This is a genomic window from Novosphingobium sp. (genome assembly GCF_037133355.1).
Lineage (GTDB): Bacteria > Pseudomonadota > Alphaproteobacteria > Sphingomonadales > Sphingomonadaceae > Novosphingobium.
The window spans coordinates 1-101,734 of sequence record NZ_JBAXOI010000019.1; the positions used below are offsets into that span (position 1 = coordinate 1).

General features: G+C 61.7%; 96 protein-coding genes, 2 tRNA genes and 1 pseudogene. 35 read left to right on the top strand and 64 right to left on the bottom strand.

The annotated features are described in order from the left end of the window. Together WCL10_RS16715 and WCL10_RS16720 are read left to right on the top strand one after the other, a co-directional pair. On the top strand, nt 1-650 hold a 650-nt coding region (locus WCL10_RS16715; RefSeq protein ID WP_336896794.1), incomplete at its 5' end, for a DUF2493 domain-containing protein. Between the two features lie 907 nt (nt 651-1,557). Continuing rightward, the gene (locus tag WCL10_RS16720; protein ID WP_067914395.1) at nt 1,558-1,947 is read left to right on the top strand and encodes a single-stranded DNA-binding protein; all 390 of its coding nucleotides are present in this window, start codon (nt 1,558-1,560) and stop codon (nt 1,945-1,947) included. Nucleotides 1,948-2,065: 118 nt separating this feature from the next. Here WCL10_RS16720 and WCL10_RS16725 read toward each other — a convergent pair whose 3' ends face one another. Then, nucleotides 2,066-2,296: a DUF6437 family protein gene (locus WCL10_RS16725; RefSeq protein ID WP_292629107.1), complete on the bottom strand. Its 231-nt coding sequence runs from the start codon at nt 2,294-2,296 to the stop codon at nt 2,066-2,068. A 325-nt stretch (nt 2,297-2,621) separates the two neighbouring features. Between WCL10_RS16725 and WCL10_RS16730 the strand changes: the two genes are divergently transcribed. From WCL10_RS16730 to WCL10_RS16750, 5 genes are all read left to right on the top strand, one after another. Next, nucleotides 2,622-2,858, top strand: a complete 237-nt coding sequence (locus WCL10_RS16730; protein WP_336896795.1) for a hypothetical protein — start codon at nt 2,622-2,624, stop codon at nt 2,856-2,858. Nucleotides 2,859-3,611: 753 nt separating this feature from the next. After that, nucleotides 3,612-3,944 (top strand): hypothetical protein, encoded by a 333-nt coding sequence (locus tag WCL10_RS16735; RefSeq protein ID WP_336895236.1) that lies wholly within the window; start codon nt 3,612-3,614, stop codon nt 3,942-3,944. Next, nucleotides 3,934-6,303 (top strand): type IV secretion system DNA-binding domain-containing protein, encoded by a 2,370-nt coding sequence (locus WCL10_RS16740; protein ID WP_336896796.1) that lies wholly within the window; start codon nt 3,934-3,936, stop codon nt 6,301-6,303. Before WCL10_RS16735 ends, WCL10_RS16740 begins: the two co-directional genes overlap by 11 nt. Nucleotides 6,304-6,340: 37 nt before the next feature. Further along, complete coding sequence (gene mobF, locus WCL10_RS16745) at nt 6,341-9,277, top strand: MobF family relaxase (RefSeq protein WP_336896797.1); 2,937 nt, start codon at nt 6,341-6,343, stop codon at nt 9,275-9,277. Nucleotides 9,278-9,368: 91 nt separating this feature from the next. After that, entirely contained in the window at nt 9,369-9,608 is a 240-nt protein-coding gene (locus WCL10_RS16750) for a hypothetical protein (RefSeq protein WP_292629097.1), read from the top strand. Between the two features lie 52 nt (nt 9,609-9,660). On the opposite strand, the gene WCL10_RS16755 is transcribed toward WCL10_RS16750, so the two are convergent. The 4 genes from WCL10_RS16755 to WCL10_RS16770 are packed head-to-tail and all read right to left on the bottom strand — an operon-like array spanning nt 9,661 to nt 11,246. Then, nucleotides 9,661-9,858 (bottom strand): hypothetical protein, encoded by a 198-nt coding sequence (locus WCL10_RS16755; protein WP_336896798.1) that lies wholly within the window; start codon nt 9,856-9,858, stop codon nt 9,661-9,663. Further along, complete coding sequence (locus WCL10_RS16760; protein ID WP_292629093.1) at nt 9,858-10,163, bottom strand: DUF5818 domain-containing protein; 306 nt, start codon at nt 10,161-10,163, stop codon at nt 9,858-9,860. The genes WCL10_RS16755 and WCL10_RS16760 overlap by 1 nt, the downstream gene beginning before the upstream one ends. Next, entirely contained in the window at nt 10,160-10,585 is a 426-nt protein-coding gene (locus WCL10_RS16765; protein ID WP_292629091.1) for a hypothetical protein, read from the bottom strand. The genes WCL10_RS16760 and WCL10_RS16765 overlap by 4 nt, the downstream gene beginning before the upstream one ends. Before the next feature lie 13 nt (nt 10,586-10,598). After that, nucleotides 10,599-11,246 (bottom strand): S24 family peptidase, encoded by a 648-nt coding sequence (locus WCL10_RS16770; RefSeq protein WP_067914368.1) that lies wholly within the window; start codon nt 11,244-11,246, stop codon nt 10,599-10,601. An 866-nt stretch (nt 11,247-12,112) separates the two neighbouring features. Between WCL10_RS16770 and WCL10_RS16775 the strand changes: the two genes are divergently transcribed. From WCL10_RS16775 to hxsC, 3 genes are read left to right on the top strand one after another with little or no spacing between them, the layout of a single operon-like run. Further along, a complete protein-coding gene (locus tag WCL10_RS16775; protein ID WP_292629088.1) occupies nt 12,113-12,331 on the top strand; it encodes a hypothetical protein in 219 nt (72 codons plus the stop codon). Further along, a complete protein-coding gene (gene hxsB, locus WCL10_RS16780) occupies nt 12,324-13,790 on the top strand; it encodes a His-Xaa-Ser system radical SAM maturase HxsB (protein ID WP_336896799.1) in 1,467 nt (488 codons plus the stop codon). The genes WCL10_RS16775 and hxsB overlap by 8 nt, the downstream gene beginning before the upstream one ends. Further along, on the top strand, nt 13,787-14,950 hold the full coding sequence (gene hxsC / locus WCL10_RS16785; protein WP_336896800.1) for a His-Xaa-Ser system radical SAM maturase HxsC: 1,164 nt from the start codon (nt 13,787-13,789) through the stop codon (nt 14,948-14,950). The genes hxsB and hxsC overlap by 4 nt, the downstream gene beginning before the upstream one ends. Before the next feature lie 365 nt (nt 14,951-15,315). On the opposite strand, the gene WCL10_RS16790 is transcribed toward hxsC, so the two are convergent. The 5 genes from WCL10_RS16790 to WCL10_RS16810 all read right to left on the bottom strand — a co-directional run bounded on the left by WCL10_RS16790 (nt 15,316) and on the right by WCL10_RS16810 (nt 23,154). Next, nucleotides 15,316-16,131, bottom strand: a complete 816-nt coding sequence (locus WCL10_RS16790) for a hypothetical protein (protein ID WP_336896801.1) — start codon at nt 16,129-16,131, stop codon at nt 15,316-15,318. Between the two features lie 90 nt (nt 16,132-16,221). Further along, nucleotides 16,222-19,779 (bottom strand): hypothetical protein, encoded by a 3,558-nt coding sequence (locus WCL10_RS16795; RefSeq protein WP_336896802.1) that lies wholly within the window; start codon nt 19,777-19,779, stop codon nt 16,222-16,224. Between the two features lie 3 nt (nt 19,780-19,782). Further along, the gene (locus WCL10_RS16800; RefSeq protein ID WP_292629078.1) at nt 19,783-21,396 is read right to left on the bottom strand and encodes a hypothetical protein; all 1,614 of its coding nucleotides are present in this window, start codon (nt 21,394-21,396) and stop codon (nt 19,783-19,785) included. A 9-nt stretch (nt 21,397-21,405) separates the two neighbouring features. After that, entirely contained in the window at nt 21,406-21,933 is a 528-nt protein-coding gene (locus WCL10_RS16805) for a hypothetical protein (protein ID WP_336896803.1), read from the bottom strand. A 12-nt stretch (nt 21,934-21,945) separates the two neighbouring features. After that, complete coding sequence (locus tag WCL10_RS16810; RefSeq protein WP_336896804.1) at nt 21,946-23,154, bottom strand: hypothetical protein; 1,209 nt, start codon at nt 23,152-23,154, stop codon at nt 21,946-21,948. 382 nt (nt 23,155-23,536) lie between these two features. Here WCL10_RS16810 and WCL10_RS16815 point away from each other — a divergent pair, with 382 nt between their 5' ends. The 5 genes from WCL10_RS16815 to WCL10_RS16835 all read left to right on the top strand — a co-directional run bounded on the left by WCL10_RS16815 (nt 23,537) and on the right by WCL10_RS16835 (nt 30,418). Then, nucleotides 23,537-24,823, top strand: a complete 1,287-nt coding sequence (locus WCL10_RS16815; RefSeq protein ID WP_336896805.1) for a TerD family protein — start codon at nt 23,537-23,539, stop codon at nt 24,821-24,823. Nucleotides 24,824-25,229: 406 nt separating this feature from the next. Then, a complete protein-coding gene (locus WCL10_RS16820; protein ID WP_336896806.1) occupies nt 25,230-26,816 on the top strand; it encodes a VPA1262 family N-terminal domain-containing protein in 1,587 nt (528 codons plus the stop codon). Next, nucleotides 26,809-28,596 (top strand): hypothetical protein, encoded by a 1,788-nt coding sequence (locus WCL10_RS16825; protein ID WP_336896807.1) that lies wholly within the window; start codon nt 26,809-26,811, stop codon nt 28,594-28,596. Before WCL10_RS16820 ends, WCL10_RS16825 begins: the two co-directional genes overlap by 8 nt. A 309-nt stretch (nt 28,597-28,905) precedes the next feature. Beyond that, a protein-coding gene (locus WCL10_RS16830; RefSeq protein WP_336896808.1) for an IS3 family transposase occupies nt 28,906-30,095 on the top strand; the annotation gives its coding sequence in 2 pieces (ribosomal slippage) (nt 28,906-29,158 and nt 29,158-30,095; 1,191 coding nt in all). Between the two features lie 92 nt (nt 30,096-30,187). Then, a complete protein-coding gene (locus WCL10_RS16835) occupies nt 30,188-30,418 on the top strand; it encodes a hypothetical protein (protein ID WP_336896809.1) in 231 nt (76 codons plus the stop codon). A 14-nt stretch (nt 30,419-30,432) separates the two neighbouring features. Here WCL10_RS16835 and WCL10_RS16840 read toward each other — a convergent pair whose 3' ends face one another. The 18 genes from WCL10_RS16840 to WCL10_RS16925 form a co-directional block, all read right to left on the bottom strand. Further along, complete coding sequence (locus WCL10_RS16840; RefSeq protein WP_336896810.1) at nt 30,433-33,135, bottom strand: conjugal transfer protein TraG N-terminal domain-containing protein; 2,703 nt, start codon at nt 33,133-33,135, stop codon at nt 30,433-30,435. A gap of 27 nt (nt 33,136-33,162) precedes the next feature. Then, complete coding sequence (locus WCL10_RS16845; RefSeq protein ID WP_336895237.1) at nt 33,163-34,599, bottom strand: conjugal transfer protein TraH; 1,437 nt, start codon at nt 34,597-34,599, stop codon at nt 33,163-33,165. Between the two features lies 1 nt (nt 34,600). Beyond that, the gene (locus WCL10_RS16850; protein ID WP_336896811.1) at nt 34,601-35,437 is read right to left on the bottom strand and encodes a conjugal transfer protein TraF; all 837 of its coding nucleotides are present in this window, start codon (nt 35,435-35,437) and stop codon (nt 34,601-34,603) included. Then, on the bottom strand, nt 35,418-37,112 hold the full coding sequence (locus WCL10_RS16855) for a conjugal transfer protein TraN (RefSeq protein WP_336896812.1): 1,695 nt from the start codon (nt 37,110-37,112) through the stop codon (nt 35,418-35,420). Before WCL10_RS16855 ends, WCL10_RS16850 begins: the two co-directional genes overlap by 20 nt. 14 nt (nt 37,113-37,126) lie before the next feature. Continuing rightward, the gene (trbC, locus tag WCL10_RS16860) at nt 37,127-37,657 is read right to left on the bottom strand and encodes a type-F conjugative transfer system pilin assembly protein TrbC (RefSeq protein WP_336896813.1); all 531 of its coding nucleotides are present in this window, start codon (nt 37,655-37,657) and stop codon (nt 37,127-37,129) included. 233 nt (nt 37,658-37,890) lie between these two features. Next, the gene (gene traU, locus WCL10_RS16865) at nt 37,891-38,856 is read right to left on the bottom strand and encodes a conjugal transfer pilus assembly protein TraU (protein ID WP_336896814.1); all 966 of its coding nucleotides are present in this window, start codon (nt 38,854-38,856) and stop codon (nt 37,891-37,893) included. A 59-nt stretch (nt 38,857-38,915) separates the two neighbouring features. Then, nucleotides 38,916-39,557 carry a type-F conjugative transfer system protein TraW gene (gene traW / locus WCL10_RS16870; RefSeq protein ID WP_336896874.1) on the bottom strand — a complete coding sequence of 214 codons (642 nt, stop codon included), beginning with the start codon at nt 39,555-39,557 and terminating at the stop codon, nt 38,916-38,918. Between the two features lie 2 nt (nt 39,558-39,559). Then, nucleotides 39,560-40,084, bottom strand: coding sequence for a S26 family signal peptidase (locus tag WCL10_RS16875; RefSeq protein WP_336896815.1), 525 nt, complete (start codon nt 40,082-40,084; stop codon nt 39,560-39,562). After that, entirely contained in the window at nt 40,071-40,451 is a 381-nt protein-coding gene (locus WCL10_RS16880; protein WP_336896816.1) for a type-F conjugative transfer system protein TrbI, read from the bottom strand. Before WCL10_RS16880 ends, WCL10_RS16875 begins: the two co-directional genes overlap by 14 nt. Before the next feature lie 23 nt (nt 40,452-40,474). Then, on the bottom strand, nt 40,475-40,870 hold the full coding sequence (locus WCL10_RS16885; protein ID WP_336896817.1) for a hypothetical protein: 396 nt from the start codon (nt 40,868-40,870) through the stop codon (nt 40,475-40,477). A gap of 27 nt (nt 40,871-40,897) precedes the next feature. Further along, entirely contained in the window at nt 40,898-43,444 is a 2,547-nt protein-coding gene (gene traC, locus WCL10_RS16890; protein ID WP_336896818.1) for a type IV secretion system protein TraC, read from the bottom strand. Next, nucleotides 43,444-44,250, bottom strand: a complete 807-nt coding sequence (locus WCL10_RS16895; protein WP_336896819.1) for a conjugal transfer protein TraV — start codon at nt 44,248-44,250, stop codon at nt 43,444-43,446. The genes traC and WCL10_RS16895 overlap by 1 nt, the downstream gene beginning before the upstream one ends. Next, nucleotides 44,243-45,124 carry a DsbC family protein gene (locus WCL10_RS16900; RefSeq protein ID WP_336896820.1) on the bottom strand — a complete coding sequence of 294 codons (882 nt, stop codon included), beginning with the start codon at nt 45,122-45,124 and terminating at the stop codon, nt 44,243-44,245. The genes WCL10_RS16895 and WCL10_RS16900 overlap by 8 nt, the downstream gene beginning before the upstream one ends. Then, nucleotides 45,121-46,455, bottom strand: a complete 1,335-nt coding sequence (locus WCL10_RS16905; RefSeq protein WP_336896821.1) for a TrbI/VirB10 family protein — start codon at nt 46,453-46,455, stop codon at nt 45,121-45,123. Before WCL10_RS16905 ends, WCL10_RS16900 begins: the two co-directional genes overlap by 4 nt. Further along, nucleotides 46,448-47,200: a type-F conjugative transfer system secretin TraK gene (locus tag WCL10_RS16910; RefSeq protein WP_336896822.1), complete on the bottom strand. Its 753-nt coding sequence runs from the start codon at nt 47,198-47,200 to the stop codon at nt 46,448-46,450. Before WCL10_RS16910 ends, WCL10_RS16905 begins: the two co-directional genes overlap by 8 nt. Then, nucleotides 47,200-47,772: a type IV conjugative transfer system protein TraE gene (locus WCL10_RS16915; protein WP_336895121.1), complete on the bottom strand. Its 573-nt coding sequence runs from the start codon at nt 47,770-47,772 to the stop codon at nt 47,200-47,202. The genes WCL10_RS16910 and WCL10_RS16915 overlap by 1 nt, the downstream gene beginning before the upstream one ends. 12 nt (nt 47,773-47,784) lie before the next feature. Beyond that, nucleotides 47,785-48,072: a type IV conjugative transfer system protein TraL gene (gene traL, locus WCL10_RS16920; protein WP_292629025.1), complete on the bottom strand. Its 288-nt coding sequence runs from the start codon at nt 48,070-48,072 to the stop codon at nt 47,785-47,787. A gap of 28 nt (nt 48,073-48,100) precedes the next feature. After that, on the bottom strand, nt 48,101-48,430 hold the full coding sequence (locus WCL10_RS16925; RefSeq protein WP_336896823.1) for a hypothetical protein: 330 nt from the start codon (nt 48,428-48,430) through the stop codon (nt 48,101-48,103). Nucleotides 48,431-48,790: 360 nt separating this feature from the next. On the opposite strand from WCL10_RS16925, the gene WCL10_RS16930 reads away from it, so the two are divergent. Both WCL10_RS16930 and WCL10_RS16935 read left to right on the top strand, forming a co-directional pair. Next, nucleotides 48,791-49,234: a helix-turn-helix transcriptional regulator gene (locus WCL10_RS16930; protein WP_336896824.1), complete on the top strand. Its 444-nt coding sequence runs from the start codon at nt 48,791-48,793 to the stop codon at nt 49,232-49,234. Nucleotides 49,235-49,277: 43 nt separating this feature from the next. Further along, a complete protein-coding gene (locus WCL10_RS16935; RefSeq protein ID WP_292629019.1) occupies nt 49,278-49,532 on the top strand; it encodes an AlpA family transcriptional regulator in 255 nt (84 codons plus the stop codon). A 211-nt stretch (nt 49,533-49,743) separates the two neighbouring features. Here WCL10_RS16935 and WCL10_RS16940 read toward each other — a convergent pair whose 3' ends face one another. The 4 genes from WCL10_RS16940 to WCL10_RS16955 all read right to left on the bottom strand — a co-directional run bounded on the left by WCL10_RS16940 (nt 49,744) and on the right by WCL10_RS16955 (nt 53,548). Further along, a complete protein-coding gene (locus WCL10_RS16940) occupies nt 49,744-50,583 on the bottom strand; it encodes a DUF2939 domain-containing protein (protein WP_336896825.1) in 840 nt (279 codons plus the stop codon). Nucleotides 50,584-51,184: 601 nt separating this feature from the next. After that, nucleotides 51,185-52,735, bottom strand: a complete 1,551-nt coding sequence (locus tag WCL10_RS16945) for an IS66 family transposase (RefSeq protein ID WP_336896826.1) — start codon at nt 52,733-52,735, stop codon at nt 51,185-51,187. A gap of 31 nt (nt 52,736-52,766) precedes the next feature. Then, nucleotides 52,767-53,123 (bottom strand): IS66 family insertion sequence element accessory protein TnpB, encoded by a 357-nt coding sequence (tnpB, locus tag WCL10_RS16950; RefSeq protein ID WP_336896827.1) that lies wholly within the window; start codon nt 53,121-53,123, stop codon nt 52,767-52,769. After that, entirely contained in the window at nt 53,120-53,548 is a 429-nt protein-coding gene (locus WCL10_RS16955) for a transposase (RefSeq protein WP_336896828.1), read from the bottom strand. The genes tnpB (WCL10_RS16950) and WCL10_RS16955 overlap by 4 nt, the downstream gene beginning before the upstream one ends. 141 nt (nt 53,549-53,689) lie before the next feature. Here WCL10_RS16955 and WCL10_RS16960 point away from each other — a divergent pair, with 141 nt between their 5' ends. The 4 genes from WCL10_RS16960 to WCL10_RS16975 all read left to right on the top strand — a co-directional run bounded on the left by WCL10_RS16960 (nt 53,690) and on the right by WCL10_RS16975 (nt 57,214). Further along, nucleotides 53,690-54,715: an MBL fold metallo-hydrolase gene (locus tag WCL10_RS16960; protein ID WP_336896829.1), complete on the top strand. Its 1,026-nt coding sequence runs from the start codon at nt 53,690-53,692 to the stop codon at nt 54,713-54,715. Between the two features lie 111 nt (nt 54,716-54,826). Further along, entirely contained in the window at nt 54,827-55,270 is a 444-nt protein-coding gene (locus WCL10_RS16965) for a transposase (RefSeq protein ID WP_336896830.1), read from the top strand. Continuing rightward, nucleotides 55,267-55,623 (top strand): IS66 family insertion sequence element accessory protein TnpB, encoded by a 357-nt coding sequence (tnpB, locus tag WCL10_RS16970; RefSeq protein ID WP_336896831.1) that lies wholly within the window; start codon nt 55,267-55,269, stop codon nt 55,621-55,623. The genes WCL10_RS16965 and tnpB (WCL10_RS16970) overlap by 4 nt, the downstream gene beginning before the upstream one ends. Nucleotides 55,624-55,654: 31 nt before the next feature. Then, a complete protein-coding gene (locus tag WCL10_RS16975) occupies nt 55,655-57,214 on the top strand; it encodes an IS66 family transposase (RefSeq protein WP_336896832.1) in 1,560 nt (519 codons plus the stop codon). A gap of 258 nt (nt 57,215-57,472) precedes the next feature. Here WCL10_RS16975 and WCL10_RS16980 read toward each other — a convergent pair whose 3' ends face one another. From WCL10_RS16980 to WCL10_RS17055, 16 genes and pseudogenes are all read right to left on the bottom strand, one after another. After that, entirely contained in the window at nt 57,473-58,120 is a 648-nt protein-coding gene (locus tag WCL10_RS16980; RefSeq protein WP_336896833.1) for a hypothetical protein, read from the bottom strand. Nucleotides 58,121-58,122: 2 nt separating this feature from the next. Then, nucleotides 58,123-59,289 (bottom strand): toxic anion resistance protein, encoded by a 1,167-nt coding sequence (locus WCL10_RS16985; RefSeq protein ID WP_336896834.1) that lies wholly within the window; start codon nt 59,287-59,289, stop codon nt 58,123-58,125. Nucleotides 59,290-59,371: 82 nt separating this feature from the next. Continuing rightward, on the bottom strand, nt 59,372-60,274 hold the full coding sequence (locus tag WCL10_RS16990) for an HpcH/HpaI aldolase/citrate lyase family protein (protein ID WP_336896835.1): 903 nt from the start codon (nt 60,272-60,274) through the stop codon (nt 59,372-59,374). After that, nucleotides 60,271-61,374, bottom strand: a complete 1,104-nt coding sequence (locus WCL10_RS16995; protein WP_336896836.1) for a cysteine protease StiP domain-containing protein — start codon at nt 61,372-61,374, stop codon at nt 60,271-60,273. Before WCL10_RS16995 ends, WCL10_RS16990 begins: the two co-directional genes overlap by 4 nt. Next, nucleotides 61,368-62,270, bottom strand: a complete 903-nt coding sequence (locus tag WCL10_RS17000; RefSeq protein WP_336896837.1) for a sucrose-6-phosphate hydrolase — start codon at nt 62,268-62,270, stop codon at nt 61,368-61,370. The genes WCL10_RS16995 and WCL10_RS17000 overlap by 7 nt, the downstream gene beginning before the upstream one ends. 204 nt (nt 62,271-62,474) lie before the next feature. Further along, nucleotides 62,475-63,635, bottom strand: a complete 1,161-nt coding sequence (locus tag WCL10_RS17005) for a phosphoribosyltransferase domain-containing protein (RefSeq protein ID WP_336896838.1) — start codon at nt 63,633-63,635, stop codon at nt 62,475-62,477. Nucleotides 63,636-63,716: 81 nt separating this feature from the next. Further along, on the bottom strand, nt 63,717-64,802 hold the full coding sequence (locus WCL10_RS17010) for a DUF4236 domain-containing protein (RefSeq protein WP_336896839.1): 1,086 nt from the start codon (nt 64,800-64,802) through the stop codon (nt 63,717-63,719). A gap of 9 nt (nt 64,803-64,811) precedes the next feature. Next, on the bottom strand, nt 64,812-65,942 hold the full coding sequence (locus tag WCL10_RS17015) for a serine protease (RefSeq protein WP_336896840.1): 1,131 nt from the start codon (nt 65,940-65,942) through the stop codon (nt 64,812-64,814). After that, complete coding sequence (locus WCL10_RS17020; protein ID WP_336896841.1) at nt 65,939-66,946, bottom strand: ATP-grasp domain-containing protein; 1,008 nt, start codon at nt 66,944-66,946, stop codon at nt 65,939-65,941. The genes WCL10_RS17015 and WCL10_RS17020 overlap by 4 nt, the downstream gene beginning before the upstream one ends. A 191-nt stretch (nt 66,947-67,137) precedes the next feature. Then, nucleotides 67,138-67,713 carry a TerD family protein gene (locus WCL10_RS17025; RefSeq protein WP_336896842.1) on the bottom strand — a complete coding sequence of 192 codons (576 nt, stop codon included), beginning with the start codon at nt 67,711-67,713 and terminating at the stop codon, nt 67,138-67,140. Between the two features lie 59 nt (nt 67,714-67,772). Next, nucleotides 67,773-68,351 (bottom strand): TerD family protein, encoded by a 579-nt coding sequence (locus tag WCL10_RS17030; protein WP_292628994.1) that lies wholly within the window; start codon nt 68,349-68,351, stop codon nt 67,773-67,775. Nucleotides 68,352-68,477: 126 nt separating this feature from the next. Then, entirely contained in the window at nt 68,478-69,578 is a 1,101-nt protein-coding gene (locus WCL10_RS17035; RefSeq protein WP_336896843.1) for a DUF475 domain-containing protein, read from the bottom strand. Between the two features lie 50 nt (nt 69,579-69,628). Then, nucleotides 69,629-70,801, bottom strand: a complete 1,173-nt coding sequence (locus WCL10_RS17040; protein WP_336896844.1) for a TerD family protein — start codon at nt 70,799-70,801, stop codon at nt 69,629-69,631. Between the two features lie 63 nt (nt 70,802-70,864). Beyond that, entirely contained in the window at nt 70,865-71,452 is a 588-nt protein-coding gene (locus tag WCL10_RS17045) for a TerD family protein (RefSeq protein ID WP_336896845.1), read from the bottom strand. A 27-nt stretch (nt 71,453-71,479) separates the two neighbouring features. Then, nucleotides 71,480-72,151, bottom strand: coding sequence for a hypothetical protein (locus WCL10_RS17050; RefSeq protein ID WP_336896846.1), 672 nt, complete (start codon nt 72,149-72,151; stop codon nt 71,480-71,482). Between the two features lie 266 nt (nt 72,152-72,417). Next, nucleotides 72,418-72,927 (bottom strand): annotated as a pseudogene (locus WCL10_RS17055) (integrase core domain-containing protein); the annotation flags it as partial. An 86-nt stretch (nt 72,928-73,013) separates the two neighbouring features. Between WCL10_RS17055 and WCL10_RS17060 the strand changes: the two are divergent. Continuing rightward, nucleotides 73,014-73,508 carry a hypothetical protein gene (locus tag WCL10_RS17060; RefSeq protein ID WP_336896847.1) on the top strand — a complete coding sequence of 165 codons (495 nt, stop codon included), beginning with the start codon at nt 73,014-73,016 and terminating at the stop codon, nt 73,506-73,508. Further along, nucleotides 73,509-73,859: a thermonuclease family protein gene (locus WCL10_RS17065; RefSeq protein ID WP_336896848.1), complete on the top strand. Its 351-nt coding sequence runs from the start codon at nt 73,509-73,511 to the stop codon at nt 73,857-73,859. 677 nt (nt 73,860-74,536) lie between these two features. On the opposite strand, the gene WCL10_RS17070 is transcribed toward WCL10_RS17065, so the two are convergent. The 3 genes from WCL10_RS17070 to recJ all read right to left on the bottom strand — a co-directional run bounded on the left by WCL10_RS17070 (nt 74,537) and on the right by recJ (nt 76,630). Then, nucleotides 74,537-74,611, bottom strand: a tRNA-Glu gene (locus WCL10_RS17070). A gap of 62 nt (nt 74,612-74,673) precedes the next feature. Beyond that, nucleotides 74,674-74,748 (bottom strand) — tRNA-Glu (locus WCL10_RS17075). A gap of 103 nt (nt 74,749-74,851) precedes the next feature. Beyond that, on the bottom strand, nt 74,852-76,630 hold the full coding sequence (gene recJ, locus WCL10_RS17080) for a single-stranded-DNA-specific exonuclease RecJ (RefSeq protein WP_336896849.1): 1,779 nt from the start codon (nt 76,628-76,630) through the stop codon (nt 74,852-74,854). Between the two features lie 209 nt (nt 76,631-76,839). On the opposite strand from recJ, the gene WCL10_RS17085 reads away from it, so the two are divergent. The 4 genes from WCL10_RS17085 to WCL10_RS17100 all read left to right on the top strand — a co-directional run bounded on the left by WCL10_RS17085 (nt 76,840) and on the right by WCL10_RS17100 (nt 80,063). After that, nucleotides 76,840-78,126, top strand: a complete 1,287-nt coding sequence (locus WCL10_RS17085) for a hypothetical protein (protein ID WP_336896850.1) — start codon at nt 76,840-76,842, stop codon at nt 78,124-78,126. Between the two features lie 7 nt (nt 78,127-78,133). Further along, on the top strand, nt 78,134-78,637 hold the full coding sequence (locus WCL10_RS17090) for an NAD(P)H-dependent oxidoreductase (RefSeq protein ID WP_336896851.1): 504 nt from the start codon (nt 78,134-78,136) through the stop codon (nt 78,635-78,637). Between the two features lie 113 nt (nt 78,638-78,750). Continuing rightward, a complete protein-coding gene (locus WCL10_RS17095; protein ID WP_336896852.1) occupies nt 78,751-79,485 on the top strand; it encodes a hypothetical protein in 735 nt (244 codons plus the stop codon). Between the two features lie 53 nt (nt 79,486-79,538). Beyond that, the gene (locus tag WCL10_RS17100) at nt 79,539-80,063 is read left to right on the top strand and encodes an AHH domain-containing protein (RefSeq protein WP_336896853.1); all 525 of its coding nucleotides are present in this window, start codon (nt 79,539-79,541) and stop codon (nt 80,061-80,063) included. Between the two features lie 53 nt (nt 80,064-80,116). Here WCL10_RS17100 and WCL10_RS17105 read toward each other — a convergent pair whose 3' ends face one another. From WCL10_RS17105 to leuA, 3 genes are all read right to left on the bottom strand, one after another. Next, nucleotides 80,117-81,094 (bottom strand): nitronate monooxygenase family protein, encoded by a 978-nt coding sequence (locus WCL10_RS17105; protein ID WP_336896854.1) that lies wholly within the window; start codon nt 81,092-81,094, stop codon nt 80,117-80,119. A gap of 195 nt (nt 81,095-81,289) precedes the next feature. Beyond that, complete coding sequence (locus tag WCL10_RS17110) at nt 81,290-82,333, bottom strand: amidohydrolase family protein (protein WP_336896855.1); 1,044 nt, start codon at nt 82,331-82,333, stop codon at nt 81,290-81,292. A 211-nt stretch (nt 82,334-82,544) separates the two neighbouring features. Further along, on the bottom strand, nt 82,545-84,215 hold the full coding sequence (leuA, locus tag WCL10_RS17115) for a 2-isopropylmalate synthase (protein WP_336896856.1): 1,671 nt from the start codon (nt 84,213-84,215) through the stop codon (nt 82,545-82,547). A gap of 197 nt (nt 84,216-84,412) precedes the next feature. Between leuA and WCL10_RS17120 the strand changes: the two genes are divergently transcribed. Then, a complete protein-coding gene (locus WCL10_RS17120) occupies nt 84,413-85,552 on the top strand; it encodes an epoxide hydrolase (protein ID WP_336896857.1) in 1,140 nt (379 codons plus the stop codon). A gap of 139 nt (nt 85,553-85,691) precedes the next feature. On the opposite strand, the gene WCL10_RS17125 is transcribed toward WCL10_RS17120, so the two are convergent. The 6 genes from WCL10_RS17125 to miaA form a co-directional block, all read right to left on the bottom strand. After that, nucleotides 85,692-86,345: a YceI family protein gene (locus WCL10_RS17125; RefSeq protein WP_336896858.1), complete on the bottom strand. Its 654-nt coding sequence runs from the start codon at nt 86,343-86,345 to the stop codon at nt 85,692-85,694. Nucleotides 86,346-86,416: 71 nt separating this feature from the next. Beyond that, nucleotides 86,417-86,695, bottom strand: coding sequence for an I78 family peptidase inhibitor (locus WCL10_RS17130; RefSeq protein ID WP_336896859.1), 279 nt, complete (start codon nt 86,693-86,695; stop codon nt 86,417-86,419). A gap of 149 nt (nt 86,696-86,844) precedes the next feature. Continuing rightward, nucleotides 86,845-87,864, bottom strand: a complete 1,020-nt coding sequence (ilvC, locus tag WCL10_RS17135; protein WP_336896860.1) for a ketol-acid reductoisomerase — start codon at nt 87,862-87,864, stop codon at nt 86,845-86,847. Nucleotides 87,865-87,905: 41 nt separating this feature from the next. Beyond that, on the bottom strand, nt 87,906-88,427 hold the full coding sequence (gene ilvN, locus WCL10_RS17140; RefSeq protein WP_336896861.1) for an acetolactate synthase small subunit: 522 nt from the start codon (nt 88,425-88,427) through the stop codon (nt 87,906-87,908). Nucleotides 88,428-88,568: 141 nt separating this feature from the next. After that, a complete protein-coding gene (ilvB, locus tag WCL10_RS17145) occupies nt 88,569-90,317 on the bottom strand; it encodes a biosynthetic-type acetolactate synthase large subunit (RefSeq protein WP_336896862.1) in 1,749 nt (582 codons plus the stop codon). A gap of 239 nt (nt 90,318-90,556) precedes the next feature. Then, nucleotides 90,557-91,516 carry a tRNA (adenosine(37)-N6)-dimethylallyltransferase MiaA gene (gene miaA, locus WCL10_RS17150; protein ID WP_336896863.1) on the bottom strand — a complete coding sequence of 320 codons (960 nt, stop codon included), beginning with the start codon at nt 91,514-91,516 and terminating at the stop codon, nt 90,557-90,559. Between miaA and serB the strand changes: the two genes are divergently transcribed. After that, the gene (gene serB, locus WCL10_RS17155; protein ID WP_336896864.1) at nt 91,509-92,405 is read left to right on the top strand and encodes a phosphoserine phosphatase SerB; all 897 of its coding nucleotides are present in this window, start codon (nt 91,509-91,511) and stop codon (nt 92,403-92,405) included. The genes miaA and serB overlap by 8 nt on opposite strands. Before the next feature lie 58 nt (nt 92,406-92,463). Further along, entirely contained in the window at nt 92,464-93,303 is an 840-nt protein-coding gene (locus WCL10_RS17160; RefSeq protein ID WP_336896865.1) for a Coq4 family protein, read from the top strand. A gap of 159 nt (nt 93,304-93,462) precedes the next feature. On the opposite strand, the gene purL is transcribed toward WCL10_RS17160, so the two are convergent. Genes purL through WCL10_RS17175 form a run of 3 tightly spaced genes read right to left on the bottom strand, consistent with a single transcriptional unit; the run spans nt 93,463 to nt 96,723 of the window. Continuing rightward, nucleotides 93,463-95,631 (bottom strand): phosphoribosylformylglycinamidine synthase subunit PurL, encoded by a 2,169-nt coding sequence (gene purL, locus WCL10_RS17165; RefSeq protein ID WP_336896866.1) that lies wholly within the window; start codon nt 95,629-95,631, stop codon nt 93,463-93,465. A 39-nt stretch (nt 95,632-95,670) separates the two neighbouring features. Then, nucleotides 95,671-96,318, bottom strand: a complete 648-nt coding sequence (locus WCL10_RS17170) for a hypothetical protein (protein ID WP_336896867.1) — start codon at nt 96,316-96,318, stop codon at nt 95,671-95,673. A 6-nt stretch (nt 96,319-96,324) separates the two neighbouring features. Next, nucleotides 96,325-96,723: a DUF2177 family protein gene (locus tag WCL10_RS17175; RefSeq protein ID WP_336896868.1), complete on the bottom strand. Its 399-nt coding sequence runs from the start codon at nt 96,721-96,723 to the stop codon at nt 96,325-96,327. Nucleotides 96,724-96,783: 60 nt separating this feature from the next. Between WCL10_RS17175 and WCL10_RS17180 the strand changes: the two genes are divergently transcribed. From WCL10_RS17180 to queA, 5 genes are all read left to right on the top strand, one after another. After that, the gene (locus WCL10_RS17180) at nt 96,784-97,041 is read left to right on the top strand and encodes an exodeoxyribonuclease VII small subunit (protein WP_336896869.1); all 258 of its coding nucleotides are present in this window, start codon (nt 96,784-96,786) and stop codon (nt 97,039-97,041) included. Between the two features lie 5 nt (nt 97,042-97,046). Beyond that, nucleotides 97,047-97,955, top strand: a complete 909-nt coding sequence (locus tag WCL10_RS17185) for a farnesyl diphosphate synthase (RefSeq protein ID WP_336896875.1) — start codon at nt 97,047-97,049, stop codon at nt 97,953-97,955. Further along, nucleotides 97,956-98,480, top strand: coding sequence for a pantetheine-phosphate adenylyltransferase (gene coaD / locus WCL10_RS17190; RefSeq protein ID WP_336896870.1), 525 nt, complete (start codon nt 97,956-97,958; stop codon nt 98,478-98,480). 105 nt (nt 98,481-98,585) lie between these two features. After that, nucleotides 98,586-99,305, top strand: coding sequence for a peptidylprolyl isomerase (locus WCL10_RS17195; protein ID WP_336896871.1), 720 nt, complete (start codon nt 98,586-98,588; stop codon nt 99,303-99,305). 7 nt (nt 99,306-99,312) lie between these two features. Next, a complete protein-coding gene (queA, locus tag WCL10_RS17200; protein ID WP_336896872.1) occupies nt 99,313-100,347 on the top strand; it encodes a tRNA preQ1(34) S-adenosylmethionine ribosyltransferase-isomerase QueA in 1,035 nt (344 codons plus the stop codon). Between the two features lie 27 nt (nt 100,348-100,374). Here the strand turns inward: queA and WCL10_RS17205 are convergent. Next, nucleotides 100,375-101,734 (bottom strand): calcium-binding protein (locus WCL10_RS17205; protein ID WP_336896873.1); only part of this gene is annotated, 1,360 nt, incomplete at its 5' end.

The window sequence follows — 101,734 nt, forward strand, 5'->3', positions numbered from 1 at the left end:
ATGATCTTGAAAACCAGGTCGAACGCGCACAGTGCGCCGAGCAGGCCATGCTGGCTTTCGAAGGTATGCGCGAGATCGCCGCGGCACTCTATCTCAATGAGTTTGGCTCGTCCTGGAAACCTGTCTCCAGCTCGCGCTTCAATCACGGTGCGAGCTTTACCTCTGCGCTAGTTCAGGGCCGCGATTTCCTGCGCGCCCGGGCCGAGGCCAAGCGCCGCGCGGCGATGCCCGAGGGCACGCCTGTCGTGTTCGCTGGCGGGCGCATGAAGCCCGGCACTGAAGCCGAAGGGCTTACGTTTGCGAACAACATCTGGGCCACGCTCGACAAGGTTCGGGACCGGGTTCCCGACATGGTCCTCGTCCACGGCGGCGACACCAAAGGCGTCGACCGCCTCGCATCGTCATGGGCCGAACGGCACAAGATCCCGCAAGTGGTCTTCGCGCTCGATCTGCGGCTCGGCAGCCGCGCCGGGTTCCATCGCAACGAGCGCATGCTCAGCCTCGATCCGCGCTACGTTGTCGCGTTCCCCGGTAATGGCGTGCTCGAACGCCTCGTGATCGACGCCAAGGGCCGCCGGGTTACCGTGGTCGACCGGCGAGGGCCGCTGGGTACGTGCCCCAAAGCGCCAGCCAATGGAGCGCCGGGCTGAAAGACCCTCGATCTTGCCAGCGTCCTATCGGGCGCTGGCAATCTGCGCTTGCCGACGGGCGTCCAAAGGCCGATCGTCGGCCACAGTTCCAGTCGGAGTTCGCGCTGTAGGCGATCCCATCAAATCGACCGCCATCGTATCGAAGGAAGGGCATATCATACTGCCCAATGCGATCTGCGACACGTTGGGGTGGGTACCTGGAACGCGCCTCGCGATCGGATATGCGCGCGGGGGCCTTCTCCTCAAAGAAGCGCCAGCATTTGCCCCTTCCGCTGTCGATACCCTGTTCGGCTCATTGCGCCATGCTGGGCACGCGTTGTCGGTCGAGGATATGCATGCGGCGATAGTTCACGAAGCAGCTGATCGCTCGGATGATTGATGCCCAGGCCGCCCAACCTCCTCTCAGGTTTGCTGTTCAGTCCGACCACTTTGCGCTGCCCTGAAATTCCCGAAGGTTAGGGCCGCCCGGCCGATAGTTGGTTGTCCGAATGCTGAAATCGCAACTACCGGAACGGCCATTGAGATGACCGGCGGCCCCTCGAGGCAGTGAACACGTTCTGTCTTCGGTCCGATGACCGGAGCGGGCGCCGGGTGCATCGCCGAGGCAGGACGCTAAGTCCGACGGGGGCAGGTTCAGCGCAAACCACAGCCGCGAGTTGCCACGAGTTGGCGGGACACCCGTTCGGCTTAGGTCCGGAGCCATCCGGCTCTTCGCGAACCCCTCCCTGAAGGTGCCGTCAGCCCCTCGCAACCCCAATCTGGCCGGCCGTGTTGCCCGGCTACGCCGGGCTGCCCGCACCACCCGTCCTGATCGAGGTTCCCCTTCGGTGCGAGCGTCTGCCGCCACCTTCTGACGGTCAGTTCGCAGCCGGGATGGCCCCGGACCTGCGCGTTCAGGAGAAAACCCATGACCAATCTCGTTATCCTCGTCGGCCGCATCGCCCGCGATCCCGAAACCCGCACCACCACCGGTGGAACCAGCATCACCAGCCTCTCGGTCGTGACCGACCGCCCCGCCCGCAAGGACGGCAAGACCTACAAAGACGAGAACGGCTACACCGCCAAGGACAGCGAGTTCCACCGGATCACCTGCTTCAATGGTCTGGGCCAGAACGTCGCCAAGTTCTGCAGCAAGGGCCAGCTGGTCACCGTCGAGGGCCGCATCCACTACACGCAGTGGGAAGACCAGGACGGCACCAAGCGCTACGGCTGCGAGATCATCGCTGACAAGGTCGATTTTCTCACCAAGGGCCGTGGCACCTCCGGCGAAAGCGCGCCCGATATCGACGAGGATTGAAGAGCTCATCTCGGTCGAAAAAGGCCCCGGCAGAGCGATCTGCCGGGGCCTTCTTTGTGCTTGGGCCGCAATCGGCGGCGCGGGGGCATCGAGCCCCGCGCCGCCGCAGGAACGATCTTTATGCGCGCGAAATCCGCTTCAGGGTCTCGTCGAGCCCAAGCTTCTGGACAGACAGCATGAGGCGTCGGAGCTGTGCCGGTTCGATGGTTTCAGCGCCGCAGTCGAGCATGACCTTGCCAAGCTCGGCTGCTGCGCTTTCACGCAATCTGGCTTCTTCGGCAGCGAGTTCCTCGCGCTGACGTTGCACTTTCATGAGCGCATCGCGTGCGCTCGCTTTGGACCTGGCCATCATGGTTCCTTTCGTTGGCCGTTGGTCCCCTCCGCAGGAGATTCTGCCATCGGGACGGCGTGTAGGAAAACGGTTTGTGGGGCAGACGGTCGCTCGCGTTCGCAGACGTTGGAGAGGTCTCTCTCGCAGAGATTTCAAGTCTGATGCGGGCTTTGGGGCCGCGTCAAGGACGACGGGGCCCCACCATTTTTTGCCGGGCAAGCCCGGAAAAAATCGTTGCCCCCATCGCCGCTTCGCGGCCGCGCAGAGCGCGGTCCCTGACCCCGCCCGTCGCCCACATCCTTCGATCTCCTGATGCGAAGCATCGAAACTCAGGAGGTTAGATATGTACGCTTCATTGAACATCGCGCAGGGCGGTTTCCAGGCCGATCAGGCAGCCTTTGTCGCCGCACTGGATCAAGCTCATGCCCGGTCCTTTCACAGCTACTTCACCCAGTACGTTCTGATCGATGACAAGGCCGGTTACATAACGGTCGACGAGGGGGATTATGGCGCGCTGCCGGCGGGGCTGCTTGACCGGGTCATCGAAACGGCGCCCGGCAAGCTGAACGACGAATTCTGATCATGTGAAAGAGGAGGAAGTCCGCACCGGGCTTCCTCCTTTCTTTTTGCTCGGCTCCCTTAGCAGCGGTCGCTGAATTGCTCGGCAGTCATGGACGGCCAGGCGGTCATTCGGTCTCGTCCGGAGCGTCCATACCCTCAAGGCGTTCTGGCATGCCGAGCAACTTCAACGCCGCTGCGGAAATGGCCTCGGACTTCGTTGGAAACGCCTCGGCAGAACTGATCGAGACACCGTTTGCGAAGGTCACGGTCGCCTGAAACCCGTTCCCTTTTGGCGTTGCGCTCAATGTGACGCTGGACATAGTCTGGTCCTCTCGCGGTCCCGCAGGTGCTGCGCGAATATAAATGCTGGCACAGTTTCTGCCATCCAAATATCTCCCGGTTCCGGGCGCCGGATCGCCGTCCGTTTATCAAGCCGGTGGTGGGTTCAATTCCTTCTATCCGATGCAGGTTCAAGGCCTGGACTCATTCTTCAAAGTTAGGAACAAAGGGGCACACCCTACGCGAGAACTCGCACGAGAAATCAGGACATATTGTTTCAATATCAATTGGATATGGCAAAATTGCGCAAATGGCAGCTTTCCATTTGAAAATGAATAGGCGCTAAACAGCCAATCGGATTTGCATGCGCACCTCCTGGAACCTCACAGTTCTGCGGCTTTATGATGTTCTTGACATGTTCTCAAATCTGGGTTAGCCCATACACGCCTTTCGCAGTGTGAATCCAGGCTCCGCAATCAAGGAGTCCGTGGAAATGACACGGCCAAAATCCCTACAGGTTCACGTTTCTGATGACCTTGCTGCGCGCGTGCGTGCAGCTGCCATGCGCCGCGACCTCAGCCTTAGCGAATGGATCAGATCGCTGCTGATGCGCGCCTGCGACGACGATGATCTCGTCTCGCGGGTCGATACCAAAGTCGAACGCATGGCTCGCCAATCGGTCTTTATCATGGTCGGCGTCGATGCCCTCCTGGCAGGACATCCCGACAACCGTCTGCGCGAACGCGCCCATCAGGCCTACGCCCGCAAGTGCAAGGAACTAGGTCTGGTTGCCGCCACCGACGAGGGAGGCTCCAATGAAGCGTAACCTCGTCAATTTCACCCGCGGCAGCCAGCTGCTTGGCCATTTTAGCTTCATGTTTGCCGCCGGTCTCAAGGGACCGCTCATTGTCGCACTGCTGGTGATTTCGTGGACGACCTGGTGGACGCTGTCGGCCGGGCTCAGCGACCATGAAGTCTATCTGGTCTGGATGCGGATCTATGGGCAAATGTATTCCTTCATGGAGTTCGATCCTGCGACAGACGTCGAGCTCAAAACGGCGTTCGGCGGTACGGTTCAGTTCCCCATCCGGTTGCTCGAAACCTTTCCGCCCGTGGTCCGGGCGTGGGACCATATGCTTGGCCTGCTGGGCAATGCTCTCCTGCGCTCGGCTCTGTTGCTCGTACCTGCCTTCGTGGTCTTCTACTGGTTTGCGGCGCGCTTCGGTCGCCGCTCCAAGGAGCGCAAGCATGAGCGCGGCGCGATGCTCGTCACGCTTCCCGAACTGGTCGATGAACTCCATGCCCACAACCGGGTGGAACGGTCCCGCGAACTGTCGGCTGTCCTGGGTTGGAAATGGCGGCTTTGCACCCCCGGCGAGCTGGCCAGCGCGTTTCCGTACAAACCCTCGCATCTGGCCACGGTCTCCTACCCTTGGCGGCTCGAGCAAAGCCACGCGATGCTGATCGGTACGACCGGTATGGGCAAGACAGTCGCCATGTCGGACATGATTGCCGAGGCGCGTGCGCGGCGGCAGCGCATCGTTATCTTCGATCTTACCGGCGCCTTCATCGAGCATTTCTACGACAGCAGCCGCGACGTCATCCTCAACCCGCTCGATGCGCGCTGTCCAAGGTGGAGCCTGTTCGACGAATGCCGGAGCGAAGGCGAATTCTGGGCAGCCGCTGAAGCACTCGTCCCCCACGACGGCGGCGGCGAGGCGCAGTTCTGGGTAATCGCAGCGCGCGCGCTGTTCGTGGAATTCTGCCTCAAGCTGATCGCCGATGGCAACGGCACCAACGAAGCGCTGGCCAAGAAGCTGATGACCGCCGACCTGTCGGAGGTCCATGCCATGATGCGCGGCACGATCGCCGATCCGCTGACCGCGCCGGAAGCCGCACGCATGGCGGAATCGATCCGCGCCGTGTTCAACGTCAACGCCAAGGCGCTCAAGCTGTTGCCAGCGTCGGGCAAGCCGTTCTCGGTCCGCCACTGGATCGAAGACGACGACGATGGGAGCCAAGGCAAAGGCTCTGCCGTGTTCATATCGGCGCGCTATGTGGACATGAGCGTTTGCGCGCAGCTGCTCACGCTGTGGCTCGATACGGCAATGAACACGCTCATGACGAGGCCCCGAACTCGTGACCTGCGGTTCTGGTTCTTCATCGACGAACTCGGCGCGCTGCACCGGCTGCCAGCCCTTGAAAAGGGGCTCCAGACCGCCCGCAATTTTGGCGGTGCGATCGTCACCGGGATCCACGCCTATGCCAAGCTCAAGGAGGTCTACGGCGATAACATGGCGATGACCCTGTCATCGCTCGCCCGGACCAAGCTGATCCTCGGCACGGCAGATCGCGAGACCGCGACATGGTGCTCGGACTTTATCGGCCATCGGCAGGTCCGCGACATGGATGAGGGCTACACTTACGGGTATAACAATGCCCGCGACGCGGTCAGCCTGACGCCGCGCAAGCACATCGAACCACTGCTCTTGCCAGACCAGTTGATGAACCTGTCGCGCCTGTCAGGTTACCTCAAATTCCCGGATGGTTTCCCGGCGGCCCCGATCAAGTTGAAGCCGGTCACCCGGCCAAAAATCGCAGAAACTTTCATCGGCCGCGCCAAGGATCCGCCATTGCGTCGGCTGCCGGTCAAAGCAGATGCCGAACGCGCAGCACCAGCCTCGACGGCCAATGAACCCTCCGCTCATCCCGCGTCCAATGATGACGGAGCGGGCAAACCGGTCGTGCCCAAGCAAGGAGAGCTATCGCTCACGCAGCGCGGGCCTGATGACAAATCCGGCTTGCCCGAACGGCAGGAGCCGGTTGCCGGAAAGAGCTTCCCCGAGGAAGCGGCCAAGCCCTCCGCAACGGAAGCAGCGGGCAAACAGGCCAAAGGCGCAAAGGCATCGCCGGGCCGGGGACGGGCAACCGTCTCACTCCCCAAAGACGCTGTCCTGCGCGGCGGCGATAAGCCTTCTGAGGATGATCCCGCAAAGGGCAAACACGAAGCGCGCCGGGCCGATGTACCTGCCGCCAAGGATCAGATGAACCAGGTGCAGAAGCCCGGCAAAGCTGCCGTCCCGCAAAGCGCCCCGGAGGCTCGCAAGCTCATGATCGAGGATGGCGTGCCCGAGCAGGACACGCCTTCTCACGGTGGGCCGGGCTACGGCGATCTGGAGATGTGACGATGGTTGGCGGCGCCTATGCCTTGCGAGGTGGACCATGCTTTCGGTAGCCAATGTCCGCACCGCAGGCGGCGCCGCCAACTACTTTGCTGCGGACAATTACTACACCCGCGCCGATGCCGAACGATCGGGCGAATGGCTGGGCAAGGGGGCCGAAAAGCTGGGGCTCGTCGGCAGGGTCGATGCCAAGCAGTTCGAAGCGGTGCTCAAGGGTTTGCTCCCCGATGGCAGCAGGGTCGGCAGCGACAACCGTGCTCACCGTGCCGGCACCGATCTTACTTTCTCGATGCCCAAGAGCTGGTCGATCCTCGCGCTCGTGGGCGGCGACAAGCGTATCCTCGATGCCTATGCCGCTGCGGTCAAGGAGACCCTGGTCTGGGCCGAGAAGAACCTCGCCGAAACCCGCATGGAGGTGAAAGGCAAGGAGCGCATCCTGGCCACAGGGAACCTCGTCATCGGGCTTTTTCAGCACGATACGAACCGCAACCAGGAACCCAATGCCCACTTCCACGCTGTCGTCGCCAATGTCACCCAGGGGCCCGATGGCAAATGGCGCGCGCTGCGCAATGACAAGCTCTGGGAGCACAACACGCTTCTCAATGCGATCACGATGGCGCAGTTTCGTCTGTCCGTCGAGAAGCTCGGCTACGAGGTCGGCGAAGTCGGCAAGCACGGCAATTTCGAGGTGGTTGGTGTCCCGAAATTCATACGCGAGGCCTTCAGCACCCGGCGCGCCGAGATCCTCGAGGCGGTCGCACAGATGGATCATCGCGGGCCGCGCGTCACCGACATGGCAACGCTCATGACGCGGGCCGATAAAGCCAAAATCGAAGATCGCAGCGCTCTGACCCAGCAATGGCAAGAAACTGCCTCACGGCTTGGGTTCGACCCAAAGGCCGTCATCGCCAGAGCCAACGGGCGCGCGGCAAACGACCTTGGCAATGTGCCGGGATTTGTCGGCACGGTGCGCGGTCTGGTCGATCAGGGACGCGCGCTTGCCTCTGCCTTCGCCGAACGTCTTGGCCTCCGCCAGGGTGATCCGCTTGTCCCGCGCACGATGGGCAATCGCAGCGCCGAGCAAGTGGCCGCAATTCATGCCGCGGCTTCGGCTATCCGGCATTTGGGTGAGCGCGAAGCCGCCTTTTCGCGCCCCGAGATTTATCGCACGGCACTCGGGTTTGGCTTGCCGACCGCGATGGCCGCGATCGAACAGCGGGTCGATCAATTGCTGCGACAGGGACACCTGGTGAAGGGCAAGGGCGCTGATCGCGACCTGGTGACCACCCGCGATGCCATCAGTCTCGAACAGCGCATCATTGCAGCGGTGGAAAACGGGCGCGGGGCCGCACCAGCGATCTTGCCTGCGGATGTTGCCGGAGACCGGCTCCAGGCGCTCTCGCAGCTCAAATACGGCATGACCCTGAACCCTGGGCAGGAAGCTGCGGGCCGCCTGCTGCTCGCCACTAACAACCGGATCGTCGCCATCCAGGGCGTTGCCGGCGCAGGCAAGAGCACCGTTCTGAAGCCGGTCGCCGACATCCTCGCGGAGCAGGGCAGGGCCGTGCTTGGTCTCGCGGTCCAGAACACGCTCGTCCAGATGCTGGAGCGCGATACCGGCATTCCCTCGATGACCGTGTCGCGCTTCCTGCGCCAGCACAGCGAGCTGCTGGAAGGCGCAAACAAGGCCAAACTTGCCGAGGCACGGATGGCGTTGCGCGGCACGGTCGTGCTGCTCGACGAGGCCTCGATGGTCGGCAATGCCGACAAGGAAAAGCTGGTCCGGCTTGCCAATGTCCTTGAACTGGGACGTTTTGCCAGCATCGGTGACAAGAAGCAGCTCGGGGCCGTGGACGCGGGCAAACCCTTCGATGTCATGCAGCAGGCCGGCGCCGAAACCGCGATCATGAGCGAGAATATACGGGCGCGGGACAAGGCCCTGCGCGATGCACAATTTGCGGCCCAAGGCGGCCATATCGAGGCAGCCTTGCGGCATCTTGGTCCGCAAGTGATCGAAGTTGCCAACGGCGCTGCGATCGCGGCGGCTGCCGATTGGCTTGCTCGTTCGCCTGCCGAGCGCGAGAACACTTCGATCTATGCGTCGGGTCGGGCGCTGCGCAGCCAGGTCAACGAGGCGGTGCAAACGGGTCTCAAGGCCAACGGCGAACTCGGCCCTGCGTCGCTACGCGTGAACCCGCTGTCCCGCGTGAACGTCACACGCGAGGAACTGCGCTACGCGCGCACCTACAAGCCTGGCATGATTGTCAGCGTTGAGCGACGCCAGCGCGGACAGGGGCTGCTTGCAGGGCAATATCGCGTCGCGGAAACCGACCTGGCGCGGGGGCGCGTGACCCTTGAAAACGAGCGGGGCCGCCGCTTCGAATTCCGGCCAGGGCAATTGCGTCCGCAAGGAGAGATGGATCCTCTGCGCTTGTTCGATGTGAAGCCGCTCGAACTCTATGCGGGCGACCGCATTCGCTGGACCGAGACCGATCACAAGCGCGGACTGCTCAATGCCGACCAGGCCAGGATCGTGGCGATCGATGCAAAGCAGGTGACCGTGAAGACGTCGCTCGGAGCCGAGCATCAATTGCAGCCTGGTGACCCGATGCTTCAGCGCCTCGATCTGGCCTATGCACTCAACGCCCATATGGCGCAGGGGCTAACTTCCGACCGCGGCATCGCGGTCATGGACAGCCGTGAGCGCAACCTTTCGAACCAGCAGACCTTCCTCGTCACGATCACGCGGCTGCGCGATGGGCTGACCCTCTATGTCGACAATGCCGCCAAGCTGGAGGCTGCGGTCGAACGCAATCCTGGCATGAAACGCTCGGCACTCGAAGCCGTCGGTCTGCTAAGGGAAGCGGCCGCCACGGGGCAGGAGAAAGGGCGGAGCGCGAGCAAGGAAGCCATGCCTGTGCGAGAACCGCCCGAGCTCGATCGCTCGCTTATCAAGCCGTTCGAGATCGGGCTCTGACGCCGATGCCGACGCTGATGCCCACCGCAGGTCCGGGCAGACTGGCAGCTCCTCAATTGACAATATGTTCTATATTTGTTCTCAAGTTGCCATGAGCCGAATCGCTGATGATATTCTGCTGACCCATCTGGAAGTGGCGCTGGCTATGGCGCCGGAGGTGACTCTGGCCGGCCTGAATGCAGCTGATCCACGCGCACAGCGCACCGCACGCGTGGATCTCGCGCAGCATCTGGTCGAGCGGATGCGTGGTTTGGAGATTTCAGGAGAGGTCTACCGGTCAGGTGGCCATCAGTCTTGCCTGTTCCCCGGCGACCATTCGCCCATCGGTTGAAGGGCCGATATTTGGCTGTGTTGCCTCAGACTTCGAGTAGCCGCGAGAGCCGTCATTGCCGCGTCGTTGGCCCAACTTGGTCCGAGAGTTCAGTGATCCGGTGTGCAATGGCCTGCCAGATTTTGATGCCTTCCGCGTCTCCGGCCAGCGCGAGCGCGCCGATCTGTTCGGCGACATAGTGCGCAGCCTTGTCGCCTTGCGCCTTCATGACCTGGTTGGCGCAGGCCCAAAGTTCCCAGTCGCTCAGCATTAGCGCAGTGTGCTGATTGCGGCGCCTATGGTCGCATAGAGGCCGTAGGCGACCAGGGCTGCGGTGAGCAGGAATTCGAGGCGCAGTTTGACGGCTTGCGGGCGAGGCTGCCCGGCAGGCCAGATCTGATCGCACACCAGCCCGTTGAACCCCGAGCGTTGCCCGATGATCTCTACGCGGGAGCCGATGAGTTCGCGCGCTGCGCGGGTGCTTTCGAGCTCCCACGTTCCGCCGCCATCGGTTCGCAGGACCAATCCGTTGCGGTTCTGCTCGAGCGTGCCTGTAAGGTGTTCATCGCTGCTCACCGGCAGGCAGGACCTTTCCAATAGCGGTCCCAGCGCAGAGCCGTGCCAGTCTTGATCATGGCACAGGACAGATCTGCGCCTGAGGGGAAACGGCACCATGCCGCCGTCCTGCTGCCCCCAGCTGATCCTTCCGACTGACAGGTGAGCCGGGGGCCCGCGACAATGACGTGACCGGTGGAGATAGTTCCGCGAGGTCCGCCGAACAGGCGAACAAGGGCATCACGCGCTTCAATCGCCGATGCACGGGGGCAAGGCTGGTTGGAGCGGCAAGTGCCGTCCATCTCGCGGGCCGCAATGCCGCCAATGCGCAGGTGCGGCCCTTCGGCGCACCAGACCGGCCCATCGCCATCATAGACATGGGTGGGGGTGCAGGTGAAAGTCTGACCCGCCGAGACGACCGCAGCTGCGAGAACTAAGAACATGTGGGTGCCAATCCTACTGAAGCTTGCGGCCGAACCAAAGGACTCGGCCGACGATATTGATCGCTCGTCTCTCAAGGCCGCGCCAGCTGGGATAGGCCGGGTTGTCGCTCAGTACCGAAATCTTCCGTCCCTGAGGCTCGATGGCAACGCGTTTAACATTGAGTGCATCGTCCATCCGCAGCACATAGATGCCATCGCGAAGCCGCGACTGGCCATCGCCAAGGTCGACCATGACTTCGTCACCGTCGTTGAGCGTGGGTTCCATCGAATCGCCATTAACATGGATGATCGACAGGCTTGAAGCCTTGCTCGGGGTCAGCTTGCGAAGCCAGGTTTCGTTGAAGCCGAATTGACCGCTCTTGCGTTCCATTTCTGCGAACGCGCCGTGCCCGGCGGAGGCTTCGACATCGAGAACGGGGATCTGCACCAGTTCGACGACCGGCGCGCTGCGGTGAGGGGGGCCGCCTAGTACGCGCTCTTCCACGCCAAAGAACCGCGCGAGAATGTTGCGATCGCCCTCGTCCAGATAGCGCGGGCTGCCTTTGCGGATGTACTGTTGAATATAGGAAACGTTGCGGCCGAGCAGCCGCGATATCCCCGAGTAGGTGCAGCCCTTTCGGGATGAGATGAGCTCGTCGAGAGCCTGTCGTGCTTCGTCCATCACGCTGTCCTGTCACGAATCCTAGGAAAAGTCATCCTAGACTCTAGGTTGAGATCCTAGTAAGAACATAATAAGAACGCAAGCGCAAAGCGAGTCGAACGCGATGGACCTACTGGAGCAGATCGAGGCCTATCTGGTGCAAAGCCACGTGCCGCCGAGCAGGTTCGGCAGACTGGCCGCAGGCGATCCACGGCTCGTTGCCGATCTCAAGTCCGGACGGCGATTGCGACAGCAGACAGAAGCCCGATTACGTAGCTATTTGAACCAAGTCGCTGCCGAGATCCCATCTGCTGGCCTAGGACAATTTCCGCGCAATTGAAAAAAGTGATCGCGCACGAGCAGGGTGAGCAGGTGATCGACGACGCAATTGCCACGCATGATTCGCAGGCTCCTTAAAGCAACGTTTTGTAATACATTGATCCTATGAACACTTGACCCGCATCCGCTGACGGGGGATATTACGACGCTATCTGCATTTAGGGGCCCTTATGTCGAGCAAGAATTTCCTCAAGCCATTTGCGCTTACCGTTAGTACCCTGCTCGCATCCACGCAGGTCCAAGCAGCGTCTGATCCGCAGTTTGCGAGTGCTGTTGAGCAGGTCGCGCGTGCTACTGCGGCAACCGACATGGCAGAATTGACACTTGCTGCTTCGACCGACGTGATGACAGCTGATGCCCAGCATGCCAGCCACTCCAGTCATGCAAGCCATTCAAGCCATTCAAGCCATAGCTCACACTCCTCTAGCTCCTACTGAGTTGTGCAATCGGACAAGGTCGCAACGCCTGTTGAACAGGCCACGCAACACGTGTCGCTTTGCGCTTCAGCATATTCGATCGAAGCAGTTCATCGAGCTGCGTACGCCCTGATGGCCACTGTCGATGTGCGTATTCTGGCCACTGAGCCGGAGATTTTGTGCGAGTTGCGCGCACTGGATAAGGGTACGAAGGCGGCTGACGCCGACCTAAAGTTCCGCCGAGAAGTCACCGATCACCAGTTACGCATGGCGATCGAGGAGCGCACGAGCGGGTACCGTGATCTTATCCTTGGCCTCGCCTTTTCAAAGACCGGTCTGCAGGGTGGCTAAGTTTCGTGAGGCTGAAGCGTTTGATAGTTCAGCCAACGCCGCTTACACGATGCTGCCTTGGCGATTCACAGCGTTGGATGGGAACGATCGCTATGTTGCGACCAACCTCGTCGGCGAACATCTGGTCCTTGACCGCGAGACTATCGGAAAGTTTGCGCGACAGGAGTTGGCTCCGGCAGACCCCGCCTACGACGAGTTGAAGGCTCGCCATTTTCTCATCGACGACGACACAAATGTGGCGGTTGATCTGCTTGCACTCAAGGTCAGGACCAAGCTGGCACCACTCGCAAACTTTACCGCGCTTCACATCTTCGTCGTTACCCTGCGCTGCGAGCACAGCTGCCCGTATTGTCAGGTCTCCCGCGCAAACAATGATCGCGGCGAGTTCGACATGTCGCGCGAGACCGCACTTAAATCCCTAGACCTCGTTTTCCGTTCACCGTCACCGGCGCTCAAGATCGAATTCCAGGGCGGGGAGTCCTTGCTCAATCTTCCCCTGATCAAGCTGATCGTTGAAGAAGCCAAACGCCGCAACGAGACAGCCCGGCGCGAGCTCGCTTTCGTCGTGGCAACCAATCTTGCTGTCCTGGACGATGAAGCGCTCACCTTCTGTAAAGCTGAAAACATCCTGGTTTCCACATCGCTTGATGGGCCAGCAGGACTTCACAATGCGAACCGGCCGCGGCCTGGCCGAGATTCTCATGAGCGCGCCGTCGATGGTATCCATCGGGCCCGAGGCGTCCTTGGGCATTACAATGTCGGTGCACTAATGACGACGACCTCAGCCAGCCTGAACCAGGTCAAGGCTATCATCGACGAGTACCTTCGGTTGGACTTTGGCGGCATCTTTCTTCGCCCGTTGTCCCCCTACGGGTTCGCCATCAAGACCAAGTCCTATGCCGCTTACAGCCGCGAGCGCTGGTTGGAATTCTACTTTGAGGGTCTCGACTATATTATTTCGCTGAATCGGCAGGGCTTCGATTTCATTGAGCACTATGCTGCCATGGTCCTCAAGAAGATGCTGACCCCGCTGCAGACAAGCTATGTCGACCTAATGAGCCCTGCGGGCATTGGCATCGCCGCCATCGTCTACAATTACGATGGTACAGTCTACGCCTCGGATGAAAGTCGCATGCTCGCTGAGATGGGCGATCAGACATTTGCGCTTGGAAACGTCCATCGTGATTCCTTCGAGGACATCATGCTCGGTGATGCGCTGCTTGAGCCGCTGACGCAGTCATTCGCGGGCTCCGTACCTGGATGCTCTTCTTGTGCTTTCGAGCCATGGTGCGGAGCGGATCCCGTGTTTCACCACGCCACCCAGGGTGACCCTGTGGGCAAGAAGCCGCTCTCGGCGTTCTGTACCCGCAGTATGGCCCTTTTTCGCGGACTGATCACCCGAATGGAGGCCGATGACGATGTCCGGGCCTTGTTCGAAAAATGGGCTAATCGAGCATGATCCCGCTTCGTGCCCGAGCGCTTGAATTTCGAGGTGCATCACCCGCTTCTGCGGAGGTCATCCGGGTTTCGCTGTCGGCGGACCGACCTGCCATCATCAAGGCCCAGGAAGGGTTTGTCGTTGGAACGGGTCCGGTCCCTGAAGGCTTCGCTTGGTATCTTCTTGGATCGGTTGACGACTTTCGACGTCTCCCCATCGACGCGCGCGCGGTGATTGCACCGGCTCAGACCATGTTTTTGGGCCAAGGGGACGTCATTGCCGTCGATCCGCTGCGCAAGGCGATCCGGGTGCTCTATCGGGGCAATTCGCCTTACAATCATTTTCTGCTCACTGAGCGATGCAACAATTATTGCCTGATGTGCTCGCAGCCGCCGCGGGATGTCGACGACAGTTGGATCGTCGACGAGGTGCTGCGCGCAATCCAGCTAGTTAGGCGCGATGCCGTGGAAATTGGTTTCACAGGTGGTGAGCCGACGCTGCTTGGCGAGCGCTTCTTTGAACTAGTGAAGGCAGCAGCATCCCACCTTCCTGGAACGGCGCTCCACATCCTATCGAATGGACGACGATTTTCTGACGGCGAATTTGCGGCCAAACTTGGCGCGATCGGCCATCACGATCTGATGATGGGCATTCCGGTATACTCCGATCTTGCGCATCTTCACGACCATGTCGTCCAGGCAGATGGTGCTTATGACGAGACAATCCGCGGCATTCTTGCGCTAAAGGCCAGCGGTGTCCGGGTGGAGATCCGAGTTGTGCTGCAAGCCCAAACGGTTGGTCGTTTGCCTCACCTTGCACAGTTCATTGCGCGGAACCTCCTTTTTGTCGATCATGTCGCTTTGATGGGCCTCGAGCCGACAGGGTTCGCTCGCGCAAACATGGAAAGCATTTGGTGCGATCCAGTTGATTATGCTCACCAGCTGAGTGCTGCCGTTAAAACACTGTCCGGTGCCGGGATAAGGACCTCGATCTACAACAGCCAGCTCTGCGTCGTTCCGGCCGACATCCGGCCGCACGCGCGTAGATCGATTAGCGACTGGAAGCAGACTTACTTGCCTGAATGTGATGGCTGCGAGGCGAAGCGGGAATGCGCAGGTTTCTTTGCTAGCGTTACCCACGGACGGAGCCGGGCAATTCGTCCGATTGTAGGTGCTTCCTAACGGTGGAACTCGCTGTCGAAGGGCGTATTGTCCGACGAGTTGTAATTCGGAGCCATGCGCAAAGACAGGTGCAAAAACGGACAACACTTAGCACCGAGTGGCAGGAGGTGTTTCACGTATGAAAGGTTCACGAGATGAACCAACTACTGACTTGTGAGGCGTCTTGCTGCATTGGTTGATGCAGCGCAACATAGGTTGCTGATTGGCCGCATCTAAAGCCCACATCTGTATTCTCGAGTTCGCCAACCAGCGTCTGCGGTTCGGATACCGCCTGTCCAATCCACAAATGCACCAAGAAGAATGGACAAAATAGGAGACAAAGTTTCGGTGCTTCTGTTGCGTGACTTGATGTTTCTGAGCCTCGCTCACCCAGTAAAGCCAGACAGTTTTCCAGGCGAAATCAAGCTCCAAAACCCGCTCCCGCCGGAAACCCTTGCCGGCTCAAGAAGGCGCAGCAAGCCGCTTCCGTCTCCGCTTAGTTCATAACAATCTCGCGTCACGCTGCGCATCGACATCATGTTTGCGAAGCTAGTGGCAAATTCGACCACCATCCGCCCGCCAGGCAGCAACAGTAACGCCCCGTCGGCGTCACTCACAATCACCAGTACACCGCCGGCTTCGCGCGGCAAAGCCGAAATGGAGCCGTCCTCGTTGACGGCGCAACTGATGCCGCCACAATCATCTGCCCAGCGGTTGATTTCAGCCTTGCGCGGCTCAGCAATAAGTTTGCGATAGTTATCAAGCACGGAAACGCCAACTGCCGCTCGCGGTTCGGGATTAACCTGAGGCTCGAGCTCTGGCAAAGTCGCTGCCCAGTTTGGCTGTTCCTGCGCCGAAGGTGCAACAGGTACTGCCGGCAAAGGTCCTTCAGAGGTCCCGGTACGGACCTCGCGCAGGTCTTGCAAACCGTTCTTGATGGTCTCGAGTTGGTTCAATATCCCCGAAAGGACAATTTCAAACCTCGCAATATCGGAATTGGTCTTTAGCAGGGACTTGCCGATTTCCGGTAGAAGGGCCTTATCGTTGCCCATGCTTACGTCGGCAGGCTTGCGACGCGAAAGCTTCTCGATACTTTCGACAATGCCTTTCATCGCGCTCCGCTGGAGCACAACGATCCCAATCAGCACCAACTGCAAAAGCACTGTCGCAATCGCAAGGATTTCAGTGACAGAGCCTGACATTGCAGTTTCGCCTTTCGCTATCGTTTTTAAGATCGTTTTTAAGTTAACTCATCTTTGGCCGTTGTGCCCGAAGTGGTCATGGGAATCCAACTAGCCATTCCAGACCGTCTTTGGGCGCAGCGGGTCGCCAGGCCGCAGCCGCATGAAGCCGACCAGCACCTTAAGCATCGCTGAAAATTCTGATTGCTGGACCCGTCCATCGCGGATGTCTGCTCGATCTATGTCGGCAATACCGTTCAGCAACTTTGCCCTCTGAGCCTCGTCAAGTGCGACGGAGAAGCCAGCGACCTTGGCGAAGGCAGACAGAAAATTGTCGAGATCCTCGATCCCGACATCGAGCTTAGCCGAGGTGAATTCGGCATGTGCCGGTCGATCGGGACCAAGATCCGTCGACCCGCCTACACCGAGATCGCCGAAGTCTATCCCACTTTCGTTTGCCATGGGGCTAGTGGGTTCAGCGCTCGAGCGGCGGCCATTGGCAATAATCATGCCGGCCGCCACTTCAATCTTTGGTACGGGAGACACTTGGACCTGAGGGAACTTAGGACGGGTATCGCCAGCAGCAACCGCGATCAGCAACATGATTTTGCTGATCGCCGTCTGTGCGCGTGGATCCTTGCCATGGAGACGAGCGAACAGGCCCGAACCACGACCGCAGAACGCTGCGGCAATATCGCCGAGCGTATCCTGCTTGATCTTGCCATCGTTGATGAGGTTGCGCAAATGGCGGCCGACAAACCAGGCAAGACCGCCCAAGAACACGAAGGCGGTTTCCTTCAGCACGCGGACATTGTCAGTTCCGGAAACCCGGCTCCATTCGCGTTCAATGGCATTGTCCAGAGTCTTCCCGCTGAACAAAAGCTCGCCGATGTAACGCAAGTTATCGCGCAGATCGCCATTCGGCTGCTGGTTGAGTTGCGAAATTACCCCCGCCCAGGCACGCAATCCGAAATCGTCGAGGATCTCGGGATTTGCCATGATGTGGCTGGTGAAAAAATCACCACCTGCGAGGCGCATCGACGTGGAGAGCAGCTGCTTCGGTTCGCTGCTGTTGTCCCAAACCGCGATGTCGGTTGTGCCGCCACCGATATCTAGGATGATGTTTATTGCACCACGAGTACCAGCGCCCTTGATCTTCTCGTCGAGGATGTATGCCGCCGCAGCATCTCCTTCGAAGACAATCGGCTGGATCCACTTCGGATCTGCATTGGACACGGTGCCGCGCAGTGCACCTTCCAGTTCCGCCATAAAATCACTGTTGTCGCCCATGTCCTTTGGACGCGAGAAGTTCCAGCGCAAGTTTGATGGGTGTCCATTCTGGTCCACCCATTCGCAAGCGATCATCAGCATGAGTTGTCTCAGATACCGCCGGCTGATGTCGCGCATTTCGGGAGAACGCGACCACTTCAGATTGTACTTGATGCTGTTGAGCAGCGAAGACCATTCTTGGATCGGCACGGCCGAGATCGTGCCGTCTTCAGCGAAATCAGGCTGGAAATAAACGAGGTGCCGCATCATCAGCACGTCATTCAAGTCACGATCTGATTCCAGCAGTTCCCGGCCAAGCGTATCCAGCTGGCGGCTGATCACTACGCTGGGGCTAGGCAATTCCCGCTGATCGCACGGCATGAAATCACGGAATTTCTGGGTCAGTTCGAATGCCCGCGCTCCAGCCAGTTCCTGCGCACCATTTATCGGGTGTACCAAACGCGACTTAAACCGGATCGGATTGGTATCGTTGAGGCAGGCGACCGTATTGGTCGTGCCGAAATCGATCGCAACCTGGCCGATCTGGTCGTTGGGATTGTTGCGTTCAGGTAGGATCAGGAGGCTGAGTCCGGCCGGCACGGGGTGTTGGTCGCCCCCCAGGGCAATCGTGAAAAAGGCAGCCTCAAAGGCATGCGATGAGGTCTGCACTTCCGACACACGCCCACCGGAATTACTCCCACGCAGGCGGGCAAGGCCCTGTTTGTTGCAGGAGCGGCCGGAGTATTCCGGGATGCGGTCAAGAACAGAGTTGGTACCCTGGTTATCGATTGGCGACGAATCCGACCATATCTGAGACAGCCGAGCACGATCCTCGTTCGACTGGACCTCGCGCAGCAGGTCTGCCAACAAACGCCCTGACATTGCAAAACGGCCACGCAGGCGATTGGTGGTGGCGCTCGCATAATCGATCCGGGCAAGATAGTGCTTCCAGACATCGCTGCGGAAATCCGGCCAAATGGCGAAATCGCCAAGGCCCCAGTCCGCTTCGCGCACGAGCTTACCTTCGCCTGCCTTCGGCGCATCGCTATACCGGCGGGCCAACTGGTAGGGCTGGCCATCGAGCATGACCTTAAGGGTTACCCGGCCTTCATTGCTGATGGCGACGGCATCGTTCAGCTCGTCTGGCTTACGGATAAGCAGAGCGAGCGGAGACAATGGTATCAAGAATTCCGCTAAGCCGTTCTTGTGCGCTGCGATCCTTCCCCTGTGTTCTGACTCGTCGAGCTGGACCAGTACATCAGTGAATATGTCTTCTGGCCTGACCAACAAAAACCCGGCTTCTGCAATCTCGCTTCGCAGAGCTGCGAGCTCGGCGGGAGTAGAATCGAGCGCCTCTTGCAACATGCGCAGACCCCAGAAGCGGATCGAATTTGCAGGCCGCTTGTGTGAAGCAAGGGCCGCGTCGAGGAGGACGAACCCCTTGAATGGCGGCCGTTCGCCAGTGTCGTCGCGTAGGCGGATGATACATTGTGAGGAACCAGGGGCTGGCGGCTTTGCCTTGATCGGTGTCGCAAGCAGCTTGTAAAGTTCAGGCAGACCCTCCGCCGATAGGTCGCCGCTTTCGAGTTCGGGCAGATTGACATCCGCTCCGAGCGTTGAAAGCGCAGCGCGGCAATCAGCGGAGTATAGCTGGCATTGCTTACGCAAGTTGCCAAGCAATGCCTGGTCATCCTTAGTCCCGCGTCCGCCGCCGCAAAGAAGGTCAAGCTTCTGTTCAAGCGCATCCAGATAGGTCGCCAGTATGTGAAGCGGCGCTGCTGGGAGTGCCTCGAGACCTGTCAACGACAGTGGGTCGGTAATCCCACGCTTCATCCAAGGAACGGCGGGAAGCGCCAAGCGGTCAGCATCACGACCAAGGGCAACAAGGGACGCTGGATTAAGCAGGCCGAGGTCATGGCCTTTGCCGACCTTGCGTCGTTGTGAATCGATTTCAAAAAGTCGGATGATGACAGGTCTGTCCCACCCATGGCTGACACTATCGGCAGGAGCCGGCACCGAGGACTGTGGCAATAGGTGCTTCATCACTTCGGCAAAGCGCGAAGAACGCTGGCCGAGCGGGACCGGGATCAGTTCGAGGCGATAAGCGTTTTCGTAGTTGGCGCTAAGCGCGAAAAGCGCGATCAGGCCACGCCACTGCTCAAGCTTTTGATGAAGGAGCGTTGACGGACTCAGAACCGCATCGGCAAAGCTGCGCGCTTGCGACCAAGGGTCGGGCGTCGAGCGGACGACATCGACTTTGGCTTTTTCGTCGACCTCAAGAGCCCTGCCCAGTTCGCCAAGCGTCCCCCCGATTGGTACCCAGCGCCCAAATTCAGCAGCTTCTTTGAAATTGTGCCCGCCCTGTTTGAGCGGCGTGAGGAGCCAAGTTGCTTCAGACATGCCCTATGCTCCCGTCCTGAACGGCCGCGTGGCCCGGTGAACTCCGGCGACCAGCTTGCCCAGGCCACGGCTCTTGCCGACGGCGAGGGGCGTGGAAAGATCGCTGTAGACGACACGGGCATCGACTGGCGGGGCATTAGGATCGCTGGGTTGGAGAACGGCTTGGAGGTCGTCGAGCGTCTCGCTTTCCTCGCGGCTAAGATGAAGATCCAGCGGGTCTGTCGGCTTTGTGATGTCGGAACGGCTGCGGATCCTAGCAGTGTCCCAAAGCGAAAGGCTTCGGATCCGGGGTTCGGAGAAAAGCTGCATCGACGATGCCCAGTCGAGCAGGACTTGGGAATAATCCTTCATGTCCTGACGCATTTCGGGCGTGCTGTTCTGCCAGTCGACCCCGTCACTGAGCTTTGCAAGCCACTTTGGCCAGCCGCGGCTGCCGAAAAGGCCTCGCTTGTCAATCGTTGGCTCCACGCGATAGAGCCACCACACAGCGAAGCGCAGCGCACCGCCGAGGCGCGTATAAAGCCGCTCCTTGGTCTCGTTCGTTCCAGGCAGATCAGCCCAACCGAACCCTTCGCCATTGCGCCGCGCGGCGACCAGCGGCACGCTCGCAGCCTTGATCGTCTGGGCGGGGTCGAGAAAGTCGATAGCCGCCAGAGCCGCGACAAGCTCCGGAAGCAGCGGAGGATTCTTCTGCTCTGCGCGGCCGGGTTCGTGATAGCCTAGCTCGAACATCTCATCCCAGCCCGAAACGTAAAGCCGGTCGAACACGCCTTCTTGTTGAAGCAAGCTCTGGTAGAATTCGAGCGCGACACGGGCCTGGGGAAGGAGCTGGGCGGCGGTTATGACGTTGGCTGTCGCATCATTGGGATCGGAGAACCGGAAATAGGGTAGCATGAGAGCACCGCCCAACTTCACTTTGTCTGCCTGAATCTGCTCCTGCTGATTGTCAGGGTCACGAAGCTTGTGGAGCATACGAGCGATGGTTGGGAAGCCTGCCGCGCCTGTACCGCCAAACAGCGAGCCGGCCATGAAGATGCGCACTTCATCGCCGCCGTTGCTCGTTTTCATTAGCTCGACTAGACGCCTGCGGAATTCGGGCTGATCGTGATTGACGGCAGAGACAAGCGCCGCCGCGCCGACATGGGCGCGCCCGCGATAGCCTTCGGCGAGGTCCATCGTCTGCTCTTCATCCTGAGGGTTGGCCGCATCACCTCGGAACAGCAGATCGAAAAGAGCCTGCTCATCAGCCAGCATGTCTTGGTGGCGCATGATGTCGCGCAGCGTGGGCGTATTATCTGGAGCAGGACGCCAGTGGGCCTTTCCGCCATCGCCGAAAAGTGGTTCGAGTGGGACGGACAGAAGCGGAGTCCCGCCATTGGCATCGGCGCTGGTCCAGTCGATCGCATTGGTGCTGGTTCCGAACCCGCGCCGAAGCTTGCAAAGCAAGTTCAGCAGACGATCAGCACGAACAACGTTGCCGTTGCTGTTGTCCTGATCGATTAGCCCAATGTAGACCTTGTCCTGCGGACCTAGGCCAGTCGACATAAGTACCAGAGTCGATTCAATGATTTTAGCGCCGGTGCCGCCTACGCCCAGCAAGACATTAACGATGGCCATGCCTGCTCCTCAGCCGCCCAGCAAGCCAGCGCCAGGAACGGCGATCTTGGTGCTAGAAGGAACGAAAATTGCCGTACTGAGCCAAAAACCGAGGACCATGAGAATTTCCCCGAGACCAGTCACAGTAACCGGAATGGACGGGGCGGCCAACTCTGCCAGTGGAGCAGCGATCACTCGCCACCAGAAAAGGCCAAATGTGACTGCGGCGCCGAACAGAAGCAAGCCCGCCCACGAGCCGCGCTTGGCCTTCGCCGACTGGTCACCATAGGGTGGATTGCGATCAACGAGAATGAGCCAGATCACCGCAAGCGCGGCGCCAAGCACGATACCTATCACGCCCGGCACTAACAGGCCGCCCGTCATCTCTTCAAGATAAGACTGGATGCGCACCGGATCGCCTTCAGTCAGCCCGAGCACCTGTTGCGAAAGCCCGCTTTCCTTGGCGAGGCCGAACTTGACAATCGCCCAGAAAATCCCGGCAATGATCCCATTGACAGCTAGCACTCCAGCCAGTCGCGGCACCAATTTGCTGTTCATTTTTTTGGCCCCTCAATTGATTTCAACTGCGACGGCGAAGCCGCCTATGTTCATTGGTTTCTGCTGCGCCGACCGCAGCAGCGCAACCTCGAAAAGGCGCGCCATTTCGGACAGGTTCAGGGTCGGCATCACTGGGCGCCTGAGCGCTTCGGCTTCAGTCGCGGCATTGAAGCTCCAGTCCCGCATCCATTGCGTCGCTGGATTGGGCGACAGCAGAGAAACCCGGCGTAAGCCGCCGATCAGAAGGTATTTGCCCGATGGCAGTGCGGCCAAGCCGGCTGGATCGAGCGTGTAATCGCCCGTCTCACCTTGCCAGCCGCCTCGCAGCTCACCTTCTTTACGCCAGCCGCCGCCCTTGGGACGACATTCCTCGTCGACCAGCTTGTACAACTGAGTCTCGCCCCTGCTTGCACCTTCCCATACAGCGCCCGGGATCACGCTCACGGCCCGACTGCCCGCCCAGCTGGCTCCGCTACCGACCGGACTGCGAAGCGCCGCGCTCTTGTCGAGCTTGAACTGCTGTACCTTCACTCCGCTGCGAACTGGAAGGAAATTGGCCTTCAAGAGTGCAGACTTTGTCGGGACGAAAAAGGCCGATTTCGCTGCATCGGCAGCCACGGCTGGCTCAAGTGTGAATAGCGAATAATGCGCTTTGCCCGACTTCAGATCGCTCGAAATTGAGCTCGACGGCGCCATTTGTATAGCCGCATTGAACGCCTGCAGTCGTTTGAGCGGTCCGACTGCGACGACGAACAGATAGCGGCGGGAGGCCACGACCCCTGCCTTGCCGCTTGGCAGGTCACTCACCTTGCCAGCATAAGCGCTCTCGAACCCATAGACGGCAATGCTGCGCCCGCTGTTGAAGATCAAGTCCAGCGGCCCCGAAAGCGCGACACTATCGGTTGTTAGGACGGCGCTATTTGCCAGCCAAAGATCGCTGACCACGACTGAGAGTCCCGAGGCATCGGCATGGGCGATCTTGTCCAGAGCCTGGTCGATGTGACTCTCTTGCGCATCGCAGTTCGAATTTGAAGGCGGGCACAGATAGCCAGCCTCGGACTGCATCGCTTTGATATCCTTCGATTCGATCGGGGTAATCTTGCGATCGAACCGGATAACTTCGGCCTTGCTGTGATCTATCCCGCCCAATGAAGGCAACATGCCCACAAGGTCGGCTAGTGGGCGCGCTTCGGCGGACCCACCACGAATGTAGCCTGACATGCTAGCCGAACCATCAAGGTAAATCGCCAATGGGCCGCCCGGATCGGGTACGACAGCGCTATCAGCGGAAAGGGATTCTGAAACCCATTGCCCGGCATCGGGAGGGTAACACGATGCGCCGTCAAGGGTTGCCACTGTCGCGGTGCCGCCACCGCATCCCCCAAGCAGAAGCAGACCCGAAAGGACCGCCACCAATCTACTTCCTGCCATCATTGCCCCCACATTCCTAAAAAGGTTTCGACTAACAGTAGGCTGATGTCCATCCGTTTTTCCCGCCGGACGCAACGCGCGGACAATTTTTGTTTTATAACAATGCTAAAGGCTGAAAAACCAGCTCAACCGGCGTCCTGGCAACGCGCGAATTGCTGGATCTCGTTAGCGTGTGGTGATTATCTATGTCGGAGATGCTATTATCGGGAAAAGGGGTTACGGGTTTAGCATGCAACGATTGCCGATGGGCGGGAATGTCCCGCTGAATGCAGCGCGATTCGACGTGGTGGTGGACTGGCCGGCGCGCTGCGGCGTGCTGGATGCCTCCGCCTACATGCTTGGTGCTGATGGCCGCGTGCGCGGCGACGCCGATATGATCTTCTACAATCAGAGAGTAGACGTATCCGGCTGCCTGCGTATTACTGAAATTGATGCTGGCACCACCTGCTTCACCTTCGATCTACCGATGGTTCCCGAAGATATTGAGCGGATCGTCATCTGCACCACCGTGGAAGACCCAGGCAAGACGATGGCCGCATTTGAGGGCGTCAATGCGCGCGTCTTGACCAACGGCGAGGCCTCGCTCGGCTTCTATCCTGAGTTAGCAGGTGCAACCGTAGTTGCGATGCAGTTGGTGGAAGTATATCGGCGCAACGGGACGTGGAAACTGCGCGCGGTTGGCCAAGGCTTTGATGCCGGACTGGGCGCGCTTGCCCGGTATTTCGGCATAGATGTGGCAGAAAGCGACGATTCTTCGGGGCAAACACCGGATTCGCCTACCGTTGCCCAGACGCCACATCCAGTTACTGAACCCCTGGTGCCGGTGCGGCAAATAGTTCCGCCTGGTCCACCGCCGCCTCCTTCACCTTCGCCGCCCGCTCCACCTCCGCCGCAGGCTCATCGTCGGCTTGGTGTTGGAAACCCCAGGATTGAGCTGCCAGCGCTTAGCCTACTAAACTGCAAGCTCTCTTGGTCAGAAGACGTGGGCGGGTCGCAGTGGCGCGCCCGCCCCCTCGATCTTGCGCTGGGGGCGTTCTATCGTCTGCGCGATGGCCGCGATGGCTTGGTCCAGCTGTGCGATTTTCCTGGTGCGCTTGACCGTGCTCCTTGGATCCAGGTCCTGCCCAGCGAAGCAAAAAGTGGGCACCGTGACCTTTCCCTGCGCATCAACTTAGATCAGGCGCATGCCCTATCCCACTGCGTGCTCTTCGCGTACATTGCCAACGGTGCGCCCAATTGGCGTGCTCGGGAAGTTGAATTTTCCTTTGCGGTCAGCGAGAGGGTTTCGGTCGACATACCATCAGGCGGCGACGGCAACGCCGTTTTGGCGCTGGCATCGATTGACTTCACCGCAGGCATCGTCGCGGTCACCCGGATGGGCGATTTTTTTACCACGCAGCGCAACTTGGCGGAGCAGGTGGGCTGGCGGCTCAATTGGCGCAGTAATGAACCGGACTGAGCGCATGGATGGCGATCCGCGCTTCGCCGTCAAACCATAGACAGCATACGCAGCTGTTGGCAGCGGATTTGGCGAACGGCCAAGGTTAGCTGGGTTCGGTCGCCTCTGGGGACTTTCCGGTCGTTCCACATGCTGCCCGCCATCGGCAACTTCCGCTAGAACCAGATATTCCCCGTTTGACCGCGTCCGCGGCCGAATATGCTTAGGGCTGGGCCGGCTAAGGGGCTCTATTAGTCCACGCGGAAGGAGATATGACTCGCGTCCATCTGCAGACCCTACCATATTCCACCTAATGCAATCGACGGTTTCCCATAGGCCGGCGTCGCCGCTAGGGCGATGGCCGCCTCTTGTTCCTGGCGACTACAACGCTGGCGTAGTTCGCCTGGTCACCCTCGTGCGCGACCGAGTGAACCATCTGCTGTTCGCTTCGGTTGAGTTGTTGCCGACCGAAATGCCAGTCCCACCAAATCCGCCTGACGGCGGTTGGTGGGACAACTTCAGTGACGATCGGCTATGCGTGGGCCGGACCGCGCTATCGTTGGCGGACGCGCTCGACTGGTACGAGGCGTTGAAACAGGGGCGCGCTACTATTCCGGGCAAGGCCTTCGTGATCACCGCCTCTGCGCTAGGCCCTGAACCCGACTACGATGGTTTTACGGTCCTCGCGGAGCCGCCGCCCTTCTCGCCATCATGGCACGACCGGCCGCGGTTACATCGCTTGGTACCGATGGCGGCTCTGGCCGAGCCGGTTCAAGCGCTGCGCGATGGCATGGTCGACGTCAGCGCCCAAGGCCGCGCCCGACAATGGATTCGCGACCACATCCATTTTGATTTGCTGGCTTATGATGACTGGCTGGGTGCGGGCGTTCTGATTGCCCCAAATCCGCTGCTGCGCAGCTTTGGCGCGCGCATCGTCAATCGGTCGGCGACATCGGAGACTCTGGAGCTTGGTGGCACCCCGCGACGGGGCGCCGACGTCACGTCACTTCGAATGGCAGTCGAAGAGGTTCGTGCGGGCGCGCCGGCGTGGCGCGCCGAAGGCTCGCCAAATGCACGAGGCCGCTTCCGCGCTCCGGCGCGCTCCCAGGTCGCCATGGTGCGCGAGGAGTTGTTCTGTCCCGTGCGCGGCATATTGGATCGCGAGCCGCCGGCCTTCTTCTTCCGCAGCGTGTCTGTCTCCTCCTCTGTGGTAGCTGAGGCCAAGGCTCGTCACGTCGAACCGCCGGCCCGGGCCCCTGATGCGCGTGCGCGCACGGTCTATGTCCGACGAACTCCAGCGCGGGGATCTGAGCCCCCAATGACACCCTTGCGGGCACTCGAACGCCTCCAGGACGCGCGGGCCGAGCGGCAGGGTGCGCTCCGGCCTGCGGAGGCCCCGCAGGCCCCGCCCGGCGTTCGCCTGTTTGAGCACAATCGCGACGAGACGGTGAATTGGATATGCGGGCTGATTGCCCGCGCGCGCTCTCACGTCCTATTCGTTGACCCTTACTTGGACGCAGACGACCTGCAGCAGTTCGCGACTGCCACCCAGTACCAGGGGGTCGCGATCCGTGGCCTGATCAATCCTCGTCCCCGCCGTCACAAGCGGATCGACCCAAGCGGCGACACCTTCGGGGATCTTATGCTGAAGAAAATCGGGGCCTTACGCGACCCGGTCCAAGAGTTCGGCGAGATCGACATCCGTGTGTCCCGGGGCCGCCGCTTGCACGACCGCTTCCTTCAGATCGACGATGTCATCTGGCACGTCGGCCATTCTTTCAACAAGATGGGGGGCGGCGAGATTAGTCTAATGACCCTCGTCGCCCAGCCCTCTGAATTGGCCCAGGCATTAGCAGAGACTTTCGCGGAAGCTGAACCGTTCGAGAAATGGTGGACAAATCGACCTGCGGCGATTTGGTCGTTGCGGAATGAGGTAGGCCATCTGCTGCGCCGCTTGGCCAAATGGATCGATCGTCCGTCTGCCGGCCAAGTGCGAGGCGGCGTGGATGATTAACGGCCTGACCTTTCCAGCGCCAGCCGACGGCGCCGCGGCGCTCTCTGCCACCATGGCGTGGATCGCAGCGTCCAAGGGCTCGGATGAACTGCTTTCAACCGGCATGAAGCCGCTGGACGTCTCAGGCGGCTCGGAGAGCTTAGCCCAGCATTTGGCGGCTGCTGGGCTACCCTCGTGGTGTGACGCGATCGTCGCCACAGCGGCCCCGGGACAACCCCTTCACCTTGATCCGCCTCTCGTGTGGCTGATGGCCCACGCAGCCCTGGAAGTCGCCGCTTCTGCAACCCGGACGGGGCTTTTCTATGCGGTCGACGAGCTTCAGATGCTCGGCAATGTCGGTGATAGGGACCTGGCAACCGCGATCTGCGCCCGCGTCGCAGGTCAAGCGGACACCTATCCGCTCCTCGCGCGACTACAAACGCGCCTGCACAGCTTGTGGGACTCTCGTCTCAATGATCGTCTGCGGCAGTACGCCGAACGGACAGCTGGAGCGCCGCTTACCACGCGCGACCTGTGGTCCCCCCACGACGGCATGCCGGTAGGTGATGGCTGGGCGCACCAAGCAGCCGCGGCTCTTTGGCCCGAACGCTACATGGCGCTGCTAGCCAGCCTGCCCTCGCTTTTTCAATCGGGGTTCGCTGAGCCCCTAGAGTCTCTCAACATCGACCGGGTCGCAGCCTTGGTCAACGCCTGCCCGCCAATCTTTTCGGACGACGGCGCGCCCTTGGGTCCGGTCGTTCCATTCGTGCTGCTTGAGGTGATCGAAGGGCGCCTCCCGGCTATGACTATGGATGACATGCTTAGCGCGGAGGCCTGCGTTGTGCGCATTTTGGAGGCGGTGCTATCTCGGCCTGACGGACACTGGTTGGGGCGTGTATGGCTGCAGCAAATTATCTGGCGCGGCACCGCCCGTCGTGCTGGCCGGGCCCAGGTCGATATCGACGCCCAACGCGCGGTCCGCGACCGTCTCCTCGCTGGCCTATCCACCCACATCGCACCGCTTGGTGCAGCGGCGTTCGGGTGGATCTGCGCCGAAGAGCCGCTTTGGGTAGTTCATCGTATCTTGGCCGAGGCCTCGATCCTGGAGGCGCATGGCGATGCAGTTGCTGCGGCAGAAATCCTGGCCCGCGGGGTCCGGCAGGGGTTGGTGACGGCGACGGGCCGCGCCAACGGCATGACCATACGCTCGCCGGAGTCCGACGTGGTCGCTCGCGTCCTTTCCCGTATCCCGGACCTCGCCCTGTGGTTCGAGACCTTGTGGCGGGAAACCTACGAGGTGCGGGAGGCACTGAGCTATCCGGTCCAGCGCGACCTCGACAATCCGGCCTACCCGGCTCTCTCGTGGGGCTTGAACGGCTTGAACGCCTCGCAGCAAACCGCAGTCGACCAGGTGGGGCTTTGGCGGGTGATCGCCCGTGCGGTGTTCGAGACTCAGCGGATTGACCCCAACGCGTGGTTGTTCAACGGCGCAATGCCGCCCATTGTCCGGGTCACCGTACAACTGGGCGCCGCGCTCGCCGAGCGGGGGATCGTGCCCGTCGATGATCTGGCCGAGTTCTTGGGCGATCAGCTTGACCCGACCGCCGAGCACGCCCGGCTTTGGCAAATCGCACGGGCCGAAGCCTCTGAAGCGCTGACATTGGAGGCCGGTCGGAAGGTCGGCGCCGCCATGGTGCGTGAGGCAATCGAGGCCGCCTTCAGTGAGCCGCAGCCCAACTGGGACATGGCGTTGGACGTTGCCGCCAGGGCGGATCTGGCGGACTTCGCGCGGCGCCTCTGACGTTCGTTGGGGTTTCCACTCGGCTCCATCGCGTTACCGCTGCCGGTTTGCTCAATGAAGCGGGAATGGCGAGTTTCGCCAATAGCAGCCGCTCTGGCGTGGGTCCGGAAATGGCTCGAGTTGGTCGGTGCCGGAAGCCACCACTTGGGTGTTGGAATGGCGCCTATCCCATTTTGCGGCAGTTCAAATGTCTGTCAGGATCGTGAGCACTTCCTGCAATCAGAACAGAGGCTGCCATTGCAGGCTTGACGTGACCCCCTGATTTCCATCCAAGAATGATTAGAGTCCGGCCTATGGAAGGACGGACAGATGAAGCGGACACGGTTCACAGAAGAGCAGATTATCGGCGTGCTGAAGGAAGCCGAAGCGGGCGCAAAGACCGCTGAGCTGGCCCGCAAGCATGGGATATCCGAGGCGACCCTCTACAACTGGAAGGCCAAGTATGGCGGGTTGGAAGTGTCGGAGGCCAAGCGGCTTCGGGCGCTGGAGGACGAGAACGCGAAGCTGAAGCGGTTGCTGGCCGATGCGATGCTGGACAACGCGGGTCTGAAGGACCTGCTTTCAAAAAAATGGTAACGCCTGCCGCCAAGCGGGAAGCGGTCGCGCATCTTCAGGCCCTGCTTGATGTCAGCGAGCGGCGGGCGTGCAGGGTCATTGCAGCGGATCGGTCGGTCATTCGCTACGCTTCACGCCGTGACGATGACGCCGGCTTGCGCGAGAAGCTGCGCGATCTGGCGCATCAGCGACGCCGGTTCGGCTATCGCCGTCTGCATATCCTGCTGCGGCGTGACGGGATCACGATCAATCGCAAGAAGACGCAGCGGCTGTATCGCGAGGAAGGCTTGACCGTCCGGCGGCGCAAGGGGCGCAAACGCGCGGTTGGAGCACGGGCGCCGGCGCCAGTCCCCGCGCTGCCCAACCAGCGTTGGAGCTTGGATTTCGTGCACGACCAGATGGCGACGGGCCGCCGGTTCCGGATACTCAACGTCGTGGATGATGTGACGCGCGAATGCCTGGCGGCGGTTCCTGACACGTCGATCTCGGGCAAACGCGTCGTGCGTGAACTGACCTACCTGATCGCCAGGCGCGGCAAGCCGGGCATGATCGTCAGCGACAACGGCACCGAACTGACCTCGAACGCGGTGCTCGAATGGTGCAGCGCAGCCAGGATCGAATGGCACTACACCACGCCGGGTAAACCCACCCAGAACGCATTCGTCGAGAGCTTCAACGGCCGGATGCGTGACGAGTTGCTCAACGAGACGCTCTTCACCAGCCTTGCCCATGCCCGCGAAAAGATCGCCGCTTGGGTCGATGATTACAACACCGGGCGGCCACACTCCGCATTGGGATACGCCACACCGGCGGCCTTCGCCGCCGAACTGAAAAAGCAAGGGGCTGCTTCGCTCCGCATAGCCGGAGGCTACGCTACGCAGCCCCTTGCTTCACCCGCGCGCACGCGCAACAACGATACCGAGGCTCTAATCGCAACTGGATAAAGGTTGGGGGTCACGTCAGGCTCAAAGCCCAAACTTCTCGAAATCTGTTGTTTGATGTTCGTCGTTTCTGCTATGTTCTCAAAAGGAAGTGGATGAACGCCCTCATGACGAAATTCGATATTGAAAGCGCGGCGGTGCCAGGAAGCAGCGACTGGCAAGGGTTGTCTGAAATCGATCAGGCAATCCGTGACAACCGCCTGATGGAATACCAGATTAGGAAATCTTGGGCGGATCCTTGGGGCCGAAAGCTCACGATTGTCGGCGTCGTCGCAATCGGTGGAGTCTTTGCATTCTTGGCGGGTGCGTCCTTCGGTCTGTGGTGATTTTTACCGGCTGATCACCATTCCTTCACATCGTCAGCTGATTCAGCGCTTGCCCCTTGCGCCTCGCTGGTAACCGCCTCCAAACGCCCCTTGGATCCGCCAATTTTTCGGCGACCGGCTGCCTGAGCCCGCTGAACCTCATCATGGATAGTGCCAACGTCTACTTTAGGCACCGTGCCAGAACCGCTTCCGCCAGTCTGCGCGAGCCCTCGTACTGATCCGGCGCCAGAGATATTGGGACGGGATACAGCCTGTCCGGGAGACAGCACGAGTCGATCTTCGATTCCGTCGCGTACCTGAGCGGCGTAACTCTCGACAAACTTGGCTTGAAGAGCCTGTCCTTCAGGGCTGATCTGGAACGCAACGTCGTCGAAGCGCGCGTTTCCATAGAAATCCCGGTTACGCTCGATCTCAACCAAGCCCCATTCCCTGTACGCCTGGGACAGGTTGAGGCTACCCGCCGCGCTATTGCCGCCGAAGAGCGAAGCCTGATTTTCAAGGCGATTGGCAAGTTCTTCGGCGCGCCGGGCCTCCCGGTTGTAGCTTTGGGCCTCAGTGAGCGACGCGTTCATGCCGCCAGCGGTTGTAGATATCGACGACCTGGATGACGTGCTGACCGATCGAACGAACCCGTCGCGGGTCCTCGACCAATTACGGCTGTCGGACATTTGGGTGAGGCTTCCGAAAATTCGCGACCGGTCTTCAGAGGCGATACCGATATCACTGTCCGTCCATGTTCTCGTGCCGCCACCTTTTGCTCCAATGTTTGCGGAGAGGACACCGTTCGTGACTCTCGCGCTTGCGGCTCCCTCGCCGCCGAGGAACCAAGCGGTCGAGATATCGTCAGCTGCTCGGCGCGAAAGCCCGAATTGCCGTTGCAGGTTGGTTGAGGCCTGGTCGACCTCGCTGAAGGCGGTCTGGATGCTGTCGGAATTGGAGGTGCCTGTTGCGCTTTCGAACGCCGAGCCACGGCTGAACTGATTTCTGAGTTCGCGGAATTTCGTGACCGCGCTAGCCGTCGATTCCGTAGCGACGTTGGTATAGCTTTCGCTGTTCGACCTGGCCTGAGATGCCATCGTCGAAAGGCGGGAGGTGAATTCTTGCCCGAGGCTCGGCGTGAACGGATAGCTCGAGTTTGGAAGCTGGTCATAGCTGGCTTCGGGAAAGCTTGTGGTCATTGACCCAGTGTCGCTGAAGGTGCGCGTCTGCCCTGCGCCATAGGTGAAGCTGGGAGCGATGGTGCCTTGCGCGAACTGCCGCGTGAGAACCGTGGAATTCTCGAAACTCGTGTTCCCGAGTGCGACATTGCCGGTGCTGGCTTCGCGCGCGGCTTCCTCGGCCGCGTTCTGGCTGGGATTGAGGTAGCTTGTCGCGTTGTTTGAAATGGCCATCGCACCCTTGGCGACGCCGCCCGCAAGGAATGGTACCGAGGCAATGAGATAACCCGCCAGGATGCCGATATCGCTGTTTACGTCGGCCATCCCGGTGAAACTCGCCAGGCTCAGGCCATTGGCGCCAGCAACTGCCGTCATGTCGGCCGCTCCCTTGTACATCAGCATCATGTGCAGGATCACAAAAAGCGGTCCCCATGCCGCGAGGTAGAAAAATCCTGTGATGTAACCCTTCAACGCGACTGGGCCGGTCTTCGGCATCAGAAATAGCGGAAAGAGCACCGGAAACAGGGCGTAGAACAGGACGGTGAGCACGATGTTCAGGAGCGGCACCCACTTCATCGCGTTGCTGGCGATCGAACTATAGGTCCGCTCGGTCTGGATATCGGCCCTGGTCTGCGCATAGACATCGACGTTGCCGGCCCCGCTGCCGACAGCCATCGAATGCATCGCCTGGCTCATCGCGTTGATGGTGAGGGTCTGCTTGAAGATTGCGGTCGCATTGGCCGAGACGCCGCTGAGATACTGATAGGCCACGGGCAGATCGGCAAACAGCTTGGCCTTGGCAAGCGCTGCGGTCTGGTTGGGATAGAGCTGGCGGCCGAAGACTGTCCCCATATCGTCGATGAGGCCAGTCCACCGGGCATTCAGAGCATTATAGGCCTCTCGGCATGTGACTATGCTTGAGGTTACCTGTCCAGATGCCGCATCGCGGGTCAGGAATCGCTGTGCCCGGGCTTGGCTTCCCGGGGCTATGGCAACCCAGATGTCGTTTGTTTCTGCGAGCTCCTTCATTGAATACCGACCGAGCAGCACATCGTAGAAGACGCACTGCCGGAAGTGCTCATCGAGGTTGGAGGCAAACTCCGGGTCGGAGATGCGCAACGAGCGCGTGGCGTCGTAAAGCCGGGCGCCGTAAATCATGCCATTGCGCGAATAGTTGAGATTGCCGGGCAGGCCGAACACAACTTCGGCCGAGCCCGTAAGATAGTCGCCGACCTGGCTGGTGAAGCTTGCCATCAGCGCGAGGCCCAGCGGAACGTTGCTCACATTGGCCGGTGCTAGGCTCGGGTTGAGCCGGTCGGTCACGTGAATGTCGAGGCGCGGCACCATCAGGCAGGAGTAGATCAGGGTCGCGCCGAGGAACCAGTTGATCCAGGCTCGCCAGTCCTGATTGAACGCCAGCGTAAGCGCCGAGAGACCAAGGCCCATGACCATGACCACCTGAAGCAGGCTCTTGTAGCCGCCGCTGCCGGTCCAGGCGGCAACCGCCTGAAACACGTTCACCAGATAATCGCCGCCGCCGACTGTGAAAATTTCAACCATGGCTCATGTTCCGCTTGGGTGTGGCGATCAGTGGGTGAGGGCGCGGTTCTGAACCCCGCGCGACCAGTCGAGCGAGGCTGCCATGCCCGGCGACATCGAAGCCGCGAGCTCATTCTCGATGAATGCCGTCTTCTCGATGATCTGCATGATCGCGCCCACCTTGAGGTGCGTATTGGCCTGACGGTCAGCTAGCGCTTGACGCACCACGCCCACCTGTCCCTGCCACATGGCGATCTTGGCCTCGTCCGCTCCAATGAAGCTTGACATCGAACGGCCGGCTTCCCCGACAATGCGGTCGAGGACCGCAAACAACATGTCGACGCTGGCAATTTCGGCCAGCGTCTCGCGATCATCCGTCGGCATGCCGCGGCCATAGGCAGCCTGCACGGTCAGGATCTTGTAGAGCGGCACTGACGAGACCTGCAGGAGTTCCTTCTGGGCCGAGGTGATCGCTGTGTCGTCGTGGATCGCCTGCACCATGCCCGCGATCAGCGCGGAGACACGGGGGCGGAGGGCTTTTGAGGCGGGAAGGCTCAGCGACTTGAATCCAGGCTCGAGGCATTTGGCGGGCTCGTCGCAATGGAAGATCAGGACATTGCTGCCCGATGTTCCATCGAGCAGCGATGTCACCAGCGTCGAGGAGGCCTCCCCCACGACTGGCACGAACTTGCCCGGCACATCATCCTTGGGCGGCACGTAAATGATCGTGCCGAGGAGCGTCATGGCGTATTCGGCGAGTTCCTGGTCGAACGTGCCGTTCGGCGAGAAGAACGCCGACTTCTTGAGGATGGTCCAGGTATAGTTTCTCGCCACGCCTGTGTTCACATCATCATATTTGCCCCCACCTTGGGCCGTGGTGCTGGTCCGCTGTCCCCTGGTGCCGCAGCCATGCTTGGCCGCGGCATAGTCGGTGAAGATGCCTTCCGAATTGCCGATCGCCTCACAGATTGCCTTGTCGGCAAGGTCGCCCTTTGGCCAAACGCCGCCGACCAGGCCCTGGGCAAGCTCGCAGCTGTTGATGTTGAGGTTGTTCATGAGCTGAGCCTTCTGGCTGAACTCCTGCATGATCTTCGAGCATTCCGGGCAGACCGTGTCGATCGCGAGGCTGAAGGCAAAGCCGACCGCGTTGTTGGCAACCGCCTTCAGCATCGCGACGATCTCGCTCGCGTTGATGAAGCTGAACGAGCCGGCGAAGATGTCGATGCCCCCGCAACCTGCGCGTGCGCGCGGCAGCTGCAAGTTTGCGATGTTGGTCGTCTTTTGCGGAAAGCGGGTCCAGATATTGCCGAGGCTATAGTAGCCCGCCGACTGGCCCTGAAACGCCGTCGGGCCGTTCACATTCGCGGCCCCGCCGACATCGCGCAGAAACGAATCCATCGAGCTGCCAACGTTGGCTGAGACGCTGGCGAAAGGGAGGGCTGCCGCGAGGATCGCAGCGAGCAGCGCGGTCTTGGGGCGTTTCATCCTAATAGTCACGTCCGGCTTCCTTCGATGTGAGGAGGTAGATGCGGTCCTGAAGTTCGTCGGCGGACATCACGCCGTAGCCGATCGGGATCGCCTGGCCTTTTGCGGCATCCCACAGCACCACCGCGGGGGTGGCCTTGGGCTCAAGTCCCATGCGGGTTCGCTGATTGGTCTCGACGGTGTAGCTCGGGAACTGCCGCGATGGGCCGCCATCGGTCGAGATCGCGCGCACCGTGATGTGCCAGGTTGAAGCGACGCTTTGCACGATCGGCGACATGACCTCGCAGGCACCGCAGGTCTGGGCAAAGAAGTAGAACAGGCCGTAGCGCTCGGAGAGGTGCGCCATCACGGTATTGCGCTCAGCGCCGCGCGCGTCCTGCCATTGGCGCTTGCCGAGCGTCGAAACCGGCCGTTGCAGGGTGTAGTCTAGATCAGGATCCTGCCAGATCGCGCGCTGCCAGACATCGCTGAAGAGCGAGGCCCGGTCGAGTTGCTCGCGCTGGAAACGGATGTAGGCCGTCACGTTGGTCGGTGTTGGCTCAATGATCGCCCTCGCCTTGAGCTCACGAAGCTCGGCCGTGACCGCATCAAGCTGGCTCGTCGCGCTGACGGCAGGGGCCGATGGTTTGCTGCCGGGTTCGGGCGGCTTGGGTTTGGCGCAGTAGAACCAGTATCCGAGCCGGCGCTCGGCGCAGTAGAAGCTGTCCTGTCTGTCATCGGTCGAGACAAGCGGCGGCTCTTCGGCTCCCGCTGGAGCGGCGCTGAAAGCACTGGAGGCGGTGAGGGCGAGGCAGGCGGCCAAGAGCCGCTGGCCCGTCTTACTGGCGCGCACGGGCATAGTAGTCCTCGATCTTTTGCTGGATTTCCTGGGTTGCCTGCAGTTCGTCAGGCAGACGGGCGGCATCGGTGAACTCGGCGTAGACCTCGCTGAAATCCATTTTCGAGAGGTCGAGCCGAGCGAATTCGTCGACAGTGAAGCCGAGGCACTGTTCGGTCTTGGGCTTGTCCCAGGGCTTGCCCAGCTGCTGGCGGCCTTGCTCCTGAAGGATGCGGGAAAGCTTGGATTCAAAGCAGCAGTAGACCTTCCGCTTGGTGAAGCAGACCCCGAGGAAGCTTGAGGCGCAGTAGGTGCCGACATAGCTGCACAGCCCCTGCGCATCGCGCTGATGGAGCAGCATTTCCTCGCGCCCGCAGCCCAGCGCAACGAGCAGCTGGATCCCCGGGATGAGCGGAAAACCCTTGCCCTTGCAGCAATTAAGGATGCCGAAGACCTTGGAGGCGCAGCTTGTACGCTCGCCCTTGAACAGGCTCAGCGTACCGGGATCAAACTCGCGCTGCGCCTGGTCCATGGAGTTCAGCGCGACGACGGCATCCTTGAACTCGTCATTGGCTTCGCGGCTAATCGTCTCGCACGACCCGTCGATGCAGTAGACATCGCCGTCACAGATGAATTGATTGGTGCTCGCCTGGCTGTCCGGAACTGGGCAATCATAGACCCACTCCCAGGTTCGGCAGGGTTCGTCGGTCAGGCAATCCTTGCGCACCAGTTTACAGCCGGGCGTGGTCTCAAGCGTCTGACAGTCCTGGGCTTCCGCAAATTTCGCGCAGGTGTAGCTGCGCGACCAGGCCCAGCACGGTTGCGTAACGGCAACCCCGTCGACGATGCGGGTAACCGGATCGCTGTCGGTGCAGGTCTCGTTGTCCTGCTGGCAGTTGCTGTCGGCCGCAAGCCCGGTGCACTTGCTTTGATCGCGGGTCGTTGTGACAACATTCTCGCCGGTCACACTGGTCGGGGTCGCTCCATCGATGGCCGGCGAGCAACTGACCTGGTCAATGTAGATATCTGGAAAGCAGCCGCCAAAAGGGAGGCAGCCAATCGCCACGGAAGACGTGACTTTGCACTGGGGCGCTGGGTAACGGTTGCAGTTATAGATGCTCGTGGGATCGGCGCCCGGCGCCCGGACACAGAAGTAGCCATAGACTTGCCGTTGCTCGGGCTTCGCGGTCAGGGTGACGGGGCAAGTCCGGGTTTCTTGCGTCGCGGTGTAGCCGGTGTTGCAGGTGGCCATGTAGCGACCAGCAGTGCCGGACCCCGGCGGCAGGGCCACGCAGCGGCCTTGTGTGCCGCCGATGCCCATGCCGCTGGTATAGGAAAGAGGATCGTCACCAATGACTTTGCTGCGAGCGATCGTGGCATCGAGATCCTGCGGCGCAAACCGTGCGCGCCGGTCCATGGAGTCCCGCATGGTGCGATAGCCCGTGCTCGATGCCGTCTGGCTGGCGGCCTCCCGGCTCATCCGGTCGGGATCGGCGAAATAGTTCGCTTCCCCCGGGACGCCGCCAAAGCCAGGAATTCGGCTGGCATCGGGGTTTGTGGTTGCCGCGCCCTGAGCCGCTGCGGCCTTGTCGCGGCCGAAGGCCTTGCCGTCGGCCTTTGCAGCATCGGTCGTCGTCTGGGCGTGCAGCGCCCCGGCAAACTTGAGACAGGCTAGGACGAGAACAAGCCGCTTCATGGGCCAACCCTTTTTCACTGAGACGCCCTTTCGAGGCGGGCGAGGTGCTGGGCGGCGAGGAGCGCTCCGGGGCCGCCGCCGCGCGAAAAGGTTTCGAGCGCGTACCCCGCGGTCACATTGCCGGTCATACGGTCGTGGGGCGGGAGCTGGCCCACGCAGTCGAAGCCGTCGCAAAGGTCAAAGTCGCTGCTGGTGACGACATAGGCCGGCACTGCCTCGATCCCGAAGGCGCGGAACAGGCGCGGATCGATCCCCACGCCGTCAAGCTGCTCGCCCGGCTTTGCCACCTTCGCAAGTGCGGCGCTCAGCGCTTTGGCGCTGTTCTGCGGTAGCCCGCGAAAGACCACCACGCCGCCGGCGCGGACCACATTATCGATCATCGTCCGCAGCGCAGCAGGGGGCATCGAGGTGCTGGCAAAGGCGATAAACCTGGGGGCCTTGCCGATGTTTTCGCTCGCCATCGTACCGGCATTGGCGAGCATCTGGTCGAAATCGAAGGTGCTGTCCGGGCCGGGCGACCGCTTGGCTTTTGCTGCTTCAACCACGAAGCGCTTCCCATGCACCTCCGCGCTCGCAGTGCTTACCTTGGCATCGTCTGACAGCTTTTCTGCGCGCGCCCGCGCGCTTGCAGCAAGAGCATCCGCCTCTGCAGACTGACTGGCAGCGCGCGCACGGATGGCTTCGAGATCGAGGTCGGAGCCAGCGGTTTGGGCCGCTGCTCCAGCGAAGGCCGCCGCGCTCGCGAGGCAAGCAATTACAGCAAGATGGGGAAGGGTTCTCATAGCGCGCAACAGTTTCGCTTGCGCCAGACCAGGTAGCCCATGTCCTCGCCGATGGCGGGATAGACCTGACCTGCCGACATGAATGTGGTGGACGCGCCAATGGGTGCGCAGGCGTAGCGGCCCTTGGTCTGCGGATTAGGGTTCGTGGCCTGAAAGCGGTATTGCTGCTTGCGCATGACCGGCATCAGATATTTGCCGCAAAGGCCTTTGCCGCCCATGGTGCCCCAGGCGATCAGTTCGCGGTGGAGCTTATAGGCAAAGCGCGCGAGCGCGAGGCGCGAGGCCTGAACGTGGCCGATCGTGGCCGAGACATTGCCGTTCAGCGGATACATCGTCCCCTGACAGCCCGCGCACCAGAACAGTTCGTCGGTCGGCAATCTGACAGTGGCCGCGACGCAATCAGCAGCGCAGGCTGCCAGCGCCAGCGGGTTGGCAAAAAGCACGGCCTCGGGATTGATGATGGCGGTGAGTTCGCTGTCCTGCCACAGCGGATCGATCTCGGTGATGTAGAGGATGTCGATCGAACCTGCCTCAAGGCACAGGAAATCCGCAATAATCTCCATCCAGTAGATCAGCGGATAGGCGTACCAGTGGACGTGCCACTGCGAGTTGTACTGGGTCGCGCCGCCCACTGCCGAGGGGCCGGCCATCGATTTGAAGCCGATGTCGAACCCCGGATCGAGCTTCATCCCGCCAAGATTGACGAAGCACCAGGGCTTCATGCTCATATCGGCGAGCCGCACCGGTTCCCAGAAGCCCATGGCGATACCGGGCCTGAGGCCGCAAAGGCAAACCGGCAGAGCAGGGTTGCTCGTGTCCGGTCGGCTCGACGGCCAGATCTTCAGACCTCCGATCGAGATCGGAAACAGGCACGACCAGCAGATGTCGGTGATCGGGTTGACGAAATGCCCCGTGCAGCGGCCAGGCCCCGCCGAAGCTTGGGCAGGCGTGCTCGCCATCATGCTCGCACTGCCGAGCAACAATGCGCCGCAAAACCATGTAAAAATTCTACTTTTCGGGCTCATGATGGTGACCGCTCCTGCGGCTTGATCGGCGCCTCGGTGATGACGAGGACGCGGCCTTGCTGCTCGACCGCCGCGGGCACCGCGCGAATGCCGAAGTGCTTCACGAGCTTGCCACCCTGATCGAAGTAGAAGCGACGCTGGCGGGCCTTCATGAGTTCGAGCGGGGCGCCGCGAACCAGGATGAGTTTGGCGCGCGTGGTCCCGTAGCGCTGTGCTGCCCAGGCGAGTTGGGCCGGGTCATCGCCGTCGAGAAAGACGAGGGGTGCGCGCAGCGGGACAGTGTCGAGTGGATTGACCCGTGTGCCCGCCGCCATGATGACCCGGCCTTTGTCGTCGGCAATGTCGCGTTCGACCGTGATCGTTGGATCGAAGCGCCAGATGCGTGCTTCGGAAGCGGCTAAGATGCCGGCGACGGGCTCGGGCCGATTGACGCGCGCGATCGTGCGACGCTTGAGCTCCTCGTTGAGCCGCGCGGTCTCACCGCTCGCTTCGAGGTACTGGAGGCGGGCATGGATTTGGTGGAGCAGGTCCGGCTCGACCACCGGCCAGACCGTGCCCTGCTGGCCGTAATCGCGCGCCGATGCCTGGGTGGCGATCAAGAGCGCCAGCGCGGTCGCGCAGATGGGGAGGGTGCGCATCCTCACAGGATCGGCCTCCCCACACCGAGGATGCGCTGGCGGCAGATCCAACCAATGGCGGCATAGCGGCTGTCGAAGCCGTCCTTGTGCCCGGTTGTCACGAAGTAGCAGCCCTTGGGCACGGCGCCGGTGGGGCCGAGCGCCAGCGCTTCGTCGAGGCGGCTCTTGGGCTTTGCCTTGGCGACGAGCTTGCCATTGACGAAGAAGGAGCGGCTCCGCTCGGTCACGATGTCGCCGGGCACGCCGCTGACGCGCTTGCCAAACGGCTTCGGCTCCTTGCCGAAATGCTTCTCGAGCAAGGGCGAGGCCGGCGGATCGAACAAGATGATATCGCCGCGCTGCGGCGTGGCACCGCGTGTCAGCCAGATGGCCCAGTAGGGCAGGCTCGGGCTGGCGTTGATCATCAGCGCATGGCTCTCGCCAAAGGTAGCGAGCGAGGACAGCGCCAGCGCTCCGGCACCAAGTCCCCCCCACAGCGCCGGGCGCCGCCATGCGTGGGATCGCCAGAGGAAGTCAGTGTTGCGCATCGGAAAGCGCTCCCATCTGGTGCGCGACATCGGCGCGCACTGCAGCGGTGAAGTCCGGCGTGCTGCCCGCCACCACAGCTTCTGCGACAAGGACCGTGCGGCCATCGCGGGAGAGGCGCTGGACAGAGGCTTGGACGGCCTGGAGGTAGGCCTGTACCCGCTGCTTGGTTTCTTCAGGCGGACGACCGGCCCTGGCTTCTGCCTCGATGAACTCGCCCATGATCCGGCTCAGTTGCACTGTCACGACTTCGCGCTTCTGGAGATCGAGCAGCTTGTGCGTCGCCCAGACCCCCCAGAGCGTGGAAGCCAGCATGCTGGCACCGAGCGCAATGGCGGTGAGATTGAGACCGGCGAACCGCTTGGACATGGCCAATGTTGCCAAAATGTTCTTCACAGTTTTTCACCCTGGAGTCTTGTCGCCACCTCATTGAGGAAGCGCGGCAGGCGCCAGACGGCGAGCAGGGTTGCGAGACCCACGGCGGCAAACTTGAGCTCTTCGACAAACCCAGCCTTCCGGACGGGATCGGCGGAAAGGAATCGCCCAGCGAGATTCTCGATCTGCGCGAACAAGAGATCCACGCTGCCCCCCGAAATCAGCAGGAAGAACAGCAGCGGCAGCCCGAGCGTCATGAGATAGGTCGAGCCAAGGAAGCCGCCCGCTTTGACAAGAATATAGCAGGTGTCAGCGGCGTGCTGGCGCCAGCTCTTGGCTGACGGCGTTTCGAAACCCTCGTCCGGTCGGGTATCCAACGGTCGGTCAAAGGGGCTGATGAGATGAAGAGGCATGAGAAAGGTGTCCTTGGTTGATGGGTTTCAGGTGCGATCGGCGAAGGCGATCCGCTCGATCGCGTCGGCAAGCTGATGGCCGCGAGCAATCTCTGCATCGATCGCGGCAAAGGTCTGGGGTGAGCTTGAAAACAGCGTCGCCGAGTATTCATCGAGCACGAGCCGCCCGATGGCCTCGGTCTCCGGGCCCTTGATGAAAACCTCTGAATAGTCGTTGCCCGAGCGCTTCAGGCTGCGGATCAGGGTCTCGGTACGGTCGTCCATGTCGAGGCGCTTGGACGCCTTGAAATCGGCGATCGTCTCGGGCTTCTGCTGGAGGATCAGCATCCAGTCGCTGTTCTCGAGCGCGGCTGTCGCGCCATCCGACTTGTAGTAGTCGTTGAGCGACTGCGTGGCGGTCGCGAGCGCACCGCCATATTTGCGGCAGGTGCGCGCGTAGGTCTCGACGAACTCTCCCATCGAGCCGCCCTTCAGCATCGCCCAGGCCTCATCGATCAGCAGCAGCTTGCGCACCGAGCGCGGGCTCCGGGTCATCGCCTGGCCGGTCATGAACATGATGGCCGACAGCACGACAGCGCGCAGTTCCTCGCGGCTCGCAAGGTCCGACATCTCGAAGACCGTGAAGTCCGCATCGAGATCGAGACTCGCCTGGCCTTCGAAGAAGGCACCGTAAGTGCCCCCAGCCATGTATGGCGCGAGAGCCGTTGCGAGATCGCCGGCGGCCTCGTTCCCGAGCGCTGCCAGGGCATCCCCCACAGCGGTGATGCTCGCCTCGGCGCCGTCCTCATTCCAGACGGTGTTGACCGCCCGGTCGATGAGGCCGCGCTCGGTATCGGTGAGCTTCGCGCTATGGCGGGCCATCTGGCCCACGATCGCCTTGATCATGCCGAAGCTGTCGAGACGATAGTCCTCGTCCTCTTGCGCCCGCAGTGCATCGATCATCGAGAATGGATTGAGGCAGAAGCCTGCCTTCATCGTGAACTCGACAAACCGGCCGCCTTGAAGCTTGACCGAATGCTCGAAGCTGCGGCCATCGTCGATGACCACGACCTGGGCTCCGGCTCCGCGCAGCGCAGCGCACATTTCCTGTAGCAGCACCGACTTGCCTGAACCCGACTTGCCGCAGATCGCGACGTTGTGGTTGCCGGCCTCGTTTTCGAATGGCGACCAGAAGAAGGGCTGGCCGCGGCGGCCGACGAACAGCAGGTGCGGGTGGGTGCCGCCCAGATATTCGCCTTGCATCGGGGCAATGTTGGCAGCCGTCGTCGACAGCACGGTCTTGAAGCGTTTGAGACGCTCCATGTCGGCGCCCAAGCCATCGGCCAAAGTCAGCGGCATGGCGGCCAGCAGCCCTTGAACTTGAAGATAGCGCTCGTCGGCAAGGTCCCAGCCTGCCGCCTTGTAGATCGACTTGATCGCCCGTTCGTGACGGTCGCCAGCCCCCAGCGGCGAGAAGGTCGTGAGACCGTAGAAGACCCGGACAAGCCGGCGGCCTTCCTGGAGTTCGGACTGAACGTGCTGCCACTCGGCGGCCTGCTCGCCGATCCTCGGCAGGAAACGAGCGCTGCGCGTTCCCGCCAGGCTGGTCGTGCGCATGAACTTGAAGCCGGCCTTCGCCGCAGCGGCTTCCTGGTCGGGATAGACGAGGCAGAGCATGGTCGCGGCGGGACACGGAAAGCGCAGCTTGTCGGTAAAGAGATCGCCGATCAGCCGCGCGCATTCCCACGGTGCCCAGCGCTGCGGCATATTGCGGACAGAAAAATGCCGCACATCGAAGGCGTCAGGGTAAACAGTGCCAATCTCGGGAACGCCGTCGTTGACCTTGCCCGTGGCGCGGAAACGCTCGGTCCGCAGGTGCATCCGGTCTTCGTGCACGATGAGTTCGATGTCGTGGCGGATGGTCTGCGCGGCAATCGGATCACCCGGATTGTAGGGCACGACATCGTCCTGGGGCGCTGTGGTTGGTGAGGTCAGGTCATCGATCACGCCGATGAGTTCCTGCGGACCGACTTCGGCAACGCCGAGGTTCAGCGATTTCAGCATGGCGATCAGGCCGTCCCGGGTCTGCTTCAGCTCCTCGTTGCTGATGGCCTTCGACGCGGGAACGCCAACCGATACGATCACCTGATGGTGACGGGCATGGAAGGGGGCGTCCGCGCAGCCCGACTGCCACACGAGCTCGTAAAGCCGCTTGGCCCGGTGCCGGGCGATCGCCTCATAGACGCCGCCCTGAACGTAGCGCGGTGCAAACCAGGGGGCGACGATCCGGCTGATGCGAGGGCTGGCGAGGTGCAGAACCTGAAGGCAGGCGCCCGCCGGCAATCCTTCCGAAAAGAACTGTCCCAGGATCTCTCCGGTCCGTTCGTCCGCTCCGATCAGCGGCGTCACCGACAGGATGAAGCCCTTGGAGCGCGCGTTGAAATAGAGCCGGCTTTGCGGGTCGTAGACACGGTAGGGCAGCCAGTCCGACAGCATGTCCAGCATGAGATGCGGTCGCTCCTTCTCGGCATGTTCAGCATCGCCAACCAGGCCGGAAAGCACGCGGCCGATGATCGATTTCAGTTTCTTGGCCATCAGTTTTGATCCTTGTTCAGTGCGGCGGGGTCGGCAGCAGTGCCGGCGGCGCGCTTGGCGATCGCCGCCTGGATGGCCTCGATGCTCGGGAACTTTGGGGATGCCTCCCGCCCAAATGGCCGAGGGGTCCGATCATGCGGCGGAGCGGACATGTCGAACCCCTCGGCCGCCGGTGCCTTGGCACCGGCTACGGCCTCGCGCGCCGTGGAGGGGAGGGCCAGCGGCGAGGCATCCGGAGAACTTGGGGGAGAATCTGGATATGGCGAGGCAGCCAGCGCCAAAGGCGGGGCCTGGGGTGAGGGATCGGTTCCTTCGAGCGCCGCCACATCGTCCTGCGACGCTTCCGCCTCAGGCGTGATCTCTTTGTGCGCCTTTTCAGGGTTCTGTTGGGCTGATTTGAGCTGTCGCCTTAACTGGCGCATCAGCGGCGGGGCGGCTTCCTCCCCGGGCTTGCGCCGCAATTCAGCGGCCCAACGCGGGTTTTCGATCACGGTCCAGGCGACGGCCTCATCGTGAAGCGTGCCTGCTTCATCGACATGGGCCGGAAACACGATTCTCAGCGTGCGCTCGGCCGTGCGGGCGGTGTCATCGCCGCCAACCCCGACGCGGACGCGCGCAAGGTCCTCCGGCGCGGCACCGTCCCCGACCACAGCGGTGGCACGCGCATCGATAACGTGGGAGGGCGCGCAATCGCCCTTGGGCGCGCGGCAGGTGAAGTTTCCTTCGACATTCGTGCCGAAGGTTGCGCAACCGCTCATAAAGACGGCGAGGCAGGCGCAGACGAGGAGGCGCACGGGTTTAACCATGGGGTTGATCCTTGGTGATCGAGGCCGTGGAAGCGCCGCTCAGGAATGTCCGCAGCGCAGCCGCAGGGCGGAAACCTTCGAGGACGGCGCCGTCGGAGGGGCGGACAATGACCGGGGTGCCGCCAAAGCCGTGAGCCTTGGCAAAGGCCTCATTGGCATCGAGCCCGCGGGTGTCGCACGGCTTGGGGTTGGCGAGCGCCAGCCCCGAATAGGCCATATGAAGTGCGACTTCCGGCCGCGGCGAACAGATCACCCGCTCGGCGTCCTTGCGGCTCTCCGCACCGAAGATCGAGATGGGCCGTTCCTCGACCCGCGCGCCGATCGCCTTCAGCTCGCCTTCGAGCTTCTTGCAGTAGCCGCAGTGGAAGTCGGAAAAGACGACCACTCGGGGGCCGTTGGCAGGTCCCCAGGTGACCGCGCCGCTCGCAGGCAGCCCTGCCAGCGAGACCTTTGCCGACACACTTGCGCGCTTCGGAGGAGGCGCTTCGTCGTCACCTGCGCGCCGGGCGGCACCTGCTGCCAGCAGATCGGGATTGAGCGCCAGCAGCCGCGCTGCCGTCAGATCCTGGCGCGCCTCCATGTCATACACCCGGCCGATCACGAGATATTTTGCCGCCCGGTCGACGTAAAAGAGTGTCGATTTCGAAGCGACCTCACACAGGCCCCCAAGGCCCTTGCAATTGATCGCATCGATCGGCGTCTTGGGCAGGCGCAGCTTAAGGGCTGCGCGTACTTTGCCGGTATCGGGGGCGCTTGCTGCCCCGGCGAAACTGGCCACGCCCCAGCCAGTGGCGGCAGACAGGGTGATAAGAGCGGCAATGCCAGCAGCGGGGCGGAGCCAGCGGCTAGACTTTGGATCAGGGCTTGCAATCATCGGGAATTCCTCACGTATACGCCGTCCAGAAAGACGATTTCGACATCGATGCCGGTCGGCATCTCGACGACGGGCTGATATTGTTCGGCGCGTTCGATCAGATATTTGCTGACCGTATCGGCCGCATCGGCCGCGCCTTGGCCAAGTCCGCCACCGACAATGTCCCCGGCGGAAAGTTTAGAGCGGCTGCCGCCCCCATTGGCGGTGACACCCGAAAAGACGCTGCTGGCGTTCGCCGAAAAGCCCCGGCCAAAGCCGCCAACAATTCCTGCGAGCAGTGCTTGGCTGACGAGGTTGCCCTCGCGGCTGACAACCCGGCCGCGCACGCCAGACTTGCCTGCAAAACTGATGAAGCCCTTGACCTCGGAGATCGCGACGCGGCCGCCGGGCTGATCGCAGGTCATCCGGGCCAGCTTCACGTAGACCTTCTCCGAAGAGAGATCGCCGCGTGCCGCGCCGTTGACCACGCAGCCCTGGATCCGGGTCGTCAGCACTTTGCCGTTCTGCAGCACCGAGCGCGCAGGCCCGGTAATTCTGAGCACTACCGGAAGCGGATCGGTTTGGCTGGCAACGCCAGCTGATGCATCGACGCCGACGATGACGCGTGCCGTCGCATAGGAATTGGGCGGCAAAAAGTCGGGGGAGTCCTCGATCACGACCTGAGGGGCATCGGGCCTTGCCGACTTCAAGCCGCCGAGAGCTGCCTTGTCCGAGGTGAAGCTCATCAGCTTCACCTCGCTTGGCGCAGGGGCCATCGCGTCGCCGCCCGCTGCGGCATCGGCGCCAGTTGGAGGTGTAAGTGCGGCGCGGCCACGTGCGTCGTAGCCACCTGCCTGAGGGCCATAGGCCGGTGCGAGCGCGGTTGGCGCAGGGGCGGGAGGCGGCGTGGCAAGCCGGGACTTGAGATCTGCATTTTCTGCCGAGATCGCATCGATCGCCGCCTGGCCATCGACCCGCATGGCCTGGTTCTCTGCCTTGAGCGCGGCAAGCTGCGCCTCGACTTCGGTGCGCGGGGCTGCTGCGTCCTTCAGAGCCTTCTGGTCGCGCGTCACGGCGTCGAGACGGTTCCCATAAGTGGCGACAAACTCGCGCTGAGAGAGATCGCGGTTGACCAGGCCCGCTGTGTCGATGGTCTGGGCTGCGCCAGGATCACCCGACTTCGCCTTGTCGCCGCCAAGGATGAACCAGCTGCCGCCAACCAGCGCGATCGCGCCGATGGTGCCGAGGAGCAGCTTTTGCCGCCGGGCGGTGCGGGCGTTGAGCCCGGTCACTTCCGAAGGCGACGCGGGTTCGGCCTGCAGGGGTGCCAGCTGTTCTTGGGGGTCAGTCATGGCTGCTCTCCCCATTTGCGCCGACCACGAAAGCTGTCGTGGCGGTGCCGGGTTCGAGCATTGGATTTGCGATCGAAACGGCGAGGGTATCCTTGGGGGCGAGATCGCTTGTGGTGAGCGTCAGGCTCCTCGCGCCGCGATTGGTGACGCGGATGACTTTCCCGGCGAGGCTGGCGCCGCGGTAGTCGGCGACGAGCTGGATCTCGAGAGTGCCGACCCGCACCGGCAGGGCAGACGATTGCCGGACTTCGAAGCCTTCGATCGTCCGGTCATTGGCCATGGCCTGGATGAGGCGCACTGCGCTCGTCGGGAGCGGCGTTTCGCCTTCCCAGCGCGCGGCATCGCTTTTGGCGATCGCGGGGTTCGTAATGAAAATCTGCGCTGCGGGAATGCTCTCGATCTTGCAGGCGATCTTGTAGACAAATCCCTTCCTGGTGGTGGCAAAGAAGCTGATCGACCGCGCGGCATAGGTCTCTGGCACCGACACATAGATGTCACCGCGCAGCGGTTCGTTCGTGACCGCGAAATCGTTGTACGGCGTACCCGTCGAGATCTTCGAGACACTCGCGAACTGATCCTCGACGAGCGCGAAACGCGTGAGCTCATGGGCAGACACAGAGCAATCGATGCCCGCGCCATCTGCGGCCTGTTTGAACTGATCAGCCCATGCCGGCGCGGCAAAAAACGTCGCCAGCGGCGTAAAGGCGAGAACCAGGCCGTTTATCCTGTGGTATCGTCGAGCCATCAGTTGGCCTCCTTCGACTTGTCGGTTGGGGGGAGCGGGACGAAGCCCGAGAGCGCGAGGCGAAGGCCCCTGTAGGTCCAATTGAAACGGAAGCGGCGGTCGTCGCTTGCGACGACTTGTTCCCCCACGAAGGTCTTGAGCGTGCCGCTCACCTCGGACGTCAGTCCCTTCGGATCGACTGTCATTGACTGGAGGACGAAGGCCTGGCTGACATCCGAGCCGCTCTGTTCTTCAACAATGCGAACCAGATCGGCCTTGAGGCGCCCGTAGCTGCCAGGATCGGCGAGCTTTAGGATTTGGTTCATCCAGTAGTCCAGGCCCTCGGGGCTTCGGTTGAGCAGAACGAGCGCGGTGTCGCGGGTGACGAGTTCGAGATAGTCTGCCTCGACGCCGGCGCTGGTCACGGTCAGCTGTTTGGGCAGCGTCGGGAGCAGCACGACCTCGCGGTCGCGGGTTGCGGCAAGGCTTGTCGCGACAATGAGTGCGAGGCTTAGGCCAGTGCTGGTCAGCGCAAGGATGTTGCGTTGACGCAGAAGAGACTGCTGCCGCTCGTGCGAAATATCAGAAAACATGGGTCTCTTCCCTCAACCGGCAAGCAAGCGGCAGTGGGAAGGCGGCGTCGACTTGAGGCCCAGAAATCCGGCCGGCAGATACCAATATGCGGCATGGGCTACCCAGGCGCTGGTGCGTCCTGCTTTTGCCTTTCGCAGTGCGAACCAGGCGCCGAAGGCGACAACGATGCCGATAAAGATATGCTGGCTGAGGATCCCCCAGGTGAAGGGGACAATCATTCCGGCAAACTCGTCGATGGTCCAGAAGCCGATAAGCTCCGGGTCGTCGAGCCGGCGAGGGATGATGTAAGGGTCTGCCATGACGGCGCTGCCTTCCCGTGCCCGGTCGTCAGATGATCGCGGTAACGACCGAGGTGACGATCGGGACACCCGTGCCGACGCCGATGCCGACGCCGACCGGAACGGCGACCTGACCGAGGGAGAAGCGTCCGGATGCGAGGCCGATCAGACCGCTCGCCAGGCTGAGCACGGTGATGATCTTGCCGCCCGATCCCTGCAGGAAGTTGGTGAACTTGGTAAGGGCAGGGGTGAAGGTCGCGTCCGTGCCAGCATAAGCCGCACTTGCCGCGAGCGCCGCAATTGCAACAGGAATGGCAATGCTGAGGGTCTTGCCGATGCGATTGGCGCCAAGGCGCCGGGGAGGGGTAAGGGACTGCATATGAAGCTCCATCTGGAGGGGTGAACACAGCCGCCTTGCGGTTGCTGTGCAGTCCACATGCATCTAGGAAAACGTTGTAGGAAAGAGTGAAGTGAGGAACCACGAGCAAGCCGGATGAATGCGGACAGCTCAAAGTGCCCGTGTCGGCGAGGTTGGCGCATAGCAGCGGAGAACAGGCGTTTATTTGACGGAATTCCCCAGCTGACTGGTCGAAGATTGCCGGCGAATCGAACTATGGGAGTGATTCGCCGATAACCGAGAAATTCGTGTTTTGTTCTTTTTGTTTTCCTACAGAACATTTCTCGGGATATGCCTGCGACTCACCAATCAAGGAGAGTTCGCATGCATCAAGTTTCACCCATGTTCGGCAAGGCAAACGACAGTCTTGCGCGTGTCCTGACGCACGCGGTCGAGGGCATAGACAAGCCGCGGCACCAGGTCGCGCGCGAAGCCGGAATGCACCGGGAGACATTGCTTCGGATCATGCGCGGCGAACGCCCTATCGGGCTCGATGAAGCCGCGCGCATATTCGAAGTCTGCGGCGCCTATTCCCGAGCCAGCATGATCCTGGCGTTGGCGGGACAGGAGGAGCTGGCTTGCGAGTGGATGCGCAGCGAGATGGGTGAGTTCCTCGAAGAATTCTTCAGCAGTTTGCCGGTTCACCTCCAGCGCACGCTGGGACGCAGGATCGAGGACCTCAGGCCGCGCTGGGCGAACGGCACTTCGCAGCTTGTTGCGCGCATGCTGGCGAAGCACATCGACGATATTGCCAACCGGGACATCTCTATGGCTTTGCCCCGGTAATGTCTGAGCCTCGGAGGGGTCCCAGTTTCAGAAGAGATGACCAATGACTGCCATTGACCAGATACATAGTCCCGCTGACCCCTCGCAACCGGCGCTCCCTCCGCCAGCCCGGCTTCTGCGCCTGCCCGAAGTAATGGCGCGTGTCGGACTGAAGCGCTCGGCCATCTATCAGCGCATGAGCGAAGGCAGGTTTCCCAAATCAAGATCGCTTGGGCCGAAGTGTGCGGTATGGATCGAGGCCGAGATTGACGACTGGGTTCGATCTATCGCTCGAAGTGCGAGCTGCTTAGGACAATAAAAAAAGCCGGTAAGAATTGCGCGAGCTAATCTGCATTAATTTATCGAGTACGGCCCGACCAATTTGGAAAGGAGGTTGTGGTAATAGAACCTTCATTGACGCATTGAAGGAGTGGGGCTGTGCAATTAGGTTGCTGACGCTTTAGCGGTCCAGAGCTTGTTCTGGAAAGCCGACCTTCCTGCGTGTCGCAGCTTCCCGCGCGCATCCTCGGCTATGGGCGGGTGACATCACATTTGTGCCAATTGTAGTCCGCCGGGACGATGTCGGTATCGCTATAAGCCCAGCACCAACCCCGACTCTGAAGTACCGTCTCCATCCTATCTCGACCGGAGCATATCTCGTCCTCTGGGGTATGCTGGCCGCCTCGGCACTCCTCGTTCAGCGCTCCCCACTGATTCTTCAGATCGTCGTCCGTAGCCATCGGATTTAAAGTTGTGGATAGTGTCTCGGGCGTCGGCGGGACACCGGGCGTTGGAGCAGTGGTCGATAGCAGTGACGACGTGGAACCTGCGGGAGAAGCAGATGCTCCATTCATCAGGTCGCTGATCTCGATGCGAATTAGCTTCCAAGAGAACAGCCCGCGCCGTTCGAAGAGTAGGGATGGCCCGTCCTTAGCTTCCTCAGTATTGCGCATCCGCACCCGAAACCGATCGATGTTCACCCAGCTATAGAAGTACGTAATTCGATTGCTAGCGTCGGACTTACCCTCGTTAGGTTTCTGTCCGCGCGCCATTGCAGCAATGCCGTCAGGGGTGACGAATGAATCGACCATGCGGTCGATGATGGCAGGGGCCATCATCAGCCCGAGCCCGACGAACGGGTTGGACTTCATGCTGCTATCCTCGCTCATCTTCTTCACCATGGCGGCGTTAAGCTGGGACTTCAGGCTGTCGCGTACGGCCGGGAAGTCGACGGACGATTCAAGCGCGTCTGCATCGACCGACTTGGCGGCCTCTTGGAGATTCCGGGCGGCTAGGTATGGCGAGCCGAAGTAGGCAATGCCGAAGATGAAGAGCAGTCCACCTACGATCAGAATCACACGATTGCGCATTCATCCTCCTCTTATCCTAGTGGACGATAGTGCGGATACATAAGTCGCGCCAGCGGACGTCGAATGAGGTGCCTGACCCAATCCCAATGTGACAGCAATCGTCGCGTCCTGATAATCCGGCATAAAGCCTTGCTTTACTCACCGCGATTTCATCGAATCGGTCATCTGCCTCCACCAAGCATCCGCCAAAATCGGGCAGTCCGCCGGCAGCCCAGTTCACGCCATTCCCCCTAAGGAAAAAATCTATAGCGGAGGAGGGGTGTTGCCAGTTAAGCTGGTTTGGTATGATCGTAAGGATCGTCCCAAAGTAGGTTCATCTGCTAACTCCGTTCGTGACTTAATCAGAATAAGTTCAGTGCTAGATTTGTTTGAGGGGGCGTACAATGAAGCCATCTTATTTGAACTGCACGTTAGATCGGTTTCAGTGGTCGCGTGGCGTCTCGCGGTTGCGTTGGGTGCTGCACGGTCTATTGGCGTTGTTGTGTTCCTTCTTTGCGGCGAGCCCCGCGTGGGCCGACCACTTAGTTATCAAGCGCCACGTCACACTGCGCGAGACCCCATCGCGGGTCAGCCAAGTCGTAACCTATCGTAAGCGATGTTCTCAGGCCACGGCGATCCATGGCATGAGTTCGCCGACGCTGTTTGCCGGATGACCGTTGGCTAGTTTTTCGAGCGTCTGCGTCAGCCAGGTATGCGGGTTGATGCCGCTGAGCTTGCAGTTTTCGATGAGCGTGGCGATCACCGCCCAGCTGTCGCCGCCTTCGTCAGACCCAGCGAACAAGGCGTTTTTGCGGTTCAGGGCCAGCGGTCTGATGCTGCGTTCGACGGCGTTGCTGTCGAGATCGACACGGCCGTCATCGAGGAACCGTGAGAGCCCGGCCCAGCGCGTCAGCGCATAGCGTATGGCTTCGCCAAGCTTGGCCTTCGCGCTAACCTGGCGGTTTTTGGTCTCGAGATAGATCCGCAAGTCGTCGATAATGACGCGGCTGCGCTCTTGCCGGATTTGCTGGCGCTGTTCGGCAGAGGCCCCGCGCACCTCGTCCTCGATCTTGTAGAGTGCCGCAATCCGCTGCAGCACTTCGATGGCGACCGGAGAATTGTCGGCCAGCTCGTAAAACTTGCGCCTGACGTGTGCCCAGCAGAACGCGAGCACAATCTGCTGCCGGCGCTTGGCCAGTGCGGTGTAGCCGCCATAGCCATCGACCTGCAGGATACCGGCAAAATCGCCGAGATGGGCCTCGGCCCGTTCTCCCTTGCGGTCGGCAGAATAGACATAGGCGACCATTGGCGGGGTATCGCCGCCCCATGGGCGATCGTCGCGCGCATAGGCCCACAGCTGCCCGGTCTTGGTTCGGCCGCACCCGGGATCGAGCACCGGCGCGGTGGTCTCGTCGGCGAACAATCGCTCGGATCGTCGCAATCGTTCCAGGATGTGGTCGCGCAAGGGGCGCAGATACCATGCTGCTCTGCCAACCCAATCCGCCAGCGTTGAGCGATCCAGTTGAATACCTTGCCGCGCGTAGATCTGGGCTTGCCGGTATAATGGCAGGTGATCGGCGTACTTGGCGACAAGGACCTGCGCGATCAGCGCTTCGGTGGGAATGCCGCCCTCGACGATCCGCGCCGGCGCCAGGGCTTGCACCACTGCACTCTCACATCCACGACAGCCGTAGCGCGGCCGGCGGGTGATCAGGACGCGAAAGGTGATCGGCACTACGTCAAGACGTTCGGCAACGTCCTCACCGATCTGATGGAGCGCCCCGCCGCAGCAAGGGCAAGCCCGGATACCATCCACTTCCTCGATATCGACAACCTGCTCGATCCGCTCGAGATGCGCAGGCAGCGAACCGCGGTTGGCCTTGCGGGGTCGGTCGGACCTGGACTGGCCGGTTGCCGCGTCGCGTGCCGCACGAGCCTGGCCCAGCGCCGTCTCGACATCTTCAAGGCCAAGCTGCAACTGATCAGGGTCAAGTTGCTCGGAACGTGCACCGAACCGGTGGCGCATGAAGGCATCGACGATCGACTGCAGCCGCTCGATCTCCGCGTCTGCCTCGCCCTTGGCGGCCAGGACTTCGGCGAGCTTGCGGGACTGCTCAAGGGCGAACGCACGCAGCGCTTCAACGTCTTCGGGAAGGTCCGCTTCCATAAGCATGGATGCAGTGAATCAGCAGGCGAAAGCCCCGTCAACCGGCAATTTGCGGGGCGATGGGCTTGCGTCCACCATGCACTCGGCGCCAGTCCAGCCCTTCCAGAAGCGCACCCAGTTGCGCCGCCGTCAGCCGCATCACACCATCCTGAATGCCCGGCCACTTGAAGCCGCCCTGCTCAAGTTTCTTGGCCATCAGGCACAGGCCGGTACCGTCCCACCAGACCAGTTTGATCCGGTCTGCGCGCTTGGCTCGGAACACGTAGATCACGCCGGAAAAGGGATCCCCACCATACTCGGCACCAACCAGCGCGGCCAAAGCGTCGGGTCCTTTGCGAAAATCAACCGGGCGCGTCGCGACCATCACGCGCGCGCCGGCGCCAAGTCCGATCATCGTGTTGCCTTGAGCGCTTCGATGACGGCCGCAATCACACTGGCATCGGCGCCGTGCGCGATCTTCACCGCGACACCATCAATCTCCAGTTCGACAGCAGCCGCTGTGTTGCGCCGCCTGCGACGGGCGCGACGCGCAGGTGATGGTTCTGGTCGCGTGGCCGGCTCGACCACTGCTGGCACGAACATCGTGCTGACCGGCTCTGCCAAGGGAGGCGCCAATCCAAGGTCGTCCAGTTGTTTGCTCAAATCCTTCCGCCAGGCATAGACCTGCGAAGGATCGAGGCCGTGTCGCCGCGCGACAGCGCCGACACGCTCGCCGCCAGCATAGCATTCAGCGACAATCGAGGCCTTGACCTCCGGCGGCCAATCCCGGCGCTTGCCTTTGCCCGTGAATATCTCGAACCTCTGCGCCCCCTTGCTCACAGGATCATCACACGGGATTATCATAGGAGTAGCGCCCTCGGCCCAAATCAGGCCGCGCAAACTCCACGCTGGGCATCACCCACGCAAGGTGGGGGCCGGACAGCGCTTACAACCTATCCGCCGCCCGGCACCGTTTTGCGCTTGCTCGACAAGGGAGCCAGGCAAAGTGGCTACTACCGCGTTGCGCTCAAAGATGGCCGCATTGGATGGGTATACTTTACATTCGTCGAGCGGCGAGCTGGCGATCCGCCCGACTGGTCAACGGAAAACTTAGTCGCTGCTGGCACTGCCGCTGGAGCGATGGCGGTCCACTATATCAATGTTGATCAAGGCGCTGCGGCGCTTGTCGAATTCCCGTGCGCGGCCATTCTGATCGATGCCGGCGGACGGGGCGCCGCTGCAGGCGATCACTTGCTAAACTATCTCGACAAATTCTTTGCGCGGCGGCCAGACCTTCAAAAGCGCCTTGAAGCGGTGTTTGTCACGCACACGCATGTTGACCACAATAGCAATTTGCGCCGTATCGCGGAGCGTTTTTCGATAGGCGGTTACATTCACAACGGCATACTTACCGGATCGGGACGCGTCGCCGCGAAGTGGATGGACGCGCGCGTGCACCAGATGCCGCCTATTCGAACGCTCGCGGTCACGGACGCGATGGTCGATGCTTCGACACGCGGACTTTCAAATGAGGTGATCGATCCAGTGTCTTGTCCCGATGTAGATCCCAGCATTCGCGTGCTGTCTGCGAGCTATGCTCAGAACCCAGGCTGGCCCGACGGTGAATTCGAAAACGGCAATAATCAAAGTCTAGTCATTCGCATCGACTATGGTCAGGCGTCATTCCTTTTCACTGGCGATATGGAAGAGACTGCGCTTGAGACACTCGTCGAAAAATATGCCGGGACTCACGCGCTCGATGTGGATTTTTACGAGGTTGGGCATCATGGCTCGCATAATGGAACAACCGCTGAGCTAGTGAATGAGATGACTCCAAAAGCTGCGGTCATCTCGATGGGGCCTGCTACGACGGAAGAGCCATGGACAGCCTGGGCCTACGGTCATCCCCGAAGCGACGTCGTCACGCTGCTCGCGCACTCGGTCACGGATCGCCGGGTCAAACCGGCACAAGTTAAGGTTGCTGATCGGGTCAAGAAAATTTGCTGAGATAGAGATCACCAGCGCGGTTTACGGTAAGCGCCGTCGCGGCCCCACCTTGCGGGTGTGAAGCGCAGGGCCGAGTCTCCGCGCCCTGATTGGGCCGAGGACGTTGGTGCTATGACGATGTCATATGATGATGCTGGGACCAGTGGTGTCCAGCGCTTTGAAGTTTTTACCGGGATCGGTCGTCGTCGGGATTGGCCGGAGGAAGTAAGGGCGTCGATTGTCGCCGAGAGCTTTTCCGGTCGAGAGACGGTTTCTGCGGTGGCGCGCCGGCACGCGCTCAGCCCCTCGCAACTGTTCACTTGGCGTCGGAAGCTGCGCAAGGAGATGGAAGAGCGCGGCGTGCCGCTGCGAGCGGCACCGGTGTTTGTCCCCGCCGTGGTCGAGGCGGCTCCTGCTGATGAACCCGTCCCGACAGCCCGCCGTCCGATCGAGCGCCGGCGATCGAAGGTGGGTGCAGTCGAGCTTGAGATCGATGGCGTGGCGGTGAAGATCAACGGCGGTGCCGATGCGGGCGTGATCGCGGCAGTGATTGAAGCGCTTAAGGCAACCCGATGATCGGACCAGGCGCCAACGCGCGTGTGATGGTGGCGACGCGCCCGGTAGACTTCCGCAAAGGACCGGACGCGTTAGCCGCACTGGTCGGCAAGGAGTATGGCGGCGATCCGTTTTCGGGCGTGATCTACGTGTTCCGGGCGAAGCGCGCGGACCGGGTCAAGCTCGTCTGGTGGGATGGCACGGGCCTTTGCCTGATGGCCAAGAAGCTGGAGTCCGGCGGCTTCAAGTGGCCCGGCATCCAGGACGGCGTCATGCGACTGACGGCCGCCCAACTCGGCGCACTTCTGGAGGGTCTGGACTGGCGTCGGGTGCATAGCGGGCGACGTCCAATCGCCCCGCAGATTGCCGGTTGACGGGGCTTTTGACTGCTGATTCAATGCTTCCATGCTTATGGAAGCGGATCTTCCCGAGGACATCGAAGCGCTCCGTGCGTTCGCCCACGAACAGGCCCACATACTGGCTGCGGAACGTGCCGCAGCAGCCGAGTTGGCGCTCGCAAAGGGCGAGGCCGATGCCGAGATCGAGAGGCTCCAGTCGATCATCGATGCGTTTATGCGTCATCGGTTCGGTGCGCGGTCCGAACAACTCGATCCCGACCAACTTCAGCTCGGCCTGGAAAATGTCGAGACGGCTCTCGGTCAAGCCCGGGCTGCCCGCGAAGCGGCATCTCCACAGTCCAGGAGCGATCGTCCACGCAAGTCCAACCTCGGCTCGTTGCCCGCACACCTGGAGCGGATCGAGCAGGTCGTCGATATCGAGAACAAGGCTTGCCCCTGCTGTGGCGATACGCTGCACCAGATCGGCGAGGATGTAGCCGAGCGCCTCGATGTTGTGCCAACCACCTTCCGCGTGCTGGTCACGCGCCGTCCGCGCTACGGCTGCCGCTCATGCGAGAGCGCGGTCGTTCAGGCCCCGGCACCAGCGCGGATCGTCGAGGGCGGCATTCCCACCGAAGCCCTGATCGCGCAGGTGCTGGTCGCCAAGTATGCCGATCATCTGCCATTGTACCGACAAGCGCAAATCTACGCCCGGCAGGGCATCCAGCTTGATCGTTCCACCCTTGCCGACTGGGTCGGGCGGGCCGCCTGGTATCTGCGTCCGCTGCGCGACCACATCCTCGAGCGATTGCGACGATCGGAACGGCTGTTCGCCGACGAGACAACGGCACCGGTGCTCGATCCCGGGCGCGGGCGGACCAAAACCGGCCAGTTGTGGGCTTATGCCCGCGATGACCGGCCCTGGGGTTGCAATGATCCGCCGATGATTGCCTATGTCTACGCTGCCGACCGTAAATCGGAGCGCGCCGAAGCGCATCTGCGCGACTTCGCAGGCATCCTGCAGGTCGACGGCTATGGCGGCTACGCTGCGCTGGCAAAGCGTCGGCAGCAGATCCAGCTCGCCTTTTGCTGGTCGCACGTGCGCCGGAAGTTTTACGAGCTGGCAGACAAGTCGCCCGTCGCCACCGAGGTGCTGCGCCGCGTTGCCATGCTCTACGCTATCGAGGACGAGGTGCGCGGCTCGTCGGCAGAGCACCGCCGGGCCCTGCGCGTCGAGCGCGCACGCATCGTGGTCGATGATCTGCGCCTCTACCTCGATGCCCGGCTTCGCCAAGTCAGCGCGAAGAGCAAGCTTGCTGAGGCAATCCGCTACGCGCTGAACCGTTGGGCTGGTCTAACCGTTTTCCTCGGGGATGGCCGCGTCGAACTCGACTCCAACACCGTCGAGCGATCAATCCGGCCGCTGGCATTGAATCGCAAAAATGCGCTGTTCGCCGGCTCTGACGAGGGCGGCGACAACTGGGCAGTGATCGCAACGCTCATCGAAAACTGCAAGATCACCGACATCAATCCGCACGCATGGATGACCGAAACGCTGACCAAGCTCGCCAACGGTCATCCAGCCAACAGCGTCGGCGAACTCATGCCCTGGATCGCCGTGGCCTGAAAACACCGGTTACGGTTTACGCGACTGGCTGGGACGGTGATGTCGTCCTGCACGCGGAGACCGACGGGCGCTACTCGGTCGAGCTGGCCCCTTGAGTTGAAGCGTTAGCGCTTCTGCTTTTTAAATCGTTACGTCACCAAATGCTGTCAGATATGGCGATTTTGGGTACCTCAATTGGACAGAAGCGGTTACAAAATCTCAGTCAATCGGATGGTAGATCTGGTAATTTGTCACAATGTCGAGGCCTATTGGTCTAATTTAGTCAAAAGGATTATTGGTTGAGTAGCGCTCGCCAACGAATTTCGTATTGTTCGTGAAGGTTTCTATGTCCTTCTGTGCTAAGCTGCGAAGAATGGTGTCTACGCGCGTCTGCATTTGGTCCAAGCTGTCGTCTAGTATGAAGCTCGCCGATTTCCCGGTTTTGCGGAAAATTTCGGCTCGATGCGCTTCTGGGATGTCGATGTAGCTCTTTACCAGCTTGGGCAGATGCTGCTCGCGCATCTGGTCGATATCCACCCTGGAAAAATTTGGCATGTCCTCCCGCAAGAGCGCGTTTTCAACCTCGAGCAGGCCTGCGAGAATACGTCTGATGCGAGCCTTGGCGCTACTGGGGATCCGGTCATCTTCGTAGTCAATCGTGGCCGGCAGCACAGCAGGCGCAGCCGGCGCCGACGGCATTGATGGCGGCGCTTCCCCCCTCAGGGCCTTCCCGATGCGGGTGAAGAAGCCGTTGTTGCTCATTTCGCTCCTTCCGCCATTTCGAAAACCATCGCTCCAGCCACTCGCAGACCCTAGCTGATCTTGATCTAAAATGAAATTCGCAGGGGGCGGTCCCCGCAGCCAGACAACCCAGACCATCCGAATGGCGGCCAGAAACAGCATGATGGAGACAATGACCCACAACATGCTCAGCTGGCAGAAAGGAAAAGATCACTGGCTGCGGACTGGTTCTGCCCTTCGGCGCGAGCGATATACCCTTGCGCCTTTGTCGTCTCAGCTGAGAGTGTGTCGATGGTCGTCTTCATCGAGTCGAGAGCTTTGAGTTTGAAGCTATCGACGGCGTCCATCGTAGCGTAAATGTTTGCAAACGCGCGCTGAAGCACTTCTACCTGGATCGTGGCCGATGAGGCCTGTTCGTTGATCGCTGCGGTGTTCGTGCGCAGAAGATTACCCGTCGATTCGATCAGGTTGGCAGCGGTTGTATTGAGGGCTGTGATCTGGCTGAGCACCAGACGCTGATTGTTCAGCGCCTGCGCCACAGTCACCGCCGTACGCAGCGCAGCGATTGTCGTGGTGGTCGCGCGGTCTACGCCCTTGATGAGCTCGGCGTTGTTCTTCTTGATCAAGTCGAGCGCAAGATAGCCCTGCACCGAGACAGCCATCTGGGTCAGGAGATCGGTCTGGCGCTGCCTCACGTTGAACAGCGCGTTCTCCCGCAGTGCCTTGGCCTTGGCCGGAGCGGAGCGGTCGAGTTCAGTCGTCTTTTCGTCAAGGTGGGTATCGAGCATCCTGGTGATGACTATCATCTGCTCGAGCTTGCCCATTAATTCCCAGATCTTGCCGCGCTCGGTCTCTATCGCGATGTTGTCCTGAATCAGCTCGTCCTTGCCTCTCACGAGACTTGTTATGATGGCCTGTAAATGGGTCTGGGCAGAGGCGTAGCGGTCGAAGTACGCCTTGATTTTGTTCCCGAAAGGAATGATGCCAAGCAACTTGCGCGGCTTAAGCAGGTCGCCGTCGCGGCCCGGGTCGAGCCCATCGACGACTATACGAAGATCGAGCAGAGCGCGGCCGACGCCGCCTTCCTGACCCATTACTTTGGTTGGCTTGTCGAGAAAGCGGTTCGAGGCGCTCGACAGAGCAACAATCTCCTTCTGGCCAATGCTGGAAATCTGGCCAGTGACCTTTTCGAACTCTGGGCTCTGGCTGTCGTGCTTCAACAGGTCGGCGACAAATGCATTGACCTTGCCCTGAAGCTCTATGCGAACTTCATTGGTCACAGGGACAAGGCCCGCGGCCTGTTCAACTGGAATAGCGGCAACGGGATCGGGCGCAGTGAGTGTCAGCTGAGTCATGACGAGCCTTAGGCAAGATGGGGCAAAATTAGAGCAGCGTGGTGCGGCATGCAATCAGTCAACCGCAGGAAGCTTGAGCCCCTCAGGCAATCCGCATTGGCGAGATGATATCGCTTTCGTCGACGCCATAGGTCTGTGCCCTGGCAATGATGTTGCCCGCCCAACGACGGTGCGTCGCAGGTTCGCACATGCTCCCCTGCGATCCGAAAACCGCCCGGGCTTCGGCATTCAGAATTGCCTGTGCTTCAAGAAGGTCACAACTAGACGGCTGGTAGCACGATTGGATCACACCGATTTGACGGGGATGAATCGCGGTTTTGGTCAGAAGCCCATGCTCGATGTCTCGCTCGACTTCCTCGCGAAGCACATCGGGTGCGTTAAAGTGCTCAAATACCGGCGCGGCGACAGAAAAGCCGGCTGGGATGAATGTTGCGGCCATGTCGCGGATAACGGCCCCCAAGGGACCATCATAGGCGGTGCGGAACTTTGAGCGTCGAACGCCTAGGATGTTGAGGATGTCATTGCCGCCAATGCGAATGGCCGTGACACGATCGCGGAATGGCAAGAGTTGCTTGCATAGCTGGTCGAGCGCGGCGCGATCGAAGGCTTCGGCACCTTCGATCGTCGGCATAAAAGTGTGCTGCGTTCCGACCATGACCGAGAGCCAGTGGGCAATGCTGCTCGATTCCACCTTGGGCAGGATGAAGCCATTCACGGCTTCAATACCGGGCTGTGCAATCATCCAGTTAAGCATCGCAACGTCACGTGGGCGGACGTAAATCGCGATCCGTGGGGTAATTCGGTTGAGGTCCACCAGAAAGGAGGAGAACCGAGTACGCGCAATCTCAAGCTCGTCCTCTCGGGTTGAGTCCTCTAGGCAGACGGCAACTGATCGCAGCTCAGGATTGCTCCCCAGGCAAATCTCGATCAAGTTCGGGCGCAGCACGGGGATGTAGAGGGTGGCGCCCAAAGCGATTGCGCTCATTCTAATGCGCCTCCAAGCTTCTTGATAACGGCGACGGCGCGATAGGTAGACAGATCGCGTTGAAGGATGCGAACGCCCGCAGCACGTGCAAGGTGAATAATCGGCTGTACCTCGGGATCTTCGAGATCGGCGACATAAAGCTTCTCGGGGACACGGCGCAGAATGGCACGGGTCGCTTCCGCCACCCCGGGCTTGATCCTGTTAACGTCATCAATATCGTCTTGAGCCCCAATCGCGGCCAAGAGGACCTGGCAGCTCTCGCGAGCCGCCTTGGCGCCGAACCGGTGCAAGCCGGTCGGCCTTGTGTGGGCGATGGGAGCGGCCTCGATTGCACTGATGAATGCCGCGCTCAAGTCATGAGCGCGGTACTCTTCCATGAAGGTGCAGGCATGGAAGTCATCAGGGCCTACGAGTTCGTCATTGAGGACCGAGCGGCTGATGAGCCCCGAAACGATCCCATTCAATAAACCGCTCGGGATGACATAATCTTCGGTGGTCGCGGCCAGATCGGCACAGCCTGCGGGATCTGCCACAACTGCAAGGAAGGGTTGAAAGCCAATGTCACTGGTCGAGAGTGAAGCTCTCAGTTGCCGGGTGATCGCACCCTTGCCTGTCCACCCGTCGACGAAGATCGAGGTGGTGACCCCGTGACACCGCTTGATGAAGCGAAGGGCATTCTCGTCAATGCCGCGGTCACGGATGATCGAGATCGAATAGTGGTGAGCCTCGATGCCCATTCGTTCCAGTGCGCGTTTGAGGAGTACACCGACCGGTGTGCCCGCACGGGCGAGCGAGATGACTACGCATTCACGCGCGGTTTGCGGGCGTTCGGCAATTGATCTTGCCAGCTGCTCGATATCGGTCCGCAAGATCGACGCGTTTCGCTCGAGCGCTTCGCGATAGAGCTGAAGATAACGCTCATCCGGCAGTTTCTCAGCAGAGAGCATCTCGGAGTAATGGCGCGCGCCTGACTGGATGAGCGCTTCCTTCTGATCGACCGAGACGGGTGAAATAACTGTAGGCTTGAGAAGGATATGGACGTCACTTTGGTTATAGCTGCCCGAGAAATGCGCGCTCTGCATGTCGTGAATTATCAGCACCAAACATTCCCCAGCTTCGTTTGGGCCCAAAGCTGGGAGGTAGTTGGGGTTATGGCGTAGTCGCATAGGTCCATGAAGCCGACGTCGGAATGGCTATCGCCGATACCGATTATCAACAGGTTTTGGTCGCCGGTGCGCGCAGTTTCGATAACGTAGTGGGCTGCATCGCGCTTATTTAGCCACGGCGGGAGAAACGCGAGGTTGTTGCCGTTGCGATGGCAGCGCCAACCATCGGGCAGGAAAGCTTTGAGCTCCGGCTCAACCGCTTCAAGGATCTCGCCGTCGTCCACGTTGCTCTTAACCACTAGGTAGAGGTCGAGGTCGCCTTCTTGCACTAGCCAGTGGCGATACTCAGCCCCTGAGATGTGATGGCATAAAGCACCATAGACTTCGGCTGGAGCAACTCCAAGCCGCAGCTTTTCGTGGAGGTGGGCGTGCCAAGCTGCATCAACCTCGCCGCCGGTCGCAACAATGCAGCCACCGTTCGAGCATACAGCAGGATTCTGCACGATGTTCACGCGGCCCAACACTTCACGGCTTCGCGCTGTGACTGGCACAACCTTGCCATGCTGAAGCCAGTTGAGCATGCGCTGCTGCCGCTTGGTCGCAAAGCCGCTTTCCTGCCCGTCGGCGAGGTAACTCATCGTGAGCAGGTCGGTCGCCTCAGGCGGGCACTTGCGTGCGGTTTGGAAGAGGGTGTCATCGAGGTCTGTAAGGATCAACATTGAGTCGTCAGGCCTTTGCTTGGTCTGAACCGCGAACCATGAGCTTTCGCTCGAAACGTTTTTCTTTCGCCAAATATCTGGGGCGCTGTGCCCCCCCTCGCTGAAGTGGTGCAAGGTGTCGAAGCGCGACCTGCAGCAAAAGCCCCCATCTGATAAAATTGCTGAATCCAACGGCATTCATCTTTGATAATCTAGCGCTGGTATCGCGGACAGCCAATACGCTGCCGATCATCGCTTCCCTCAAGCACGATCTCCAAAGCGCAAACAAGCGCGATCGGCCGTTGCCTTTGGAGGATCGCGCTGATCCTCCGGAGCTGAAAACGAGATGCAGGAGATGCCGCTTAGCGGCATGCATCCTTTGATGCCGGTTTCGCATCACTCCTCGTCACGGTATTGGCAAAGCACTATCTGAACCGGGACGTTACGTCCCAACTCCTGCATCGCGCGGGCGGCTTCAGCGGCTTGGTTGCCTACCAGCTCTGCAGCTATGATGACGCGGTCGGGATCGTGAGCGAGAATGTTGTAGAGGAACGTTGGCGCGCCTGAGCCATAAGCGTCGGTGAAGGTCGAACGCGAACGCATCGCATGCCCTACCATTGCAGGTGTGCGGGTTATGCTCTGCACGGCAGCGATGCCACCCTGCGCCTCGATTTCCTCAGCGATGCGCAAAGCTTCGTAGCTATGCTCGCCGTCTCCGAGGACCAGAATACGTTCGCCTGGCTGGCAATGGACGTGGACGCGGTCGGCGGCTTCTGGCGCGTGCAGACCGCAGCGGCTGCGCATACCTGTCGAGGGCGCGATTCCAGCGCCATTAGATCCTTCTGGAAGCTGGTGGGATTGCTCGGCCGGGTTGCTCGCATGCCACTCCATCCAGCCCGAAAGTATCGAGTGCCGACGCGCGGGATACGGCATATCAGCCAAATAGTCGCCGCCGCTCCAGTCAGTGATGCAGCAGGTCTCGATCTGGCGAAGCTCTTTCATTACGCCGAGCATGCTGCGGACAGCCGACACGAAAGTGTTCCCGGTGCTACATTCGTCGTCGATCACCACAAGCGTGCGTGCATCCTTGACCTTGCGGATAATCGCCGGGTCGGCAATTTGTACGAGATGCGAGGTCGCGTGGCTGTGCCCTTCCTCGAACTTGGTAATTGGGTCGGTGCCACGTACCTTTTGTCGGGATGTCTGCAGATAGGCGCTGCTCACCGAAGGGTTTCGTGCCTGAAACGCCGCATAGACACCTTGGCCCAGGGCAGTGGCGGTCTCGGCCATCCCGAGAAAAACGACCGGCTGCGGCAAGTCCGCGCTGAGTGTGGCGGCTATGGCATCCATGGTGGCGCGTATGTGCACCGGCCGCGCCGGGACATGACGCCCGAGAACTTTAGACACAACCAAGAAGCCACGCTTTGGATTGGCGCGTGCAGCGAAGTCGCAGAGCTCCGAAATCTCGGGACCATGATCAATGGTGAGCACTAGGGTGCCTGTCGGTAACGCCACATGGTTAGTACGACTCTTGGCTTCGATCGTCTGGTCAGTCACTGATTTCTTCTTCCCGTGCCACGTTACGACCATGGCATTGCAGCCTCATTGCATCAGACAGTTTTACTGCCTAGCCGGCCCCTAGGTCAGAGGTGGCTGTGTCACCAGCATTCCGCGCGAGTTTGCCTCGATGCGAGCTCCAAGATGCCGCAGCAGGTTGTAGGGCTCGATCGCAGCGATCTGCGAAAGGTCCACGTTGTTCCAGGAATTTCGGGTCACCGTGATGGTCGCGACGTACTCGTCCAACAGGCGTCCGGTTGCAATCTTACGCTGGGTATAAGCCGAAAGCGCGACTGTATGGACGGCACCTGCTGCAGCGAAACTGTGTCCGATCAGCCTAGTGATGACAGCTGAAACGTGGTCAAGGTAAAGGCTAGCAACGTCCTTTTGGCTCATCGGCTTTTCGACAAGCTCAAGGCGCGAGACGACCGCGTTCCAGCGGGTAGAGGGCATATCCTCGATCTCAGGTAGATCAACGTCGAGCAAAAGCCTCCCGTCTTCCAGGTCGAGTGCGATGTTTGTTTCAGCCGGCCAGGCTAGTGCTCCGAGAGCTTGCAGAACTTCGTCTGCGACCGCGCTCATATCGGGGCCGGCATTCGCCTTGGCGGCGCGCCACGTCATCAAAGCGTCCATGTATTCCCCGTGCGAGCCGTACTGATTTGCTTGCGGCTTTCCAGCACTACTCGGCTTGGTCGGAGTCACCGAGCGAGGGATGTCGTGATGGAGGTGTCGGAGCGCGTCGAGGCGTTGGTTGCGTGCTTTGGCGTCGTTCTCGAGCAGGTCCTTTATGAGGTCTTTCATCTGAGATTTCACTGTCGGCAGATGCGCGGAGTGGATCGGATTCCCATTACCATCGACAATTTCGATGCCATTGCCGACGATGCGTGCCTGCGCCGAGGCAGGCAATGGGGGGACTGAAGGCAGCGGCCCGCCAGGTTGCTGGTCAGAATAGCGATCGTCGCGCGAACGTGTGCGGCCTTTGGGCTTGTCCAGGCGCTCGCGCCAGCTCAGGCCGGACCCCGGAATGCCAACATTTCCGTGAACGCCGCTCTTGCCAATTGTGACAGAGGCACCCCTTGGGCCAGCGCTCATAGAGACTCCGCCTTTCGAAAGGTTGAGGCGAAGCCCCGGGAAGAGCGTGACGCGCTTTTGGAATCTGAAGCCCATGGATGAACCCTACGCCAGAACGGTGATGCTGATAACGGAATCGCGGAGACGATTGACGACTTCGCGGCGATTGGCGTCGTGGAGCGGATTGATATCGGGCAAGGCCTTGCCGGACGCAGCGATCAGTTCAAAGACAACGCTTGCCTTGATGCCGAAGTTGACGTTCTCCGAGATGCTGCCGCGGTCGCGGACATTGCGATGGGCGAGCGAGGCTGATGTGATGCCGACGACATTACCGGCGTCATCGACGATCGCGCCGCCGGACGATCCTGACCCGATAGGGGCAGTGAACTGAAAGCGAGAGACGTCGCCCATACCTCCTGCCAACCCGGAGACATTCCCGGTCGTAACCTTCAAGTCACTTCCAAGCAGATCCATCAGCGGGTAGCCCGACGCCATGACGCTCTCTCCAAGCCACAGGGGAGAGGTGAGACGCAGCGGGAGAGGCTGTCCTTGGACCGGCCCCTGGAGCAGAGCCAGGTCGTGGAATTCGTCTACGGCCAGCACGTTCAGAAACTGACGTGTGCGGCCGATCTGAAAGCTGTTGCCGTTCTCGATCACGTGGGCATTGGTGACGATCAGTTCTGGCCCGACGACTACACCGCTACCGGTGCAAAGCGTGCTGCCAGAAGGTCTGCGATTGTCGAACTCCGGTTCGGGTTGGAGCGGTGCGTCGCGGCCCATGCTTGGGCGCATTCGGTGCGGAATGCTGATCGAGGTAAAGTTTCGTGCACGGACATAAGCGTCGATGCCAAAGGTGTATCCTTCGTTGGACGCCTTCATTCGCAGGCTGCCATCGCGCGTGTAGATTTCACCCAGAATGACTGCGGCGAGCTGTTCGCGCGGGACCGGAAAAACGTAGTGCTGCCCGCCGATCTGCATGCTGACAGGGTAGGCGGAGTTAGTGAAACCGCCCTGAGTATCATCGGTCATATACGCAACGATGTCGCCGTGGCCTTCGAGGACATCGATCGAATCGAGGCTCCACTGACCCGGGCCGTCGTGGTTGAAAGCCACGGCTCTGCCCTGCACTGTAATTGCGGCAACCGCGAGCCGATCATGATCGCGTCCTTCGAACCGGATTGTAAGTCCCCGCTGGGTGGGCAGGCGGAATCGCTGGCCTGGCTGAAGTTCGCTCATGAGCTCTGGCTTTCCGGATACAACGAAATCGTCGCGGTCGTCTTGATCTTGAAGTCGAGGTCGGGGAGCTGGATCGTCTCACGGGTTAAACGACCTGAAAGAAGTCCGCCCCAATCCCCGAGCAAGCTGCTACCAAACTCCTCGCCGTACACCGATCCGCCTGCTGGGCGTGTGTTAATCTCCAGCACTTTCCAGCTGCCATTCTTGGCTTTGCGGAACTGGATATTCACCACACCGTGCAAGCAGAAGCGTGCGACGAGGCTTCTCGCTGCGCTTTCGAGGGGGTGGGATGTCTGCAACCGCTGGTGCGAAGCCTCTTTGGTTCGAGCCACAAACTTCAGGATCGTGCCCAGGTCGCACAATACGTCGAAAGACACCTCAGGCCCTGGGAGGTACTCCATTAAAACGAAAGGCGGGATCGGCGATTTGGCCTCCTGAGCCCGCATCGCTGCGAGAAACAGGTCCTGGTGCATTGTGCGAGCATCAGGATTCATAATGTGTGAAAGTGCTGATCCCTTGGTGAGCTTCCAGAAGCCGTGCCCATTCACGCCAAGCCGAGGCTTGAGGCAGGGCAGATTGTCTCCGAGGGTGGCTTGGAATTTCGGGAGCATTTCCTCGAGGTTAGCTGCACTTTCAACGTTGAGTGTCTGGAGGTGAAACCCTTCGCCCACGAGTGCGTTGGCAAAGGCATACTTGTCCTCTAGAAGTTCGATCGTCGCGATGTTTGCTGGGAGGTGTATCGCGCATGGCAGGTCGGCACCGGCTAGAAGCTTGCGACGACGCGTGGGTATTAACAGATCAATCTTGTTGTCGATGATCTGTTTTCTGACCCACCTGACATAAGCCTCGTCATCAAGGCTTGGTTCGATCCAGGTCTCTTTAGGACCGGCATAGACTGGCATATTTGGGGCCACGCTGATGATCACCTCAAGCGAAGGATCGGCAGCCATCATCGCCTTTGCGATGGGAGCGAGCGAGAAGCCACGATTGAACCAAAGGCGCATTATTATCCTGAGCTTTTGAAAGCGAAGTCATACTCAGCGCGGCGACCGAATACCTGCAGCGCGTGTTGCCCAGATCCAAAAAGGCGCTCTTCTAGCCGGGCGACATGGTTGGCATGGGCTGCTCCTGCAATGAAGTTGCAAGGGCCGGCAACGAGTTGAGGCTGCCGCCGGATCCTGTCTCAGTTAGCGGCTTAAACGTTGACGCCCATGGCACCAGCAAGGCCCGCAAGGCCGCTGGTCCAGCCTTCGCCGATTGCCTTGACTTTGATCTCGCCGCTTACTCGGTAAAGCTCCACGAAGATCATGGCAGCGTTTGTGCTGCTATCTTCGCTCAAGTCGAACCGAGCAAGTTCTTTTCCGTCAGCGTCATTGATAACGCGGGCATAAGCATTTGAAACCATGCCGAAGTTCTGGTTGCGCACTTGCCCGTCATAGATCGTCACAGCGATTACAACCTTCTTCACGTTCTCGGGCAGTTTGACGAAATCTACCCTGATGGTCTCGTCATCGCCATCACCCGCGCCGGTCCGATTGTCGCCGCCGTAGGATACCGATCCGTCGGGCGAGACCTTGTTATTGAAAAAAATGAAGTGCGAGTCCGAAAGGACCTTTTCGTCCTGGCCAAGGATGAACGCCGAGGCGTCTAGGTCGAATTCTTGACCATCGGTCTTTCGAGCGTCCCAGCCAAGGCCGACGGTGACGGAGGAGACGCCGGGCGCCTCCTTGCTTAGGTTTACGTTGCCGCCTTTGACGAGAGAGACTGCCATAGGGTGGGAATCCTTTCAGGTTGGAAGGGGAGGGGAGGGGATTGCTCCCCACTCAAGCATTAGCCAACATTGACGCCGAAATTCGTTGCGAGCGGGCCAAGGCCACCCCTGTAACCCTGTCCCACCGCACGAAACTTGAAGTCGCTGCCGTGACGGTAAACCTCGCCGAGAATCATCGCAGTCTCAACCGAGGCGTCTTCCGACAGGTCAAAACGGACGACTTCGGCGCCAGTCTTGACGTTCACGAGACGGATGAAGGCATTCGATACCTGGCCAAAGGACTGACCCCGCAGTTCGCCCTCATGGATGGTGACGACGATCGCGACCTTGTCGATATCAGCCGGCATCTTCGAGAGTGTGATTTTGACTTGCTCGTCGTCGCCTTCGCCGGCACCAGTGCGGTTGTCGCCCTGGTGAATGACGGCACCCGCGGCAACGTTCATGTTGTTGTAGAAGCAAAAGTCCGCATCGGAGCGGACCTTGCCGTCCGTCTTTAGAAGAAATGCCGAGGCATCGAGATCGAAGTCCTGACCATCAGTAGCGCGCGCATCCCAGCCAAGGCCGACCATGATCTCGTCGAGACTCGGATCCTCCTTGGACAACGAGACGTTGCCGCCCTTCGAAAGCGAGATTGCCATGGGTTTTGTCCTTTCCATATTGTCGTTAGTGAATGAGGGTGATCGCGAAAGCCCCAATGAGAGCTCAAGCAAAATAGACTGTGCAAGTGCTGATAAGGCCCGGCATTGAGCCCCGCCATTTTAATTTCATGTGGTACGGCCACCAGGGATCACATCGCCGGTAGGCAGAATGACATCGGCGTCACCATCTTCCTCGTACTCGTGCGGAAAAAGCTTCTTGTGGCGGATCGAGGCGTAGAGTGAGAGGCCGATTATAAGCGCGCCGACCAGGCCGGTGACAACTTCTGGAGTGTGGACCCGGATGCTGATCAGCATAATCACTGCCAGCGAAAGGATCGCGTAGAAAGCGCCTGGCTCAAGGAATCGGAATTCGCTGAGATGCCCGCCCCTTACGAGCGCAACCGTCATTGAGCGGACAAACATGGCGCCGATGCCAAGGCCCAGCGCAATCAGAAGGATATCGTTGGTGATAGCGAAGGCTCCAATCACGCCGTCAAACGAGAACGAGGCGTCGAGGAACTCCAGATACACAAAAGAGGCCGCGGCCGAGCGAACGATTTTGCCGGTAGCGGCATCTTCTTCGCCGCCCATGAAATCGCCGAACTTCTGTACGAGGAAGAAGATGGCAATTCCCGAGAAACCGGCGATGAGGAAGGTGCGCTGTTCGGCCTTTTCAAGCCAGAATGACAGTGCACCAATGAGCACCGCGGATACGATGTATGGAGCGCCTGGGAGCTTGGCGAGAAGCGAAAGCGGCTGTTCGACAAAGCCGATCCAGTGGTGTTCGCGATCTTCGTCAAAGAAAAAGCTTAGGCCCACGAGCATAAGGAAAGCGCCGCCGAAGCCGGAAATACCAATGTGAGCGCCAGTCACGATCTCTTCGTAGAGCTTGTGGTCGCTCGTTGCGATGCGCGCAGCTTCCCACGGTGTGACCATCGCAGCGAACGAGACGATGAGGATTGGAAAAATGATCCGCATCCCGAGCACTGCGATGAGGATGCCCCAAGTTAGAAAACGGCGCTGCCATTTTTCATCCATGTCCTTCAGAATCGAGGCGTTAACGACGGCATTATCAAGGCTGAGTGAGGTTTCCATCACGCCGAGCACGCCAGCGATAAAGACCATCGACAGAGCGGTGCCCAGAAGACCGGTTTCTGCGTAGCCGAGAACGCCGGCGAGGATAAGGCAGACGATTGTGACAATAATTGAGCCGCGAAAGGCTTGCATGAGGCGATTTCCAATTCTGTAGGATCAATCTGTTGCAGGGTTGAGCCTTGTTAATCCTTTGTGGCGCTGCGCCAGCGGAAATGGAAGCCGAGCGCTTCGGCGAAAGGCTGTTGGCTGTCATAGTACTGCATATGCCGCTCCATCTTGAGTTCGCCATTGCGATTCTCGATGACGGCAATGCCGCATAGGCGCTTATCATTGCGGCCTTCATTCATCTGAACCTCGATCTCAGGCTGGCCCGGGATGTTCATCCGCACGATTCCATCCGTCTGGGTCCAGTTGGGGACGCCGTCGTAAATCAAGGCGAAAATGGCAATCCGGGTAAAACGGTCGAAGTACCTGCCGTTGATTCGAATGGTTTCGCCAGCAGCCACGGCGCCAGTGCGATCATCCCCCGACAGCTCGATCCAGGGCTCGCGTTCGAAGCTACCGAAGGTGTTACCGAGAGCCTGAATGATGCCTTTGTTTCCATCCCCCATCTCGAAAAGGACGCCGAGGTCGAGATCGATTTTCTTCGAGCCGCTGCTGAAGAAACCTCTTTTTCCAGTATCCTGGTTCCAATTCAGGTTGAGAACGATTTCGCCGAATGTCGCGCCCTGCTTTTTGAGACTTACAGTTGAGTTCGACTTTTCGAGAGAAATTTTCCTCAATGAGACAGGTGCTGCCGGTGGGGGAGGCGGTGGCGGTGCTGGAGGCGTTGCAACGGGCGCAGGAGCAGGAGTCGAATCACTAACGTCACCGCCGAAGTGGCCGATCAGAGCCGCAAGGCCGCCATTGAAGCCCGCGCCAACCGTGCCCAATTTCCAGCCGCTCGAGTGGCGATAGAACTCAATGAGCATAACCGCCTTTTCACTTGTGAGGTGCTGCGCCACGTCAAAAGTTGCCTTGGCCCCATCAATTGACACGATCAGCGGGCGAGAGTTCGCCACCGGCTGGTTGTCGTGAGTCGCTGTAAGAACAATCCGGTCGATGCCGGCTGGCAGCCGATCGAGCTCGAGATTGAAGCTCGCTGTGTCGGAGTAGGCGCTCAGCTTGATCGCGCCTTCAGGGGACTGAAGGTTCGAGAACAGCACGACGTAACGGTCGTCGCCAATCTTCTTCTCGGCATTGAGGCCAAACGCCGCAATGTCGATACCATCGAGTCCGAAGTCAATCTTGACCGTGCAATTGTTGCCGATTCCAAGATCTGACAGCCCGCGCTTTTCGCCGCGTTGAAGCTGCATCGAGATATCCCCGTTGTTGTTTAGACGAACCCTGGTGCATGAAACACTCAGTCTCTAAATTGACTATATCACCCGGACGGCGTCGGTTACGAGATGCTTGACCGTCTGGCCATTTGTGCGGTGACCAACAGCCTTGAAAGTCCACTCGCCGCCCGCCCGGCTAAGGCAGGCGAGGACAAGGCCGGTATGAGGGCCACTGTCCGAGATCGGGAAGCGCGCCAGCTCGCGGTTGGTTGAATTGTCGACCACACGGCCATAGGCATTGTCGACTTTGTCGAAGGTTTGGCCGCGGAAGCTGGTTACAGTGAGTACGACATACTCGACCTGACGTGGCAGGCGACTGAGGTCGATGGCAATGGATTCGTCGTCACCGTCCCCCTCACCGGTCAGATTGTCTCCGCTATGGCGAACCGAGCCATCGTGGCTGTTCAATTGGCCAAACCAAATCGAATCCACTTCATTTTTGCTGGCATCAAGCAGAAGGGCAGACGCATCAAGGTCGATGTCGCCACCGCCGCCACCGAAGACCTTGCCGAGAAAGCCCTTGGGCTTGGCCACATCCCAGCCGACTCCTAGCGTTATCGAAGATAACCCGTTGGGTGATTGTTTGGAGAGGCTTACGCTTTGGTTTTTGGACAGTGAGACGGACATAGCAATTCCTTGTTATAATTTGAAAAATTAGTATCTGGCGTGTTGGATATGCCGACTTCGGTTGTCTATCATGCCGATTAATGCCAACTCTGCAAGCCCGGTCTCTTGACCGCTTCTCAGCATCTCAAGCAAGCCTTGTGCGCTGCTGAGCCCGAGTATGTGAGCGGTAAACTTCCTCAGTTCGGCTAGGTTGTCCTTGAGTGGCGGTATCTCCCGCGACGCAGATAATTGCAGGGACCTTAAATCAGCACTGGTTTTATTTTTTCCCAATAGTTCTATCAAGGTCCACATTGTTCCGCGTATCATCATGACGATCCGACCGTTGCTCTGGTCTATTAGCTCACACAGCTCGCGTCCGTTACAAGGATCGTATTGGCTAATCTCGCTGAGATAGATTTTTTTCAATGTCGACAGCTGATTGTAAGTTTCTCCGGCTTCGTCAAAATGACTCTTGTTCAGCAGCTGCGCTGTTCGGCGACGCAGCTCATGGATTTCGCCTAACGAAAACCCGTCCTCTCTTACGGATTGAAGTTCGATCAGCAGTGTGAGGATGTCGCTGCAGCCTTGGTCAACGATGTGAGCTACCTTGGCTAGAAATGCCACGATCTGGGCTGCGTGGGTTGGTCTCTGTGAGCGGACCGCTTGCAGTGCGAGGCTTTGAAGATTGTCCACAATTCCATTGAGTGCTTCCAACTGCACCGCTGTTGCTCCCAGTTGGCATTTGCGTCGTGCGACACACAACTTTTTTTGACAGCTAGTCGGGAGTTTATCTCTCGGTGCAATGTCATGCGATCTCAACGCTTATACTACGAAACAGGAATAGTCGCCATCTGCTCCTCCGTCGTACGAAAACTAGGCGCACTTGAGATTGACGTGCTCCCCTGATTGTTACCAGTCAGAGGTAAAGTCTGGCTCCTTCCGCACTGCTACCCAACCTTGGACCGCTCGGGTCTAGAGTTTTCCGCCTAAACCAGGTCCGGAGGGCTGGTGACCCCGGTCGAGTTCGCCAGCATGATCGGGGGGATATTCCCGATCGCGCTTTGCGGTCGCTCTTCGTTGTAGTGTCTACGCCAGCGGTCCAGCTTCTCGCAAGCGTCTTCCAGCGACAGGAACCAGTGCGTGTTCACGCATTCGCTGCGCAGCTTGCTGTTGAACGCCTCGATAAAGGCGTTGTCCGTCGGCTTGCCAGGCCGCGAGAAGTCCAGCGTCACGCCCCTCTGATAAGCCCATAAATCCATATCTCGCGAGACGAACTCGCTGCCATTGTCCACCTTGATGGTCTTCAGATACCCTACCTTCCGGCAGGTCCGATCGAGCGTGGCCACGATGTCCTCTCCGCGATAGCTGAACCGCGCGTCGATCACCGGCGAGAACTGGCTGAACGTGTCGACCACCGTCAAGATCCGCAGCTTGCGTTCCGTCGCCAGTTGATCGTGGACGAAGTCCATGGCCCACACATCGTTCGGCCGGACCGCCGGCGCGCGACCCTTCGGCTAACTTGTCGATGATCGAATGCCCATTGGGCTAGTCGCTCGCGTGGTGATGGTGTTATCCTCGAAATATGAAACTGAATCATCTGATCGCCCTAGCGGTTTCCGTCCTTGGCACCGGCATCTGTGCACCAGCCAATTCACAAGAGGCTGGCAGCCGCTTGAACCTCGTTTGTTCAGGCGGTGGAGCCGCAAATCGAGCAACGAGCATGACGGCGCAGGGATGGGATAGCAACGGAAACAGCGGAAGCGCAGTCATTACCGGGCATCGATCAGTCGGGTTTGAAGATCAGTTGCAGCTTTGGGTCGAAGGCGATCAAGGCAAGGCCCGACTACCGCGCGCAATGCTTCCACCGCTGCACGGTGGTGATGGCGGATGGTTTGAAATTAAGGACATTCGCGTCTCTGAAAATGAGATCACTGGTTCAGTGGCGATCAACGTCATCAATCACCCGAAGCTTGTTCTTGATCGCCTGACGGGTACGGTAAGCCTGAATGGTAGAGCGGGCCAATTCAACGGGCGTTGCAGCAAGTTTAACCCGGCGACGGTGCAGCGGGCTTTTTGAATGTCGCTTCTCGCTGTCGCGGCAAGCCTCACGCTTTGCGCCGCGCCGGTGGTGCACGATGGCGATTCCATCCGCTACGGCGGCGAACGCATTCGCATTTCCAACATCGATGCCCCGGAACTGCCCGGCTCCCCCAAGTGCAAGGACGGCAGGCGCGCCTATGCATGGTGCGACTATCTGGCGGGCTATCGGGCGCGGGATGCGCTGCAAGGCTTCCTGTCGAATGGGCGGGTAACGATCGAGCCTTTAGGGCCTGACAAATATGGACGCACACTGGCGCGCGTGACCGTGAATGGGCACGATGCAGGGCGCTATCTCGTTAGCTTGGGGCTGGCACGATGGTGGCGGTAATAAAAAGGACGGTAGCGGTTGCCTTGGCCATTGGGTTGGCAAGCTGCGGCCCTTCAAAGGACGAGCTTCAGGCTCGCATCGATGAACTTGAAAGTGAAAATTTATCTCTGAGGCAACAGCTAGCGACCGCTCACGATTCCGCAGAGGACGCCCAAGAGAAAGCCGAGGCCGCTCATGCTGCGGCGCAGGACGTTACTGCCTCCATGGGCCGTCTCGATTCTGAGAATTGGAGGGACGTTGTGCCCGACGCAAAGAGCGCAGCGGATGACGCAGAGGATGCTGCTAGCGAAGCGAAGGATGCGGCGGACGAAGCCGAAAGCGCAAGCCAAGAGCAATAAGGCTCGCGCGAGAGAAACTTTGCTAGGTCAAAGCGCGCCAAAATGGCCCTTGTGCTTGCTATGTGATTCCTAGGGATGCCGCCAGCACATGTGGGCAAGCGAAATTCAAACTAAGTATTTGAAAAATGGTGGACGCACCTAGGCTCGAACCAAGGACCCGCTGATTGAGAGAAGTATGATTGCGGGGAAAGGCCGATCTTCGCAGTTCACTCGCTGTGATCTGGTCGGAAGGAGTGATTCGCGGCGGACACGGGCGCTGCATCCACTCGCGTCCCTATAAGTATATTTGACGCTTATTTCACAAAACAACAATGGCAACGCCTAAGGCATTGATTTCCTTGGTGACCCCTACGGGAATCGAACCCGTGTTTCAGCCGTGAGAGGGCCGCGTCCTGACCGCTAGACGAAGGGGCCTTGCCTGGATCAGGGGCGGCGGTCCCGCCCCGATCCTCGTTCAATCTGCTGCATGCGCAAGCTGGTGACCCCTACGGGAATCGAACCCGTGTTTCAGCCGTGAAAGGGCCGCGTCCTAACCGCTAGACGAAGGGGCCACTGGGCTTGGGCCGGGTGGCAGGCCCGCGCGTCTAGGGCGCTGCGCCGGATTGGTCAACCCCCTGACTTTGCCCCCCGATGCGCATGGCCCAAGGGGCAGGTTCAATCCGCGAAGGCGGCGTCCTCGACGTGGAGCTCGGCCGCGGGGCGGCTGCCCCAGTCGTCGATCTTCGCGCGGCCGGCGAGCCAGAGCATGCGCCCGCGCGAGCCGTGGAGCAGGGCCTGACCCATAGGCGTTTCCGCCGCCCGGAATGCGATTCCCTTGAACGAACGTCCGTCCGTGCCGCCCGCGATCATGCGCACATGATCCGTGCCGACGAGATCGCACTTGATCAGCCGCACCGGCCCCACTGCGATGCGTGGACCCGGCCAGCCCATGCCGAACGGGCCCGCTGCTTCGAGCCGTTCGATCAGATCGGGAGTGAGCCCGCCCGGGGCGAGCGAGAGATCAAGGAGTAGCGACTGCCCCTGCCGCGCTGCCGCGACGTCGCGGGCGAGGCGCTCGTCGAGCCAATCGGCCAAGCCTTCCGCACCGCCTGGTGCAATGGTGAGCCCGCAGGCCATGGCATGGCCGCCACCGGCAATCAGGAGGCCGCTCGCGCGCGCCGCGATAATCGCGGCGCCAAGATCGACGCCGGGAATCGACCGGCCCGAGCCCTTGCCGTTGCCCTCGGCATCGCCGTCCTCGGCAATCACCAGCGTGGGCTTGCCGGTCTTTTCCTTGATCCGCCCCGCGACGATGCCGATCACGCCAGGATGCCAGCCGCGCCCGTGGACGACGACCACGCTGCGGTTGTGCTGGGCATCGACTTGCGCCTCGGCGGCTTCCTGCACGGCCTGCTCGATCGCGCGGCGCTCGTCATTGAGTTCGGACAGCCGCGCGGCAATGGTGCGGGCCTCCTCGGCATCGGCGGTGGTGAGGAGCCGCACGCCGAGCCCGGAATCGCCAATGCGCCCGGCGGCATTGATGCGCGGCCCCAGCGCAAAACCGAGATCGCTGCAGGTGGGCGCGCGGGTGAGGCGGCTCGCATCGATCAAGGCGGCCAGCCCGGTATTGGCCCGCCGCGCCATGATCTTGAGTCCCTGCGCCACGAAGGCGCGGTTGATCCCGCGAATCTGCGCGACATCGGCCACCGTGCCGAGCGCGACGAGATCAAGCAGGCCCATGAGATCGGGCCCATCGCGCGGACCCAATACGCCGCGCGCGCGTAACTCGCGCAGGGTGGCTACGGCGAGGAGAAAGGTGACACCGACCGCCGCCATGTGGCCGTGACTGGCCGCCTCGTCGCTTTCATCGAGCCGGTTGGGATTGACGAGCGCCGTGGCGGACGGGAGCTCGGCGTTGCACTTGTGGTGGTCGACGACAATCACGTCGACCCCTTCGGCCCGCGCGGCTGCGAGCGCTTCATAGGCCATGGCGCCGCAATCGACTGTGACAATGAGCTGTGCGCCCTCACGCGCCAGCTTGACGAGGCCCTCGGCCGAGGGGCCGTAGCCTTCGAGCAGGCGGTCGGGGATATAGGGCCGCGCTGGCGTGCCGAGACCTGCGAGGAAGCGGATCAGGAGCGCCGCGCTGGTCGCCCCGTCGACATCGTAGTCGCCGTAGACCGCGATCGCCTCCCGCTTCGTGACGGCGTCGGCGAGCCGCGCGGCGGCCGTGTCCATATCCTGGAAGATCGAAGGGTCCGGCAGGAAATCGCGCAAGGTGGGGCGGCGGTGGCGCTCGAGATCGCTGCGCTCGACCCCGCGGGCAAGGAGCAGCTGATCGACGAGATCGTCGAGCCTGCCGAAGCTGCTGCCCTCGCTCATGTCCATGTTGCCGCCGCGCCAGCGCCAGGCGAGGCCCGAGAGTGATTGGGTGATGGCGGTCACGGGGATCATGCCGGGCGGACTAGACGATCCGGCGCGGGCGGGGAAGGGCGGGGGCCATCCTGCCCACATGACAGGTGGCAAATCTGTGCGCCAGATCACCGCCTCACCGCAGCGTGATTGACAGGATGCACTAGGATATGGTCGCATCCGGAAAACGAGACATCCGGTCGCGCCGTTACTACCTGGGCCAAGGCCCGCCTGCATAAGGGGTTGAGCAGATGACCAGGACTTTCACCCGCCTTGCCGTTCTGGCCGGTGGCACCGGCGCGGTGATTGCCGGGTTCGGTGTGGCGCAGACAGCGGCCCCGGTGGCGCGCTATGAAATGCGTGCGGGCACGAGTTCCGGCCTCATGGGCGGCATGGGCGCGATGCGCGGCGGCGGCATGGGTGCGGCGATGAGCATGGCCTTCGGCGGGGGCAACAAGAATGCGCCGCAGCACGAACTGTGGCTGGAGCTTGGATCGAGCCGCATACCCGCAGGTGGGCCGCCCAAGGCCGATCACTTCATGCCCGCAGGCGCCAAGCTGGGTCTTTCTGTGCCGCTGAAGACCCCGACCAAGGCAGCCGACGGCCCGCCCGAAGCGCCCGAGAAGCGGGACTTCAAGCGGCCCAAGGGACGCATCCTGATCTTCTGGGGCTGCGGCGAGCATGCGCCGGCAGGGCAGCCGGTGGTGATCGACTTTTCCAGGATCGCTGCCGGTCAGGTGCCCCCCGGACTGTGGACCAGTGCCGTGCCGATGGAGCGCCGCGTTTCTCCCATAAGCAGCAGGACGTATGGTTCGTGGCCCAACGACGACGGCAAGGCGATCAAGACCGACAGCTCGCTGATCGGTGCGCACAAGGTTGCGGGCAACTATTCGCCCGAAATGAATTTCAACCTGACCAAGGACTTCATGGGCGCGCTGAGGACCTCGACCTTCCCGCAGCCGAGCGGGGCGACCTTGCTGCGCTGGAACCCGCTGCCTGATGCGACCGGCTACCATGTCTCGCTGTTCGGCGGGAAGCCGGGGCCGGGCGGGGAAATGGGCGACATGGTGTGGTGGTCCTCGAGCAGCACGCGCGAGTTTGGCGGCGGACTTTCGGACTGGCTCTCACCCGCCACGGTGGCGAAGCTGGTGATGAGCAAGACAGTGCTCGCGCCCGCGACGTCCACTTGTATGGTTCCGGCCGAGGTGAAGGCGGCGGCACCGCAGTTCCAGATGGTGACGCTCTATGCCTATGGCCCTGAGGAGAGCTTCATCTATCCGCAGCGCCCGGCCAATCCCAAATCGCCGTGGAAGCCCGAATGGATCGCCGATATCCGCCACCGTTCTATGACCGGGTTCCTGATGGGCATGCCGGGCATGGATGAGGCGGCCGCCAGCCGCCGGAACGAAGGCCAGGAATCCAAGCAGCAGTGCCAGCCCAAACCCAAGAAGCGCGGGCTGGGCGGCCTTGGCGGTCTGATCGGTGGCGCGCTGGGAGGCGCTGTCGGCGCGGCGGGAGGCAGCGGGGACGGTTGCTGACCGGCCCATGCCGCAGCCGATGACACCGCCAATGCTTCTCATCATCTGGCACAGCCGCACCGGCGCGGCTCGCGCGATGGCCGAGGCTGCGCTGCGGGGAGCGAACGCCGAAGGCGCGGCGCGGGCGATTGCCGCCGACATGGCGGAGTCGGCGGACCTGATGGAGGCGCAAGGCTATCTCTTTGTCTGCCCGGAGAATCTCGGCACGATGAGCGGTGCGATGAAGGAGTTTTTCGATCGCTCATATTATCCGCTTTTGGGGCAGATCGAGGGGCGACCGTTCGCCACGGCTATTGCAGCCGGATCGGATGGTTCGGGCGCCGAGCGGCAACTGGAGCGGATCGTCACCGGCTGGCGCCTGCGGCGAATCGCCGATGGGTTGATCGTCAATCTGGGCGCTCAGAGCCCTGAAGCCATTCTTGCTGCCAAAACGGTGCCCGAGGAGGCACTGCAAAAGTGCCACGATTTGGGACAGTCTCTGGCTGCAGGTTTGACCATGGGAGCATTCTGACGTTCTCGCGCGCGGGGATGATCCGATTCCGTGCCAGTTTGGCCGCACGGGACTCGACGCCCCGCGAGCATTGGTGGCACTGATTGGCGCGCATGCAGGGAGCAAGTTTGGTGGTGATCGAGCGTGCAGCTGGGCGTGAGCCCCTCGCCGCGCTGCTGTTCGGCAAGCAGAGCCGTGCCAGCGCGGAACAGATCGCCGTCCATGCCGATCGCACGCAAGCCTTCACGCTGCTCAACGCGGAAAATGCCTTGCCCGGTAGCGCCGAACTGCTGCGCGATGGGCTGACGTTCGACCTCACTGGGCTCACCCCGACAGCGCCGGTCACTATGCCCGAGGCGGTACACCGCGTGGCCCTGCCCAAGGACCTCACACCCGATACGCTCGAAGCTGCCGCATTTGCGGTCGGGCCGCATCTGGCGGGGGCCGAAAACCTCATGCCGGTGGTCCGCGTCGCGGCCGCCATCATGAGCGCGCTCAGCGAGCTCGAAGGGCTTGAGGCGATTGTCTGGCGGCCCGCCCGCATCGTGATGTCGCCGGTGTGGTTTGCCGAGGCGGTGGGCATCTGGCTCGCCGGGGGGCCGTTCCCAGCGTTCGCGCTCACCGCGCTGGCGCGCTGCCGGGAAGGCCTGGAAAGCGATGGGCTGGCCTTCTTCACCGGGCAGGAATTCACGCTGCAGGCGCGCGGCGGCGCGCCAGACCGAGAGGACAGCCGCATCGCGGTGCGCCTGACCGACTGGTTGGTGGCGCATGGACGGGTAGAGAGCGCGCGCGAAGTGGTGCTTGCCGGAGTCGGGGCGGTCTGGTTGGAGCCCGACGGGCGGGGCAGGCTTAACGCCGCAGCGCGCTAGGTTCACGATGCTTGCAAGTTCAGCGTTAAGGGTCCGACGCGAATCCTGAGCGGATGGTTCCCTCTGGACAGCCGGTTCGCGCGCATCTTCCTTTCCGCTCGGTCAATACGCCGGGAAGGCCGGGCTATACCCCAGGACTGCAGCGGCACCACCTCCTGCCGCGCGTCCTTCTGGGGCGGCGCGCGTTCAACCGGATGATAGCCTCGCTCGGCCCGGAACGTATCGGCTTTCATGATTTTCGGCGCAATGGCCTGCTGCTTCCGGCAACCGAAAGCGGCGCCCTGCGCATCGGACTGCCGCTGCACCGGGGGCCGCACGGCACCTATTCCGAGATGGTGACCGAACGCTTCGGCCAGATCGAACAGGGTTGGAGCCGGACGCGCCGCTATGACACCGAGCTTGCGGGGATGGAGGCGCTGATGCGGCTCGACCTGCTCCAGCGCGCGCTGCGCCGCCGCTTGCTGAGCCCGCCCAAGGGCGAGGAGGTTGTGCTCAACCGGCGCGATCCGGCGCTCGACTTCAGCCATCTCGACCGCATGGCCGAGATGCTGTGGGAAGCGACGGAAAGCCGACTTTAGGAGGTTGTTGTCCTCCCCATTTTCACGAGGTGCAAATGGGGAGGTTCTGTCCGTTAGCGGAAGGGGGCGCTGTCGGTGTCGAGGCCGGCGGCGGCTTCGCGGTACTGCGCGGTGAGGGTGGCGACGCGTTCGGCCACGGTCTCGACCTTCTCGACTGCGCCGATGCCCTGGCCCGAACCCCAGATGTCCTTCCAGGCCTTGGCCTCGGTGTTGCCGCCCGAGCCGAAGTTCATTGCAGCCGGGCTGCTTTCGGGCAGGTTGTCGGGATCGAGCCCGGCCTTGACGATCGAGCCGCGCAGGTAGTTTCCGTGGACGCCCGTGAAGAGGTTCGAATAGACGATGTCGTCAGCCCGGCCTTCGACGATGCCCTGCTTGTAGCCTTCGGCCGCGCGGGCTTCGGTGGTCGCGATCCAGGCCGAGCCGATATAGGCAAAATCGGCGCCAAGCGCCTGCGCTGCGAGGATAGAGCGACCGTGGGCGATCGCGCCTGAAAGCGCGACGAGGCCATCGAACCAGGTGCGGATTTCCTGCATCAGCGCAAACGGCGAGAGCGCCCCGGCGTGACCGCCCGCGCCGGCGGCCACGGGGATCAGGCCGTCCGCGCCCTTTTCGATCGCCTTGTGGGCGAACCGGTCGTTGATCACGTCATGCAGCACGATGCCGCCCCAGCCGTGCGCCGCCTGGTAGACGTCTTCGCGCGCGCCTAGCGAGGTGATCAGCATCGGCACTTGCCACTTGGCGCACAGGGCCATGTCCTCGTCGAGGCGGTTGTTGGTCTTGTGGACGATCTGGTTGACCGCAAAGGGCGCTGCCGGGCTTTCCGGATGATCGCGGTTGTGCGCCGCCAGCGTCTCGGTGATTTCGTGCAGCCATTCGTCGAGCTGGCTGATGGGCCGCGCGTTGAGCGAGGGGAAGCTGCCGATGATGCCCGCCTTGCACTGCGCGATGACGAGTTCGGGGCCGGAAATGATGAATAGCGGCGAACCGATGACGGGCAGGCGCAGGTTCTTGAACAGCGGGGGCAGGGGCATCCGTTGGGCTCCGTATTTAAGCGAGCGGTTAAACGGGCTTTAGCAGGTGGGGTTGGGGTGTCAAAGGGGATTGATGGGCAAGGGGGGCGGTGTGTGGCGCGGCCCACCCCCAGCCCCTCCCGCAAGCGGGAGGGGGGCCGGATGCGCTACCTTCTCCCCTCCCGCTTGCGGGAGGGGTCGGGGGTGGGAATGCCCTCAGGCGAGCAGGTACTCGATCCCGTAAGTCCGTGCCGCATTCCCGGCAAACAGCGCATGCTTTTCCTCCGCAGACGCGCCGTGGGCGAGGCGCTTGAAGGTGTTCCACAGCACCGGGTAAGTCGCGCCCCAGCGGTCGACCGGGTAGTTGCTTTCGAACATCCCGCGCTCCGGCCCGAAAGCATCGATGCAGGTCTCGATATAGGGGCGCCACATCGCGGCGAGCGTTTCGGAACCGATCCCGGCGGCAGGGCCCTGTTCGGGCATCGCGCAGAAGGCCATGGCAAGGCCGCCCAATTTGACCGAGACATTGGGGCACTTGGCCAGTTCGCGGATATTCTCGCGCCACACATCGAAGCGTTCGTGGAGCTTGCCCTTGTAGCTCGCAACGCCGAGCGGGGTGCCGCAGTGATCGAGCACGATCGGCTGATCTGGGAAGGCGCGGGCGAGGCTGATGACATCGGGCAGCTGCGGTTCGAGCAGCCAGGCATCAAAGGTGAGGCCCATTGCGCCGAGGTGCTTGAAGCCGGCGCGGAAGGCGTCGCTGGTGTAAAGCCCGGCGGGAGCATGGAACGGGGGACCAAGCACTTCGGGATCGGCATCCCATGCGGCCGCGTGGCGAATGCCCCTGAAGCGGCCATTGCCGGCCGCAACCAGCGCTTCGAGCACGGCCGCCGCGCCGTCGCCCAAGGTCATGTCGGCATGACCGATGATCCCGGCACAAGGGCGGTAGCTCCCATAGAGCCCGCTTGCCCCCTGTGCCGCAACGCCGTTGACGAACTCCACTTCGCCGACCGGCTTCATCGCCGGATCTGCGCCGCTCCGATAGAACGCGCCGCATTCCATGAACACCGTGCCGATGATGTTGTGCCCGCTGTGCGTATCGGCGTGGAGCGTATCGAAGTTGTAGCAGGCCGCCGGAACCAGCGTCTCGACAAAGGGGTGCAGCGGCTGCGGGAACGAGGCGACCAGCGGGCGCAGATCCCAGAGGTGATGGTGTGGGTCGATGATCGGCAGATCGGGTTCGATGATCTCTTCAGGCATGGCTCTCTCTCGTGGTCGGCCTCTTTGCGGGCGCGCGGGAGGAGTATGCAGGATGGGGCGGGAAAGGGAAGGGGGGCTCCCGTCACCCTTGGTCATTCCTCCCTACTCACTCGTCATTCCCGCCTTCGCGGGAATGACGAAGCGGTGGTGGTAGGGCAAGTGATTGGGATGCAAGGGCCGATGGCCCTTGCCCGCCGGAGGCCTCTTTCTGTTACCCCGCCGCGTTGGCGGCGCTGAGGATCGCTCGCACGCTGGCGGTGGCCACATCTTCGTCGATGCCGACGCCCCAAATGACCTTGCCATCCGGACCGGTGCATTCGACGTAGGCGGCAGCGCGGGCGTCGCTTCCGGCTTGCAGCGCGTGTTCGGCGTAGTCGCGCACGTCGATGGCAATGCCGAAGCCGTCTTTCAAAGTGGCGACGACCGAGGAGATCAGGCCGTTGCCGCGGCCCGAGACCGAGCGGACTTCACCGTCTACCGCGATCTTGCCGGCAAAGACGCGGGTGCCGTCTCCCGCGCGAGCTTCTTCGTAGTCGACGAGCGTGAAGCGCTGCTCGCCTTCGAGGTGATAGGTCTTCTGGAACACGGCCCAGATATCGCCCGCATGAAGTTCGCGGCCCAGTTCGTCGGCGAGTTCCTGCACGTGGCGCGAGAAGTGGGCCTGCATCTTCTTGGGCAGCTTGAGACCCTGATCCTGCTCGAGCACCCAGGCGAAGCCGCCCTTGCCGCTCTGCGAGTTGACGCGGATGACCGCTTCGTAGCTGCGGCCAAGATCGGCGGGGTCGATGGGGAGGTAAGGAACGGCCCACATCTCGTCGTTCTGGGTTTCGCGCGCGGCGAAGCCCTTCTTGATCGCGTCCTGATGGCTGCCGGAGAAGGCGGTGAAGACAAGTTCGCCGCCATAGGGGTGGCGGGGGTGAACGGGCAGCTGGTTGCAGTACTCGACCGTCTGGATGACTTTGTCGATGTCCGAGAAATCCAGTTCCGGATCAACGCCTTGCGTATACATGTTGAGCGCGACGGTGACGAGGCAGCAATTGCCCGTGCGCTCGCCGTTGCCGAAAAGACAGCCCTCGACGCGGTCGGCGCCGGCCATCAGGCCAAGCTCGGCGGCGGCGACGCCGGTGCCGCGATCATTGTGGGTGTGGAGGCTGATCACCGCGCGATCACGGTTCGGCAGGTTGCGGCAGAAGTACTCGATCTGGTCGGCGTAGATATTGGCCGTCGCCGCCTCGACCGTCGCGGGGAGGTTGAGGATGATCGGCTTGTCCACCGTCGGCTGCAGCACTTCCATGACCGCTTCGCAGCATTCGATGCTGAAATCGAGTTCGGCGGTGGAGAAGGTTTCCGGGCTATATTCGAAGTGCCAGTCCGTCTGGGGGAAACGAGCCGCCTGATCGCGCAGGAAGGTGGCGCCGACGCGGGCGATTTCCTTGATCTCGGCGGGCTCCATGCCGAACACGACCTTGCGCCACAGCGGCGAGACGGCGTTGTAGACGTGGACGATGGCCTGCTTGGCGCCGGCGAGGCTTTCGAATGAGGTCTTGATCAGGTCCTCGCGCGATTGCGTCAGGACCTGGACGAAGACGTCGTCCGGGATGCGCCCGCTGTCGACAAGGCCGCGGATGAAATCATATTCGGTGGCGCCCGCGCTGGGGAAGCCGACTTCGATTTCCTTAAGGCCGAGGCTGAGCAGCAGTTCGAAGAAGCGCGACTTCTTGTCCGCATCCATCGGATCGATCAGCGACTGGTTGCCATCGCGCATATCGGTGGAGAGCCAGCGAGGGGCCTTGGTGATCGTGCGGCTGGGCCACTGGCGGTTTTCCAGCGGAACCTGCGGGAAGGGGCGGTACTTGACCGAGGGATTCTTGAGCATCGACATGGAAGTGCTTTCGGATCTGGACGTTGCGACTGTGTTGCAGGTTGACCCTTGGGCGCGAGGGGCGCGCCTATCGGCCGCCTCGGTTCACGCCCAAGGGCGGATAAGTCGCAGGGTAAGGTCCAGAGCGCGGGTCATGCTTTTAGCCTATGGTGAAAGGCGCTGCTCTTGTCCAGAATGAATGCAAAGGGAGAGAACCGATGTCAGAAGCAGTCGAGCCGTTTGCCTATCACGTGCCGCAGGCGGTGCTGGATAATCTGAATGCGCGGCTGGACCTGGCGCGCTGGCCCGAGAAGGAGGCGGTCGAGGACTGGACGCAAGGGGTGCCGCTGGCGGCCTTGCAGGACTTCGTGGCCTATTGGCGGCACGAGTATGATTGGCGGCGGTGCGAGGGCTGGCTGAACGGGCTGGGGCTCTGGACCACGGATATCGACGGGGTGGCGATCCGGTTTCTCCATGTGAAGTCGCGCCATGAGGGGGCCGCGCCGCTGATCATGACGCATGGCTGGCCGGGCTCGATCCTCGAATTCAGGGGCGTGATCGATGCGCTGACCGATCCTGAAGCGCACGGGGGCAGTGCGGCGGATGCCTTCCATCTGGTAATCCCGTGCCTGCCGGGCTTCGGACTTTCAGGGAAGCCCGAAAGGCACGGCTGGGGCGTTGAAAAGATCGCGCGGGCCTGGGGCGTGCTGATGGCGCGGCTGAGCTATGCGCGGTGGTTTGCGCAAGGGGGCGACTGGGGCGCGATCGTCACTTCGCAGATCGGGACGCAGGCAGTGGAGGGCTGCGCCGGCATCCACCTGAACATGCCCATCGCGCGCCCGCTGCCAGAGGATCTGGCGGACCCTTCGCCGGCGGAGCTCAAGGCGCTGGGCGCGCTCAAGTACTATCAGGACTGGGATTCGGGCTATTCCAAGGAGCAATCCACCCGGCCGCAAACAATCGGGTATTCGCTGGTCGATTCGCCCGTCGGGCTGGCCGGTTGGATCTACGAGAAAATGTGGGCCTGGACCGACAATGACGGGATGCCTGAAAGCGTGCTGAGCCGCGATGCGATGCTCGACAACATCATGCTTTACTGGCTCCCGGCGGCGGGCGCGTCCTCGGCAAGGCTTTATTGGGAGAGCTTTGGCAATGCCGGTTCGGGCGATATCGCGATGCCGGTCGCGGTCAGCGCGTTTCCCAAGGAAGTGCTGCCCACCCCGCGCAAGTGGATGGAGAGGCATTGCGCGAACATCGTTCACTGGGGCGAGATGGCGAAAGGCGGGCACTTTGCCGCGTGGGAGCAGCCCGAGGCGTTTGTCGGCGAACTGCGGGCGGCCTTTGCGCTGATGCGCTGACGGTCAAAGCCCTCTCCCCTGAAGGGGAGAGGGTTGGGAGAGGGGAACTTGAGCGCATCCCCCTCTCAACTTCGGCTAGCGAGCAAGCTCGCAAGCCTTCGTATCTCTCCCCTGAAGGGGAGAGAGCAAAATCTGATGCTTACTTCTTCTCAAAATCGATGGTGATCTCGAGGTTTACCTCGTCTGCCACGAGCGGGGCGAAGAAGCCGAGGCCGAATTCACTGCGCCGAATCGTGGACTCGCCGTGGAAACCGATCGTCGCTGCTTGGTTGAAGAAATTGGTCCCCGCGCCGATGAACTTCGCGGTGAAGGTGGCGGGCTTGGTCACTCCGTTCAGCGTGAGGTTCCCTTCGACCATGGCGCTCACGCCATCGGCGCCGGGGACGACCTTGGTCGAGACGAAAGTGGCGTCGGCGGCATTGGCGCCGAAGAAGTCAGGCTTCGCGCCATCAGCGCCGGGCTTGGTGAGGTGCGCGGTGAGCCCGGCATCGACCGTGACGACCTTCGAGACCGGGATCGTGGCCGTGAGCTTGGTGGCGGCGACATTGGCCGGATCGAATGTCATCGAGCCGCCAAGCTGGCCGAAGAGGCCGAAGTAGTCATTGAAACCGAGGTGGTTGACCCGCCAAGCGATCATCGAATGGGTGGCGTCGACGGCATAAGTGCCCGCGGTGACGCGCGTCTTGTCGGGCGTGCCCGGGGGCGTGCTCGGGAGCTGCGAAACGCTGGGGACAGCGGTTGCTACAACAACAAGCGGCAGGGCGAAGGCAAGCGCGCGGGGGAAGCGGATCATGGACGATCTCCGGTCTGGTCTGTGTCGGAAGGGCTGCCACACCAGACGGCGCCATGGCAAGCGTGTCGCGATCAGCCGCAGCGCATCACGGCTATGCGCCCGCCCTCGTCGAGAATGACGTTGAGGCGATCGGCATTCTGATCGGTGGTTATGGCCTGCCCTGGGGCGATCCAGCGCACCGGATACGGGCGGGCGATGGCACGGATGGCGCGGCGCACTTCGGCCACGGCCTGTGCGCCGATGAAGCGCCGGGTCAGGGTAAGGCGGCACGTTTCCGGAGTGGGCGATGCAGCAAATGCCGCAGACAGCGGCAGCACGGCGAGAGCCGCTGCGCCGATCAAGACTTTCATAAAATTGCGATTCCCCGATTTGTCCATAATGGAGTAATCGGTTCGCAGGTGCAAAACAACCACCCGTAGTCGGGCCGGTCATGCCGTTCGTCGATCTGGCGGTGCCGAAAGGGCGGACCCGGCCGGGCCCGCCCTTTCGCGGTGTCAGGTCAGTTCTTCGACTTGTCGACCAGCTTGTTGGCGCCGATCCAGGGCATCATTGCGCGCAGCTGGGCACCGGTCTTCTCGATCGGGTGGGCCGCAGCGGCCTTGCGGGCGGCCTTGAGTTCGGGCTGGCCGGCGCGGTTGTCGAGGACGAAGGACTTGACGAAGCGGCCCGACTGGATGTCGGCCAGAACGCGCTTCATTTCGGCCTTGGTCTCATCGGTGATGATGCGCGGACCCGTGGTGATGTCGCCATATTCGGCGGTGTTCGAGATCGAGTAGCGCATGTTGGCGATGCCGCCTTCGTAGAGCAGATCGACGATCAGCTTGGTTTCGTGCAGGCACTCGAAGTACGCCATTTCGGGGGCGTAGCCGGCTTCGACCAAGGTTTCGAACCCGGCCTGGATGAGGTGGGTGATGCCGCCACAGAGCACGGCCTGCTCGCCGAACAGATCGGTCTCGCACTCTTCCTTGAAGTTGGTCTCGATGATGCCCGAACGGCCGCCGCCGACGCCCGAGGCATAGGCCAGACCGACGTCATGCGCATTGCCTGTCGCATCCTGATGGACGGCGATGAGGCAGGGGACGCCGCCGCCGCGCACGTATTCGCTGCGGACGGTGTGGCCCGGGCCCTTGGGCGCGATCATGATCACGTCGATATCGGCGCGCGGCTCGATCAGGCCGAAGTGGACGTTGAGGCCATGCGCGAAGGCGAGCGCGGCGCCGGGCTTCATGTTGGCATGGAGGTCTTCGGCGTAGATCGCGGCCTGATGCTCGTCGGGCGCGAGGACCATGAGGATATCGGCCCAGGCGGCGGCTTCGGCGTTCGAGAGGACCTTGAAGCCGGCGCCTTCCGCCTTCTTCGCGGTGGCCGAACCGGCACGCAGCGCGATGGCGACGTCCTTGACGCCGCTGTCATGCAGGTTCTGCGCATGGGCGTGGCCCTGCGAGCCATAGCCGAGCACGGCGATCTTCTTGCCCGTGATGAGGTTGAGATCGCAATCGGCGTCGTAATAGACCTTCATTCTCAGTTCCGTTCTCTATGGCGTTGAAAGGTTATGGAAATTCAGGCGGCCTCTGCGCCGCGGATCATGCCGACGATGCCGGTGCGGCCGACTTCGACAAGGCCGAGCTCCTTCATCAGGCTGACGAAGCTGTCGATCTTCTCGGGCGCGCCGGTCAGTTCGAAGACGAAGCTGCCAGTGGTGGTATCGACGACCTTGGCGCGGAACACGTCGGCAAGCCGCAGGGCCTCGACGCGGTTCTCGCCCTTGCCGGCGACCTTGATGAGGGCGAGCTCGCGCTCGACATAGGGGCCGACTTCGGTGAGATCGACGACCTTGTGCACCGGCACCAGCCGTTCGAGCTGGGCGCGGATCTGGTCGATGATCGCGGGCGGACCGTGCGTCACGATGGTGATGCGGCTGACGTCGTGGCCATCGGTGATATCGGCCACCGTCAGGCTGTCGATGTTGTAGCCGCGCGCGGTGAACAGGCCCGCGATCTTGGCGAGAATGCCCGCTTCGTTGTCGACGGTGATGGTGAGGACGTGGCGCTCAGCGGCCGCAATCGTTGTTTCAGCGTTCATGGCTCATCATTCCTGGGCCAGCGTCGGGCATAAATAGGGACAGTCCCCATTTATTTCCTTCAAGACATTGGCTTTGGGCGGATATACCGCCGAAAAACAAATGGGGACTGTCCCTATTTATGCGAAGCGCCGCGTTTGCCATCACACCAGCGCCTTGGCGGCGTCGTCCATCGTGCCGGAGACGCTGTCGCCGTAGAGGATCATGTCGGTGTGCGCCGCGCCCGAGGGGATCATTGGGTAGCAGTTGGCTTCCTTGGCGACGAGGCAATCGACGAAGACCGGACCCGGATGTTCGATCATCGCCTGGATGCCGGCATCAAGCTCGCTTTCGTTCTCTATGCGTATGCCCTTCCAGCCATAGGCTTCGGCGAGCTTCACGAAATCGGGCAGGCTGTCCGAATAGGAGTTCGAATAGCGGCTCTCGTAGGTCAGTTCCTGCCACTGGCGGACCATGCCCATCCATTCGTTGTTGAGCACGAAGACCTTGACCGGCAGGCGGTACTGCGTGGCGGTGCCGAGCTCCTGGATGTTCATCTGGATCGAGGCGTCGCCCGCGATGTCGATAACCAGCGCATCGGGGAAGCCGACCTGCGCGCCGATCGCGGCGGGGAGGCCATAGCCCATCGTGCCAAGCCCGCCCGAGGTGAGCCACTTGTTGGGGCCGGAGAAGTGGAAGTACTGCGCCGCCCACATCTGGTGCTGGCCGACTTCGGTGGTGATGATCGGATCGTGCCCCCGCGTCAGGGCATAGAGCCGCTCGACCGCGTATTGCGGCATGATCGCCTCGCTGCGGTGCGGGTAGGCGAGGGACTTGCGCGCGCGCCAGCCATCAATGCGGGCGAACCATTCGGTGAGATCACCGGCCTCGCATTTCGTGTGCTTCCAGCCCGCGATGATCTGCTTCAGGACCTGCGCGCAATCGCCGACGATGGGGAGATCGGCGCGCACCGTCTTGTTGATCGAGGCGCGGTCGATATCGATGTGGATGCGCTTGGAATGCGGCGAGAAGGCATCGAGGCGCCCCGTCACGCGGTCGTCGAAGCGGGCGCCGATGGCGACGATGAGATCGGCGCGGTTCATCGCCATGTTGGCTTCATATGTGCCGTGCATGCCGAGCATGCCGAGCCAGGCCGGATGATCCGCCGGGAAAGCACCGAGGCCCATGAGCGTGGAGGTGACTGGCGCGCCGGTGCGCGCCTGCAACTCGCGCAGCAGGGCGGCCGCTTCGGGCCCGGAATTGATCACGCCGCCACCGGTATAGAAAATCGGCGCCTGCGCGGCGGCGATCATCTGCACGGCAAGCGCAATATCCTCACGCGAGCCCTCGACCTGCGGGGTGTAGCGCGTGCGCTCACGCGATGGCTTGCCGGTCCACGGGGCCATGGCGATCTGCACGTCCTTGGGGATATCGATCACGACCGGGCCGGGGCGGCCCTGTGTGGCGATGCGGAAGGCCTCGGTGACGACTTCGCCCAGTTCGGCCGGGTCCTTCACCAGATAGTTGTGCTTGGTGCAGTGGCGCGTGATGCCGACAGTGTCGCATTCCTGGAACGCGTCCGAGCCGATGAGGCCGGTGGGCACCTGCCCGGTGATCACGACGAGCGGGATCGAATCCATGAAGGCATCGGCAATGCCGGTGACGGCATTGGTCGCACCCGGGCCCGAGGTGACGAGCACGACGCCGGGCTTGCCGGTGGCGCGGGCATAGCCTTCGGCCGCATGGGCCGCGCCGGCTTCGTGGCGCACGAGAATGTGGCGGATCCGCTCGTCACCGAACAGGGCATCATAAATCGGGAGCACTGCGCCGCCGGGGTAGCCGAACACGCATTCGACTCCTTGGGCAACCAGACTTTCGACCAGAATATCCGCGCCGCTGCGCTCGTTCTTCACGCTGCAATTCCTTCCCGGCCCCGGCTGCTGCCCGAAGCGATGCGCGGCGCGTTAGCCGCGCCGCCCCCGCCGGGCAAACCAAATTCTGCCGATTTTCCGGCCTTGGCCGAAAGAAAACCCGCAAAAAATGCGGCCCGGAGCAGGGGCATGCTGCGCCGGGCCTGACACGCCGCAAGGCGGGACTGGAGCCAACCTTGGGGTAGGCGTGCGGTAGGCGACATAAAATGCCGTGTCAACCGCTAAGCGCGTAATAATGCTTCAACGAGGCTGTCTGGTGGGGAATTATCCAACGTGACCCGGTGCCAGGCGGCGGGCGGCTGGTGCCTCAGCCAGGTGTATTGGCGCTTTGCGTAGCGGCGCGTGGCCTGGCTGCCTGCGGCGACTGCTTCGGCTTCGGTGGCGTTTCCGGCAAGGAAGGCAGTCACTTCGGGCACGCCGATTGCGCGCATGACGGGGAGCGCGGGATCGAGCTTGCGGGCGAGCAGGGCCTCGACTTCGGCCACCGCGCCATTGGCCCACATCATGGCAAAGCGCCGGTCACAGCGTTCGTATAGCCATGCGCGTTCGGGCATGAGGATGAGGGGGCGCAAGGTGACGGCCGCGCCGATGCCTCCTGCCGTTTGGGCTTGCCATTCCGCCAGCGGACGACCGGTGGAGCGCACGACTTCAAGCGCGCGGGCAATGCGGGCAGCGTCGGCAGGGGCGAGCGCGGCGGCGCGGGCGGGGTCCTCGGCGGTCAGCGCGGCATAGGCTGCTTCTACCGTCATGGCGCGCACTTCGGCGCGCACGTCCGCCTCGATCGGCGGCACCGGGGCAATGCCATCGAGTAGCGTGCGGATATAAAGGCCGGTACCGCCGACGAGGATGGGGAGCGCGCCCTCAGCATGCGCGGCGGCGATTTCGGCACGCGCGGCGGCGGCCCAGTCGGCAGCGGAGCAGGGATCGGCGCCGTCCCAAGCGCCGAACAGGCGGTGGGGCACGCCTTGCATTTCCGCATCCGTGGGCCGCGCGCTGAGCACGGCGAGATCGGCGTAGACTTGCGCGCTGTCGGCATTGATCACCACGGCCTTGCCGCCCTTGGCCATGTGGGCCAGCGCGGTGCGCACGGCGAGATCGCTCTTGCCGCTCGCCGTCGGCCCTGCAATGAGCGCGAGCGGCGGCAGACTGGCCGCGCAGCTGGGGGAAAGATCGGTGCTCATCGCAAGGCTGATAGCAGAGCCCGAGACGCTTGGTGACAATCTTGCGCTCGCCATGGAGCAGATCGAGGACGCGGGCTGGGAAGTGGCCGGCGCGGGGATGCTGTCCGAGGCTGACGACGTGCTCGAGATGGAATTGATCGAGGAGGCTGCAGCGCCTGACGTGGCTGCAGTGCGGCGCATTCTGGACCAGTGCTTCCCAAGCTGTGACCTGTTGCTTTCCGCGCAACCCATCGAAGTGCCCCGCCTGTTCGTCTCCGATATGGATTCGACCATGATCGGGCAGGAATGCATCGACGAACTGGCCGACTTTGCAGGCCTCAAGGAGCGCATCGCCGCGATCACCGAACGGGCCATGCGCGGCGAGCTCGATTTTGCCGCGGCGCTGGCCGAGCGGGTGGGGCTGCTGAAGGACTTGCCCGAGGCGGCGATCGCGCAGTGCCTCGAGGAGCGCATCCACCCGATGGACGGCGCGCGCACGCTGGTTGCGACGCTGAAAGCGCAAGGCTGCCGCACGGTGCTGGTGACGGGGGGCTTCCATGCCTTTGCCGATCCGGTGGCCGAATTGCTGGGCTTCGAGCATGTTGTCGCGAACCGCTTGGGAGTCCACGGCGGCGTGCTGACGGGCGAGGTCGTCGGCGGCATTGTCGACAGCGCGGTGAAGCGGCAGGTCCTGCTGGACGAGGCGGCGCGGCTGGGTGAGGGGGCCGGCTCCCTCGCGACCGGCGACGGGGCGAACGACATTCCGATGCTGGAAGCCGCGACCCATGGCATTGCCTATCGCGCCAAACCCAAGGCGCGCGCGGCAGCGGACGGGTGGATCGAACGCGGCGATCTGACCGCGATCCTCTCGCTTTATGGCATTGCGCGTGAGGACTGGTTGGCCGCTTGACGCGATATTAACACTGGTGTTAGTAGATCGGCATCACCTGATTCTGCGGAGATGCCGTGTGAACGCTCTGACTGCCAAGTTCGAAGCCGATGAGTCCCAGGTTGCTGGTGGGCGCGACTTCCTTTCGCTGCCGCTGTTCGACGAGCGTCGTCCGGTGCTCAAGCTGCGCCCGGCCAAGGCGCTGCACCATTTCCGCGAGCTCCTGAAGGACAAGGAAAACACCGAGGAGGTGTTCTACATCTTCGAGGCGCTGCCCTGGCGTGATCTCAGGAAGTCGGGCGAGAAGTTCCTGACATCGGAGCGCGGCATGGATTTGCGCGTGCGCGAGCCCAATCTGCCGACGATCCTCGACGATCACGCCGCGCTGCGCCGCATGCCGGAAGGCTCGCTGGCGCATGCCTATTGCGATTTCATGGAGCGCGAGGGGCTGACGGCACAGGGCCTCGTCGAGGAATTCGAGCGCTTCGCCAAGGACAAGCCGAAGTACAACGACCAGTTCCAGTGGTACATGAACCGCATGCGCGATGTGCATGATATGCTTCATGTTCTGACCGGCTATGGCCGCGATGCGCTGGGCGAGGCCTGCGTGCTCGCCTTCACCTACAGCCAGCAGCCCGCGCTGGCGCACTTGTTTATCGGCTACATGGCCGGGCTCAACATCGGCAAGCAGGTCAAGAGCAGCGCTCCGGTGCTGCGCGCGATCCGTGAGGCGCAAGGGCTGGGCAAGGCCTGCCCGCGCATTGCCGAGCTTTCGATCACCGAACTGCTGCCGATGCAGGTCGAGGACGTGCGCCGCAAGTTGAACATCACGCCGACGATGCACTACCGTGCCGCGCATGCGGTGTGGGCTTCGATGGGGGTCGATCCTTACGATCTGCTGGGGAAGAAGGCGGCGTAAGAGACCCCTCCGTCAGCCCTTCGGGCTGCCACCTCCCCATTTGCCCTTCGGGAAAATGGGGAGGACCTCGTCAAATTCGTACCGTTCCTGTTTGGTCCTCCCTGTTTTTGCGAAGCACAAACGGGGAGGTGGCCTGCCGAAGGCAGGTCGGAGGGGTTCTTACCCTTCCATCCAATCCCGGAAGAATGCCTCGTTGGCCTCCCGCAGCGCGGTGAGATGGATGCCAAGAACGGCATCACCGCCAACTGTGGCGACGGCCACGGCACCTTCGACAGGCCCCTCGCTCGCCACAAGATAGCGGCTCTGGTCTTCGCCGAAGGCTTCGGCCGTGGACCAGCTCGCCAGCGCGGCGATGCCCTTGCCTGCCGCCAGCGCCATTTCTGCAAGCGCAACCGCAAGGCCGCCGTCCGAGATATCGTGGACCGCGCTGGCTTTGCCCTCGGCGATCAACTGGCGGACCTGCTCACCGTTGGCGCGTTCCTTGGCGAGATCGACTGGCGGTGGATCGCCGGCTTCCTCGCCGAGCACCTCGCGCAGCCAAAGCGTCTGGCCCAGGTGGGTGCCATGGCCGCCGATAAGCCAGATCGTGTCGCCGTCTTCCAGCGTGTCGATGCGGGCCATCTTGGCATGGTCTTCCATCAGCCCGACGCCGCCAATCGCGGGAGTTGGCAGGATGGCCGAGCCGCCGCCCGTCGCCTTGCTCTCGTTGTAGAGCGAGACGTTGCCGCTCACGATCGGATAGTCCAGCGCGCGGCAGGCGTCGCCCATGCCGCGCAAGGCTTCGACGATCTGCGCCATGATTTCGGGGCGCTGCGGGTTGGCGAAGTTGAGGCAGTTGGTGATCGCGAGCGGGGTCGCACCGACAGCGGAAATATTGCGGTACGTCTCCGCCACCGCCTGCTTGCCGCCTTCGTAAGGGTCGGCGTAGCAATAGCGCGGGGTGCAGTCGGTGCTCATTGCGAGCGCCTTCTGCGTGCCGTGGAGGCGCACGACGGCCGCGTCTCCGCCCGACTTCTGCAGCGTGTCCGCGCCGACTTGCGAATCGTATTGCTCGTAGATCCAGCGGCGGCTGGCGAGATCGGGGCAGGCCATCAGCTTCAGCAGGTCCGCGCCGATGTCGGTGCTTTCCGGCACATCGCCGAGCGGTTTCACGCCGGCCCATGCCTTATACTCGGCAAGGCTCATCGCCGGGCGGTCATAGAGCGGCGCGTCTTCGGCGAGCGGGCCGAGCGGGATGTTGCACACCGTCTCGCCCTGGAAGGTGAGGACCATGTGGCCGGTGTCGGTCACTTCGCCGATCACCGCGAAATCGAGTTCCCACTTGCGGAAGATCGCCTCGGCCATGGCTTCCTTGCCGGGCTTGAGCACCATGAGCATGCGCTCCTGGCTTTCCGAGAGCATCATTTCGTAAGGCGTCATGCCCTCCTCGCGGCAGGGCACCTTGTCCATGTCGAGAATGATGCCGGCCTTGCCGTTCGTCGCCATTTCGACCGACGAGGAAGTGAGGCCCGCCGCGCCCATGTCTTGAATGGCGACGATGGCGTCGGTCGCCATGAGTTCGAGGCAGGCCTCGATCAGCAGCTTTTCGGTGAACGGATCGCCGACCTGCACGGTGGGGCGCTTTTCCTCGCTCTTCTCGTCGAAGTCCGCGCTCGCCATCGTGGCGCCGTGGATGCCGTCGCGCCCGGTCTTGGAGCCGACGTAGACGATCGGATTGCCGATGCCCGTGGCGGCGGAATAGAAGATCTTGTCCTGATCGGCGACGCCCACGGTCATCGCGTTGACGAGGATATTGCCGTCATAAGCCTTGTGGAAATTGGTCTCGCCACCAACGGTCGGCACGCCGACGCAGTTGCCATAGCCGCCGATGCCCGCAACGACGCCCTGCACGAGGTGCTTCATCTTGGGGTGATCGGGCCGCCCGAAACGCAGTGCGTTCATGTTGGCGACGGGGCGCGCGCCCATGGTGAAGACGTCGCGCAGGATGCCGCCAACGCCCGTTGCCGCGCCCTGATAGGGCTCGATGTACGACGGGTGGTTGTGGCTCTCCATCTTGAAGATCGCGGCGAGCTTGGTGCCGTCAGGCCCGTCGCCGATATCGATCACGCCCGCGTTCTCGCCGGGCCCGCAAATCACCCATGGGGCCTCGGTTGGCAGTTTCTTGAGGTGGATCCGGCTCGACTTGTAGGAGCAGTGCTCCGACCACATGACCGAGAAGATGCCGAGTTCGACGAGGTTCGGCTCGCGCCCCAGCGCGTGGAGCACGCGGGCGTATTCTTCCTCGGACAGCCCGTGGGCGGCGACGGTCTCTGCGGTAATTTCGGCCATGGATGCGCCCTTAGCGATGCGGCGCGGGCAAGGCGAGTCTCAAGAGGCCCGCTTTGCCCGGGTTGATTGGACCCAGACCGCCAGTGCGGCGAGAACGCTGTAGGCCGCAAGCGCGGTGATCGGCTGGCCGACATCGACCACTGTGGTGCGGGGGCCGAACCAGTCGATCGCCTGACACAGCGCAAGGACCCCGGCGAGGATGGCGAGGGGCAGGGCCTTGGGGCGGGTGCGCGCGGCGTAGAAAGCGAGCGCGCCGAAGGCCATGGCGAGTTCCAGCGGCTTTTCGATCAGCGGCAGGTTCCACAGGCCGAGGCCTAGCATGGGCGGAGAGCCCGCAAGAGTGAGATCGGGGCGGTGGACGAGAAGATCGATCAGCCAGTGCGAGACCACCGCGGTCGCGGCCAGCAGCGCTGCGACCGGACGGCGGGTGAACAGCCAGACCAGCGCGGCAAACCCGGCCGCCCAGACACAAGTGCCAAGGAGGCTGTGGGTATAGGGCATATCGTAGAGATCGAGCCAGTTGCTCGCGGTGATTCCCGGCACCATGCGGAAATGCTCGATACCCATCAGCGCGAAGGAGAAAAAGCCGAAGTCGATCAGCTGCGTGCCAACCATCAGAACGGCCAGCGGCGGCGCCTTGCGGTGCGTGGCAGCGATGAAGGCGGGCGCGTAGTGACCGATGAACATCGCGTGTTATCCGGCGTAGGCGCGGGCGGCCCAGGTGGCGGTGACTGCGGCGGTCATCGTGGCAAAGGCGCCCCAACACACGTCGATCGCGGTCACGTAGCTGGGCCAGCGTGCGAGCGTGGCCTGGTTGGTGAAATCGTAAGTCGCATAGCACAGCGCACCAAGCAGTGCGCCGTTGAGCGCGGCGGCGCCGAGGCCGCCTGCGATTCCGGGCCGGATCGCGAACCAGACCATGCCGGCGAGATAGGCAAGGTAGAATATCCCGGCCGGCGCAAGGCGGAAGGTGGGGGCGAGGAGGTCTCCCAATGCGGGGCGATAGAGGTTTGGCCCGGCCCAGCCGAGCCACAATGCGTCGAGCGCTCCGAACACGACAGCGGCCACGACATAGGCGATTACCAGTTGCATCCACGCTCTCCCTGCCTCGAAGCTTGACCGGCTGCGGCTCGCCCGTCAATGCTGGCGCCGATGGGAAACACGTCTGACATCGCGTCACTGAGCTTCGAGGAAGCGCTGAAAGCGCTGGAAGAGATCGTCCGCCGGCTTGAAAGCGGCGAGGCGCCGCTCGACGAATCGATCGATCTCTATGCTCGGGGCGATGCGCTGCGCGCGCATTGCCAGAAGCGGCTCGACGCGGCGCAGGCGCGGATCGAGGCGATTGTGACCGACGGGCAGGGACGCGCCATTGGCACCAAGCCCTTTGACGATGCGGCAGGTGGGGCGTGAACGCGATGCAACGAACCGATCCGTGGCAGGAACTGCTGCGCCCCGCGCTGAAGCGCATTGCCGAGGATATCGACAGCAGCTTCGATGCCTTGCTGCCGCTGGCAAACGACCCGCGCGACCGGCTGATCGAGGCGATGCGCTATGCCGCGATCGGCGGCGGCAAGCGGCTGCGGCCGCTGCTTGTGTCGGCGACCGCCAGCCTGTTCGGCGCGGACCGCGCGATGGCGATCCGGGTGGGGACGGCGATCGAGGCGATCCACGTCTATTCACTGATCCACGACGACCTTCCCTGCATGGACGACGATGCGCTGCGCCACGGCAAGCCGACGCTCCATATCGCTTTCGACGAGGCGACAGCGGTACTGGCGGGCGATGCGCTGCATGATTTCGCGTTCGAGGTGCTGTCCGATCCCAACCTTTCGGGCGATCCGTTCGTGCGGATCGAACTGGTGCGAACGCTTGCGCTCGCCAGCGGGATGAATGGCATGGCCGGCGGGCAGATGATGGATATCGCCGCCGAGACCGCGTCGTTCGATCTCCCGACCGTCACCCGCCTTCAGCAGCTGAAAACAGGCGCTCTGCTGAGCGCTGCAGTGGAAATGGGCGCGATCATCGGGCGCATTCCGGCAGAGGGCCGCAGCCACTTGCGCGGTTATGCGCGCGACATCGGCCTTGCCTTCCAGATCGCCGACGACCTCCTCGATGCCGAAGGCGACGAGGAAGCCGCAGGTAAGGCGCTGCGCAAGGACGAGAAGGCGGGCAAGGAGACCTTCCTCTCGCTGCTGGGGCCCGCGCGTGCGCGCGAACAGGCGCAGATGCTGGTCGATCAGGCGGTGCAGTTTCTCGCGCCTTATGGTGAGGAAGCGGACCTGCTGCGCGCGCTGGCTTGGTTCATTGTCGAAAGGGATCGGTGAATGGGAGAGAACTCGCCGCAAAGGATCGGGGTCTATCCCGGCACGTTCGACCCGATCACACTCGGGCATCTTGATATCATTCGGCGCGGGGCCAAACTGGTCGACAAGCTGATCATCGGGGTGACGACCAATCCCTCGAAGAATCCGATGTTCACGCCTGAGGAGCGCATGGCCATGGTCTCGCGCGAAGTGGCGGCGCAGGGGATCGAGAACGTCTCGGTCATGGGTTTCAATGCGCTTCTGATGAAGTTTGCCGAGAAGCAGGGCGCGAATGTCATCGTGCGGGGCCTGCGCGCCGTGGCCGACTTCGAGTACGAGTACCAGATGGCGGGCATGAACCAGCAGCTTAACGACGGCATCGAGACGGTGTTCCTCATGGCCGACGTCAGCCTTCAGCCGATCGCTTCCAAGCTCGTCAAGGAAATCGCGCTGTTCGGCGGGGATATTGCCAACTTCGTCACCCCGGCAGTGAAGGAAGAAGTGGTGGAGCGGGTCCAGCGCCAGGGTCAGCTCGGCGATTACTGAGCGGGGCGGGACCGGACCCTTCCTGCGCGCATTTGTTCATTGCGGCGTCATCGTCGTGGGCCTATCCGCCGCGGATTGGGCTCGATGGATTGGGATAGTGGTTTGATGGCTTCGCGTATGTTCAGGAAAGTGACGTTCGGGCTCGCGCTCGGCGCGGCGCTGATCGCCCCCATGTCGCCCGCGCTGGCGCAGCGTCCGCCGGAAAAGGAGGCGGTGAAGCCGATCAAGGTCGATCCCGTCCAGCACGCCCAGTCGACCACCTACGCCGTCGATACGGACCAGAGCCACGATCCCGACAATGTGCTGTTGCTCGATCTTTCGAACGGTGGCCGCGTGGCGATCCGCCTGATGCCCGAATGGGCCCCCCACCATGTCGAGCGGATAAAGACGCTGACGCGCGAGGGGTTCTACAACGGAGTGATTTTCCACCGCGTGATCGACGGCTTCATGGCGCAGACCGGCGATCCCACCGGCACCGGGCAGGGCGGCTCCAAGCTGCCGGACCTCACGGCCGAGTTCAACGATATCCCGCACCTTCGCGGCACGGTTTCGATGGCGCGTACGGATGAGCCCAATACCGCCAACAGCCAGTTCTTTATCGTGTTCTATCCGCGCTTTGCGCTCGACCACAAGTATACCAACTTTGGCCGGGTGATTGCGGGCATGGACATTGTCGATGCGATCACGCGCGGCGAGCCGCCGAAGAACCCGACCAAGGTCGTGCAGGCGAGCCTGGCTTCGGAAGGCAAGGCCCCGCCGCCGCCCGCGCCCGCCGCACCTGCGTCGTTCACCGCCGATATGCTGAGCAACTCGCAGTCCAACTGAGCTTGCCGTGCGCGTAGACCTGTTCGATTTCGAGCTGCCGCCCGAGCGCATCGCGCTGCGTCCGGCTTCCCCGCGCGATTCCGCGAGGCTGCTTGGGGTAGGAAGCGATGGCCCGTTCCTCGACCTCGTGGTGCGCGACCTGCCGCAGCTGCTGCGCGCGGGCGACGTGCTGGTGTTCAACGATACGCGGGTGATCCCGGCGCAGCTGGAAGGCGAGGTCGGCAATGCGCGGATCGGCGTGACCTTGCACAAGCGCATGGACTTGCGCTGCTGGCAGGCCTTCGTCCGCAACGGGCGGCGGCTGAAGCCCGGCAGTGCGATCACCTTCGGCGCCGGCGTGACGGCCACGGCCGAGGAGCGCCACGCCGACGGCAGCTGGACGCTCGCCTTCGGCGGGGAAGAGCCGGTCGAAGTGCTGCTCGAGCGCGCTGGCACCATGCCGTTGCCGCCCTATATCGCCGGCAAGCGCGCGGTCGATGAACGTGACCGCGCGGATTACCAGACCATGTTCGCGGCGCAAGACGGCGCGGTGGCGGCGCCGACGGCCGCATTGCACTTCACGCCCGAATTGATGGCCGCGCTGGCCGAAGCTGGGATCGGGCACGAGACGCTGACGCTGCATGTGGGCGCAGGCACGTTCCTTCCCGTCAAGGCCGAGGATACCGTGGACCACGCGATGCACGCCGAATGGGGCCGGATCGAGCCGGAAACGGCGGCGCGGCTCAACGCGGTGCGCGCTGGCGGAGGTCGGATCATTGCGGTTGGCACCACCAGCCTGCGCCTCCTCGAAAGCGCGGCGGACGAGAACCGCGTGATCCAACCCTTCGCGGGCGATACCAGCATCTTCATCACGCCGGGCTACCGCTTCCGCGCGATCGACGGGCTGATGACCAACTTCCACTTGCCCAAGTCGACACTCATGATGCTGGTCTCGGCGCTGATGGGGCTGGAGCGGATGCAGGCGGCCTATGCCTATGCGATCGCGCAGGACTACCGCTTCTACAGCTATGGCGATTCGAGCCTGCTGCTACCGGGGGACTGAGCCGCACGCCCGCTCCCCCGAGCAGCCTCAGGCGATGATCTGGATATCCCCAAAGGTCAGGGCCGGATTGCCCGTCAGGTGCGCCACGAGAATGGCGGCTTTAGCGCCTGTTCCATCGGCGTCGTAATATAGATCGCCAGTGCTGGTGTTGTAGATCAGGCGATCGGAGGCGTCATGTGCGCTGGTCACATCCGCGCCAGACCAGAATTGATCCGACGTCAAATCCCCCGCTGCGCCCAAGCCCTTGAACCACTTGACGCTGCTGAACTGAAGCTGATCACCATCGCTGCTCGAGAAGTCGCTGATGGTATCGACATTTTTTGTGGCACTGGTCCTTGTATTGAACACGAATGTATCGGCACCAGCACCGCCAGTGATCGTGTCGTTGCCTTCCCCACCGAGCAGCGTGTTGCTACCGGCATTTCCCGCGATGATGTTGGCGAGCTTGTTGCCCATGCCGTCAATGTTGTCCGTCCCTGTCAGCGTTAGGTTCTCGACAGTTCCGGCCAATGTGTAGCTGACCGATGCCATCACCGTGTCCGCGCCTGTTTTTTCGACGATTGCATCCAGTGTGTTGTCAACGATGTAAGTGTCGTTGCCCTCTCCGCCAGCCATTTTGTCAGCCCCGGCACCGCCGTCGATGGTATCGTCAAATGCCGTGCCGAACAGTTTGTTTGCACCAGCATTGCCGATCAGGGTGACGCCGTTCACGGCTCTGGAAGCGTCGATGTTGAGAGCAAGCGTTCCTGAGCTGTCGGCGTTGGTACCAGTGCCTGTGCCTACGACCACTTTCTCAATGCCTGTATCTCCAGCAAAGATCTTGAGTGTTGAAGCTTTTCCGGCGTTGAAGCGAACCTCGTCGATGCCAGACGTGCCAGTATCGTGCATTTCAGCGAGCTTATGAAAATAATTGCCCGTGAAGAGGTAGATGTCCGAGCCGTCTTTGCCGTCCATGCTATCAGGGCCCCCACCGCCGACGAGCACGTCGTTACCCGCGCTGCCCGTCAAGGTGTCACTCTGAAACGTGCCTACCAAAGTTGCGCCGGATTCCGCCACTGATCCTGACACAAAAGCAAAGCTGAACACGGTTTCCTGCGTGCCGGCGCCATCGACGTAGGTTGCTGCGCTGCGCACCAGTTTGCCCACATCGGCTTGGGTTAGTGTGTAGTCGCTCGTTGTGGCACCGTTGACAGCGGACCACGTCGCGCCATTGTCGCTTGACCTCTGCCATTGCCAAGCAAACGTGCCGACGCCGTCGAGATCAAATATCTTGCTTCCATCGGCGTAGAGCGTGTGGCCCCTGACAAAGTCCGAACCGGTAGCCGGTACGGAGGGTGACCTGCCCCCCGGCAGTCCCTCAGTCATAACGAGAGTCCAGCGGTTAAAT

What these genes read in the sequence shown, in the direction of transcription:
- WCL10_RS16855 (WP_336896812.1), bottom strand. Translation starts at nt 37,112, where the DNA reads ATGAAGCGGCTTGTTCTCGTCCTAGCCTGTCTCAAGTTTGCCGGGGCG.
- WCL10_RS16775 (WP_292629088.1), top strand. Translation starts at nt 12,113, where the DNA reads ATGGCCACTGTCGATGTGCGTATTCTGGCCACTGAGCCGGAGATTTTG.
- coaD (WP_336896870.1), top strand. Translation starts at nt 97,956, where the DNA reads ATGGGAGAGAACTCGCCGCAAAGGATCGGGGTCTATCCCGGCACGTTC.
- WCL10_RS16845 (WP_336895237.1), bottom strand. Translation starts at nt 34,599, where the DNA reads ATGAAACGCCCCAAGACCGCGCTGCTCGCTGCGATCCTCGCGGCAGCC.
- WCL10_RS16885 (WP_336896817.1), bottom strand. Translation starts at nt 40,870, where the DNA reads ATGCCTCTTCATCTCATCAGCCCCTTTGACCGACCGTTGGATACCCGA.
- WCL10_RS17110 (WP_336896855.1), bottom strand. Translation starts at nt 82,333, where the DNA reads ATGCCTGAAGAGATCATCGAACCCGATCTGCCGATCATCGACCCACAC.
- traL (WP_292629025.1), bottom strand. Translation starts at nt 48,072, where the DNA reads ATGGCAGACCCTTACATCATCCCTCGCCGGCTCGACGACCCGGAGCTT.
- WCL10_RS17015 (WP_336896840.1), bottom strand. Translation starts at nt 65,942, where the DNA reads ATGAGCGAACTTCAGCCAGGCCAGCGATTCCGCCTGCCCACCCAGCGG.
- mobF (WP_336896797.1), top strand. Translation starts at nt 6,341, where the DNA reads ATGCTTTCGGTAGCCAATGTCCGCACCGCAGGCGGCGCCGCCAACTAC.
- tnpB (WP_336896831.1), top strand. Translation starts at nt 55,267, where the DNA reads ATGATCGGACCAGGCGCCAACGCGCGTGTGATGGTGGCGACGCGCCCG.
- WCL10_RS17025 (WP_336896842.1), bottom strand. Translation starts at nt 67,713, where the DNA reads ATGGCAGTCTCTCTCGTCAAAGGCGGCAACGTAAACCTAAGCAAGGAG.
- WCL10_RS17035 (WP_336896843.1), bottom strand. Translation starts at nt 69,578, where the DNA reads ATGCAAGCCTTTCGCGGCTCAATTATTGTCACAATCGTCTGCCTTATC.
- WCL10_RS17175 (WP_336896868.1), bottom strand. Translation starts at nt 96,723, where the DNA reads ATGCAACTGGTAATCGCCTATGTCGTGGCCGCTGTCGTGTTCGGAGCG.
- WCL10_RS16825 (WP_336896807.1), top strand. Translation starts at nt 26,809, where the DNA reads ATGATTAACGGCCTGACCTTTCCAGCGCCAGCCGACGGCGCCGCGGCG.
- purL (WP_336896866.1), bottom strand. Translation starts at nt 95,631, where the DNA reads ATGGCCGAAATTACCGCAGAGACCGTCGCCGCCCACGGGCTGTCCGAG.
- WCL10_RS16930 (WP_336896824.1), top strand. Translation starts at nt 48,791, where the DNA reads ATGTTCGGCAAGGCAAACGACAGTCTTGCGCGTGTCCTGACGCACGCG.
- WCL10_RS16805 (WP_336896803.1), bottom strand. Translation starts at nt 21,933, where the DNA reads ATGAACAGCAAATTGGTGCCGCGACTGGCTGGAGTGCTAGCTGTCAAT.
- WCL10_RS16850 (WP_336896811.1), bottom strand. Translation starts at nt 35,437, where the DNA reads ATGCCCGTGCGCGCCAGTAAGACGGGCCAGCGGCTCTTGGCCGCCTGC.
- WCL10_RS17100 (WP_336896853.1), top strand. Translation starts at nt 79,539, where the DNA reads ATGGTTCCCTCTGGACAGCCGGTTCGCGCGCATCTTCCTTTCCGCTCG.
- WCL10_RS16985 (WP_336896834.1), bottom strand. Translation starts at nt 59,289, where the DNA reads ATGACTCAGCTGACACTCACTGCGCCCGATCCCGTTGCCGCTATTCCA.
- WCL10_RS16895 (WP_336896819.1), bottom strand. Translation starts at nt 44,250, where the DNA reads ATGGTTAAACCCGTGCGCCTCCTCGTCTGCGCCTGCCTCGCCGTCTTT.
- WCL10_RS17125 (WP_336896858.1), bottom strand. Translation starts at nt 86,345, where the DNA reads ATGATCCGCTTCCCCCGCGCGCTTGCCTTCGCCCTGCCGCTTGTTGTT.
- WCL10_RS16905 (WP_336896821.1), bottom strand. Translation starts at nt 46,455, where the DNA reads ATGACTGACCCCCAAGAACAGCTGGCACCCCTGCAGGCCGAACCCGCG.
- traC (WP_336896818.1), bottom strand. Translation starts at nt 43,444, where the DNA reads ATGGCCAAGAAACTGAAATCGATCATCGGCCGCGTGCTTTCCGGCCTG.
- hxsC (WP_336896800.1), top strand. Translation starts at nt 13,787, where the DNA reads ATGATCCCGCTTCGTGCCCGAGCGCTTGAATTTCGAGGTGCATCACCC.
- WCL10_RS16925 (WP_336896823.1), bottom strand. Translation starts at nt 48,430, where the DNA reads ATGCAGTCCCTTACCCCTCCCCGGCGCCTTGGCGCCAATCGCATCGGC.
- WCL10_RS16725 (WP_292629107.1), bottom strand. Translation starts at nt 2,296, where the DNA reads ATGGCCAGGTCCAAAGCGAGCGCACGCGATGCGCTCATGAAAGTGCAA.
- traU (WP_336896814.1), bottom strand. Translation starts at nt 38,856, where the DNA reads ATGATGGCGAGCACGCCTGCCCAAGCTTCGGCGGGGCCTGGCCGCTGC.
- WCL10_RS16790 (WP_336896801.1), bottom strand. Translation starts at nt 16,131, where the DNA reads ATGTCAGGCTCTGTCACTGAAATCCTTGCGATTGCGACAGTGCTTTTG.
- WCL10_RS17130 (WP_336896859.1), bottom strand. Translation starts at nt 86,695, where the DNA reads ATGAAAGTCTTGATCGGCGCAGCGGCTCTCGCCGTGCTGCCGCTGTCT.
- WCL10_RS16835 (WP_336896809.1), top strand. Translation starts at nt 30,188, where the DNA reads ATGAACGCCCTCATGACGAAATTCGATATTGAAAGCGCGGCGGTGCCA.
- WCL10_RS16915 (WP_336895121.1), bottom strand. Translation starts at nt 47,772, where the DNA reads ATGTTTTCTGATATTTCGCACGAGCGGCAGCAGTCTCTTCTGCGTCAA.
- WCL10_RS16740 (WP_336896796.1), top strand. Translation starts at nt 3,934, where the DNA reads ATGAAGCGTAACCTCGTCAATTTCACCCGCGGCAGCCAGCTGCTTGGC.
- miaA (WP_336896863.1), bottom strand. Translation starts at nt 91,516, where the DNA reads ATGAGCACCGATCTTTCCCCCAGCTGCGCGGCCAGTCTGCCGCCGCTC.
- WCL10_RS16880 (WP_336896816.1), bottom strand. Translation starts at nt 40,451, where the DNA reads ATGTCCAAGCGGTTCGCCGGTCTCAATCTCACCGCCATTGCGCTCGGT.
- WCL10_RS16900 (WP_336896820.1), bottom strand. Translation starts at nt 45,124, where the DNA reads ATGATTGCAAGCCCTGATCCAAAGTCTAGCCGCTGGCTCCGCCCCGCT.
- WCL10_RS16875 (WP_336896815.1), bottom strand. Translation starts at nt 40,084, where the DNA reads ATGCGCAACACTGACTTCCTCTGGCGATCCCACGCATGGCGGCGCCCG.
- WCL10_RS16795 (WP_336896802.1), bottom strand. Translation starts at nt 19,779, where the DNA reads ATGTCTGAAGCAACTTGGCTCCTCACGCCGCTCAAACAGGGCGGGCAC.
- WCL10_RS17040 (WP_336896844.1), bottom strand. Translation starts at nt 70,801, where the DNA reads ATGCAGCTTCAACGCGGCGAAAAGCGCGGGCTGTCAGATCTTGGAATC.
- leuA (WP_336896856.1), bottom strand. Translation starts at nt 84,215, where the DNA reads ATGTCGATGCTCAAGAATCCCTCGGTCAAGTACCGCCCCTTCCCGCAG.
- tnpB (WP_336896827.1), bottom strand. Translation starts at nt 53,123, where the DNA reads ATGATCGGACTTGGCGCCGGCGCGCGCGTGATGGTCGCGACGCGCCCG.
- WCL10_RS16810 (WP_336896804.1), bottom strand. Translation starts at nt 23,154, where the DNA reads ATGTCAGGCTACATTCGTGGTGGGTCCGCCGAAGCGCGCCCACTAGCC.
- WCL10_RS16770 (WP_067914368.1), bottom strand. Translation starts at nt 11,246, where the DNA reads ATGGACGAAGCACGACAGGCTCTCGACGAGCTCATCTCATCCCGAAAG.
- WCL10_RS16750 (WP_292629097.1), top strand. Translation starts at nt 9,369, where the DNA reads ATGAGCCGAATCGCTGATGATATTCTGCTGACCCATCTGGAAGTGGCG.
- WCL10_RS17030 (WP_292628994.1), bottom strand. Translation starts at nt 68,351, where the DNA reads ATGGCAATCTCGCTTTCGAAGGGCGGCAACGTCTCGTTGTCCAAGGAG.
- WCL10_RS17105 (WP_336896854.1), bottom strand. Translation starts at nt 81,094, where the DNA reads ATGCCCCTGCCCCCGCTGTTCAAGAACCTGCGCCTGCCCGTCATCGGT.
- WCL10_RS16965 (WP_336896830.1), top strand. Translation starts at nt 54,827, where the DNA reads ATGACGATGTCATATGATGATGCTGGGACCAGTGGTGTCCAGCGCTTT.
- WCL10_RS17010 (WP_336896839.1), bottom strand. Translation starts at nt 64,802, where the DNA reads ATGGGCTTCAGATTCCAAAAGCGCGTCACGCTCTTCCCGGGGCTTCGC.
- WCL10_RS17065 (WP_336896848.1), top strand. Translation starts at nt 73,509, where the DNA reads ATGTCGCTTCTCGCTGTCGCGGCAAGCCTCACGCTTTGCGCCGCGCCG.
- WCL10_RS16800 (WP_292629078.1), bottom strand. Translation starts at nt 21,396, where the DNA reads ATGGCCATCGTTAATGTCTTGCTGGGCGTAGGCGGCACCGGCGCTAAA.
- WCL10_RS17020 (WP_336896841.1), bottom strand. Translation starts at nt 66,946, where the DNA reads ATGCGCCTTTGGTTCAATCGTGGCTTCTCGCTCGCTCCCATCGCAAAG.
- WCL10_RS17195 (WP_336896871.1), top strand. Translation starts at nt 98,586, where the DNA reads ATGGCTTCGCGTATGTTCAGGAAAGTGACGTTCGGGCTCGCGCTCGGC.
- WCL10_RS16980 (WP_336896833.1), bottom strand. Translation starts at nt 58,120, where the DNA reads ATGTTGTGGGTCATTGTCTCCATCATGCTGTTTCTGGCCGCCATTCGG.
- WCL10_RS16975 (WP_336896832.1), top strand. Translation starts at nt 55,655, where the DNA reads ATGCTTATGGAAGCGGATCTTCCCGAGGACATCGAAGCGCTCCGTGCG.
- WCL10_RS17180 (WP_336896869.1), top strand. Translation starts at nt 96,784, where the DNA reads ATGGGAAACACGTCTGACATCGCGTCACTGAGCTTCGAGGAAGCGCTG.
- WCL10_RS16730 (WP_336896795.1), top strand. Translation starts at nt 2,622, where the DNA reads ATGTACGCTTCATTGAACATCGCGCAGGGCGGTTTCCAGGCCGATCAG.
- WCL10_RS16945 (WP_336896826.1), bottom strand. Translation starts at nt 52,735, where the DNA reads ATGCTTATGGAAGCGGACCTTCCCGAAGACGTTGAAGCGCTGCGTGCG.
- WCL10_RS16720 (WP_067914395.1), top strand. Translation starts at nt 1,558, where the DNA reads ATGACCAATCTCGTTATCCTCGTCGGCCGCATCGCCCGCGATCCCGAA.
- WCL10_RS17185 (WP_336896875.1), top strand. Translation starts at nt 97,047, where the DNA reads ATGCAACGAACCGATCCGTGGCAGGAACTGCTGCGCCCCGCGCTGAAG.
- ilvN (WP_336896861.1), bottom strand. Translation starts at nt 88,427, where the DNA reads ATGAACGCTGAAACAACGATTGCGGCCGCTGAGCGCCACGTCCTCACC.
- WCL10_RS17090 (WP_336896851.1), top strand. Translation starts at nt 78,134, where the DNA reads ATGCCGCAGCCGATGACACCGCCAATGCTTCTCATCATCTGGCACAGC.
- WCL10_RS16935 (WP_292629019.1), top strand. Translation starts at nt 49,278, where the DNA reads ATGACTGCCATTGACCAGATACATAGTCCCGCTGACCCCTCGCAACCG.
- WCL10_RS16990 (WP_336896835.1), bottom strand. Translation starts at nt 60,274, where the DNA reads ATGAGCGCAATCGCTTTGGGCGCCACCCTCTACATCCCCGTGCTGCGC.
- WCL10_RS17045 (WP_336896845.1), bottom strand. Translation starts at nt 71,452, where the DNA reads ATGTCCGTCTCACTGTCCAAAAACCAAAGCGTAAGCCTCTCCAAACAA.
- WCL10_RS17120 (WP_336896857.1), top strand. Translation starts at nt 84,413, where the DNA reads ATGTCAGAAGCAGTCGAGCCGTTTGCCTATCACGTGCCGCAGGCGGTG.
- traW (WP_336896874.1), bottom strand. Translation starts at nt 39,557, where the DNA reads ATGCGCACCCTCCCCATCTGCGCGACCGCGCTGGCGCTCTTGATCGCC.
- WCL10_RS17085 (WP_336896850.1), top strand. Translation starts at nt 76,840, where the DNA reads ATGACCAGGACTTTCACCCGCCTTGCCGTTCTGGCCGGTGGCACCGGC.
- recJ (WP_336896849.1), bottom strand. Translation starts at nt 76,630, where the DNA reads ATGATCCCCGTGACCGCCATCACCCAATCACTCTCGGGCCTCGCCTGG.
- WCL10_RS16735 (WP_336895236.1), top strand. Translation starts at nt 3,612, where the DNA reads ATGACACGGCCAAAATCCCTACAGGTTCACGTTTCTGATGACCTTGCT.
- WCL10_RS17170 (WP_336896867.1), bottom strand. Translation starts at nt 96,318, where the DNA reads ATGTTCATCGGTCACTACGCGCCCGCCTTCATCGCTGCCACGCACCGC.
- WCL10_RS16940 (WP_336896825.1), bottom strand. Translation starts at nt 50,583, where the DNA reads ATGCGCAATCGTGTGATTCTGATCGTAGGTGGACTGCTCTTCATCTTC.
- WCL10_RS16765 (WP_292629091.1), bottom strand. Translation starts at nt 10,585, where the DNA reads ATGTTCTTAGTTCTCGCAGCTGCGGTCGTCTCGGCGGGTCAGACTTTC.
- WCL10_RS16840 (WP_336896810.1), bottom strand. Translation starts at nt 33,135, where the DNA reads ATGGTTGAAATTTTCACAGTCGGCGGCGGCGATTATCTGGTGAACGTG.
- WCL10_RS16755 (WP_336896798.1), bottom strand. Translation starts at nt 9,858, where the DNA reads ATGCTGAGCGACTGGGAACTTTGGGCCTGCGCCAACCAGGTCATGAAG.
- WCL10_RS17060 (WP_336896847.1), top strand. Translation starts at nt 73,014, where the DNA reads ATGAAACTGAATCATCTGATCGCCCTAGCGGTTTCCGTCCTTGGCACC.
- ilvC (WP_336896860.1), bottom strand. Translation starts at nt 87,864, where the DNA reads ATGAAGGTCTATTACGACGCCGATTGCGATCTCAACCTCATCACGGGC.
- WCL10_RS16910 (WP_336896822.1), bottom strand. Translation starts at nt 47,200, where the DNA reads ATGGCTCGACGATACCACAGGATAAACGGCCTGGTTCTCGCCTTTACG.